This is a genomic window from Microvirga sp. M2, assembly GCF_047497095.1.
In the GTDB taxonomy this organism is placed as follows: domain Bacteria; phylum Pseudomonadota; class Alphaproteobacteria; order Rhizobiales; family Beijerinckiaceae; genus Microvirga.
The window spans coordinates 1,572,642-1,687,984 of record NZ_CP134064.1 but is presented as its reverse complement, the minus strand read 5'-3'; the positions used below and the strand labels follow the sequence as shown (position 1 = coordinate 1,687,984).

General features: G+C 62.6%; 99 protein-coding genes, 1 pseudogene and 1 riboswitch (2 of these 101 cut by a window edge). Of the genes and pseudogenes, 52 read left to right on the top strand and 48 right to left on the bottom strand.

Translation table 11 applies throughout. The annotated features are described in order from the left end of the window. Window positions 1–973, top strand: partial view of a mannitol dehydrogenase family protein gene (locus tag RE429_RS27435; RefSeq protein ID WP_414474876.1) — the 3' portion only. It extends 503 nt beyond the left edge of the window; only the last 973 of its 1,476 coding nucleotides appear in the window; its start codon lies beyond the left edge, outside the window; its stop codon occupies window positions 971–973. Window positions 974–1,028: 55 nt separating this feature from the next. Here RE429_RS27435 and RE429_RS27430 read toward each other — a convergent pair whose 3' ends face one another. The 3 genes from RE429_RS27430 to RE429_RS27420 form a co-directional block, all read right to left on the bottom strand. Next, window positions 1,029–1,850, bottom strand: coding sequence for a creatininase family protein (locus RE429_RS27430; RefSeq protein WP_414474875.1), 822 nt, complete (start codon window positions 1,848–1,850; stop codon window positions 1,029–1,031). Between the two features lie 116 nt (window positions 1,851–1,966). Next, window positions 1,967–3,574 (bottom strand): ABC transporter substrate-binding protein, encoded by a 1,608-nt coding sequence (locus RE429_RS27425; RefSeq protein WP_414474874.1) that lies wholly within the window; start codon window positions 3,572–3,574, stop codon window positions 1,967–1,969. A gap of 188 nt (window positions 3,575–3,762) precedes the next feature. Further along, window positions 3,763–4,443 carry a GntR family transcriptional regulator gene (locus RE429_RS27420; RefSeq protein WP_414474873.1) on the bottom strand — a complete coding sequence of 227 codons (681 nt, stop codon included), beginning with the start codon at window positions 4,441–4,443 and terminating at the stop codon, window positions 3,763–3,765. Window positions 4,444–4,639: 196 nt separating this feature from the next. Between RE429_RS27420 and RE429_RS27415 the strand changes: the two genes are divergently transcribed. The 12 genes from RE429_RS27415 (at window position 4,640) to RE429_RS27360 (ending at window position 20,095) form a co-directional block, all read left to right on the top strand. Then, entirely contained in the window at window positions 4,640–5,767 is a 1,128-nt protein-coding gene (locus tag RE429_RS27415; protein ID WP_414475956.1) for a sugar ABC transporter substrate-binding protein, read from the top strand. An 88-nt stretch (window positions 5,768–5,855) separates the two neighbouring features. After that, window positions 5,856–7,409 (top strand): sugar ABC transporter ATP-binding protein, encoded by a 1,554-nt coding sequence (locus RE429_RS27410; RefSeq protein WP_414474872.1) that lies wholly within the window; start codon window positions 5,856–5,858, stop codon window positions 7,407–7,409. A 56-nt stretch (window positions 7,410–7,465) separates the two neighbouring features. Continuing rightward, on the top strand, window positions 7,466–9,493 hold the full coding sequence (locus RE429_RS27405) for an ABC transporter permease (protein ID WP_414474871.1): 2,028 nt from the start codon (window positions 7,466–7,468) through the stop codon (window positions 9,491–9,493). A gap of 14 nt (window positions 9,494–9,507) precedes the next feature. After that, window positions 9,508–10,299: an SDR family oxidoreductase gene (locus RE429_RS27400; RefSeq protein ID WP_414474870.1), complete on the top strand. Its 792-nt coding sequence runs from the start codon at window positions 9,508–9,510 to the stop codon at window positions 10,297–10,299. A 37-nt stretch (window positions 10,300–10,336) separates the two neighbouring features. Then, window positions 10,337–11,284 carry a 3-hydroxyacyl-CoA dehydrogenase gene (locus tag RE429_RS27395; RefSeq protein WP_414474869.1) on the top strand — a complete coding sequence of 316 codons (948 nt, stop codon included), beginning with the start codon at window positions 10,337–10,339 and terminating at the stop codon, window positions 11,282–11,284. Between the two features lie 30 nt (window positions 11,285–11,314). Next, on the top strand, window positions 11,315–12,247 hold the full coding sequence (locus RE429_RS27390; RefSeq protein ID WP_414474868.1) for a 3-keto-5-aminohexanoate cleavage protein: 933 nt from the start codon (window positions 11,315–11,317) through the stop codon (window positions 12,245–12,247). 27 nt (window positions 12,248–12,274) lie between these two features. Then, window positions 12,275–13,150 (top strand): SMP-30/gluconolactonase/LRE family protein, encoded by an 876-nt coding sequence (locus RE429_RS27385; RefSeq protein WP_414475955.1) that lies wholly within the window; start codon window positions 12,275–12,277, stop codon window positions 13,148–13,150. Window positions 13,151–13,214: 64 nt separating this feature from the next. Further along, window positions 13,215–14,090 (top strand): SMP-30/gluconolactonase/LRE family protein, encoded by an 876-nt coding sequence (locus tag RE429_RS27380; protein ID WP_414474867.1) that lies wholly within the window; start codon window positions 13,215–13,217, stop codon window positions 14,088–14,090. A gap of 119 nt (window positions 14,091–14,209) precedes the next feature. After that, entirely contained in the window at window positions 14,210–15,181 is a 972-nt protein-coding gene (locus RE429_RS27375; RefSeq protein WP_414474866.1) for a substrate-binding domain-containing protein, read from the top strand. 69 nt (window positions 15,182–15,250) lie between these two features. Then, window positions 15,251–17,122 carry a sugar ABC transporter ATP-binding protein gene (locus tag RE429_RS27370; protein WP_414474865.1) on the top strand — a complete coding sequence of 624 codons (1,872 nt, stop codon included), beginning with the start codon at window positions 15,251–15,253 and terminating at the stop codon, window positions 17,120–17,122. Continuing rightward, entirely contained in the window at window positions 17,119–18,117 is a 999-nt protein-coding gene (locus RE429_RS27365) for an ABC transporter permease (RefSeq protein WP_414474864.1), read from the top strand. Before RE429_RS27370 ends, RE429_RS27365 begins: the two co-directional genes overlap by 4 nt. Before the next feature lie 34 nt (window positions 18,118–18,151). Next, window positions 18,152–20,095 (top strand): hypothetical protein, encoded by a 1,944-nt coding sequence (locus tag RE429_RS27360; protein WP_414474863.1) that lies wholly within the window; start codon window positions 18,152–18,154, stop codon window positions 20,093–20,095. Between the two features lie 307 nt (window positions 20,096–20,402). On the opposite strand, the gene RE429_RS27355 is transcribed toward RE429_RS27360, so the two are convergent. From RE429_RS27355 to RE429_RS27340, 4 genes are all read right to left on the bottom strand, one after another. Further along, on the bottom strand, window positions 20,403–21,605 hold the full coding sequence (locus RE429_RS27355) for a mandelate racemase/muconate lactonizing enzyme family protein (RefSeq protein ID WP_414475954.1): 1,203 nt from the start codon (window positions 21,603–21,605) through the stop codon (window positions 20,403–20,405). A 118-nt stretch (window positions 21,606–21,723) separates the two neighbouring features. Further along, on the bottom strand, window positions 21,724–23,082 hold the full coding sequence (locus RE429_RS27350; protein WP_414474862.1) for a mandelate racemase/muconate lactonizing enzyme family protein: 1,359 nt from the start codon (window positions 23,080–23,082) through the stop codon (window positions 21,724–21,726). A gap of 169 nt (window positions 23,083–23,251) precedes the next feature. Then, window positions 23,252–24,412 carry a mandelate racemase/muconate lactonizing enzyme family protein gene (locus RE429_RS27345; RefSeq protein WP_414474861.1) on the bottom strand — a complete coding sequence of 387 codons (1,161 nt, stop codon included), beginning with the start codon at window positions 24,410–24,412 and terminating at the stop codon, window positions 23,252–23,254. A 52-nt stretch (window positions 24,413–24,464) separates the two neighbouring features. Next, on the bottom strand, window positions 24,465–25,178 hold the full coding sequence (locus RE429_RS27340; protein ID WP_414474860.1) for a GntR family transcriptional regulator: 714 nt from the start codon (window positions 25,176–25,178) through the stop codon (window positions 24,465–24,467). Between the two features lie 183 nt (window positions 25,179–25,361). Between RE429_RS27340 and RE429_RS27335 the strand changes: the two genes are divergently transcribed. The 7 genes from RE429_RS27335 (at window position 25,362) to RE429_RS27305 (ending at window position 33,186) form a co-directional block, all read left to right on the top strand. Beyond that, entirely contained in the window at window positions 25,362–26,846 is a 1,485-nt protein-coding gene (locus tag RE429_RS27335; RefSeq protein ID WP_414474859.1) for an ABC transporter substrate-binding protein, read from the top strand. Between the two features lie 65 nt (window positions 26,847–26,911). Next, window positions 26,912–27,871 (top strand): carbohydrate ABC transporter permease, encoded by a 960-nt coding sequence (locus RE429_RS27330; RefSeq protein ID WP_414474858.1) that lies wholly within the window; start codon window positions 26,912–26,914, stop codon window positions 27,869–27,871. Window positions 27,872–27,876: 5 nt separating this feature from the next. After that, window positions 27,877–28,749 (top strand): carbohydrate ABC transporter permease, encoded by an 873-nt coding sequence (locus tag RE429_RS27325; protein ID WP_414474857.1) that lies wholly within the window; start codon window positions 27,877–27,879, stop codon window positions 28,747–28,749. Window positions 28,750–28,762: 13 nt separating this feature from the next. Next, the gene (locus RE429_RS27320; RefSeq protein ID WP_414474856.1) at window positions 28,763–29,860 is read left to right on the top strand and encodes an ABC transporter ATP-binding protein; all 1,098 of its coding nucleotides are present in this window, start codon (window positions 28,763–28,765) and stop codon (window positions 29,858–29,860) included. A 33-nt stretch (window positions 29,861–29,893) separates the two neighbouring features. After that, complete coding sequence (locus tag RE429_RS27315; protein WP_414474855.1) at window positions 29,894–31,057, top strand: mandelate racemase/muconate lactonizing enzyme family protein; 1,164 nt, start codon at window positions 29,894–29,896, stop codon at window positions 31,055–31,057. Between the two features lie 20 nt (window positions 31,058–31,077). After that, window positions 31,078–31,815, top strand: a complete 738-nt coding sequence (locus tag RE429_RS27310; RefSeq protein ID WP_414474854.1) for a ribonuclease activity regulator RraA — start codon at window positions 31,078–31,080, stop codon at window positions 31,813–31,815. Window positions 31,816–32,028: 213 nt separating this feature from the next. Then, a complete protein-coding gene (locus RE429_RS27305; RefSeq protein ID WP_414474853.1) occupies window positions 32,029–33,186 on the top strand; it encodes a mandelate racemase/muconate lactonizing enzyme family protein in 1,158 nt (385 codons plus the stop codon). A 165-nt stretch (window positions 33,187–33,351) separates the two neighbouring features. Here RE429_RS27305 and RE429_RS27300 read toward each other — a convergent pair whose 3' ends face one another. Continuing rightward, window positions 33,352–33,747, bottom strand: coding sequence for a VOC family protein (locus RE429_RS27300; protein WP_414474852.1), 396 nt, complete (start codon window positions 33,745–33,747; stop codon window positions 33,352–33,354). 40 nt (window positions 33,748–33,787) lie between these two features. Then, window positions 33,788–34,942, bottom strand: a complete 1,155-nt coding sequence (locus tag RE429_RS27295) for a LacI family DNA-binding transcriptional regulator (protein WP_414474851.1) — start codon at window positions 34,940–34,942, stop codon at window positions 33,788–33,790. Window positions 34,943–35,190: 248 nt separating this feature from the next. Between RE429_RS27295 and RE429_RS27290 the strand changes: the two genes are divergently transcribed. From RE429_RS27290 to RE429_RS27265, 6 genes are all read left to right on the top strand, one after another. Continuing rightward, window positions 35,191–36,198, top strand: coding sequence for a Gfo/Idh/MocA family protein (locus RE429_RS27290; protein WP_414474850.1), 1,008 nt, complete (start codon window positions 35,191–35,193; stop codon window positions 36,196–36,198). An 84-nt stretch (window positions 36,199–36,282) separates the two neighbouring features. Next, on the top strand, window positions 36,283–37,407 hold the full coding sequence (locus RE429_RS27285) for an NAD(P)/FAD-dependent oxidoreductase (protein WP_414474849.1): 1,125 nt from the start codon (window positions 36,283–36,285) through the stop codon (window positions 37,405–37,407). An 84-nt stretch (window positions 37,408–37,491) separates the two neighbouring features. Continuing rightward, entirely contained in the window at window positions 37,492–38,262 is a 771-nt protein-coding gene (locus RE429_RS27280; protein WP_414474848.1) for an amino acid ABC transporter ATP-binding protein, read from the top strand. Window positions 38,263–38,360: 98 nt separating this feature from the next. After that, a complete protein-coding gene (locus RE429_RS27275; protein ID WP_414474847.1) occupies window positions 38,361–39,215 on the top strand; it encodes a transporter substrate-binding domain-containing protein in 855 nt (284 codons plus the stop codon). 91 nt (window positions 39,216–39,306) lie between these two features. Continuing rightward, window positions 39,307–39,966: an amino acid ABC transporter permease gene (locus RE429_RS27270; RefSeq protein ID WP_414474846.1), complete on the top strand. Its 660-nt coding sequence runs from the start codon at window positions 39,307–39,309 to the stop codon at window positions 39,964–39,966. A gap of 3 nt (window positions 39,967–39,969) precedes the next feature. Further along, window positions 39,970–40,710 (top strand): amino acid ABC transporter permease, encoded by a 741-nt coding sequence (locus RE429_RS27265; protein ID WP_414474845.1) that lies wholly within the window; start codon window positions 39,970–39,972, stop codon window positions 40,708–40,710. A 230-nt stretch (window positions 40,711–40,940) separates the two neighbouring features. Here RE429_RS27265 and RE429_RS27260 read toward each other — a convergent pair whose 3' ends face one another. Next, window positions 40,941–41,660: a winged helix-turn-helix transcriptional regulator gene (locus RE429_RS27260; RefSeq protein ID WP_414474844.1), complete on the bottom strand. Its 720-nt coding sequence runs from the start codon at window positions 41,658–41,660 to the stop codon at window positions 40,941–40,943. Window positions 41,661–41,801: 141 nt separating this feature from the next. Between RE429_RS27260 and RE429_RS27255 the strand changes: the two genes are divergently transcribed. Further along, window positions 41,802–42,662: a class I SAM-dependent methyltransferase gene (locus RE429_RS27255; protein WP_414475953.1), complete on the top strand. Its 861-nt coding sequence runs from the start codon at window positions 41,802–41,804 to the stop codon at window positions 42,660–42,662. Between the two features lie 769 nt (window positions 42,663–43,431). Beyond that, on the top strand, window positions 43,432–45,879 hold the full coding sequence (locus RE429_RS27250) for a helicase-related protein (protein ID WP_414474843.1): 2,448 nt from the start codon (window positions 43,432–43,434) through the stop codon (window positions 45,877–45,879). Between the two features lies 1 nt (window position 45,880). Here the strand turns inward: RE429_RS27250 and RE429_RS27245 are convergent, their stop codons facing one another. The 11 genes from RE429_RS27245 to RE429_RS27195 form a co-directional block, all read right to left on the bottom strand. After that, entirely contained in the window at window positions 45,881–46,930 is a 1,050-nt protein-coding gene (locus RE429_RS27245) for an ABC transporter ATP-binding protein (protein ID WP_414474842.1), read from the bottom strand. After that, on the bottom strand, window positions 46,927–47,916 hold the full coding sequence (locus RE429_RS27240) for an ABC transporter ATP-binding protein (protein ID WP_414474841.1): 990 nt from the start codon (window positions 47,914–47,916) through the stop codon (window positions 46,927–46,929). The genes RE429_RS27245 and RE429_RS27240 overlap by 4 nt, the downstream gene beginning before the upstream one ends. Beyond that, entirely contained in the window at window positions 47,913–48,794 is an 882-nt protein-coding gene (locus tag RE429_RS27235) for an ABC transporter permease (RefSeq protein ID WP_414474840.1), read from the bottom strand. Before RE429_RS27235 ends, RE429_RS27240 begins: the two co-directional genes overlap by 4 nt. Then, complete coding sequence (locus tag RE429_RS27230) at window positions 48,791–49,729, bottom strand: ABC transporter permease (protein ID WP_414474839.1); 939 nt, start codon at window positions 49,727–49,729, stop codon at window positions 48,791–48,793. Before RE429_RS27230 ends, RE429_RS27235 begins: the two co-directional genes overlap by 4 nt. 165 nt (window positions 49,730–49,894) lie before the next feature. Next, the gene (locus tag RE429_RS27225) at window positions 49,895–51,415 is read right to left on the bottom strand and encodes an ABC transporter substrate-binding protein (protein ID WP_414474838.1); all 1,521 of its coding nucleotides are present in this window, start codon (window positions 51,413–51,415) and stop codon (window positions 49,895–49,897) included. Between the two features lie 71 nt (window positions 51,416–51,486). Continuing rightward, the gene (locus RE429_RS27220; RefSeq protein WP_414474837.1) at window positions 51,487–52,374 is read right to left on the bottom strand and encodes a serine hydrolase; all 888 of its coding nucleotides are present in this window, start codon (window positions 52,372–52,374) and stop codon (window positions 51,487–51,489) included. Between the two features lie 506 nt (window positions 52,375–52,880). Beyond that, window positions 52,881–53,486, bottom strand: coding sequence for a glutathione transferase GstA (gene gstA, locus RE429_RS27215; protein WP_414474836.1), 606 nt, complete (start codon window positions 53,484–53,486; stop codon window positions 52,881–52,883). Between the two features lie 100 nt (window positions 53,487–53,586). Beyond that, the gene (locus tag RE429_RS27210; protein WP_414474835.1) at window positions 53,587–54,543 is read right to left on the bottom strand and encodes a glutathione S-transferase family protein; all 957 of its coding nucleotides are present in this window, start codon (window positions 54,541–54,543) and stop codon (window positions 53,587–53,589) included. A 44-nt stretch (window positions 54,544–54,587) separates the two neighbouring features. After that, window positions 54,588–55,502 carry a VOC family protein gene (locus tag RE429_RS27205; RefSeq protein ID WP_414474834.1) on the bottom strand — a complete coding sequence of 305 codons (915 nt, stop codon included), beginning with the start codon at window positions 55,500–55,502 and terminating at the stop codon, window positions 54,588–54,590. Window positions 55,503–55,536: 34 nt separating this feature from the next. Further along, on the bottom strand, window positions 55,537–55,962 hold the full coding sequence (locus tag RE429_RS27200; RefSeq protein ID WP_414474833.1) for a DoxX family protein: 426 nt from the start codon (window positions 55,960–55,962) through the stop codon (window positions 55,537–55,539). A gap of 212 nt (window positions 55,963–56,174) precedes the next feature. Next, window positions 56,175–56,921 (bottom strand): L,D-transpeptidase, encoded by a 747-nt coding sequence (locus RE429_RS27195; RefSeq protein ID WP_414474832.1) that lies wholly within the window; start codon window positions 56,919–56,921, stop codon window positions 56,175–56,177. 488 nt (window positions 56,922–57,409) lie between these two features. Then, window positions 57,410–57,498: riboswitch (glycine riboswitch) on the bottom strand. A gap of 758 nt (window positions 57,499–58,256) precedes the next feature. Here RE429_RS27195 and RE429_RS27190 point away from each other — a divergent pair. Further along, entirely contained in the window at window positions 58,257–59,054 is a 798-nt protein-coding gene (locus RE429_RS27190; protein WP_414474831.1) for an isocitrate lyase/PEP mutase family protein, read from the top strand. 229 nt (window positions 59,055–59,283) lie between these two features. Here RE429_RS27190 and RE429_RS27185 read toward each other — a convergent pair whose 3' ends face one another. Continuing rightward, complete coding sequence (locus RE429_RS27185) at window positions 59,284–60,060, bottom strand: hypothetical protein (RefSeq protein ID WP_414474830.1); 777 nt, start codon at window positions 60,058–60,060, stop codon at window positions 59,284–59,286. 186 nt (window positions 60,061–60,246) lie between these two features. Here RE429_RS27185 and RE429_RS27180 point away from each other — a divergent pair, with 186 nt between their 5' ends. The 3 genes from RE429_RS27180 (at window position 60,247) to RE429_RS27170 (ending at window position 62,062) form a co-directional block, all read left to right on the top strand. Continuing rightward, window positions 60,247–61,197, top strand: a complete 951-nt coding sequence (locus RE429_RS27180; protein ID WP_414474829.1) for a tyrosine recombinase — start codon at window positions 60,247–60,249, stop codon at window positions 61,195–61,197. Between the two features lie 180 nt (window positions 61,198–61,377). Then, window positions 61,378–61,638 carry a hypothetical protein gene (locus RE429_RS27175; RefSeq protein ID WP_414474828.1) on the top strand — a complete coding sequence of 87 codons (261 nt, stop codon included), beginning with the start codon at window positions 61,378–61,380 and terminating at the stop codon, window positions 61,636–61,638. Window positions 61,639–61,786: 148 nt separating this feature from the next. Next, on the top strand, window positions 61,787–62,062 hold the full coding sequence (locus tag RE429_RS27170) for an SWIB/MDM2 domain-containing protein (RefSeq protein ID WP_414474827.1): 276 nt from the start codon (window positions 61,787–61,789) through the stop codon (window positions 62,060–62,062). 145 nt (window positions 62,063–62,207) lie between these two features. On the opposite strand, the gene RE429_RS27165 is transcribed toward RE429_RS27170, so the two are convergent. The 9 genes from RE429_RS27165 to RE429_RS27125 all read right to left on the bottom strand — a co-directional run bounded on the left by RE429_RS27165 (window position 62,208) and on the right by RE429_RS27125 (window position 73,726). Then, window positions 62,208–63,686, bottom strand: coding sequence for an N-acyl-D-amino-acid deacylase family protein (locus tag RE429_RS27165; RefSeq protein WP_414474826.1), 1,479 nt, complete (start codon window positions 63,684–63,686; stop codon window positions 62,208–62,210). A gap of 45 nt (window positions 63,687–63,731) precedes the next feature. After that, entirely contained in the window at window positions 63,732–65,417 is a 1,686-nt protein-coding gene (locus RE429_RS27160; protein WP_414474825.1) for an ABC transporter ATP-binding protein, read from the bottom strand. Further along, on the bottom strand, window positions 65,414–66,340 hold the full coding sequence (locus RE429_RS27155) for an ABC transporter permease (RefSeq protein ID WP_414474824.1): 927 nt from the start codon (window positions 66,338–66,340) through the stop codon (window positions 65,414–65,416). Before RE429_RS27155 ends, RE429_RS27160 begins: the two co-directional genes overlap by 4 nt. A gap of 8 nt (window positions 66,341–66,348) precedes the next feature. Beyond that, a complete protein-coding gene (locus tag RE429_RS27150; protein WP_414474823.1) occupies window positions 66,349–67,290 on the bottom strand; it encodes an ABC transporter permease in 942 nt (313 codons plus the stop codon). 172 nt (window positions 67,291–67,462) lie between these two features. Continuing rightward, entirely contained in the window at window positions 67,463–69,061 is a 1,599-nt protein-coding gene (locus RE429_RS27145) for an ABC transporter substrate-binding protein (protein ID WP_414474822.1), read from the bottom strand. A gap of 46 nt (window positions 69,062–69,107) precedes the next feature. Then, window positions 69,108–70,418: a D-amino acid dehydrogenase gene (locus RE429_RS27140; protein ID WP_414474821.1), complete on the bottom strand. Its 1,311-nt coding sequence runs from the start codon at window positions 70,416–70,418 to the stop codon at window positions 69,108–69,110. Continuing rightward, on the bottom strand, window positions 70,415–72,079 hold the full coding sequence (locus tag RE429_RS27135; protein WP_414474820.1) for a thiamine pyrophosphate-dependent enzyme: 1,665 nt from the start codon (window positions 72,077–72,079) through the stop codon (window positions 70,415–70,417). Before RE429_RS27135 ends, RE429_RS27140 begins: the two co-directional genes overlap by 4 nt. Before the next feature lie 4 nt (window positions 72,080–72,083). Then, window positions 72,084–72,743 (bottom strand): TetR/AcrR family transcriptional regulator, encoded by a 660-nt coding sequence (locus RE429_RS27130; protein ID WP_414474819.1) that lies wholly within the window; start codon window positions 72,741–72,743, stop codon window positions 72,084–72,086. Between the two features lie 8 nt (window positions 72,744–72,751). Next, the gene (locus tag RE429_RS27125; protein ID WP_414474818.1) at window positions 72,752–73,726 is read right to left on the bottom strand and encodes a DUF6963 family protein; all 975 of its coding nucleotides are present in this window, start codon (window positions 73,724–73,726) and stop codon (window positions 72,752–72,754) included. A 570-nt stretch (window positions 73,727–74,296) separates the two neighbouring features. On the opposite strand from RE429_RS27125, the gene RE429_RS27120 reads away from it, so the two are divergent. The 3 genes from RE429_RS27120 to cls all read left to right on the top strand — a co-directional run bounded on the left by RE429_RS27120 (window position 74,297) and on the right by cls (window position 76,978). Next, the gene (locus RE429_RS27120; RefSeq protein WP_414474817.1) at window positions 74,297–75,079 is read left to right on the top strand and encodes a cysteine hydrolase; all 783 of its coding nucleotides are present in this window, start codon (window positions 74,297–74,299) and stop codon (window positions 75,077–75,079) included. Between the two features lie 129 nt (window positions 75,080–75,208). After that, a complete protein-coding gene (locus RE429_RS27115) occupies window positions 75,209–75,460 on the top strand; it encodes a hypothetical protein (protein ID WP_414474816.1) in 252 nt (83 codons plus the stop codon). 81 nt (window positions 75,461–75,541) lie between these two features. Next, the gene (cls, locus tag RE429_RS27110) at window positions 75,542–76,978 is read left to right on the top strand and encodes a cardiolipin synthase (protein WP_414474815.1); all 1,437 of its coding nucleotides are present in this window, start codon (window positions 75,542–75,544) and stop codon (window positions 76,976–76,978) included. 76 nt (window positions 76,979–77,054) lie between these two features. Here the strand turns inward: cls and RE429_RS27105 are convergent, their stop codons facing one another. From RE429_RS27105 to RE429_RS27085, 5 genes are all read right to left on the bottom strand, one after another. After that, window positions 77,055–78,251: an ABC transporter substrate-binding protein gene (locus RE429_RS27105; RefSeq protein WP_414474814.1), complete on the bottom strand. Its 1,197-nt coding sequence runs from the start codon at window positions 78,249–78,251 to the stop codon at window positions 77,055–77,057. 80 nt (window positions 78,252–78,331) lie between these two features. Then, complete coding sequence (locus tag RE429_RS27100; protein WP_414474813.1) at window positions 78,332–79,354, bottom strand: N-acetylglucosamine-6-phosphate deacetylase; 1,023 nt, start codon at window positions 79,352–79,354, stop codon at window positions 78,332–78,334. Between the two features lie 95 nt (window positions 79,355–79,449). After that, entirely contained in the window at window positions 79,450–80,640 is a 1,191-nt protein-coding gene (locus RE429_RS27095) for an extracellular solute-binding protein (protein ID WP_414474812.1), read from the bottom strand. A gap of 70 nt (window positions 80,641–80,710) precedes the next feature. Further along, window positions 80,711–81,484: a glucosamine-6-phosphate deaminase gene (locus RE429_RS27090; RefSeq protein ID WP_414474811.1), complete on the bottom strand. Its 774-nt coding sequence runs from the start codon at window positions 81,482–81,484 to the stop codon at window positions 80,711–80,713. Window positions 81,485–81,500: 16 nt separating this feature from the next. Next, window positions 81,501–82,589, bottom strand: a complete 1,089-nt coding sequence (locus tag RE429_RS27085) for a LacI family DNA-binding transcriptional regulator (protein WP_414474810.1) — start codon at window positions 82,587–82,589, stop codon at window positions 81,501–81,503. Window positions 82,590–82,885: 296 nt separating this feature from the next. On the opposite strand from RE429_RS27085, the gene RE429_RS27080 reads away from it, so the two are divergent. Together RE429_RS27080 and RE429_RS27075 are read left to right on the top strand one after the other, a co-directional pair. Further along, window positions 82,886–83,329, top strand: coding sequence for a hypothetical protein (locus RE429_RS27080; protein ID WP_414474809.1), 444 nt, complete (start codon window positions 82,886–82,888; stop codon window positions 83,327–83,329). A gap of 42 nt (window positions 83,330–83,371) precedes the next feature. Then, window positions 83,372–85,069 carry an amidohydrolase gene (locus RE429_RS27075; protein ID WP_414474808.1) on the top strand — a complete coding sequence of 566 codons (1,698 nt, stop codon included), beginning with the start codon at window positions 83,372–83,374 and terminating at the stop codon, window positions 85,067–85,069. 143 nt (window positions 85,070–85,212) lie between these two features. On the opposite strand, the gene RE429_RS27070 is transcribed toward RE429_RS27075, so the two are convergent. The 3 genes and pseudogenes from RE429_RS27070 to RE429_RS27060 all read right to left on the bottom strand — a co-directional run bounded on the left by RE429_RS27070 (window position 85,213) and on the right by RE429_RS27060 (window position 88,014). After that, window positions 85,213–86,478 carry an alpha/beta hydrolase family esterase gene (locus RE429_RS27070; protein WP_414474807.1) on the bottom strand — a complete coding sequence of 422 codons (1,266 nt, stop codon included), beginning with the start codon at window positions 86,476–86,478 and terminating at the stop codon, window positions 85,213–85,215. Between the two features lie 203 nt (window positions 86,479–86,681). Beyond that, window positions 86,682–87,101: a CopG family transcriptional regulator gene (locus RE429_RS27065; protein WP_414474806.1), complete on the bottom strand. Its 420-nt coding sequence runs from the start codon at window positions 87,099–87,101 to the stop codon at window positions 86,682–86,684. Window positions 87,102–87,555: 454 nt separating this feature from the next. Further along, window positions 87,556–88,014, bottom strand: a pseudogene (locus RE429_RS27060) (MarR family winged helix-turn-helix transcriptional regulator). Window positions 88,015–88,146: 132 nt separating this feature from the next. On the opposite strand from RE429_RS27060, the gene RE429_RS27055 reads away from it, so the two are divergent. The 5 genes from RE429_RS27055 to RE429_RS27035 all read left to right on the top strand — a co-directional run bounded on the left by RE429_RS27055 (window position 88,147) and on the right by RE429_RS27035 (window position 95,919). After that, window positions 88,147–89,361, top strand: coding sequence for an MFS transporter (locus RE429_RS27055; RefSeq protein ID WP_414474805.1), 1,215 nt, complete (start codon window positions 88,147–88,149; stop codon window positions 89,359–89,361). 342 nt (window positions 89,362–89,703) lie between these two features. Further along, a complete protein-coding gene (locus tag RE429_RS27050; RefSeq protein WP_414474804.1) occupies window positions 89,704–90,684 on the top strand; it encodes a catalase family peroxidase in 981 nt (326 codons plus the stop codon). Between the two features lie 66 nt (window positions 90,685–90,750). Further along, window positions 90,751–91,896 carry an efflux RND transporter periplasmic adaptor subunit gene (locus tag RE429_RS27045; RefSeq protein ID WP_414474803.1) on the top strand — a complete coding sequence of 382 codons (1,146 nt, stop codon included), beginning with the start codon at window positions 90,751–90,753 and terminating at the stop codon, window positions 91,894–91,896. Further along, window positions 91,893–95,057, top strand: coding sequence for an efflux RND transporter permease subunit (locus tag RE429_RS27040; RefSeq protein ID WP_414474802.1), 3,165 nt, complete (start codon window positions 91,893–91,895; stop codon window positions 95,055–95,057). The genes RE429_RS27045 and RE429_RS27040 overlap by 4 nt, the downstream gene beginning before the upstream one ends. Window positions 95,058–95,439: 382 nt before the next feature. Beyond that, window positions 95,440–95,919 (top strand): hypothetical protein, encoded by a 480-nt coding sequence (locus RE429_RS27035; RefSeq protein ID WP_414474801.1) that lies wholly within the window; start codon window positions 95,440–95,442, stop codon window positions 95,917–95,919. A 56-nt stretch (window positions 95,920–95,975) separates the two neighbouring features. Here the strand turns inward: RE429_RS27035 and RE429_RS27030 are convergent, their stop codons facing one another. From RE429_RS27030 to RE429_RS26995, 8 genes are all read right to left on the bottom strand, one after another. After that, complete coding sequence (locus tag RE429_RS27030) at window positions 95,976–96,440, bottom strand: cupin domain-containing protein (RefSeq protein ID WP_414474800.1); 465 nt, start codon at window positions 96,438–96,440, stop codon at window positions 95,976–95,978. A gap of 58 nt (window positions 96,441–96,498) precedes the next feature. After that, window positions 96,499–98,703 (bottom strand): molybdopterin cofactor-binding domain-containing protein, encoded by a 2,205-nt coding sequence (locus RE429_RS27025; RefSeq protein ID WP_414474799.1) that lies wholly within the window; start codon window positions 98,701–98,703, stop codon window positions 96,499–96,501. A 13-nt stretch (window positions 98,704–98,716) separates the two neighbouring features. Then, on the bottom strand, window positions 98,717–99,175 hold the full coding sequence (locus RE429_RS27020) for a (2Fe-2S)-binding protein (protein WP_414474798.1): 459 nt from the start codon (window positions 99,173–99,175) through the stop codon (window positions 98,717–98,719). Between the two features lie 49 nt (window positions 99,176–99,224). Beyond that, complete coding sequence (locus RE429_RS27015) at window positions 99,225–100,277, bottom strand: alpha/beta fold hydrolase (RefSeq protein ID WP_414474797.1); 1,053 nt, start codon at window positions 100,275–100,277, stop codon at window positions 99,225–99,227. Window positions 100,278–100,295: 18 nt separating this feature from the next. Continuing rightward, the gene (locus RE429_RS27010) at window positions 100,296–101,591 is read right to left on the bottom strand and encodes an epoxide hydrolase family protein (RefSeq protein WP_414474796.1); all 1,296 of its coding nucleotides are present in this window, start codon (window positions 101,589–101,591) and stop codon (window positions 100,296–100,298) included. Window positions 101,592–101,613: 22 nt separating this feature from the next. Further along, the gene (locus tag RE429_RS27005; protein WP_414474795.1) at window positions 101,614–102,036 is read right to left on the bottom strand and encodes a hypothetical protein; all 423 of its coding nucleotides are present in this window, start codon (window positions 102,034–102,036) and stop codon (window positions 101,614–101,616) included. Between the two features lie 364 nt (window positions 102,037–102,400). Continuing rightward, window positions 102,401–103,780 carry an FAD-containing oxidoreductase gene (locus RE429_RS27000; protein WP_414474794.1) on the bottom strand — a complete coding sequence of 460 codons (1,380 nt, stop codon included), beginning with the start codon at window positions 103,778–103,780 and terminating at the stop codon, window positions 102,401–102,403. Between the two features lie 518 nt (window positions 103,781–104,298). After that, window positions 104,299–104,424 carry a hypothetical protein gene (locus tag RE429_RS26995; protein WP_414474793.1) on the bottom strand — a complete coding sequence of 42 codons (126 nt, stop codon included), beginning with the start codon at window positions 104,422–104,424 and terminating at the stop codon, window positions 104,299–104,301. 448 nt (window positions 104,425–104,872) lie between these two features. On the opposite strand from RE429_RS26995, the gene RE429_RS26990 reads away from it, so the two are divergent. Further along, window positions 104,873–106,435, top strand: a complete 1,563-nt coding sequence (locus tag RE429_RS26990; RefSeq protein ID WP_414474792.1) for an ABC transporter substrate-binding protein — start codon at window positions 104,873–104,875, stop codon at window positions 106,433–106,435. Here the strand turns inward: RE429_RS26990 and RE429_RS26985 are convergent. After that, window positions 106,422–107,339 carry a LysR substrate-binding domain-containing protein gene (locus tag RE429_RS26985; protein ID WP_414474791.1) on the bottom strand — a complete coding sequence of 306 codons (918 nt, stop codon included), beginning with the start codon at window positions 107,337–107,339 and terminating at the stop codon, window positions 106,422–106,424. The two genes, RE429_RS26990 and RE429_RS26985, sit on opposite strands and share 14 nt — an antisense overlap. A gap of 92 nt (window positions 107,340–107,431) precedes the next feature. Here RE429_RS26985 and RE429_RS26980 point away from each other — a divergent pair, with 92 nt between their 5' ends. From RE429_RS26980 to RE429_RS26940, 9 genes are all read left to right on the top strand, one after another. Further along, the gene (locus RE429_RS26980) at window positions 107,432–108,550 is read left to right on the top strand and encodes an NAD(P)/FAD-dependent oxidoreductase (RefSeq protein WP_414474790.1); all 1,119 of its coding nucleotides are present in this window, start codon (window positions 107,432–107,434) and stop codon (window positions 108,548–108,550) included. Then, a complete protein-coding gene (locus RE429_RS26975) occupies window positions 108,531–108,827 on the top strand; it encodes a (2Fe-2S)-binding protein (RefSeq protein WP_414474789.1) in 297 nt (98 codons plus the stop codon). Before RE429_RS26980 ends, RE429_RS26975 begins: the two co-directional genes overlap by 20 nt. Beyond that, the gene (locus RE429_RS26970) at window positions 108,824–110,218 is read left to right on the top strand and encodes an NAD(P)/FAD-dependent oxidoreductase (RefSeq protein ID WP_414474788.1); all 1,395 of its coding nucleotides are present in this window, start codon (window positions 108,824–108,826) and stop codon (window positions 110,216–110,218) included. Before RE429_RS26975 ends, RE429_RS26970 begins: the two co-directional genes overlap by 4 nt. Further along, window positions 110,215–111,345 carry an NAD(P)/FAD-dependent oxidoreductase gene (locus tag RE429_RS26965; protein ID WP_414474787.1) on the top strand — a complete coding sequence of 377 codons (1,131 nt, stop codon included), beginning with the start codon at window positions 110,215–110,217 and terminating at the stop codon, window positions 111,343–111,345. Before RE429_RS26970 ends, RE429_RS26965 begins: the two co-directional genes overlap by 4 nt. Beyond that, a complete protein-coding gene (locus tag RE429_RS26960; protein WP_414474786.1) occupies window positions 111,342–112,283 on the top strand; it encodes an ABC transporter permease in 942 nt (313 codons plus the stop codon). The genes RE429_RS26965 and RE429_RS26960 overlap by 4 nt, the downstream gene beginning before the upstream one ends. Further along, window positions 112,283–113,149, top strand: coding sequence for an ABC transporter permease (locus RE429_RS26955; RefSeq protein WP_414474785.1), 867 nt, complete (start codon window positions 112,283–112,285; stop codon window positions 113,147–113,149). Before RE429_RS26960 ends, RE429_RS26955 begins: the two co-directional genes overlap by 1 nt. A gap of 6 nt (window positions 113,150–113,155) precedes the next feature. After that, window positions 113,156–114,151 carry an ABC transporter ATP-binding protein gene (locus tag RE429_RS26950; RefSeq protein WP_414474784.1) on the top strand — a complete coding sequence of 332 codons (996 nt, stop codon included), beginning with the start codon at window positions 113,156–113,158 and terminating at the stop codon, window positions 114,149–114,151. Beyond that, window positions 114,151–115,167, top strand: coding sequence for an ABC transporter ATP-binding protein (locus tag RE429_RS26945; RefSeq protein WP_414474783.1), 1,017 nt, complete (start codon window positions 114,151–114,153; stop codon window positions 115,165–115,167). Before RE429_RS26950 ends, RE429_RS26945 begins: the two co-directional genes overlap by 1 nt. 62 nt (window positions 115,168–115,229) lie before the next feature. Next, on the top strand, window positions 115,230–115,343 hold the 5' portion of the coding sequence (locus tag RE429_RS26940) for an NAD/NADP octopine/nopaline dehydrogenase family protein (protein WP_414474782.1). Its footprint extends 969 nt past the window's final position; only the first 114 of its 1,083 coding nucleotides appear in the window; the start codon lies at window positions 115,230–115,232; the stop codon falls past the right edge of the window.

Here is a 115,343-nt window from a genome sequence, read left to right as displayed (position 1 = left end):
GATCCTCGCCGGTCTGAAAGCGCGGCGGAAGGCCGGGACGCAGCCATTCACGGTCATGTGTTGCGATAACATACCTCACAACGGCCATGTCACCTCAAATGTTCTTGTCGGCTTGGCTGCGCTCTCCGACGGGGAACTCGCGACGTGGATCAAGGCCAACGTTGCGTTCCCGAATTCGATGGTCGATCGCATCACACCTGCCACGACTGATCGTGAACGCGCGGCCGTACGGGACAAGTTCGGAGTCGAGGACAATTGGCCGGTGATGTGCGAGCCATTCCGGCAATGGGTGTTGGAAGACAGATTTTCGAGCGGGCGTCCCGCGCTGGAGACCGTCGGCGTCCAGTTCGTCCCAGATGTTGCGCCGTTTGAGTTGATGAAGATTCGAATTCTCAATGGCGGCCACGCCGCCATTGCCTATCCCGCCGGCTTGCTGGATATCGATTTTGTGCACGAGGCGATGGCTCATCCGTTGATTGGAGGCTATCTCGCCAAGCTCGAAAGACGTGAGATCATACCGGCGGTCCCGCCAGTCCCGGGAACGGATCTGAACGGCTACTTCGCTCTCATCGAGAAGCGCTTTTCCAATCCCTCGATCGGAGACACCATCCGCCGCCTCTGTTTCGACGGCTCGAACCGCCAGCCGAAGTTCATCATTCCAAGCATTGAGGACCGGCTCTCCACGGGTCAGAGTATGGACGGCCTCGCGCTTGTATCTGCGCTCTGGTGCCGCTACTGCTGCGGCGTCTCGGACAGTGGCAAGGTGATCGAGCCCAACGATCCGCACTGGGCTCGGCTGACATCGACGGCGAGACGCTCCAAAGACGATCCCTCGGCGTGGCTTGCGATGAGCGATGTCTATGGGGATGTTGGAACTTCGCCCGTCTTTGCTGCGGCGTTCGCAACAGCCTTGCGTAGTCTTTGGGTGAATGGAACGCTTGCCACACTAAGTGCTTACATTCGCGCTCCATGACCGCTGCAACATCGCTGATTGTGTCACGGCTTCAGCCTGAGGGCCTCCGGTCATGTCATTCGGCCCTTCCGGAGGTGGTTCCCTGCCCCCGGTCCCACTTCCAGACGGGATCCGGCGCCGACCAGAGACGCTCATCGCGCATGCTTTGGGCCAATGCGGTCGCTTGAATCGCGAGAAATCGCTCTCCCTTCTCGCGGGTGGCCGGGCGCGGGTCGCCCCACGTCCCGGTGACCGGGGCCCGCTCCGAGAACGAATAGAAGCGCGAGAAGCCTTGCGGAGCCTCAGCGCGCTTGGGTGCCTGCTGCACGGCCTCGTCGAACTTGTCCGTGCGCACGATGTCGCCAGCGATCGCCAGCATCACCGAGGTCTCACCCTCGCAGGCATGCTTCGGCGTTTCGGATTCGGCTATCGCCGCGATCTCGTCGCGCGCCAGCATCCACGGGGTGGTCGCGACGATGGGCATGGCGAACGTCACCGCGAGCTCCCGCGCGGCGACGGCCAGTGGGTCGATGTTGCCGCCATGGCCGTTGACGATGAGGAGACGCTTGAATCCGAGGGCCTTCAGCGAGCGCACGATGGAGCGGAGAACGCCGTGGTAAGCCTCGTAGTCGAGGCTGATCGTGCCGCCGAAGGGCAGGTGATGCTCGCTCATGCCGAGCCAGAGGCCCGGCAGCACGGCGACAGGGATGTCATCGGCGACCAGCCGTGCCGCCCGGACCGCGGCCGCGCTCGCGCTGGCCGTATCGGTGATCACCGGGAGATGGGGGCCATGCTGCTCGAGCGAGCCTACCGGGAGCACCGCCAATGCGCTTGGACGTGCTGCTATGGCCCTGAGTTCCGGGGCCGTCATTCGGGCCCATTCAACCTCAATCGTCATTGGTCTCTTCCGTCTGTTGGCAATCGTAGCATGGAGCGCGACTGTTCGCGCCGATCCCGTGCGGAACGGTTCGCACGGGCGTTGTTCGCCCAGAGCGTCGGGTCGCACCGCGTGTCCTATTTCCCGAGAGACACGCCATAGAAAGGCTGTCCGCCGAAGAAATGCATCTTGTAGCCGGTGACCTCCTTGCGGACCGGCGTGAAGGCCTGGGCATTGGCGAAGAGGATCGCCGGCGCATCGTCGTGGAAGATCTTCTGGAGTTCGACATAGATCCTGGCGCGCTCGGCCTGGTCGCCGATGGAGTTCGCACGCGTCAGCTTCTCGGAGAATTCCTTGTTGCACCAGCGGGCCCGGTTGCCTCCAGTGGGGACAGCATCACAGCTCCAGCTCAGGGACAGGAGTTGGCTCGGATCCGGGTAGTCCCACGTGCTCCCGCTCATCGCGACCTCGTGCTCGCCCTGACGCGTGCGCTTGAGGTACTCGCCCCATTCGAATGTCATGATCTCGGCCTGGATGCCGACTTTGGCCCAATCCGCCTGGATCAGTTCAGCCGCACGGCGGCCATTCGGCATGTACGCCCTGACCACCGGGATGGCCCACAGCGTTGTCTTGAAGCCATTGGGATACCCGGCCTCCGCAAGAAGCTTCTTGGCTTTCTCGGGATCGTATTCGCGGACCTTGAGGTCGTCGTTATGCCCCCATAGGGTCGGCGGAATGAGGGCTGCGGTCGGCGTGCCGGTGCCCTGGTACACGGCTTGGACGAGAGCCGGGACGTTCGTGGCATAGCTCAGGGCCTCACGGACGCGGCGGTCATCGAACGGCTTCTTCTGGTTGTTGAAGGCCAGGTAACTCATGTCCGCGATCGTGCCGGACTGAACATTCAGGTTGGGATCGGCCTTCATCGAGGCGAGATCGCCGGGGTTGGGATAGCGTGCGATGTGACATTCGCCCGCTTTCACCTTGGCGTAGCGGATGCTGGGATCGGGCGTGATCGCAAAGACGAGATCGCTGACCTGCGCCGTCCGATCAGACAGGCCCGCAGCCCCGCCCCAGTACTGGGGGAAGCGCTTGAAGCGCACGGTGGCGTCCTTCTGATAGGCCACGAGGCTGAAGGGGCCCGTTCCGATCGGGACCTGATCGACCTGATCCGGCGTGCCGGCCTTCTGCATGGTGTCCGCATATTCGGCCGAGAGGATGGACATCGGTTCCACCGAGATCGCGCCCAGCAAGGCAGCCTCGGGCCGCTTGAGCGCGAACCGGACGGTGTAATCGTCAACCTTTTCGACGGACTTCAGGAAGGGCGCGACGAGACCCTCGTAGTACTCGTAACCTCCCCGTCCCACCTTATGGAACGGATGGTGCTCATCCATCATCCGCTGGAACGAGAAAACGACGTCATCGGCATTGAACTCACGCGTCGGCCTGAAGGCCTGGTTCGAATGCCAGGTCACGCCTTTCCGGAGTTTGAAGGTATATGCGAGCCCATCGTCCGAGATAGTCCACGATTCGGCAAGGCCCGGAACGATCTTGGAGCCGCCGCGCTCGACGCTGACGAGCCTGTCGTAAATCTGGGCGGCGACATCGAATGCCGTGTTGGCGGTGGAGAACTGGGGATTCAGAAAATCCGGGCTGGCTTCGGTGCACACCACCAAGGTGTCGGCGGAAGCCATGCCCATCATGGCAACGAGTGCGAAGCTGGCGGCGATCGTGCGACAAAGCATCATGTTCTCCCTGGTGACGGATTCGAATGGATCTTAGCCGCCTGCGGGCAGACGGCAAGGCTGCGGGAGGTCGTACCCATACCCGGATCCGCAACGAGGCGAACACGATCTTCGGACCGGTTCACACCGCAATACCGGCTGCCGCCTTCCACCCTCCATGGCCTTGAGGTGGTGAAGGTGGATTGCCTGCATCATTTCAACATCCTTTCGAGCACTTCGGCGGCGCTCTCGATGTCGCTTCGCATGCCTCGCTCCAGAGCCTCGGGATCATGGGACGTCAAGGCACGCACGATCTCCTTATGCGCGGCATTCGCAACGCCATAGTTTCCTGCCTCGTGAAGCAGGTTGAAAAACGGGCTGATCCGGAGCCAGAGCGTTTCGATGAGGCCCAGAAGCACTTCAGAGCCGGAGGCTGAATAGATCTTGAAGTGGAACTCCCGGTTCCCGTGCAGATACCGCTTCACGTCGCCGTCGGCGATGGCGCTGTCCATCAGGCTCACAAGGTGATCGAGCCGGGCGATATCTTCCGATGTCAAACGGGCGAGAGCCCAGACGGCCGCCAGCGTTTCCACCTCGAGCCGTACGCGCCGCAAGTCGGTCAGGAGGTCCAGCGAGAGTTTCGGAATCCCGATCGAGCGTCCACTGATGACCGTGAGGGCCTTGGCTGTCGTGAGCCGCTGAAGAGCCTCCCGCACCGGCATTGCGCTCACGCCGAAGGCATCGGCCAAGCCTTGGATCGTCACAAGTTGGCCAGGGGCGATCTCCCCGTCGAGGATGAGGTCGCAGACACGCCGGTAAATCTCGTCCTGCAGCGTCCCGCGTTTGACGGGCATCACCGGCAGGGTCAATGGCTTCGCGCCCGTGTCGCTCATTCCTACTCCCTAAGTGGAGCTCGGCTACCCCCATAGTCGCGAGGGGGACCGCGTCAAGCCGGAATAGCTTGTCACATTTTGGATCAATGATCTATGATCAAAAGTAACGGGCCCGAAAGCTAAGGAGGTCCGGCACACGAGGTAACCCGCGGCAATGCCGGGCACCGGGATCGCCGTTCCAGAGGAGGGAGACATGATGCATTTCCCTATCAAGGCTTCGATGGCGGTCTGTATGGCGGTGCTTGCGCTCGGAGCCGCAACGTCCGACCGCGCCTTCGCGGCGGAGAAGAAAAAGCTGTTCCTGTCGATGAGCTACATCGGCAACGACTGGCAAGCCGAGGCCGCGAACATGGTCAAGGCCATGGCGGCTCACAAGGACTTCGTCGACAAGGTCGATCTCCAGGTCCAGGTCGCAGGTCCGAATGCGCAGCGCCAGATCCAACAAATCAATGCGATGGTCCAGCAGGGCGCCCAGGCGATCATCGTCTATCCGATATCTCCAACCGCCCTGAACTCCGCCGTGAAGAACGCCTGCGAGAAAGGCGTGATGATCATTGCGTACGACGCCGAGATCACCGAACCCTGCGCCTACAATGTCGCAATCGACCAGGAGGAGGCCGGGCGCGTGACGGCCGAATGGCTCGCGAAGAAGCTAAACGGCAAGGGCAACATCCTGATGGTCACCGGCGTGCCGGGGACTTCGGTCGATACCCTGCGCACGAAGGCCGCCAAGGAGGTGCTGGCCAAGTATCCGGACATCAAGGTCGTGGCCGAGGCGGTCGGCATGTGGAGCCAGGCGGTGGCCCGGACGGAACTCTCCAAGATCCTTGCCACGCGGAGCTGGGACCAGATCGATGGCCTGTGGATGCAGGTCGGGTGCTATACCGCCAACACGATGCAGATCGAGGCCGGAAAGAAGCCCGACCAGCTGAAGCCCTGCGCCGGCGAAGGATCTAACGGCGGTCGCATTCAGATGCTGCCCGCGAACTCCGAAGTGGAGGGCGCCAACGGCACCTATGCGCCGATGAGTGCGCCGAGGATCTCATACGCTTCGCCTCCTTATGCGGGCGGCTATGCCCTGAAGCTTGCCCTGCAAAAGCTCGAGGGCAAGGAGGTTCCCAAGAAGATCACGCTGCCCCTGCCGCTCGTGACCAACGAGACGATCAAGTACTGCAAGGAAGGCAGCTGGGCGGAGATGAGCCAAGGCTGCAACGCGTTCCCGCCGGCCCTGGTGCCCAATCCAGGCTGGTTCGCCTCGATCTACTCGCCGGAAACGCCCGAGATCGGATTGCAGGCCGCCCTCGTGGGCCAACCGGAGCCTTAACCGACGTCCGGCCGATCTGCAGCCGGCGGTGCGCTCCGGGCGCACCGCCCTCCATTGGGGAGGAGCGCCCCGTTGCCACAGGTGCATCATGTCTGAGACCGCTCCGATGCCGGCGGTCCGCCCGGCAATTTCCATCGAGCACATCCGGAAGGCCTACGGCGCCACGGTGGCGGTCGACGATGTCTCCTTCACGATCGCGGAAGGCAGCGTCCATGCCCTTCTCGGCGAGAACGGAGCCGGCAAATCGACCCTCGTGAAACTGCTGTCGGGGCTCGTCCTCCCGGATGCAGGAGAGTTCCGGATCTTCGGCGAGATGATCCGCCTGGCAACACCGCGCGCCTCCCATCGTCATGGCATCCAGACCGCCTTTCAGGAGATGACCCTCGTCGACGACCTCACCGTTCTCGACAACATGCTTCTGCCGTACGGGCCTGTCGGGCCGTCCGGAATGATCCGCCGACGGAAGGCGCACGAACTCGTCGCGGCCCATTTTGAAACGCTTGGCCTCACTGCCATCCGCCTCGACGAGGAGGTGGGACAACTCGACCTCGCCGTACAACAGAAGATCGAGATCGCACGCGCCATCTTCCGCAGGCCGCGCGTTCTGCTTCTCGACGAGCCCACGTCCACCCTTTCCGGACGTGACGTGGACTGGCTCGGCAACATCATCGCCGATCTCCGGCGCAAGGGCGCCACCATCGTGTTCATTTCTCACCGGCTGCGCGAGGTCCGCGCTTTCTGCGATACCGTGACGGTGCTCCGCAACGGACGCCACATCGCCACCGGATCCATCTCTTCGTTCGATGACGGCGAAGTGATCCGCATGATCGCCGGACGCTCGCTCTCGCATGCCTTCCCCCCGCGGCCCGCGCGCACGCGGCGCTTCGGCCCGGAGGTTCTCGGGGCCGATCACCTTGCCACGACCGGCAAGCTGCGCCAGGCCTCGTTCAGCCTTCGCTCCGGTGAGATCCTGGGCGTCGCCGGCCTGCAGGGCATGGGACAGCTCGATTTCTTCCTGGCCTGCTTCGGCATGGCCGATCTGTCCGGCGGCACCCTGCGGGTGGATGCCAAGCCGATCGCTCTCGCCTCGCCAGCCGACGCCGTGAAGGCCAATATCGGCATCAGCCTCGTGCCCGAGGATCGCAAGACGGAGGCCCTGTTTCTCAAGCTCACCGGCAAGCACAACGCCTCTCTGCCGGTGATAGATCGCTTCGTCCGCGGCGTCCTGATCGATCGCAAAGCCGAGACGGAGGCTGTGTCGCGCGTCTTCCAGCAGGTCGCGGTGGATGGCCGGGCTCTGTGGACGCGCGCGAGCGCCTTCTCGGGAGGCAACCAGCAGAAGATCGCGATCGCCAAGTGGCTTATCGCCGAGAGCCGCATCCTTCTGCTGTTCGATCCCACGCGCGGGATCGACGTCGGCACCAAGAACGAACTGTACCGTCTCATTCGGGCCTATGCCGATGCCGGCGGGGCGGTGCTGTTCCACTCGACGGAGATCCCCGAACTCGTCCATCTCTCGGACCGGGTCATCGTCTTCTACGGTGGCCGGGTGGCGGCCGAGATCGCGGGGGACCGCCTCACCGAAGAGGAAATCCTGCGCGCTGCGCTCGGCACGGAGGATCAACCGGAGAAAGCGGCGTGAGCTCGGTATCCGAAACATCACGGTTTCCTCCGGCTTCATCGGCCGCCTCGCTGAGCATGCCGCGGAGCATCGCGCGGTCCCGCGGGCTACTGATCGCGATTGCCGTATTCCTTGTGCTGCTGGCAGCCGTATCCAGTATCGGGTCCGTGAGCCTGTCCTATTACGATCTCTCCCAAATGGCCACGAGCGGCGCGACCCTCGCGCTCGCCGCCATCGGCCAGACGATCGTGGTCCTGTCGGGCGGGTTCGATCTGTCTGCGGGCGCGGTGATCTCGCTCGTCAACGCGGTGCTGGCGACGTTCTTTCAGGATGCGGCCACTTCGCCCTCGCTCATCATCGCAGTCGGCGTCGGAATCGGCCTGATCTCGGGGGCATTCAATGGCTTCTTTGTCGCCGTGCTGCAGATGCAGCCGATCGTGGTCACCCTCTCGACCATGTTCATCGTCCAGGGCATCACACTCCTGATCATGGAGAAGCCAGGCGGCATGGTTTCCCCGGGCCTGAGCGATTTCCTGATGGGGGATGCCGTTCCGAACGCCTTGCCGAAACCGATCCTGCTCATTCTGATCGTGCTGGCGCTTTGGGCATGGCTGAAGCGTACTCGTTTCGGGACGGCCATCTACGCAATCGGCAGCGACTTGGACTCGGCTCGCGCGGCCGGCGTATCGACGCGCTTCGTCCAGTTTGCGGTCTACGTCATCGGCGGCGGATGCTATGGGCTCGCGGGAGCCTTCATCAGTGCCCAGACCGGATCGGGCGATCCGCTTGTCGGCAATCCGATGCTCCTGCAGATGTTTGCTGCCGTCGTCGTGGGCGGGACCGTACTCGGGGGCGGACGAGGCGGTCCGCTGGGAACCGTGTTCGGCGCATTCATCCTGATGATGGTCGTCAACATCCTCCTGGTCCTCAATGTCTCGGCCTATTATTCGACGGTTGCCGAGGGGATGATCCTGATCCTGGCCGTGCTCGCCGGGTCCCTCGGCCGCACGTCGCGACTGACCAAGCATATCCGGCTCCTCATCCTCCGGATCCAGGCCCGCCGGCGGAACCTGTTGCCGGAACAGCGCAGCCATCGGCCACAGGTCCTGCGCCTTCCCGACGCTGGATCCACCGCAGAGCGGACACCAACGGAGATGCCGGGGTTTTTCGTTCGCAACCGCGAGACCCTGCGCTTCGCGCTTCCGGCTTACATCTGCTTCGTCGTCGTGGTTCTGGTGACGCAGTTCACCCTCGGCCATGCGCTGACAAGTTGGTCCTACTTCAATTCGCTGATCGTTCTCTCGTCCTTCCTGACCGTGCTGGCGCTCGGGCAGGGGGCCGTGATCCTCACCGGCGGGCTCGACCTATCGCTGCCCTGGACCATCGGTTTATGCGGCATCCTCCTTGCCGGGCTCGTGAAGGGATCCGATGCGGCTCTCATTTACGCCCTGCCAGCGGTCCTGGCGATCGGGATCACGGTCGGCTTCGTCAACGGTGCCGGGATCGTCTTTCTCGGGATCTCTCCGATCGTGATGACGCTGGCCGTCAACGGCATCCTGCAGGGCGCGGCGCTGGTCTATTCCAATGGAACGCCGGCCGGCTTCTCCTCTCCTCTGCTTCGCCGGCTCATGACGGACCGGGAGTTCTTCGTCACCCCGGTGGTGCTCTTCGTGGTCCTGTTCGTCGTGATCGCCGTGATGCTCCTGGGGCGAACCGTCTTCGGACGCCGGATCTATGCCGTCGGCAACGGCGAACGCGTGGCCGCCCTGTCGGGAGTGCCCGTGGAGCGGACATTGATCGGCGTCTACATGCTGTCCGGCCTGTGCTCCGCCATCGTTGGCGTCCTGCTGACGGGTTTTTCCGGTCAGGCCAGCCTCGGCATGGGTGACGAATACCTTCTGCCGTCCATCGCTGTCGTGGTCATCGGCGGTGCGCTCATCACCGGTGGCCGGGGCCATTATCTCGGCATGTTCGGCGGCGTACTCCTGCTGACGAGCCTGCAAACTCTTCTGGCCGGAACAACCCTGCCGTATGCCACCCGAGCCATCCTCTTCGGCTTGGTCGTTCTCGCCGCCGTGATGGCGTTGCGTGAACGGCGGGCCTGACACCGGAGCGTCCCATGCCGCAAGCTCCCGACACCTTCGCCATCCAGCCCGGGCTCCGGGTTCTCGTCACGGCGGGTGCATCCGGCATCGGCCGCGCGATCAGCGAGCTCCTGATCGTCCACGGAGCCAGGGTGCACATATGCGATGTGTCCGACACCCTTCTGGAGGACTTCAGGGCGGCGCATCCCCAAGCCGGGGCAACCACAGCCGACGTCTCGTCGGAAGCCGATGTCGAGCACCTGTTCACCGATCTCAAGGCCGCTCTTGGCGGCCTCGACGCCCTGATCAATAACGCCGGCATCGCCGGGCCGACGGGAGGCGTCGAGCATATCGCGCCCGCCGAGTGGCGCCGCACGCTCGACGTCTGCCTCACCGGTCAGTTCCTGTGCGCGCACCATGCCGTGCCCCTGATCAGAGCCGCCGGAGGAGGAGCGATCATCAACCTGTCCTCGGCGGCTGGACGGTTCGGCTACGCGTTCCGCACGCCTTACTCGGCAGCCAAGTGGGGCGTGATCGGATTCACCCAGAGCCTTGCCAAGGAGCTCGGCCCCGCGAACATCCGCGTCAACGCGATCCTTCCCGGCATCGTCGAGGGGCCGCGCATGGAGGGCGTCATCGAGGCCCGCGCGAAGCAAACCGGCGTCGGCTATGCCGAGATGGAGAAGACCTATCTCGAGCGCATCTCGCTGCGCCGGATGGTCACGGCCGGCGACGTGGCCTCCACGGTGGCCTTCCTCCTTTCGGCCGCGGGGCGGAACATCTCGGGTCAATCGCTTGGAGTCGACGGCAACGTCGAGAGCCTCTGATGCGGGGAGGCAGGCCGAAAAGTCGAGGGAGCTTACCATGAGCAGGGTCGCCATCATCGGATCGGGGTTCATCGGGCGGGCATGGGCCATCAGCTATGCCCGTGCCGGCCACGACGTTGTCCTATGGGACGAGGAACGGGACGCACCCGGCAAGGCTTTGGCCTATATCGAGACGATCCTGCCCGACCTGGAGGCGAACGATCTCCTGGAGGGAGCGTCCGCGACCGATGTGCGGGCGCGCATGCAGTCCGTCGCAACCCTGGACGAGGCTGTCGCAGGCGCGGCGCATGTCCAAGAGAACACGCCGGAGGACGTCGAGATCAAGCGCAACGTCTTCGGCCGCCTCGACGCGGCCGCGGGCCCCGACACGGTATTGGCGAGTTCGACTTCGGCGATCCTGCCCTCGGCCTTCACGATGGATCTGAAGGGGCGTGCGCGCTGCCTCGTCGTGCATCCGATCAATCCGCCCTACCTGATCCCGGCTGCAGAAATTGTCCCGGCGCCCTGGACGGATCCGGCCGTGGTGGAGCGCACAGCAGCGTTTCTGCGCGCCGCCGGACATTCGCCGATCGTGATGAAGCGCGAAATCGACGGCTTCGTCATGAACCGCATGCAAGGCGCGCTGCTGGAGGAGGCTTTCCGGCTCGTCGCCGAGGGCTATGCCAGCGTCGAAGACATCGACATCGGCCTGCGCGAAGGCCTCGCGCTCCGTTGGTCGTTCATCGGGCCGTTCGAAACGATCGACCTCAATGCACCAGGGGGCATCCGCGATTATGCCGAGCGATACCAGCAGATCTACGCCCGCATTTTCCCGAGTGCCCAATGGCGTGCCGATTGGACCGGTCCGGTCATGGAAGACATCGAGGCGGAGCGGCGTCGACAGTTGCCGGCAGACAGGTTGGCCGAGCGGCAGAACTGGCGCGATCGCAGGCTGATCGCATTGGCGGCCCACAAGCGTCGCGCCGACAGAGAGATCGGGCGCTGAACCCGAAACCCGCAGAGGAGGCGAGACGCCATGGTGTCGAACAGGAAGGTCATCATCACATGCGCCGTGACCGGCGCGATTCACACTCCTTCGATGTCGCCGCACCTGCCGGTTACACCCGAGGAGATTGCCGACGCCGCCATCGGCGCGGCAGAGGCGGGGGCAGCCATCGTGCATCTGCACGCGCGCGACCCTCGGACCGGCAAGCCCGATCAGACGCCGGACGCATTCGCCCGCTTTCTGCCGCGCATCAAGCAGGCCACGAATGCCGTCATCAATCTCACGACGGGCGGGGCGCCCTATATGACTGTGCAGGAACGTGTGAAGCCCGCCGAGGCCTTCAGGCCCGAAGTCGCCTCGCTCAACATGGGCTCGATGAACTTTGGCCTGTTCCCCATGCTGAACCGGTTCAAGACGTTCCAGCACGACTGGGAAAAGCAGGCTCTGGAAAATTCGAGGGACCTGATCTTCCGCAATACCTTCAAAGATATCGAGTTCGTCCTGCAGACCTTGAGCGGCGGCGGCACGCGGTTCGAGTTCGAATGCTACGATACCGGCCACCTCTATAACCTCGCTCACTTTCTCGAGCGCGGCCTCGTCCAGCCACCGCTCTTCGTTCAGACCGTGTTCGGCATCCTGGGAGGAATCGGGACGCATCCGGAGGACGTCATGCACATGAAGCGAACCGCCGACCGGCTGTTCGGCGACCGGTACACATGGTCGGTGCTGGGCGCCGGCCGCAGCCAGCTCCCGATTGCCGCGCAGGCGGCCGCCATGGGAGGCAACGTGCGCGTGGGGCTGGAGGATTCCCTTTGGGCCGGCCCGGGACGATTGGCTCAATCGAGTGCCGAGCAAGTGAGGGCCGTCCGGCAGATCATCGAGGGTCTCGGCCTGTCCGTGGCCACTCCCGACGAAGCCCGTGAGATTTTGCACCTTAAGGGAGGCGACAAGGTCGCCTTCTAGTCGGAACGGGAAAGGACCGCCGGCATGCTGCGCATCGAGCTTCTCATCGACGCCCGCGCGGAACTCGGGGAGGGCCCCCTGTGGGACACGACCGAACAGCGACTCTACTGGATCGACAGCTTGGGCGCGAAGGTCCATTCCTGCGACGCTCAAGGCGGCCTGCCGCGCTCCTGGAAGGTTCCGGAGCACATCGGCTCCCTTGCCCTGTGCGAGAGCGGCGGAGCCGTCGTGGCGCTGCGCGACGGATTCTACCGCCTGGATTTCGAGACCGGCGCCTGCCGCAAGCTCGCCGACCCCGATCCGGGCAAGCCTCGGATCCGAATGAACGACGGCAAGGTCGACCGCCAAGGCCGCTTCGTTGCGGGCTACATGGATTACGATGAGAGCGATCCGGTCTGTTCCGTCTTCCGGCTCGATCCGGATGGCTCGGTTGCAAGGATCGACGAGGGCATCGTGTGCTCGAACGGGCCGTGCTGGAGCCCCGACGGACGCACGTTCTACTTCGCGGACACCTACACGAGGGACATCTGGGCTTACGACTACGACCCGGCTACCGGTGTCGCGACGGGCCGGCGGATCTTCTGCTCTTTTCCGGCCTGCGGGCTGAGAGGACTTCCGGACGGCGCCACCGTGGATGCCGAGGGCTTCGTGTGGAGCGTTTCCGTCTATGAGGGCAAGCTCGCCCGCTTTGCGCCCGATGGCAGACTCGATCGCGTGGTCGGCCTCCCGGTCGAGAGCGCCACCAGCCTGACCTTCGGAGGGCCGGATCTCGACATCGCCTACGTCACGTCAATGGCCCGCTCCGTGAAGGGCGTCGCCCCCAAGGAGCGCGAGGCAGGCGGATTGTTTGCCGTGCATGGGCTCGGGGTTCACGGCCTGCCCGAACCGCGGTTCAAGGGCTGACCGGTGCGGAGGCCCCGGCGCCGCCGGGACACGACAGGACAAGACAAGGGAGGAGAAGGGACACATGCGTATCGAGGTGCTGATCGACGTCAAGACGATCCTCGGCGAGGGACCCCTGTGGGACGTCGATGAAGAAAGACTCTATTTCATCGACAGTTTCGGCTGCAGCGTGTTCCGCTGTACGGCGGACGGAGGCGAGGTGCGGGCCTGGGATGTGCCCGCCAAGATCGGGTCGATGGCCTTGCGAAAGCAGGGTGGCGCGGTCATTTCGCTCGCGAACGGCTTCCATTTCCTCGATTTCAAAACGGGCGAAACAGAGCTGATCGTCGATCCGGAGCCGGGCAAGCCCGGCAACCGCATCAACGACGGCAAGGTGGACAAGCGCGGACGTTTCGTTGCGGGCTCCATGGACACCATGGAGGAAGGGCCGAATGGCGCCCTCTACCGTCTCGATCCGGATCTCTCTTTGCACAAGCTCGACGACGGCATTGTCGTGTCCAACGGACCATGCTGGAGCCCGGACGGGCGGATCTTCTATTTCGCCGATACATGGTCGGGCGAGATCTGGGCCTACGATTATGACAACGAGACCGGCGCCGTATCCAATCGGCGGACCTTCACCACGGTCGACACCTCGCGTGGAGGCGCAGCCGATGGCTCCACTGTCGACGGGGAGGGTTTCCTCTGGAATGCCCAGGTCTATGACGGCAAGGTCGTACGCTATACGCCGGATGGGAGAGTCGACCGGGTCATCGACATGCCGGTCAAGAAGGTGACGAGCGTGATGTTCGGCGGACCGGACCTCGACATCCTCTTCGTCACGTCCATGGCCAAGCCGCCATTGCCGCGCTTCCCCGGGGACGGTGTTCAACGCGGCAGCCTTTTCGCCATCTATGATCTCGGCATCCGCGGAGTGCCGGAGCCGCGTTTCGCAGGGTGACCCATGGCGGCATCTCGTTTTCGGCATCCGGACCAGACAGACAAGCCGGATCAGTGGACCAATCCCGCATGTCCCGGCGGGAAGGGCACGGCCATCAAGGGACGTCGGAGGAATCCATCATGATGACACACGCGCTGAGATGCATCGGTGCGGCTGTACTCGCCGCTGGGATCGCTGTCGCATCCATCGGGTCTGCGGCCGCCAAGGACATCGTCTACCTAACTCCCGGGCTCGACCTGCCGTTCTGGCGCTATCTATCCAAGGGCGTCGAGGCCGAGGCCAAGAAGGAGGGCTACGGGTTCCAGGCCCTCGACAGCCGGAACAATGCCCAGACACAGCTCAAGAATGCTCAGGACTCGATTGCCCGCGGCGTCGCCGGAATCGTGATCTCCCCGACCGACTCCTCCACGGCACCGGCGGTGCTCGAGTTGGCCCAAAAGGCGAATATTCCCGTCGTGATCGCCGATATCGGGACCAATGGCGGCGAGTATGTTTCGTTCATCATCTCCGATAACCGCGAAGGCGCCTACAATACCGGGAAGGCTCTCGTCGAGGCCATGAAGGAGAAAGGGTGGGGCGACGGCACGGTCGGCCTCATCACGATTTCTCTCGCACGAAACAACGGCAAGCTCCGTACCGAGGGTTTCCGGCAGGCTCTGACGGAGGGAGGTTTGAAGGAGGGCGGCCTTCAGCAGATGCAGTCGTATACGGCTGACGAAACCTTCAAGTTCACGCAGGACATGCTGACCGCCAACCCCAACATGCGTGGCATGTTCATTCAGACCGATACGCCGACATTGGGCGCCTTGCGCGCCATCAAGGCATCGCGGCGGGACGGCCAGATTGCCGTTGCCGCCTTCGACGGCGTTCCGGAGTTCGTGGACCTGATCAAGAAGGGCGAGATTGTCGCTTCGGGCATGCAGCAGCCCTATTTGATGGGTGTGCGCTCGGGAGACGCTCTGTTCAAGCATCTCAAGGGTGAGAAACCTGAAAAGCAGATCCTCGTCCCGATTGTCGTCGTGACGGACAAGAACATCGATCAGATGTTGCCGACCATTCGAGAGACGGTGTTCGCAAACGAGGTGAAGTAGTTCCGCGCACCATGCTGACGTCGGGAGAGCCCGACGTCAGCATGGTCGCGCCTGAAGGTAGGGTCCCGAATGTCTTCTGTCCTTGAGGTTCATTCCGTCGAGAAGACCTTCGACCGCACGCGCGCCTTACGCGGGGCGGAGTTTTCTCTCATCTCCGGCGAAATTCACGGCCTTCTCGGGGCTAACGGAGCCGGAAAATCCACCTTGTCCAAGGTCATTTCGGGCCACATCAGGCCGGATAGCGGACAGATTTCCTGGAGAGGAGCCCTCCTGAAGCATACGTCTCCCCGCGAGGCCCTCGACGCAGGCATCGCCATGGTCATGCAGGAGACGTCGCTGGCCCCCCATCTTTCGGTTCTCGAGAACATCTTTCTTCCGGAGCTCGGGCGCCCAGGGCCGCTGTCCTTCCGGCGCATGCGGCATCGGGCCCGAGAGGTTCTCACCAGCCTTGGCGTCGCAGACACTCTGCCGCTCGAACGCGATGTGGAGTCGCTTTCGGTCGCACAGCGCCAGCTCGTCGAGATCGCCAAAGCGCTGGCGCTCAATGCCGACCTCATCATCTTCGACGAGCCGACCACATCCTTGAGCCCGCTCGAGGTCGAGCGCCTCTTCGACATCATGACGAAGCTCCGAGATCAGGGGAGAGCGCTCGTCTTCGTATCCCACCGGCTCGAGGAGGTCTTCGCGATCACCGATCGGGTCACGGTCATGCGGGAGGGTCGCACCATATCCAAGGGCATTCCGACCACATCGCTGACACAGACCGAGTTGATCCGGCTCATGGTCGGCCAGGAGCTGGGGGCCGTGTATGAGGCCAAGACGCCCGCGACGATCGTAGGCCAGGATCCCGTCCTTGCGGTACGCAACCTCGCCTCCTCGCCCCACGTCCGCAATGTTTCATTCGCGGTGCATCCTGGCGAGGTGTTGGGGCTCGGCGGTCTTGTCGGGGCCGGGAGGTCCGAAACTCTCGAGGCGATCTTCGGCCTGAGGCCCCGGCAAGGGGGCGAGCTTGTGCTCGATGGGCAGCGCTTCGATCCTCGGCGCCCTTCCGACGCAGTTCGCGCGGGAGTCGGCTTCGTCGCAGAGGACCGGCGCGTTCAAGGGATCGTTCCGGATTTCTCCGTGAAGGAAAACCTCCTGCTCGGTCATCTGGGCGCGCATCGCGGTTTTGGATTGGGCTATGGGGCAAGGAGCAAGGAGATCGACGCGCTCCTCCGGCGACTGGATCTTCCGGGGGAACGGCTGCTTGACGCCAATATGCTCGCCTTCTCCGGAGGCATGCAGCAGAAGATCATTATCGGCCGCTGGCTTCTCCTCAGGCCCAAGCTGCTCCTGCTGGACGAGCCCACGAAAGGGGTTGATATCGGCACCCGTGCGTCCATCTATGCCATCCTTCGCGAGATTGCCGCCGACGGTGTCGGAATCGTGGTCGTCTCTTCAGACTTTGATGAGCTTCTCGGGCTCTGCAGCCGCATTGTCGTTATGAGCGACGGCACAAGCCGTGTGACGCTTCCGTCCGAGATCCTGGACGAGGAGAAGCTCACGCTTCTTACAGCGCCGCGCACGTCCATGGAGCGGATGGGACAGATGCTGCGCGAACTCGCGCACGAGGTGGGCGGCGCCGGGTTTTGGGCCTTGCTGGATGGCGACCGGATCTGCTGCCTGGATGCCGTCGTCGCTCATCCGAATGCGGATCCCGGCTTTCGAGCCGGTGGCATGCCACTCATCCCGGATTGTCCGGTCCGGACGGCGCTGGTCCGACCGAGCGGTGACTTTGTGAAAGAGCCGGACGGATCGCGGCAAACTCTCGTCGTTCCCGTGAGGAGCCAGCGGGGCCATGACATGGGGCTGATCGGCGTTACGCTTGATGGCCGTGCCCCCACGCCGGACGCTGAAGCCATCCGTTCGCGTGTGCAAGCCGTTTTTGCGAGCCAGACATGATCGAGACCTCCGATACCGCTCCCGTGGTCAAGTCGAATGCCAGCCCCCCGATCTCATGGGCGCGCAGGCTGACCGGAACGCTTGAGATCAGAATGGGCCTGCTGGCGCTCATCCTCGCCCTGATTCTGTCGCTTCTGTCGCCCTATTTCCTGACGACCAACAACCTCCTGAACCTGCTCGATCAGTCCGTCGTCATGGGAATCGTCGCGATCGGCATGACTTTCGTGATTCTGACCGGCGGTATCGATCTGTCGGTCGGATCTGTCGCCGGCCTGACGGGTGTGGTGCTGGGGTTGGCTTTGCAGCAATTCCCCATTCCGATCGCAATCGTGCTCGCGATCCTGTCCGGAGCCGGGATCGGTCTGCTCTCCGGTGTCTTCATTGGCCAGTTCGGCCTTGCCGCCTTCGTTGTAACGCTTGGTATGATGGCAATCGCGCGCAGCCTGGCGTACATCTTCTCCGGCGCGACATCGATCACGAATCTGCCCTCGAACCTGAGCGACATCGTATACGCCAGCTTTCTGGGGCTGCCGGCCAACGTCCTCGCTTTGCTGACGCTCTATATGGTCGCCTGGGGCTACCTGACCTACACGAAAGGCGGCCGGACGATATACGCGATCGGCTCGAACCGCGAGGCGGCGCGCACGGCCGGGTTGAACGTGGTGCTCTACAACATCGTCCCCTATGTCGTATCGGGGGCGCTTGCGGCCGTGGCCACCATATTCTCCGCCGCTCAGATCATGTCGATTGACCCGCTTGCTGGCACGGGCCTCGAACTCGATGCGATCGCGGCGGTCGTCATCGGGGGAGCAAGCTTATTCGGTGGACGCGGATCGCTCGTCGGCACGCTCATCGGTGTGTTCATCATGGTGATGATCCGCAACGGGCTCAACCTGCTGGGGGTCTCGCCGTTCTGGCAGGGTTCCGCTGTCGGCGGGGTCATCATCGCGGCCGTGCTCATCGAGCGGATCGTCAGCAGACGGGCAGGCCGGTGAGGGTGTGTCATACGATCATCGAGGGAGGAAAGTCATGGCTGCACCGACACGGGAGATCATGCTTTTCGGGACCGAGGAGCCCGTCACGCCGCCCGTCATTCTGGAGGCGGGGCCGCTCAGGGCGGAACTGGAGGAGGGGAATCTCCGCTACGTTCGTTTCCACGGACGGGAGATGTTGCGTGCGATCTCTTTCATCGTTCGTGACAGGAACTGGGGAACCTACAGGCCTGCGATCTCGAACCTCGAGATCAGGAGACATGCCGATGCGTTCGAGGTGACCTACGATGCCGTTGCGGGCGATGAGCAGCAGACGTTCCATTATTCAGCGACCATAACCGGCCGGGCTGATGGAAACCTGGCGTTCGAAGCCGACGGAGAAGCCGTCACGGACTTTCTCACCAACCGGACGGGATTCGTGGTGCTCCACCCCATCGAGGGTGTCGCCGGCGAGGCCTGTACAATCGAGCATGTTGACGGGCGAAAGGTGGAGACGCGGTTCCCGGATCTGATCGATCCGGTACAGCCGATGATGGATCTTCGTGCACTGACACACGAGTTCGCCCCGGGATTCAAGGTCACCTGCCGCATGGAAGGCGATACCTTCGAGATGGAGGATCAACGCAACTGGACCGATGCGTCCTACAAGACCTATGTCCGGCCGCTTGCCTTGCCTTGGCCCTATACGTTCAAGAAGGGCGAACGCGTCGAGCAGCGGGTGACCCTGGCTGTTGCGTCGTCCGCTCATGCCAAGGTCCCGCCATGGGGGGAGGGCGTAAAGCTGTCCCTCGGGCAGGTCGACCTGGCACTGCCGCCTCTCGGTCTTGCTCTCGATCCGAAGGACCTGGACGAAACGATACAGGCGCTTGGCCCTCTTCGGGAGGCTCGCCCGAACCAGATCGTCATCGCGTACGATCCGGGGCTGGGACATGATGCGTCGACCCTGGAGCGAGCGGTCGATGTCGCTCGGCAGATCGGAGCCGAGCTTTGGCTGGAGGCCGTCGTTCGCAGCCTTGATCATTTCGGGCAGGAGGTGCGCGACCTCGGGCAGATCGTCCAAGATCTCTCGGCGCCCTTTGCGACGCTTCTGATTTCCCCTGCTCCCGATTTGAAGTGCACGCTGCCCGGTAGCCCGTGGCCACCATGCCCTCCATTGAAGGATCTCTATGAAGCTGCGCGGCAGGCATTTCCGGGCGTGCGGCTCGGTGGCGGCATGTTTTCGTTCTTTACCGAGCTCAACCGGAAGCGTCCTCCGGTGGAATTCCTCGATTTGGTCACCTTCACCACCTCATCGATCTTCCATGCGGGGGATGATCGCTCGACGACGGAGGGACTGGAGTCGCTGGCGGCGATGGCCAGGACGGTGCGATCGTTCATCAAGGATCGGCCATATCACGTCGGGCCGAGCGCCATCGGTATGCGTGCGAACCCCTATGGCGAGATGCCGACCCCTAACCCGAACAATATTCGCCAAGCCGGCAATGGAATGGATCCGCGGCAACGGGGCCTGCTCGCGGCCGCTTGGCTGGTCGGCTACTACGCACATTTTGCCCGTGGCGGTGCGTCCGCGATCACAATCGGTGGAGGGGCCGGGGACTTCGGGCTGGTTCATACAAGAGGTCGATATGCCAAGCCATGGTTTGACGAGCATGGTGGCCTGTACCCGGCATTCCATGCCTTCAAGGGCTTGTCCGCCTTGAACGGATCTCCGGCCTTGGATGTTCAGTCATCGATAACGCGTGATGTTCAATCGATAGGAGCGGTCGTCGAGGGGAGGGCTCAGATCTGGATTGCCAATCTGACGGGGATGGTACGGGATGTCGAAGTTCCCATGGAGACGTTGAAACGAGTCTCCATCCTTGATGAGAGCAGTTTCGTTGCCATGTCCCGGAGTTCAAATGCTCTCGACGCGAACGAGGCCGATCTGATCAGCCGCGAATTAAGGCTTGGACCCTATGCGGTGGCCCGGCTACGGGAGTGATCACGGCATTATTGAGGCGCCACTTGCCCTTCAGGGCCAGCAAAATCAAAATCAAGACCCGCTGGTTCCGACACGCCGGCGCCGTTCGATGCGGCCGCAAGCCCGCCTGATCTCGACTCTGTCCCGTACCTCACCAGCGCATCGTGCGAAACAGTGGACCCGGTTATTCGCCAGAACGATGCATTCTTTCCAAGACGGGAGCATCGGATCGATCCCAAATGTGCACGTCCACTTTTCACGCCCGATGCTCTAATCTCCCAACCGCTCGGAATCGAGCAACGGCAACACGGTTGAACAGGGGTCAGAACTAGTCGAAGAAGCCGGCATCTTCATCTTTCAGATAGCGCCTGGCGGCTTGAGCGTCGATGTCGAGACCGAGACCTGGTCCGGGTAGCAGATCGATCATCGAATCATTGACGATGCGGCCTGTCGGGAGTCCCACGATGATGTCGTGCCACCACGGATCTGACGCTGTAGGATACTCGAAGGCGATGTAGTTGGCGGGCAGAGAGGCGCACACATTGATCAACGCGCCCAACCCCAGGAGGCCGTTGGCCGTGCCATGGGGCGCCATGAGGATCGAATGCATGTAGGCGTGCTCGGCGACCCATTTGAGTTCTGCGATTCCGCCGACGTCGGCCGGATCGGGTCCGATAATGCGTACCGCCTGTGTCTCGATGAGCTCCTTGAAGTTGTGCCGAAGATAGATCTGCTCGCCGGTATGAATCGGCGTCGACGTCGACAGGGTCAGTTCGCGATAGGCCTGCGGATTGACCCATGGCACGTAATCGCCGGTGAGCATGTCCTCGAGCCAGGCGATGTTGTATTTCTCGACCGCTCGCGCGAACTTGATCGCATCGGGCAACATCCAGCCTGGGCCGCAATCGAGCGCCAAGCTGACTTTGTCGCCAAGAACCTCCTTCATCGCGATGACGCAATCGAGCATGTGGTTGAAACCATGCTCGCTGACCACGCCCTGGTCCATTGCGCCGTGGTAGCCCGAGCGCGTCTGGCGCACGCCATAATGAAAGTCCTCGACTGTATCCTTCATGTTGGAGTGGAAGCTGATGCCCTGTTTCACCAGAAAGAAGTTTTCGGGGAGTTCGGCCATCCACTTCACATCAGCGGCATAGTCCTCCGGGCGGTCGCCCGTCCGCTTCCTGCGCATGTTGCCGTTGTAGCAACGAACCTTGTCGCGCACCTTGCCGCCGAGCAGCTTGTAGGTCGGGACGTTCGCCGCCTTGCCCGCGATGTCCCAGAGCGCATGCTCAATGGCGCTGACGGCCGCGCCGTAGGGCTTGAACGAGCCACGCTGACGAATCTTCAGCATCACGCGCTCGACGTCGGTCGGATCCTCGCCGATCAACGCATCGCGAAAATGCATCACCCAGGGCTTGATGTAGCCCTTGGTGTATTCCACTTCGCCGAGCCCGTGGATTCCTTCGTCGGTGGTGATGCGGACGATCGGGTGCTTGCCAATGACGGCGCAGCGCAAATCGGTGATCTTCATGGCCAAGGCCTCTTTGTATGGCGGATGAGCGGAGTACGATGGCCGGGTGCGGTCTCGACGACCGGCGCTAGGCGCCGTTGCGATGCCAGAAGGCGCGCCAGCCATTCGAATGGCGGCGTTAGCTCCAGGTGCGATCCCAGGAATATTCGTAATCCCACTGGTCCGTCGATTGCCAGATGCCGGCGACGCCCGGCTGCAGATGCTGAACGATGACCTCGTCAACGACGTCATCGATGCCGAGGCCCGGCTTATCAGGGACATCGATGAAGCCGTTCATCACCAGGGGTTTGGGGAGGCCCGTCACGATGTCATCCCACCAAGGCACATCGACCGAGTGATACTCAAGCGCCATGAAGTTTTCGGTGGCGACGGCGACATGTGCCGCAGCCATCGCGGCAATGGGGCTTTCGGCCATGTGGATCGCCATGGCGACGCCATACTCCTGCGCCATGTCGCCGATCTTTTTGGTTTCCAGAATGCCGCCCGACGTGAGCAGGTCAGGGTGGATGATCGAGATCCCGGCCTCGAGCAACGGCTCGAAACTCTCTTTCAGATAGATATCTTCGCCCGTGCAAATCGGAACCGATGTCGCCGCCTGCAGATGCCGATACTGTTCCGTGTATTGCCATGGAATGACGTCCTCCAGCCAAGCCGGAACATATTTTTCGATGCGGTTGGCGAGCCTGATGCCGTTTTGCAGCGAGATGTGCCCAACGTGGTCAATGGCGAGCGGGATGTCCGGGCCGATGACGTCGCGGACCTCGCAAATGTATTGTTCCAGATAATCCAAACCTTTGTCCGTAAAGTGGAGACCGGTGAAAGGATGGCGCACATTCTGCGAGTCATAGGCGGCATTGCGCCGTCGGCGCTCCTCCGGCGTGCGCGCATTGCCATGCGCCGCACGCGAGCGGAAGCCTTCGAGGGTGCCGGCCGGCGCCACTACGGCGCCCGGTAGGTCGGCGATCTGCATCAGCCCGAGATCCATCTTGAGGAACGTGAAGCCGAGGTCCATGCGCTCTTTGAGGCGGAGGCCGGTCGCTGTGCCACTGGGTTGCTCCGCATCGGTGTCGCAATACATGCGTACCTTGTCACGGAACCTGCCGCCCAGCATCTGATAGATCGGCACGCCATAGGCCTTCCCGGCAAGATCCCATAAAGCGATTTCGACAGCCGAGACACCGCCGCCCTGCCTCCCGTGCCAACCAAACTGCTTGATGCGACGGAACAAACGGTCGATGTCGCAGGGGTTCTCGCCGAGCAGTCGGCTCTTCAGCATCAGCGCATAGGTCGCACTCGCACCATCGCGCACCTCGCCAAGTCCGACGAGGCCCTGATTGGTATATATTTTGACCAGTACGGAGGCGAAGGGAGCGCCGACGATCTCAGCCACGCGCATATCGGTGATGCGGAGCTCCGACGGCTTGGAGAACGGATTGACTCGATTCAGCGCCTCGTCAGCGCTATCCAGCTTCGACATGACGGCACTCTCCCTGTCGCCGACTATCGGTCCGCGCGCTTGAACGCGGCCGCTTCGCCGGCTCGTGTTTGTGGGTTGCAGGCGTTACTCACTCTCGACCGCTCCGTCGCTTGCGCACTGGGAACTTGACGGTTCCGGCGCCGGCACGACGGACTTCGCGCATCGTGCCTCAATCGACGACGTTGGCCTCGAGGTACTCGCGGTTCATCTCGATGCCGAGACCTGGTGCTGGGTTGAGCTTGAGGCTGCCGTTGGAATTGTCGAGCGGTACGCTGATGAGAGGATCATATTTGGAGAGGTTCCATTCCGACGTCTCGAGCTTGTAGAAGTTTGGCACCGTCATCATCACCTGGGCGCCGGCCACGACATTGATCGGCCCGGCAGCATCATGAGGCGAGACCGGGATGTAATAAGCCTCGCACAGCGCCGAGATTTTTTTCAGCTCGGTAATGCCACCGGTCCAGGTCACGTCGGGCATGATGTAGTCGGCCAGCTTATTCTCGAGGATGGGGACGAAGTCCCACTTCGTATGTCCACGCTCGCCCCAGGAGATTGGCACGTTGACCTTCTCGCGCACCTGCTTGAGGGCGTTGACGCTTTCCGGCGGGCACGGTTCCTCGAACCAATCGATGTTTCCGGCCTCTTCGAGGGACCGGCAGAGCCGGATCGCAGTCGGCACATCGAAGCGGCCATGGGCGTCGATCAGGATTTCGATATGGCGTCCGGCTGTTTCGCGGATCAGCGCTGTCAACTCAGCGGCCTCGTACTCGTCCGGGCGCGTCATGCCGCCGTCGAGGTAGCCGTCGCTCTGCTCGCGCGCGACGCCATCCGCATGCGGGCCCTGCGGAGGAAACGGATCGAACTTGAGCGCGGTATGTCCCGACCTCACAATCGCCTGGATCTCGGCGACGACGGCTTCCTTGCTCGTGAACTTGCGTTGATCGGGATGGGTGTAGAGCGCAATCTCGTCGCGCACGGGTCCCCCGAGAAGCTCGTATATGGGTTTTCCAAGTGCCTTTCCCCGGATGTCCCAGAGGGCGATGTCAATGGCGCTGAGGCACTCCACCGCGGCGCCGCGGCTACCCATGTAGGTGAAGCTGCGAAAGAGCTTGTGCCAGAGGCGTTCAATATGCGCGGGATCCTGGCCGACCAGTGTCGAACCGATCTGCCGCAGCATCGCCGTCAGCGCACGGTTTGCTATCTTCGTTGTCGTGGTGATCTCGCCCCAGCCGGTGATCCCCTCATCCGTGCTGACTTCAACGAACAGGAACTCGCCCCAGTAGGAGGCGGCCGACTTGATAAGCCACGGTCTGACGTTTGTAATCTTCATGTGCTCCGCTTTCCTGTGAAATCGAGAAGAGGCTGCGCTTCAGAACGAAAACCTACCCTGCCCGGGCTGCCGCCATGGCCCGCATATGCTCGAGGATGTGAAGCCCGGACCCTTCGACGTGCTGCGCCATGAGCTCGGCGGCCCGGTCTGCGTTACCTGCCTTGATGTGGGTGATCAGCGCACGATGGTCACTGATGACCTGCGCTCTCCGCGCGAGAGTGAAGCCGAACCGGCGGCTGACCGCTCGAAGCACCTCCCGGTGTTTCCACCACAGTTCGGCGGCATGTCGATTGTAGTGTCGCTGGTAGATCAAGGTATGGAATTTTGTGTCGAGCTCGCTGTGCAAGACCTGGTCGGCGAAATTGTTGGCCTCGATCTGGCTTTGGACCGCTTCGAGTTCCGCAATGTCGGCCTCCGTGGCCATCCCGACGAACCAACGCGTCAGAGACGGCTCGATCAGAACGCCGATCTCATAGATGTCGCGAATGAAATCTCGGTCGATCGGCCGGACGCGCGCGCCGCGATTGCGCGTGAAGATGACGAAGCCTTCGCCGCGCAAGAGCTGCAGCACCTCCCGAACTGGCGTCGTCGAACTGCCGTGACGCTTGGCGAGGTCGGACACGACGAGGCGCTGATTGGCCTTGAGCCGCCCCGAGACGATGTCCTCCCGGATCACCTTGTAGAGCAGCGCCGTGGAATCGGTGGAGGCGCCGATCGGGTCAATCCCGAGAGGCGGCGCCGCCTGGTAGTCGCTCGCCTCCTTCACTCCTACCTCCAATGATCAGATCGTACGTCGACTGATAACGATAATATACGATCCGGAGCGATTGACACCCAAGTATCGCTCTGTAATCGTCACTAATTAGGAGCATAGATCAAGAATAGCTCCACACGATGGTGGAAGCCACAGTGCCAGTGTGCGCTGGCCTTGAAGAATTGGAGGGACTTGATGTCGACCTTTGACTTCGGCCGGGCCATTCGCGGCGGTGTTTCCGCGGCTGCCCTCACATCGTTGCTGATGTCGTCGCCGGTTTTGGGCGCGCCCCCCGTCGACTTGAGCAAGTGGTCGCCGGAATATGTGCGTTCGATTGCGGGCACAAAGGATTTCGACACCGCCGCCGACTGCAACAAAGTCACGCCACTCGACTATAAGGGCCGTCTCACGTTCTGGTACCAGGGCGTGTTTGAGGGCGACCCTGATCTCTTGCGACAGTACTATAAAGACTTCTTTGCGGCCTTCCGAAAGACTTACCCCAACATAGAGCTGAACGAACAGGCGCTCACCTACAACGACTTGCTCGACAAGTTCCGCACGGCGCTGCTCGGCAACGCCGGCCCGATGATGGTGCGGCTGCAGATTCTGGGCGGCGTCGAATTCGCGTCCAAAGGATATCTCCAGGAACTGAAACCCGAAGACGTCGGCTACGCAACGGAGGATTTCTGGCCCGGGGCCATGAAGTCGAATATGTGGAAGAGCAAGACGTACGGCATCCCGACCAACAACGAGACGATGGCGTTCATCTGGAACGCGGACATCTTCAAGCGGGCCGGTCTCGATCCCGACCGGCCGCCGGCCACTTGGGACGACGTCGTCAGATACTCCAAGCAGATCCACGACAAGCTCGGGATCGCGGGCTATGGACTCGTCGCCCGCAAGAATGCCGGCAACACGCCTTATCGCTTCTTGCCTCAGCTCTGGGGTTACGGCGGCGGCGTGTTCGACGAAACCACGCAGAGCCCGACCTACGCCCAGGTCCAGATCGGCACGCCGGCGAGCAAGCGGGCATTGCAAGCGTCGTACGACATGTATGTGCGCGACAAATCCGTGCCGGTTTCGGCATTGACCAATCAGCAAGCCGATAACCAGCCGCTTTTTCTGGCCGGGCAGCTCGGCATGATGATTTCGCACCCGTCCGACTACGACGTGATGCTGGATCTGAAGAAAAAGGCTTCCGGCAGCGACGTGCAGAAAGCTCAGACCGTCATCGACAACATGCGCTACGGGCTGATCCCGACCGGTCCGGACGGCAAGCGGGCGGTCGTGTTCGGCGGCTCGAACATCCACATCCTGAAGCCAGAATATGTTGACGGGGGAAAGGTGGATCTTCCGGCCGCCAAGGCGCTCGCTTGTTTCTGGACGAGCCCGGAATGGTCGTTGAAAATGGCTTATGCCGGATCGAACCCCGGTAACCTGAATGGCTTCAAGACGAAGTGGATGAAAGAGCGCCTGGACAACATCAAGTTCCTCGACGTCACGACCTCGATGCTGCCTTACGGCGTCCCGTTCCCGACGATTCCCGAGACGCCCGAAATCATGAACATCGTCGTGCCCGATATGCTGCAGAATGCGCTCACGGGCGCGATGACGGTCGATCAGGCCGCCGAAGACGCAGCCAAGAAGATCAAGAACATCATGGACGGCGGTAAGCTCTAGTCCACTTCGCCAACCTAACCGGCGGCCCTCGCCGCCGGTTTGTTTCCCTTACAGGAGGCGCCCCGATGACCATGGCGGCAGGCCTGGTTGACGCTCCTTTGGAAGCAAATGCGAAGCGTTCCGGCTTCTTTCGGCAGGCATGGACCCGTCGCTCCGACTATCTCTACGTGTTGCCCGCGATCGTGGTGATGCTGATCGTCATCGCCTATCCGATCTACTACACCCTGGAGCTGTCCTTCTTCGCGACGCCACCGAGTCTCCAGCTGCGCGATAAGGAGTTCGTCGGCCTCGACAACTACGCGCTGATCCTGAGAAGCGACGTGTTCTGGCGCGTCACCGCTAATACATTCATCTGGACGCTTGCCTCGACCGCGTTCGCTTTCGTTCTGGGGTTAGGGAGTGCGCTCGCGCTGAACAATGAGTTTTTCGGTCGTGGTGTTCTGCGTGCCATCCTTATTATCCCATGGGTCATTAGTGCGGTGGCCGCGTCCTATATCTGGAAGTGGATCTATCACTCGGATTTCGGCGCGATCGGCGCCGTCCTCGTCGGCCTCGGGCTTGCCAGCCGGCCGCCCAATCTCATCGACAGCGTGGGAACAGTTCTGCCGTCGCTGATCGTGGTTAACGTGTGGCGTGAGTTTCCGTTTGCGATGATCATGCTGACGGCTGGCTTGCAGACCGTTCCTGATCAGCTGCTTCGGGCCGCGAAAGTCGACGGTGCCAGCGCGTGGCAGCGTTTCTGGCACGTCACGTTCCCACATCTTCAGGGTGTGTCTACCGTGACGATCCTTCTGCTCGCGGTAGCGAACTTCAACTCCTTCATCATTCCCTGGATCATGACGGGCGGCGGCCCATCGAATGCGTCTCACATCTGGATCACCCATATTTACGAACTCGCCTTCGGACGCCAGCGGTGGGGCATCGCGTCAGCCTATTCAGTGCTCTTGTTCCTCATTCTGATGGCGCTGGGCTATTTTTATGTGCGTGCTCTGAGCGGCGGCGAAAAAAAGGAGCGCGTTGCCTGATGTCGATGCCCGGAATCGTCACGTCCAGGAGAGGTAAGCCGATCGACGTCTGGCGCTGGATTGGACGGATCTTCCTCGCGATGATCCTGTTCTACACGGCAATGCCGATGGCATGGATGTTGTTGACATCGATCAAGTCCGGCTTCGCAGCCATGCAGTTCCCGCCCCAATGGTTGCCGGAGGAACCGACGCTCGCGAGCTACGAGAAGCTGCTCGATCCGAACAACAGCGTCGGCCAGGACTTTCTGCGCTTCTTCTGGAACAGTCTTTTCGTTTCGACCACAACGACGGTGCTCGCGGTCATCGTCGCCGTCCCTGCGGCCTATGCTTTCTCGAGGTTCGAGTTTCCAGGACGTAAGTTCCTCTTCTTCGCGGTGCTGCTGCGCAATATGTTCCCTGCAGTGATCTTCCTTGTGCCGCTCTTCATCCTGATGCGGCTTCTCGGCCTTGTGAACACCCACGGATCGCTGATTTTAACGTATCTCACGTTTGGCCTCCCGCTTGCGATCTGGCTGCTCAAGGGCTTCTACGACAACATTCCCTACCAACTTGAGCAGGCTGCGCGCATCGATGGCGCCACCCGATTCCAAGCGTTCCTTCTGATCGTCATGCCGCTTTCCGCGCCGGGAATTGTCGCAACAGCCATCTATTCCTTCATTGGTGCTTGGAACGAGTACATCTTCGCCTACACGTTCCTCAACAAGAACGAGCAATTGACGCTGCCGGTCGGCATACAACGCTTCTTCTCTGAGAACACGACTGACTTCCCAGGCCTCATGGCGGCCAGTTTCATGATGAGTCTTCCGGTCGTCGTGCTCTTCCTCCTGCTGCAACGCTACTTTGTCCGCGCCCTCACCGAAGGCGCTGTCAAACATTAGGAGAAAAGGTTTCATGGCCCATGTGGTCTTGAAGAATCTGGTTAAGACCTATGGCGCCTTCACGGCCGTCAATGACGTGTCACTCACGGTCGAGAACGGTGAGTTCGTTGCGCTGGTCGGTCCTTCGGGATGCGGCAAGACAACCACGCTCAATCTCGTCGCCGGGTTGATTCCGATTACGTCGGGCGAGATCGAGATCGGAGACCGCGTGGTCAACGACGTCGACCCGAAAGATCGCAACATTGCGATGGTATTCCAGAACTACGCGCTCTATCCGCAAAAGTCGGTCTATAAAAACCTCGCGTTTCCGCTGCAGATGCGCCGCCTTCCTCGCGACGTGATCGATCGGAAGGTCAGGGACGCAGCGCGTGTGCTCGACATGACGCATCTGCTTGAGCGAAAGCCGCGCGAATTGTCTGGCGGACAACAACAGCGCGTGGCCCTCGGTCGGGCGCTCGTGCGCGATCCGGCGGTCTTCCTTATGGATGAGCCGCTCTCCAATCTCGACGCCAAACTGCGCGTGCAGATGCGCTCCGAGATCAAGCGCTTTCACCAGGACCTCAAGGCAACGATCATTTACGTGACCCACGATCAACTCGAAGCCGTTACCATGGCCGACAAGATGGCCGTGATGAATGGCGGATTTCTGCAGCAGTACGATTCCCCGGCTCAGGTCTTCGCCCATCCGGTCAACGTGTTCGTGGCAAGCTTCATCGGCAGTCCAGCCATGAGCCTTATCCCTCTCGAGGCGTCGACGGTGGATGGCCAGACCGTGTTGACCGGTGTGGAAGGCTGGTCCATGACGCTCTCGCCGCTCAACGCCCGGAAGGTGCAGCGCTCGACCACCAGGAAGATCGTGCTGGGAGCACGCCACTCCACGATCAAACTGACCAAGAATGCGTCTCCAAACGCGATCCCGGCCAAGGCCTACACCGTGGAACCGACCGGGGATGTGACGTTCGTGCAGGCGTTGCTGTCCGGGGCCGTCGTCAACATAAGCGTCCCGCCCAACATCGCCATCGCGCCGGACGAGCAGATATGGCTCGAGTTCGACCAGGAGCGCATGCACCTTTTCGATGGTGCGACCGAACTGGCCCTGAAGGTCGATTGAGGCAATTCGATTCGAGGCGACCTGGGGGCATGGATGACCGAAAAGCTTAAGATCACCGGGATCATCCCCTATCCGGTCTGGGTCGGCATCCGAAACCAGATGCTCGTCAAGGTCGAAACCGATCAGGGTGTCGTCGGATGGGGCGAAAGCGGCCTGAGTGGACGCGAGAGAGCGGTCGCCGGCGTTATCGAGCATTATCGCGAGTTCTTGATCGGTCGGGATCCCATGCAGATCGGGAGGATCTGGCAGGAGACATATCGCAGTCAGTATTTTGAAGGTGGGCGGGTGCTGCAGGCCGCGATTTCCGCGATCGACATCGCTCTGCACGATATCAAGGGCAAGGCCCTGGGAGTGCCGGTGTACGAACTGCTCGGCGGCAAGCAGCGCGACCGTGTTCCCACCTTCGCCTCCACCGGGGACGAGGCGGAGGGTGATGTCGCGATCGAGCGTGCCCACGAACTGATCGCACGGGGGTGGCAAACGATCCGCTTCTTCCCGGTCGGGCAGAGCAGCAAGGAAATGTTCGAGCCGCGCGAGTCGATCGGTGCGTCTGCCAGGATGCTCAACAGAGCGCGTGAGGAACTGGGCGATGAGGTCGTCCTCGGCATCGATTACCATCACCGCCTCTCGATTGCCGAGGCCGCAAGCTTCTGCAACAAGCTCGGCCGGGGGGTGCTCGATTTTCTGGAGGAGCCGATCCGGGACGAGACGCCCGAGGCCTATGAAGCACTGCGAACGATGACGGACGTTCCTTTTGCCGTCGGCGAAGAGTTTGCCAGCAAGTGGCAGTTTCTGCCCTATATCGAGCGCGGCATCCACCAGTTTAACCGGATCGATGTCTGCAATGTTGGTGGGCTCACCGAGGCGATGAAAGTGGCCGGCTGGAGCGAAGCGCACTATGTCGATTTGATGCCCCACAATCCGCTTGGGCCCGTCTGCACGGCCGCCTCGGTGCATCTCGCCGCTGCGGTGCCCAACTTCGCTTGGCTCGAAACGAGAGCGCCTGAAACGAAGCTGGGCTTCGACAACTCGGACCTCTTTCCGGTGCAGCCGCGCCTCGATGGTGCCGATTATCCGGTCAGCGACCTTGTCGGGCTGGGCGTCGAAGTCAACGAATCTGCGGTTCGGGCGCAGAGCCTGCGTTTTTGGGAAGCGCCGCATCTCAGGCGCCGCGACGGATCCGTCACGAACTGGTGATCCATTCGACCGAGGGGACAATGACGCAAACATCTGACATCGTACGGCCTGCCAAGGAAGTGATTGAGGGGCTCAAGGAAATCGGGGCCGCGACCGTCGCCGGCACCCTTGGACACATGGGGTTTCGCAATCCCCACATCGTGGGGCCGATTGCGCAGAACCCCGGCAAGTCGATCGTCGGCCCGGCTTTGACTCTTCAGTTCCTGCCCCAGCGACCCGACCTCTTCTCGGAGGGCGAATATGCTGATCCGGAAACGCAACTGCACCGGCACGTGCTGTACCACGTCCAGGAAGGCGATGTCGTCGTGGTGGATGCGCGCGCCGACATGAGTTCGGGGGTCTTCGGCGACATGATGAGCACCTATTTCAAGGGGAGAGGCGGGGCAGGAATTGTCATCGATGGGTGCATGCGCGACCGGCCCAATGTCAAGCAACTCGACCTTCCACTCTGGTTGCGCGGCTGGACGCCCAACTACCATGTGCAGACGAGTATCTTTCCCAACGCCGTGAACGTTCCCATTGCATGCGGTGGCGTGACAGTGATGCCCGGCGATATCATTGTGGCTGATGACGACGGGGCTGTCGTGGTGCCCGTCGCCATGGCAAAGGCGGTGATAGAAGAATCGCGGAAGCATCATGAGTGGGAAGTGTTCTCACGAATGAAACTGATGGAGGGGGCGCCGTTGCAGCGGTACTACCCGTTGCACCCCGATGCCGACGAGGAGTACCGCGCTTGGCGAGACTCTCATCGGAAGTAATTCACGCCGACCTCGCCGGCGGATCGGCGACGGCGACGGCGGCAGAAGGGGACGGAATAAAAGCAAAGTTGAAAGCCGCAACGGCTTCGAGACTCTCCGTTTAGGAAGAGACGCTGGGCCTCGACCGCAACGCCGCTGGAACAGGGGGCGTCAAGCCGGTTAGGTCGCGGCGGACGTTCGGCAGATCCATCCACCAGCATGACGAGAGAACCGATGAAGATCACCGACATCAAGACGGCAGTCGTTGCCTACCACGGTCAGGCGACGCTGATTAGGATCGATACCGACATTGGCATTTCGGGATATGGGGAGGCCAACCCCGACGCCGGCGCTGCGGCGATCGTGGGCCTGATCTCCGAGTTGAAGCCGGAGCTGGTTGGCGAGGATCCTCGCAACGTCGAAGCTTGCTGGGAGAAGATCCGGCGGAAGCACGTTTTCTCCGGCGCACAGTCGGGCATCTTCCTGATCGCGCTAAGCGGCATCGAGATGGCGCTTTGGGATCTCGCAGCCAAGGCGGCGGATCAACCGTTGTACCGGATGTTCGGCGGCAAGTTCCGCGACCGCATTCGCCTCTACGCTGATTGCGGCGACGGAGACGACCCCTCAGGATCCCCGGAGGGTTGCGCCGTCAGGGCGAAGCGTATGGTTTCAGAGGGCTTCACGGCCCTGAAGTTCGACATCGACGATCTTGAGCACCCGGCGAAGTTCGATGCGGCCAATCACACGATCAACGGCGCAGAACTGCGCTCCATGGTGGAGCGCGTGGCCGCCGTCCGCGATGCAATCGGTCCCGACATCGATTTATGCATCGACCTTCACGCGCGCTACGACGTGCCGAGTGCCTGCCGCATCGCCGGCGAGATGGAGCGCTTCGGCTTGCTCTGGCTGGAAGAGCCGATTCCGGCAGAGAATGTCGAGGCGCTGAAGCAGATACGTGCGCGCAGCAAGACGCCGATCTGCGTCGGTGAGAATCTTTATCTGCGCTGGGGGTTTCGTGAACTCCTCCAGGGGCAGTGCGCCGACGTGGTGATGCCGGACGTTCCCAAGTGCGGAGGACTCTCGGAAAGCCGGAAAATCGCGCATCTCGCGGAGATCTACTACCTTCCTTTCGCTCCCCATCTCGTGTCCACCCCGCTCGGCACAATGGCTACCTGCCATGTCTGCGGTTCGGTGCCGAACTTCCTCGTTCTCGAGTGGCACGCCCTTGAGGAGCGCGAGGTGTGGGACAGCTATGTCCATGTCCCGCACGCCGGAAGGACCATCGTGCATGATGGGCATATCGCCTTGCCCGATGCACCGGGAATTGGCGTCGAATTGAACCTCCACGGCGTCCGCAAGCATGCCGTCGCAGGCTATGGCGTTTTCGAATAGGGCTTGCAGCACTGACGTTTGTCATTTCGCCCCTGTCCCGCGGTAGTCCCCCGATCAGCGGCTCATTCCGGCATCACCTCGAACGGTACCGATGCCGCTGTTCCTGCCCGGTGTAGTCGAGCAGCCGAGCGTGGCTAGCGTCTTTATGGCACGACGTTACGATGTTCATAGACCCTCATTGTTATCTTCATAAAGTTCCAGAGGCAGCCCGTCGGGGTCGGCGAAGAACGTGAAACGCTGCTGTGTATGGTCGTCGATGCGGATCGGCTCAACGATGATCCCAAATTCCTCCAGACGTGCAATGATCGGTTCTAGGGACTTCACTCGGAAGGCGAGGTGCCGCAGGCCACGAGCCTCCGGCCGGGACGGGCGGGGCGGCGGGTCAGGAAACGAGAAGAGCTCAATGTGGGCCGAGCCGATTTGAAGATCGCACTTCCAGGACTGCCGCTCTGCGCGCCAGATCTCGCGGATGACCGGGAGACTTAGAATTTGAGAATAGAACCGCTTCGAACGCTCGTAATCCGAGCAGATGATCGCAACATGGTGAATGGCGTTCAGCATGAATACCTCGGCTTCGTGAGTGTCGAGCAGCGACGTGACATCATGGCTTCATGCTTGCGGCACGAGTCTTTCCCGAAGCCGCTTTCGCAACCGGCCGGGGCTTTGCTTTCTTCAAGCCATCCTGCGCGGCGGGCGGTGCGCCGACCGACTGCCGTTCGATCATCTTCGTGGCAAGCACCAATCGATTCGGCGTTCCGGTTGCTCCATCGATGCGCTTGATCAGGATCCGCGCGCTTTGGGCGCCAAGATCGTAGACCGGCTGCGAGATCACAGTGATGGGCGGACTTGTTACGCTGGTCCAGTCGGCATCGTGGAAGGCGATGAGTGAAAGATCGCTGGGGATCGACAAGCCCAGGTTGCGGATGACCTTGAACACCTCAAGCCCGACCACGTTGTCCGATGCCAGGATGGCAGTCGGTCGACGCGGCATCGAGAGAAGATCGGCGATGATTCTCTCCGAAGCTCCCTGACGCGTTGCTCCCAGGCGGATATAGTGTTCGGGACGCTCGATCCCGGCCTCGGCGGAAGCTGCTAGAAAACCGTCGATGCGATCCATCACGGTTGTCAGGTTGATCTGGTGAGGTCCCCTGTAGATCGGATCATCGGAAGCCGTCGCCGTGATATAGGCGATCCGCCTATGCCCAGCCTCGATCAGCATGCGGGTGGCCGCCGCGGCTGCCGCCTGGTCATCCGTGATGACGCTGTCGACTCTGAGCTTTGGAACGGCGCGGTCCAGCAGAACCAGGGGGCGGCCCGACCTCTGGACACCTTCCAGATGCTGGATATCGGACATGGATGCAGGGGTGATGATCAGGCCGTCGACCCTCTTGCCCAGAAGCACCTGTACGGCTGCCCGCTCCTTGCCGACCTTTTCCCCGGAATTAGCCAGAATGACGTCGAACCCTGCGGCGCTCGCCACTTCGCTGATGCCGCGGACAGCCTGTCCGAAATAGGGGTTCTCGATGTCACCGACGATCACGCCGATCGTTCGCGAGCGGCCCGTCGTCATACTGCGGGCGAGTTCGTTGGGCTGATAGCCCAACGCCCGCGCGGCTGTAAGAACCTTTTCCTTCACCTCCGGACTGGCCGTTCCATAACTGCCCAACACCCTGGCAGCCGTAGCTTTGGAGACACCCGCCTCACGGGCGACATCCTGGAGAGTGACCAATCGTTTCTGGGCTGTTCTGTCGTTCATGCACGCCGACCTAAGGAGCAATTTATCGAATCGTCAAGCAGAGCACCCTGTTGACAGGTGAGACCGGTCTCACATAGCCTGAGACCGGTCTCATACTAGCAGTTTGCTCGCTTCACCGGAAACAGAAACCCAGATGAGCGTGGATCAACTTCGTGACGTCGGGTCATGGAAGCGCCGCATCAGTTCGTTCAGCCTCGCGTGCAGCTACGCCGCTTGGTTTGCTCTCCGTCTACAAAGGTTCATGACCCATGTCGAAGAAAGTCAGGTGGGGTGTGCTGAGCACCGCCCAAATCGCCAGGAAGCACGTCATTCCGGCCATGAAGGCAGGGTGTTTCACGGACATCGTGGCGATTGCATCCCGGGACAAAGAGCGGGCCAGCGAAGCCGCCGCGGATCTCGGGGTTCCCAAGGCCTATGGGTCGTATGAGGCACTGCTTGCGGATCCGGACATCGACGCGATCTACAATCCGCTTCCGAACCACCTGCATGCACCTTTGACCATCAAGGCGCTCGAAGCCGGCAAGCATGTCCTATGCGAGAAACCGATTGCTCTCAATGCCGAGGAGGCACGGCAGATCGAGGCCGCTCAGAAGAAGAGCGGCTTGCTCGTGGGTGAAGCCTTCATGGTGCGCTTCCATCCGCAATGGCGGCGCGTGCGCGAGATCGTTCGCAGTGGACGTCTGGGAGAGGTGCGTGCCATCCAGACGATCTTCTCCTATTTCCTGACGGATCCGGGCAACATCCGGAATCAAGCAGATATCGGCGGCGGTGGGCTCTACGATATCGGCTGCTATGCCATCAATACGGCCCGTTTCGTGTTTGAATCCGAGCCGGAGCGCGTAATCGGCCTGTTCGACAGGGATCCCCAGATGGGAACGGACCGCTTGAGCAGCGGCTTGGCGGAATTCTCCGGCGGTCGGCAGCTGACGTTCACCTCCGCTACCCAGCTTGTGCCATGCCAGCGTGTGCAGATCCTAGGTACCCGTGGGCGCATCGAAATCCAAATTCCGTTCAATGCACCTGCAGGCATGGAAGCCGCTATCGTGGTCGACGACGGGCGGGATCTCTCCGGCGGCGGCAGGGACCACATCACGATATCCGCCAGTAATCAGTACACCCTGCAGGGCGATGCCTTTTCGCAGGCGGTTCTCGGCGAGAAGCCGCTCGAATGGGGAATCGCCGACGCAGTGTCGAACATGCGCGTGATCGACGCTCTCTTCCGCTCGGCGCGTTCCGAGACATGGGAGCGTCCCTGAACACCTTCCAACAGGTCGACCTGCCGCTATCCCGGGCTGACGGGCTGCCCCGTCAACGAGCACAACCACAGAAGGAACTATCTGGTGAACTCTTCATCCTCGTCTTTGCGGGTTGCTGTCATCGGCGGTGGGATTCTCGGGGCGTCCTCAGCCGTACAGCTTGCACGCCTGGGCGCTCGCGTGACGTTGGTGACCGAAGGCGGATTATCGAGCGAAGCCTCGGGCCGCTCGCTCGCCTGGTTGAACTCGGCACGTTTCCGCTCCGCCGAATACCATAAGCTGCGCATGATCGGCATCGATCGCTACCGCACTCTGGCGGCCCGTTATCCCGCCGGACCCTGGCTGCGCTTCGATGGAGGTCTCACGTGGGATGCCGATGACAGTTCGAACAGGATCGCCGAGGCGTTCACACACGAACAGAGTATCGGTTACGACGCGCGGCTTCTTGCTCCCGAACAGGTCGCAGCCATGACGCCGGGCGTCGATGTGCGTGCGATCACCCGTCAGGGCGCGATTTTCAATCCCGGAGAGGGCTGGGTGGACCTGCCGTCCCTGATCCGCGTACTGCTCGACGAGTTTGCCACGCTGGGCGGCGAGATCGTCACGCAAGCCGGCCGGGCCAGCGTCGATGTCGAAGGAGGGCGAGCAGCCGGGGTATCGACCTCGAGCGGCAAGCGGATTGTGGCCGATGCCGTTCTGGTGGCCGCTGGCGCTGCCGTCCCCCAGATGGTCGCTGATGTCGGCGTTGTCATTCCGGACGCAACCCCGATCTCGCTTCTGGTCCGCTCGAAGCCGCTCAAAACTGGTCTGCGGGCTGTCCTCAACACGCCGCGCGTGGCTGTGCGTCCCACGCCCGACGGCGCCATCGTGTTCGACTCCGCCTGGTCGGAGGATGAGGTCGTCCGCCATGCGGATGGGACCTACGAGGTGCGGGAATCGACCGTTCGGAAGCTCGCTGAGGAGGCCTCCGCGGTGCTCGCCGACAATCCGAAGATCGAAATCGACTCTTATGGGGTCGGGCCGAAGCCCGTGCCGAAGGATGGCGAACCGGTTCTCGGCGCTCTCACCGCGGTTCCGGGTTATTATGTAGCTTTCACCCACAGCGGCGCCACGATGGGTCTGATCGCGGGCGAACTGCTGGCCCGGGAAATCGTCACCGGAGAGGCCAGCCCGCTGCTCGCCACGTTCCGGCCCGACCGGTTCGCGTAACGGTGACCTGTGGCCCTGCGCCTCGCGCGGAGAGCGGACCTTTGAACAAAGGTGAACTTGGGACAACACGCCCGGGAGACTGACATGGGACAGGCCAGTAATCATGCAACCGGCGGCAGCCAGGATGTCTGCATCGAATTCAGCAATGTCGACAAATGGTTCGGCGCAGTGCAGGTGCTGCACGACATTAGCTTGACAGTGGGGAAAGGCGAGAAGGTTGTCGTCTGCGGCCCATCCGGATCGGGCAAATCCACGATGATCCGCTGTATCAACCATCTTGAGAAGCACCAGAAGGGCCGGATCGTCGTCAACGGGATTGAGCTCACGGAGAACAAGCGCAGCATCGATCGTGTCCGGCAGGATATCGGCATGGTGTTTCAGAGCTTCAACCTTTATCCGCACCTGACCGTTCTGGAGAACTGCACGCTCGCGCCCCGGTGGGTGAAGGGGGTGTCGCGGAAGGATGCGGAGGACCTGGCGCTGCGCTATCTCGAGCGCGTGCGCATTCCGGACAAGGCGAATGCTTATCCGAGCCAGCTGTCCGGTGGGCAACAGCAGCGAGCTGCCATTGCACGCTCGCTCTGCATGAGCCCGAAGATCATGCTGTTCGACGAGCCGACTTCGGCACTCGACCCCGAGCTTGTGCGCGAAGTTCTGGACACAATGGCGCAGCTTGCCAGCGACGGGATGACAATGATGTGCGTCACGCACGAAATGGGCTTCGCCCGGCAGATCGCCGACCGGGTGATCTTCATGGATGCGGGCCGGGTCGTGGAGACGGCACCTCCTGACGAGTTCTTCCGCAACCCTCGGGAAAGCCGCACCCGAACCTTCCTGAGCCAGATCCTGCACTAGGAGATCCCCCTTCCGCGGACGGCCGAGTTCCGCAGCAACAAATCGACGGACGATCAACGTTCGCACCGCAAGACCCAAAAATCCAAAGGGAAATATCCATGAACCGACAGACCAGCATGCTTCGTTACCCTATCGCATCATTGGGTTTCATCGCCGCCGTCGCATTCCAGGCGACCGGAGCCTCGGCGCAGGATCTTCCAGCCCTGCCGAAGGCGATCAAGGATGCGGGCGTCATCCGCATCGGCGTCAAGTGCGACTCCCCGCCATTCGGCTCCTCCGGCCCGGACGGCAGGCCGGTCGGCGTGGAGGTCGAAATGGCGAAGAAGATCGGCACCTATGCCTTCGGATCCCCGGACAAGGCGGAGCTGAGCTGCGTCGCCACCGACGCGCGCATCCCATCCCTGACCGGCGGCAAGATCGACCTGATCATCGCGACCCTCGGCAAGACCCCGCCGCGCGAGCAGGTGATCGATTACTCCGACATCTATTACTGGGGCGGCAGCAACGTCATCGTGCCGAAGGACAGCCCAGTCCAGAAGCTTGCCGACCTTGAGGGCAAGTCGATCCTGATCGTGAAGGGCGGCAATCAGCTCAAATGGCTGCGTGACCGCATTCCCGGAATCCAGTTCGTTCAGCTCAACACCAATGCAGACAACATCCAGGCCCTGCAGCAAGGTCGGGCCGACGGGTATGTGGGCGATGCGGTCACGATTGCGACTCTGATCAGCAACTATCCCACTTTCCGTGTCCTCAAGGAGGAGGTCGATCTCGGGTTCAATGGAGTCGGCATCCGCAAGAACGAGCCTGAGCTCAAGGCCTTCGTGAACGCCGCCCTGAAGAAAATGAAGGAGGAGAAGTTCTTCTCGCAGGTGGTGCCCAACTACATCTCCGACCCGATCGTCACGAAGGAGATGATCAAGTCCTTCGAGACCGATCCGCCGGCCACGAACTGAGCGGGTGCGCGAGGCCGGGTGGAGGCCAGATCCTCCACCCGATGAGCACCTCGGATGCTCGTCCGACCATCGTCAGCAAGGGCGGAAAGTGATGGATTTCAATTATATTCTCGATGCGCTGCCGGACCTGATGAGGGGGCTCGCAATGACCCTCATGGTCAGCGGCCTCGCCATCCTGCTTTCCTGCATCATCGGTGCCGCCGGGGCGGCGCTGCGCACAAGCGGCTTCAGGCCGGCTGAATATCTCGTCACCGGCTATGTCGAGTTCATCCGCGGTACGCCGTATCTCGTGCAGATCTTCTTCATTTTTTATGGGCTGCCGAGCCTCGGGCTGCGCCTGTCGGTCTTCTGGTCGGGCGTCGCTGCGCTGACCCTATGGGCGAGCGCCTTCCAGATCGAGAACTTCCGAGGAGGACTTGCGGCCGTCAGCCATGGCGTGCACGACGCGTCCGCGTCCCTTGGCCTAAAACGCTGGCAGCATGCGCTGCTCGTCGTATTCCCATTGGCAGCCCGGGCGGCGCTGCCGTCCTCGATGAACACCATCGTGGCCACGGTCAAGAACTCCGCCTATCTCCAGGCCATCGGCCTCGTGGAACTGACCTTCGTGGCCGTCGATCGCATTGCCTATGATTTTCGCGCCATCGAGATGTTTTTCTCCATCTGCGTGATCTATCTGCTCTGCGTCTTTGCTCTCTCCGGTCTGGGGAACGCACTGGAGCGTCGCCTCAATCGGCCTTTTGCAGGGAGATAGTCGATGCTTCTTCTCGAATTTCGGTCTTTCCTGTTTGACGGCCTCATCAATACGCTGCTCCTGTCGCTGGTGATGATCCTGGGCGGAACCCTGTTCGCGATCCTCTTCGCGGCCGGTCTGTCGCTTCGGTCCCGATGGCTTAGCCGCCCCGTCTACCTCGTCGTGGAATGTCTTCGGGACATTCCCCTGATGGTGACAGTGCTGCTCGTCTACTTCATCCTGCCCAACATCGGGATCTCGCTGAATCCGTTCTGGTCGAGCGCGCTCAGCGTATCGGTCTGGGGTGGCGCGAATGGCGCGCATATCATTCGTGCGGGCCTCGCCTCGGTCCCCAAAGGACAATGGGAGACGGTTCAGGCTTTCGGGCTTGGCGGCTGGAAGGGGCTTCTTCTGGTGGTCGTGCCTCAAGCCATGCCGGTTATCCTGCCGCCTTACATCAGCCTCGTGACCGGTTTGGTGCAGGCGAGCTCGCTTGGCGCAGTCCTCGGTGTCAATGAGCTCCTGCGCTCGGCACAAATCCTCATTGAACAGACGACGATCGCCCGCGGCGGGAGCCCCGCTTACCTCGTTTACGGCGCCATTCTGGTCGCCTACTTCGTGCTGTGCTGGGCCATCGCGATTGGTGGACGTCGTCTCGAATCGCATTTTGCAAAGCCATATCGCCGCCACAGGCCAAGCGTCGATCGCGAGAAGGACCCCTCCCAGGTTCTGGCCCCAACAGCCCCGTTGGACATCAGGACCTGAGCGATGAGCTGCCCAACGCGCGGGTATTCCAGGCTCCTCAAGGAGGCGGCGCCGCTTGAGCAGGGTCGTGGCGGTCCGTGAGTCGAATGTCCTTTTTCGGCACTCCCGAGACATAGGCGATTGGTCAGCTTCGGCGCGGAGGAGGCGATGTTTGTTGAGCGGCCGGAAGGTGGTGATTGACCCTTAGCGGTCCTCCACCCCCAGCCTCTCGCCCTGTCCGTTCCGACCGTTCATTCCGGTCTGGGCGGGACGATGGGGAGATCGCGGCCGACGATCCGGTCGAGCCGCAGCCATCGATCGAGCTGGTCTGTCACGTCCCGACTGCCGTCGATGACAAGGGCGCGCCGCGTTGCCTCGTGCCAGCTCACATGCCCGAGATAGATATCAACCAGGGTCGCGATGCTGCCGGAGACAATGCAGTCGATCGGATACCCCGGATCTTTCAGGCAGACATCCACGAGGTCGCGTTCCAGTACGAGCCAATGCAGCCGCACACCGGTCCGGCAGCGGGGGACACCCGACAGATCGAACCGGACAACGATGCGACGGCCGGGGAGGGCGTCGCGGTCGACCCGCCGCCGCAGAGCCCACATCAAGACGGTGGAGTCGTAATCGTCGTCCGTGACTCTTTGCCGGCCATGCACCAATCCCCAGCGTCCCAGAACCTCGATCACCTCGCGCAAGGCTTCGCCTGCATCCGTGAGCTTCCACAGATGCCCTTTGTCCGCGCCTCCCTCTCTCGGCGCCCTGACGACAATGCCGTTGCTTTCGAGTTGTCGGAGCCGTTCGGACAGAAGCGCTCGTGACATCCGAGGCACGCCGCGGTGGATGTCGTTGAAGCTCTTTTCACCGCACATGAGCTCGCGCAGCACCAGCGGCGTCCACCGCGTGGCAACGATCTCGGCGCCCTTCGCGACGGGGCAGAACTGGCTGTAACCACCTTCGTCCATGTGGAAAGAAGACCACAAAAGCCGGGAGCGCACCAGTTCAGAAGTTGAACTTGAGGCCGTGGAGCGATTGGGTGAGCGTGGGCTGGCCATAAGGAGGCTCCCATGACGTTCACAACCCAGCCGTCCCATGCTTCCCGTTCCATGGCCAAGCCGGCCGAGACGGCGGCGCCGCAGGCAGATTTCTCCGCCCTCAAGCAGAAGCAGCAAGCGACTTGGGCCGCCGGCGACTACGCGGTGATTGGAACCACACTCCAGATCGTCGGCGAGCGCCTGTGCGAGGCTGTCGATCTTCGCGCCGGCGAACGGGTGCTCGATGTTGCGGCCGGCAACGGCAATGCGTCGCTCGCCGCGGCACGTCGCTGGGCCGAGGTCACCGCGACGGACTACGTCGGGGCCTTGCTTGAGAGGGCCCGAGAGCGTGCTGGAGCCGAACGCCTTCGAATCCACTTTCAGGTAGCCGACGCCGAGGCGCTCCCGTTCGAGGACGGGACGTTCGAAGTCGTTCTGTCCACCTTCGGCGTGATGTTCGCACCGGACCAGGAAACGGCGGCCCGCGAGCTGGTCAGAGTGTGTCGGAGCGGTGGCCGCATCGGCCTGGCGAACTGGACGCCGGACGGCTTCATCGGCCAGCTCCTCAAGACCATCGGCAAGCACGTGCCGCCGCCGGCGGGAGTGAGGTCGCCTGCTCTTTGGGGCACACAGGAGCGCCTCCAGGAGCTGTTCGCGGGGCATGACATTGACGTGATCCCGCAGACCTTCACCTTCCGCTACAAATCGCCTGTGCACTGGCTCGAGGTCTTCAAGACCTATTATGGCCCCACGCAGCGGGCCTTCGCGGCGCTTGGGACCGATCAGCAGGCCGCACTTCAGTCCGACATCATGGACCTTCTCGCCCGCTTCAATCGGGGCGGGAGCGATACGCTGATCGTGCCGGGCGACTACCTCGAGGTCGTCGTTACAAAAATGAGTGAGACAGCGCCGCGATCCCCAAGCGCAGGCTGAGACGGGGGCGATGCAGCCTCTTGGTGAGGTGTTGCCCGCCATCGGCTGCATCGGTTGGATCAGACCATCTGCAGGCCCATCTACACGCCTCGCTCTCATGCTCGCATCAATGTGACATCCGCAGCAGGGCAGCGTTCGCCCCTGCGGAACGAGTCTTGTGCGAGCAGGTGCGTGCCGTCTGCGACCGGCACCCGCCCGGTGACGGCGAAGCCATCGAGCAAGTCCTCCAACGGGCTTCAAGAGGGGGCGGCGTGGAAGCGACCTGCCTCCTCGCCTTAGTGGAGAGCGCGCGTTGACCGCCTATTCCCGGCCGACTCGGCCGTCGACGTCGGAACCCGGCGCTCCTTAGATGGCAGCGAAATGGCTCCTCGAACGAGGAACATGGACGTTTTTGAGGGGCCCAGATCATCTCCGTCCGACCGAACGGCGCTTTCTCCAGCGGGCTCGCCGGGCCGATCCGGCGGGCCTTTCATTGGGACAAATAATGTGAATGAAGTCTCCCTGCGACGGCGGATCTCTTGATTTCGGAGACAACCATCGACATATAAACCCTAGGAAAATCTGACGATTCAATTCATAGATCCTAGAACCTATGCATGGTCAGGAACGTTTCCGGATCCTGCGGGCGTTAGCGCTCAGCACCGTTCCTCTGAAAACAACTGCGCTCTTCCGGAGTTGAACTCCGGCGTATGGCCGATGCCGCGGTAGAAGGCGCCCATTCAACGAGTCCGGAGCAACGGCAAACGTGCTCTGCCCTGCGGAATTATGAATGCCTAAGAAATCGAAAGCCTTCGTCAGCATCAATCACCTGCCCGGACTCCTGCTTGCCAGCGCGACCGAGTGCGAACGCTGGATCGAGGCTGGACTGATTCCAGTTGCCGAGTACCGGACGCTCCAGAAGCGAGGGCGCATTGTTGCAGCTCCCATGTTCGACACTGAAACCGTTGCGCAGCTGGCGGCCGAGGTCCCGGCGTGGCGAATGCAGCGGGGGAATGGTGATGCCGAAAGACATGCGCGCTCCAAGCCCAAGGGAGCCGATACCCCTACCGTCCAGCCGATCGATGATGCGACCCATCGGCGGCGGCAGAGCATCCTCGCGCCTGTCCGGAAGAACACGGGCATCTATGTGGCGGAGGATATCCGCAAGATCGAAAGCGGCCGGTGGAAGCCGGAGCGCGTCTTTGCCGGCTACCTGGCGGTATTCAGCCGGCCTATGCAGATCCTGCCGGGCGGCTGCTCCACGGATATCATCATCGAGTTCGCCTTTGCCGAGCCCCTGGACGTTGCGGCCGTTGTCCTGGATCCGGCCAGCGTCGAGCGGGGTGAGATTGCCGCTGCGTCTGATGCCCTCAAGGCCAGGCTGATCGAGCTGCGGGATTCCACCTTCACAGTCTGCGAGGCGGAGCTGGCAAGCTGGCGCGATGAGTTTGAGACCTATCTTGCCGCTTATGAAGACGCCGAAGAGCGCCAAGCCATCCTGGGCGGTATTCAGGCTGCGATCGAGAAGCTCGACCGAATCCATGCCTCGGACAAGGGCGGCCCAGCCGCCGCCGGGCGCAAGCTTCGGCAGAAGCTCGATGATCTCCGCTCCAAGGCCGCCGCCACACGGCTCCGACACCTGCGCGAGGCGCAGATCCGCGAGGCGTCCGGCTACGAGCGCTATGCCGCGATCTTTCCGGTGGCCCGTTCCCTGAACCGCAGGTTCCTGTTCCTGGCTGGACCGACCAATTCCGGCAAGACCTATGAGGCCCTGAAATTCGCCGGTGAGGCCGAGACGGCCGAGATCCTGTCCCCCTTACGCCTCCTCGCGCTGGAGCACTACGAGCGCATGAGCGAGGTGGGCGTGGCCGCCGGCATGGTGACGGGTGAGGAGCGTGTTTTACCCGAAGGCGTGACGCATATCGCTCGCACCATCGAGACGCTCGATCTGCACCGGGTGGTTGATGTCTGCGTGATCGATGAGGTCCAGATGCTAGGTGATCCGAACCGGGGCTGGGCATGGACTCAGGCCATGATCGGAGCTCCCGCGCGCCTCGTGGTTCTGACCGGCGCGCCGGAGGCGATCCCGCTCGTCGAGCACCTGCTCGCGATGACCGGTGAGCCGCTGGAGGTGAAGATCCTGAAGCGCAAGGGCAAGCTGCGCGTCGAAGGCGTTCCGGCCAATCTCAAGAAGCTGTCCCGCGGGGATGCGGTCGTAGCCTTCACCCGCAAGAATGTTCACGATCTCCGGGCGCAACTGGTGCAGGCCGGGCGCACGGTTGCCACTGTTTATGGTGCCCTTGGACCGGAGGTTCGCAGGGCCGAGGCGGCGCGCTTCCGCAACGGTGAGGCTGAAATCCTCGTGGCGACGGATGCCATTGGCATGGGCCTGACCATCGGCCCGTTGCGCCGCGTCGTGTTCTCCACCTTGCGCAAGTTCGATGGCGTGCGCGAGCGGCAGCTCACGGCCATGGAGATCAAGCAGATCGCCGGTCGGGCAGGGCGCTTCGGTCACCATGACGAAGGGCTTGTGACGGCCCTGCCGGAAGCGGGAGGCTATGCGCAGGTCGAGACCACTATTAAAAATGCCCTGAAGGGCGACGCCGGCAAGATGCGGGGCAAGGCCTATGTCCGCCCCAACCAGGAGACGGTTTCGTCGGCCAGCGAAGTGCTGCAGACCGACCGGCTCGGTCGTGTTCTCCGGCACCTGAACGACACCCTGGTTGCCGGCCATCCGGATCTTCGCATGGCCGACATGGAGGAGATGATCGAACTGGCGACGCTCCTCGACACCGTGGATCTGCCGATCCTCGACCGCCTATCGTACTCAATGGCGCCCGTCGATGGACGGGAACGACTGGCGGTCGAACTGCTGCTCGACTGGGCGCGGCGGCATGCGCGCTACGGGCGCGTTCAGGCGCCGGACTTCGGCGTCAACACCGACCTCCTGAAGCTGGAAGCCCGAGTGAAGATCGCCACCAGTTGGCTCTGGCTGGCTCAGCGTTATCCGGGCGTGTTCGAAGACATGGAAGCGGTCGTGGACCTCCGGGCAAGCCTCAATGCCAAAATCGAGGAGAAGCTCGTTGCCAGCTCTGTATCCCATCGCGGGAGACCCGATGAGAGGTCACGACGGGACAGAAGCGCGAAACCCCCGCGGCAGCAAAGAAAGCGCCGTAGCTGGATGGATGCGGAAGCAGGCAACGTGGAACAGAATCGCGTTCGCGGGCGGTCGCCCTAGGCTACGAGCTCCTGCTCGCGTGCGGCCCAAATTCACCGCTTCTCATGCTCTTCGACATTGCGGCCACTTCCTCGCCCCGATGACAGCGGACCGCATGTCCGGCAATCAGCCGGGCCGGCGGTGCGGTGTTCCGGCAGATCTCGACCGCCATCGGGCAACGCGTAGAGAAGCTGCAGCCCGGCGGAGGCGACAACGGGTCGGGAAGGTCGCCCTCAATGCTCGCCGTCTCGCGCCGGTGCTCCGGATTGGCCTCCGGAATGGCCGACAGAAGAGCCCGGGTATAGGGGTGACCGGGGAACTCGAATATGGAGTCGGCATCGGCGAGCTCGACGACCTGGCCAAGATACATCACTCCGATGCGCTGGCTGACATAGCGCACGACATTGAGATCATGCGCAATGAAGATGTAAGCGAGGCCGAGACGCTCGCGCAACGCGACGAAGAGGTTGATGATCTGCGCCTGCACCGAGGCGTCGAGAGCGGAGACCGGCTCATCCGCAACGAGGATCCGCGGCTCGACCGCCAGAGCGCGCGCAATCGAGAAACGCTGGCGCTGGCCGCCGCTAAGAGCGTGTGGCAGGCGGTGCTTCAAAGCAGGCGGCAGGCCGACCGTGTCCATGAGTTCGTCAACCCGGTTGCTGCGCTCGCCGGTGCTCTTGCGCAGGCCGTGGACCAGTAGGACCTCGTCGAGCGCCTGTGCCAGCGTCATGCGCGGATTGAGCGAGGAATAGGGGTCCTGGAAAATCATCTGAATGGCGCGGCTGCGCTCTAGCCGGGTGCCTGTTTCGAGGAACGGCCGACCGGCATACAGAACCTCACCTTCATCGGGCTCGTAGAAACCGGTGATGCAGCGTCCGAGCGTGGATTTGCCGCAGCCGCTTTCGCCGACAATGCCGAGCGTCTCACCGGCATGGAGCGTCAGTGAAACGTCGCGTACCGCGCGCAGCACCCGCGCACCGCGTCCAGTCAGACGGTCGGCGATAGAGGTTTTCGACTTGAAGGACTTGCCGATTCCCTTCAGCTCCAGGATGGGCGCATCGGATGAGGTCATGGGACGGCTTCCGTGAGGTCGGCAACGCGCAGGCAGGCGCTGGTGTGATCGGCGCCCACATCGACAGGCAGCGGTCGCTGGCTACGGCAGGCCTCAATCGCCATGGGGCAGCGCGGATGGAAACGGCAGCCCGCGGGCGGATGCGCGAGGTCGGGCGGTGAGCCGCCGATCGGCAGCAGCGGCTTGCGGCTGGTGCCGGCGGGCAGCGCCCTCAGGAGGGCGCGGGTATAGGGATGGCTTGGCCGGGCGAAGATTTCGCGCACCGACCCGGACTCGACGATCCGTCCTGCATACATCACGCCGACCTTGTCGCAGGTTTGCGCCACCACGCCAAGGTCGTGGGTGACGAGCAGCACGCCGGTGCCGGTCTCGCGGCGCATCCTGAGGATCAGCTTGAGGATCTGATCCTGCACGGTGACGTCGAGTGCCGTCGTCGGCTCATCGGCGATGAGGAGCCGGGGATGGCAGGCGAGCGCCATGGCGATGAGGACGCGCTGGCGCATGCCGCCGCTGAACTGGTGCGGGTAGGCATCGACACGCGCCGCTGGGTTGGGCACGCCGACCTGACCAAGCAGCTCCAGCACGCGGGCGCGCACGGCAGCGCCGCGCAGAGACTGGTGGCGGCGCAGCACCTCGCCGATCTGCGTCCCGATGGACATGGTCGGATTGAGCGCGGTCATCGGGTCTTGGAAGATCATCGAGATGGCCGCGCCGCGGATCTCAGGGAGTTTGGCGTCCGGCAGCTTCGCGAGGTCGACGCCCTCGAACAGGATATCGCCGTTCTCGATTCCCGCCGAGGCCCCGGCGAACAGGCGGACGATCGAACGGCAAGTCACGCTCTTGCCGCTGCCGGATTCCCCTACGAGGCCAAAGACCTCCCCTTGGCCGATGTCGAAGGAGACATCGTCCACGACGTTGACCCGGTTGCCGATCTCGCCGAAGCCGACGCGCAGGTTGCGGACGCTGAGCAGAGGTGCGGCGGTCATGACTTCGGGCTCAGGAAATCGTCGATACCGTCGCTGATCAATGCGAAGGTGATGCCGACATAGATGATGGCGAGGCCCGGAAAGATGGTGATCCAGGGAGCGTCGAAGATGAAGTTGCGACCCTCGGCGACCATCACTCCCCATTCGGCCTGAGGCGGCTGGATGCCGAGGCCGAGGAAGCCGAGCGACGTCACGGCCAGAATGGTGAGGATCACGTCGGACATGGCGAAGACAATCGCCGGCGTGATGACGTTGGGGATGAGGTGCCGGAACACGATACGGGCATGGCTGAAGCCCAGCATCCTGGCTGCCTGAACATATTCGAGCTCGCGCGCCAGCAGCACCTCGCCGCGCACGATCCGGGCGAACGAGATCCACACCACCAGGGTGAAGGCCAGGTACATGTTTCCGACGCTCGGGCCAAGCGATCCGACGATAGCGATTACCAGGACATAGAAGGGGAAGGCCCAGACGATGTCGATGATGCGCATCACCACTGCGTCGAAGATGCCGCCGATATAGGCGGATACCGCTCCGATCATCGAGCCGATCAGGAAGGGCAGGGCGACGCAGACCGCGGCGATCTCCAGGTCGGTGCGCGAGGCTTCCATCACCCGGACGAGGATGTCGCGGCCGAGATTGTCGGTGCCGAACCAGTGGGCCGCGCTCGGCGGCATCATCGCGTCGTCGAGGGACACCTCGTTGGGATCAAAGCCGCTCAGCATCGGGCCGACCACGGTAGCGATCAGCAGCAGGGTCAGCATGATCAACCCGGCCAGTAACGAAGGTGAGCGGCGCACGCGGGCCGAGACGCCGCTGAGCCAGGATGGCGGGCGAAACGGCACCGGCAGGGAACTGGAATGAGGCATCATCGTCATAGCCGGACCCTTGGGTCGGCGAGCGCATAGGCGATGTCGGTCAAGGCGTTGATCACCACCACCAGGACCGCGAAGGTGACGGTGAGGCCCTGCACCATGGGGTAGTCGCGCGCCGCGATGGAAGAGACCAGGAGGTAGCCGAGCCCCGGAATGCCGAAGATGGATTCGATCACGACCGTACCGCCGATGATCCAGCTCGTGTGCACCCCAAGGACGGAGATCGTCGAGATCAGTGAGTTGCGCAGGACATGTTTGAGCATCACAGCCCGGCCGGTCAGCCCTTTGGCGCGGGCCGTGTCGATATAATCGGCCCGCATGACGGCGATGATGCTGCTGCGCAGCGCCCGAATTGTCAGGGCCGCTGTCGAGAGTGCAATGACGAAGGCCGGCAGGGCGAGATGATGCAGCCGGTCGAGGAAGCCGTTGCCGTAGCCGGAGACGGGGAAGAGACGCCATTCGAGGCTCAGGAGCAGCACCAGGAGCGTGCCGAGCCAGAAGGAGGGCATCGACATGGCGACGACGAACAGGCCCTTGATGGCGACGTCGAAAGGACCGTCCTTGTCGACCGCGGCCACCATGGCGAGCGGGACCGTCAGGGTGACGGCGATGATCGTGCTGAGGCCGACAAGCGCCAGCGTGGCCCAGATCCGCTCCAGGATCAGTCCGCCGACCGGCTGGCGATATGCGATGGACTGCCCAAAGCTGCCGCGGAGGAGATCGAAGAGGAAGGAGAGGTATTGGTGCCACAGCGGCGCGTCGAGGCCGAGCTGCGCGTTGAGCTTGGCGATATCCTCGGGGGTGCCACGGCTGCCCAGGATCAATGTAGCAGGATCGCCGGGAAGCACGCGCAGGAGCAGAAAGGCCGCCAGCGTGATGCCGAGCAGGACCGGTACGAGCTGCATCAGCCGCACGGCGGTGAAGCGCAGGATATCCATAAGGCGGCCGCGTCTTGAGTCACGGAGAGGCTCGGATCGGAGCTTACACGATGTTCAGGAGGTCTGAAACCGTCGCGCCGTCCACGAACCGGAAAGCCCGACGGCCATTTCGGGATGACCGGCATGCGTCGCAGTGTCCTCGGTTCCGGGTGCCAAGGCACCTGCCTATTTCACCACCACGTCCTCGAGCCGGAAATTCGACGTCGGCAGCACTCGGAAGCCCTCGACATCGGCGCGCGATGCATAGGTCGCCTGGGGATGGTAGAGGAAGATGAAGGGCGCCGCGTCATGCACGCGCTGCTCGATCTCCTTGAACTGCTTGCCGCGCTCGGGCCCATCCAGGGTCTGGCGCTCCAGCGCATAAAGCTCGTTGACGCGATCGTCGTGCCATTGCGTGTGGAAGGCATTGGCGCGCTCAGGGTTGACCGAGGTGAAGCCGGTGAGCTGGTCGGGGTCGATCGTATCGGATGTCGCGTAGCTCAGTGACATCTCGTAATTGCCCGCCTTCGTGGTCGAGAACTGCGAAGAGCCTTCGATGGTCTGGAGTTCCACCGTCACGCCGATCTTCTTCAGGGCCGCCTGCAGCACGGTGGCGACCTGGCGATAGGTCACGTTGCCGGCCGGGACCAGCAGCGTGGTGCTGAAGCCATTGGGATGGCCGGCCCCGGCCAGGAGGCTCTTGGCCTTGGCCTCGTCGACCGGATAGGGCTTCAGCTCCTCATTATGGTAGGCCATGATCGGAATGGCTGCCACGGCCGGCTTGCCGTTGCCGAAAAGCACGCTGCGAATGATCGCGTCCTTGTTCACCGCATAGTTCAGCGCCTGACGCACGCGCACGTCGTCGAACGGCTTCTTGGTGGTGTTGAGCTGCACGAGATCGATACGGAAGACGTCCGCCGTGCCGACCTTGATGCCGGGATCGGCCGCGAGCTTCGACATCTGGTTGTATGGCACGTCGATCGTGGCGTCGATCTCGCCGGCCTGCAGTTTGAGGACACGGGCATTGTCTTCGTTGATGATGTCGAGTTCAGCCGTATCGATGGCGGGCTTGCCGACCTGCCAATAGTGCGGGTTCTTTGCGAGTTCGATCTTCTCGCCTTTGCTCCAGCGAGTCAGGGTGAAGGGTCCGCTTCCGATCGGATGCAGGAAGAAGTCCTTGTCCGCCTCGACCAGATTCTTGGGTACGATTGAGGCTGAGAACAGCGCCAGATTGTTCAGCATCGGCGTGAACGGCTTGTCGAGTTTCATGCGGATCGTCTTGGCGTCGACGGCCTCGAAATGAGTGATCGGCTTGAAGAAACGAGCCCAGTCGGACTTGTCGCCGGCGGCGCGCTGCAGCGAATAGATCACATCATCGGTCGTGACCGGATCTCCATTGGAGAACTTTGCGTCCCGCAGCGTGAAGACGTATTCGAGACCGTCCGGCGAGATCGTCCACTTCTCCGCCAAGCCCGGCGACAGATTCTTGCCGTCGGGCGTCGGGCGGATGAGCTGGTCGAAGATCAGCAGCTCCGTCCAGATCGAGGGATTGTCGCTGGAAGCGATCGGGTCGAGGGTCAGCGCGTCTTCGGGGATCGCGACGCGGAATTTGGTCGTCGCTTCTGCGGCGCCGCCGAACACGGCAGCCAGAATGATCGGTGTGAGGACCACATTGCGGCGGACCGTTCGCATCAATGAATTCAGCATGATCGCTTCCCTCTCTCGGCCCGGCGCCCCGCGCACGGTTCAATTCGCAATGCGGTCTCGCCCGCTCGCGCTCAACTCATCGGCAGCCCCTCGACGAGGGCACAGGTTGCGGCGGCCAGCCTCGGCAGGACCTCAAGATTGGCGCTGATCTCGCGACCGTAGGTGAATGCAGCGAGTGTGAACTGGCGCCCTCCAGCCAGCTCGACATAGGCGGCATCGTGCCGCCGGTAGCTCGCTGTCGGATCCCCGGTCCAGCCGGTCCAGCCCGCCTTCGACCAGAGTTTGGCCTCAGGCGGCAAGCCGGCACCGAAGTATCCAAAGATCTGGCCATTCGGTTCATCACGGACGAAATCGGCATTGTGTGGTCGCGCGAGATAGTCGCGCACGGTTTTCGAGCGCGCCGGCGACACGACAGTACCGGTCATGACCGCATGGAAGAGGCGCGCAGTCGCATCCGTGGTCAGGCGGTTGTGGTTGACGCCGTTCTGGCCGACGAAAACCTGCTCGCGGCCGTAGCGTTGATCATCCATGAGTTTTTGGCAAAGATTGATCGGCTCGAACTCCGGCCAATCGAAGCCGGCGAAGAACCGGTTCACCCAGTGGCGGCGGTAAACCCAGTCTGCCATCGCTTCCGGTGCCAGCAGGGTGTCGCCCGTCGTCTCGGTCACGAGGTCGATGACATAGTTCGTTGCGGTGTTGCTGGAAACGCGGATCATGTCCCGCATGGCGCGCGAGAGTTCTTCATGCGGCTGGATCAATCCCTCGTCTAACCGTTGCTGGGCGGCAACGAGATAGAAGAGCTTGACGACACTGCAGGGATAGAAGGGCTGCGAGCCGCGTATCGCGAAGCGAGCCGGCGGGTCGCCCTCCGGCTGCCCGTTGAGGGGCTTGTCATGCACCAGGAGGGTAAGGGCGAACCCCTCGCGCGTCAGGCCGCACGGACCGAAGCGCTCCAGCATCGCCTCGACCAGCGACCTCCCGGCATCGTCGAGCGCCCGATCCGTCCGAAACCACATCAACGCCCCTCCGACGCACGCCAGGACAGCATGACTGCCTTCCCCCAGAGCTGAAGGCGTCCGTTCGGCGCCAAGAGCCATGATCGTCAGGGCGGCGGCATTCATCACACGGCTGGGGTGCTTTAGCGGGCGCCCGTCACCGCTCTCAACGTGAGAACGATAAAAAGGGTGTGACCAATCAGTCAATTGGATCTTTCGGGGGCACCGTCAAGTAATCGGAGAAGGATCCATCTATTGGGTGTGAGTCCGGATCAGGCGGCACTCGCGACGCCGGCTGCCTCGGCCCGCCCCCCGAAGGCTCCGGCGCGTTGACGAGGGTGAGGACGCTGCGCAGATGCTGCTGTGCAACGGATTCTGTTTCGATCCGTGCCCGTGCGAGTTCCCATGACAACCCCTGCCAGGATGAGATGATTGTCACCTGGCTTTGGGTTCGAGCCGTCTGACGGATGTCAGGCCAGACCTTCCGCCGCGAGCGCCTGTCGCACTGCAGGGCGTTGCGCAACCGCTTCCATGAAGCGCCCGATGTTGCGGTAGGGCGAAAGATCGATGCCCACGTACGGGCTCCAGCCCATAACCACCCAAGCATAGGCATCGGCGGCGCTGAAGTCGTCACCGAGCAGGAAGGTCTTGCCCGCAAGAGCACTGTCGACATGATCCAGGCGAGCGCTCAGGTCTGTCCTGGCGATCGCCTTCATCGCCTCCGGCGTGTCGGGCTTGAAGAAGTGGCCGTAGTTCTTGTGTAGCTCGCTGCCGACGAAGGACAGCCATTGCAAGGCGCGATAGCGGCTGGCCTGGCCGGGGGCAGGCAGCAATCCGGAGCCAGGCTTCTGGTCGGCAAGGTACTGCAGGACGACTGGCGCTTCCGCCAGCACCTCGCCATCAGGGAGGAGCAGGGCCGGAACATAGCCGTTGGGATTCACGGTGCGGAAGTCGGCGCCGCTCTCGGTCTTCTTCGTCGCCAGATCGACCTTCTCCAGCGTGAGGGGGACGCCAGCCTCACGGGCGACGATGTGAGCGGCGAGGGAGCAGGCCCCGGGCTTGTAGTACAGCTTCATTCTTGGTTCTCTCCTGTGGTCAGATGGAAAGCTATCGGCTTGCGCCGCGACAAGGGCGTCGGGACGCACCGGCACGGCAGGCGGGCCGTTTCGTGGCCGGTCAGCAATGGGCGAAGGGCAGGGCAGGGCCGAGCGGCACGATCCCGGTCGGGTTCAGGCTCTTGATCGAGTAGTACCCACGCTTGATGTGGTCGATGTTGACGGTGCCCGCCACGCCAGGGATGGCGAGCATCCGCTCCAGATGGGCGCTCAGGTTCGGGTAGTCGACGATCCGGCGCAGGTTGCACTTGGACAGGCCGTGATAGGCCGCATCGAACCGCACCAGCGTGACGAACAGGCGGATGTCGGTTTCGGTCAGGCGGTCACCGAAGAGAAACGCCTTGCCGTCAAGCCGTTGCTCCAGCTCGTCGAGCATGCCGAACACCTCCCCGAACGCCTCCTCATAGGCCTCCTGGGTGGTGGCGAAACCGGCGCGATAGACGCCATTGTTGAGGCGCGGATAGATTCTGTCGTTGAGCGCGTCGATTTCTGCCCGCAGATTCTCGGGATAGAGGTCGACGGTGTTATCGGCGAGATCGCCGAAGCCGGAGTTGAGCATGCGCACGATGTCGGCGGACTCGTTGTTGACGATCGTCTGGCGCTGCTTGTCCCAGAGCACCGGCACCGTGGCGCGGCCGCTGATGGTCGGGTCCGCTTTGGTGTAGATTTCATGCAGATAGGTGGCGCCGTTGAGCGGGTCCCTGTCGGCCCCGGGATAATCACCGAAACGCCAGCCCTGATCGGTCAGGGTTGGCTCCACGACGGAGACGGAGATCGCCTCCTCGAGCCCTTTGAGCTTGCGGGCGACGAGGGTGCGTGAGGCCCACGGGCAGATCAGGGCGACATAGAGATGGTAGCGTCCGGCTTCGGCCTTGAACCCACCTTCGCCGGTCGGGCCCTGACTGCCGTCAGGCGTGATCCAGTGGCGGAAGATCGATGTCTGCCGGACGAAGCCACCCTTGGCATCCTTGGCCTGCACGGGTTGCCAGTCGGCCGTCCATTGGCCGTTCACGAGCATGACGCCCTCTCCTTAAGCCTGCCTTAGAGGCGGTCAATCACTGTTCAGCGGCTCGCGATGGTCACGGAAGTGCCCCATGGGTCGCGCAGCGGCAGCCGGGTCGAAGTCGCCTCGGCGGCCTGTTCCGGCGACAGGCGGGAGCGCACGGTCTCGAACGCGCCCGCGTCGGCGACGATTTCGACATCCGCCAGTCCGGTCGTCGGCTCCGGGCGGACCGGTGCGCCCCGGCTGTTCCAAATGTTGGTTCCAATGTGGTGGTGATACCCACCCGACGCGAGGAAGGAGGCACCCGGATAGCGGCACATCACGTCCAGCCCGAGCAGATCGGCATAGAAGCGATCGGAGGGGTCCAGCGCGCCAACCTGGAGATGAACGTGGCCGATCAGCGAACCGGACGGCAGGCCAGCCCAGTCGCGCGTCTTGACTGTCGCCACAAGGCCGTTGAGGTCGAGCGCCAGCGTGCTCATTTCGATCATGCCGTCGCGCCAAGACCAGGTCTCGCTCGGCCGGTCCCAATAGACCTCGATGCCGTTGCCTTCCGGGTCGGCCAGGTAGATTGCCTCGCTGACAAGGTGGTCCGAGGCACCCTGGAGGGGAACGCCCAGCTCAGCCGCGTGAAGCAGCCACTGCGCGAGATCGGCCCGGGTCGGCAGCAGGAAGGCGGTGTGGAACAGGCCCGCCGCCCGGGGGCTCGCGAGGGGAGCGGCCGGGTCATGGCGCAGTTCGAGCAGCACCGTTTCGCCCACGCCCAAGCGCACGAGGCCGGAGCCGGTCTCCACCGGGGCGAGACCGATGACCTGCTGGTAGAAGCGGCTGACCGTGTCGAGATCGCGCACGGTCAGGGCAACCGTACCGATCCGCATGGGTGCGCCGGCCGACGTCACGCCAGGAGTGGTGCCGCGGGCTTGGGTTGAGCGGCCGGCAAGGCCACCCGCCAGGAAGGCTCCGGATGTGGTCATGAGCATGCGCCTCGTGAGCATGGGTGTGTCAGGTTCAACGCGCGAGCGCGGGGCGAGTGGCGGCCGGAGTGGGCTTGAGCGCGTAGGCGCCGTCACCGAGCAGGGTGACTGCGATCAGGCCGACGATCCACAGCGCCAGGAATTCCCAGCCGCCGTTCGGGTTGGTGAAGAAGAAGCCGGCCGGGCCATGCACGGTGACAATCGCCCCGAGCAGGATCGGAACGAGTCCCAGAGCCACGACACGGCTGTAGATGCCGGCGATCAGGGCGAGGCCGCCAATGATCTCGGCGAGGATTACGAGATAGGCGAGAGGGCCGGGCAGGCCGAGGCTGCCGAAGAACTGCACGGTGCCTGCGGGCGTGAACACGAACAGCTTCAGGCCGGCATGAGCGAGGAAGAGAAGTCCGAGCGCCACACGGAGCACGGTGGCGGCATAGGGAGCGGTGCGGGTGTCGATCACGAGAGGTCTCCAGATGGAAGGTCCTCCCTGATATGCCCTTCGTCCGTGAGATTGATAATCCATTGGGCTGGGCTAACACCTCACACCGATAGGGTGAGATGCGCCCATGATTGCGGAATGTCGGAACAGGGCCTCCTTGGCCCTTTGCTCGGCCCGTCACCGGTCAATGCAAGGGGAAGCCTTCGCTGGCCGATGACGGGTCGTCTTGCGAATTAAGTGGATGACTCTGTACCGACATCCGCTGTGCGCGTGTCCTGAAGGACGACCACCGGGGTTCCAACCGGGACACGGCTGTACAGATCGAGGATGTCGGGATTGAGCATGCGGATGCAGCCGCTCGATACCGCCTCGCCGATGGTGTCGGGCTCGGTCGTGCCATGGATCCGGTACAAGGTGTCCCGGCCGTCCTGGAAGAGATAGAGCGCCCGTGGCCCCAGGGGGTTGTTCGGTCCCGGCGGCATGCCGTTCGCCCAGGGCCGGTTGCGCTCGGGGTCGCGCTTGATCATCGCGAGGGTGGGCGTCCAGCGCGGCCATTCCGCCTTGCGGCCCACCTGCGCCCGTCCGGCCCATTTCATGCCCTCGGCGCCTACGCCGATGCCGTAGCGGATCGCACGTCCGTTCTCCCGCACGAGATACAGGTGGCGGTTGGCCGTGTCGACCACGATGGTGCCGGACCGCTCCGAGGTTGCGTAGGCGACCTCTTGTCTGAGGAATTGCGGATCAACGGTTGAGATATCGGTCGCCGGTAGGGGAAACTTCTCGTTCGGCAGTGGTCCGTACATGGCGACGTAGGTCGGATGCGGCGCCTTGAGATCGGTGTCCTGCGGTGTCTGCGTCGAGACGCAGGCTGCCAATGTCAGCGCCAGGATCGTGGGGCCGATCAGCGCGAGGTGTGTGGACCGGTTCCGACAGGAGACGGGACGGACAGGAGAACGGACAGGAGAACGGACAGGAGACATGGGATGATTTTGCTTTTTTATCGAGGAGTGAGGAGATGACATCCGCGCGCCCGCATCTTCCCGTTGCGCCGCACGGATCTGTGATGGACCGCTGAGGCGGTCCACGAGTGCAGGTCCACGAGTGCAAGGTCTGCGAGTGCAAGGTTCGCGAGTGCAAGGTTCGCGAGTGCAAGGTTCGCGAGTGCAGGTGCGTGCGGCCAGAGCGGCATACAGGCTGGATGAGGGCGGGCGTCAGCCGGTGACCGTTGGCGCTAGCCTACAGAGCGTGCTGTTGGGCAAAGGACGCGGGTGCGCGAACCAGAATGGCCCGGCGTCGGTGCGCATGGGGATCGAATGGAGAAGGCATGATCAGGCTCCCAAAAGGTTCCGCACGCGCATTGCGCGCGAGCCCCCTCTGTCATTGGCCTGAGAGATTCATCGCAGCCGGCTTGATCGGCCGCGACTTACACCGTGGGCGGGAGCAGGACGCTCCGCTTTTCAGAGTGTTTCACCAGCAAGCGGTCCTGGGTGCCTGAGAGTTTCCGGGGCGGTTGCTCCTTCGGCGGCCGACACGCTGGCTCTCTCCCGCTTGCAGTGGTTCGAAACCTAAGCCAGTTTGGGGCAGAATTGTGAAGCGTGGATGCGGCCCACACCCCTTGCCGCCAATCCGAACCGAAAGGCGCCGCCCTGTTGCAGAATGGGCACACGGCGCGCGGCCGCTGGGACAGATTTTGGGATGCGTCGCAAACTCGGAGCCGGCGCGAGAAGATGGCCGAGGCTCTGTCGCGGGTTTAGGCAGCGAATAGGGGGCTCACACCTATTCAGTCCTCTCTCACCGATCTGGCGATGCTCAACGCGGTGGAAGGCGAGTGGTGGCGCCAGACGGTGTTCAGCTACCTCGGGGAACAATAACCGGAGATTTCGAAGATCCGATCGGGTTTGCGAGCCGCGTGTCCGAACGCGGCACATTCGAGACCAAAGACGAGGGACCGTTCACGGAGCAAAAGCGAACCTTCTCACTGCGCTCCGGCTCGAGGTCTCGGTGGCCAATTCCCGCGAGCCGGAAGGGCATGCCAGGTAGACTTGCCAAGCCCGCTGTCTGACCGCCCGAGAGGACGCCCACCTGTCTTAGGATCCGGCCACCGGGGAGTCGAAGTCAGAGTCTGCCTCTGAAAGAAAAATCAACGCCTCATTTCCGGCGACACGGCCCCGGCGGTCGAGCTAAAAGAGAGACATGCTCCAATCTCGTGACGACGATACCCTCTTTGCAGCGCTGATCGCCCCCGATTTCCCCTAGGACGATTTTTTGAGCACGAGCGCCGGCCCGCATCCCCCTTTCCAAGCAGTGAGGAAGACATGTCGAACCAGTCCATCCAGGCCCAGACCTTCCGGTCGCTCCATGTTCCCGGGCACCCGCTCGTCCTGTTCAACGTCTGGGACGCGGGCAGCGCCAAGGCCGTGGCGGCCGGGGGTGCTCGGGCGCTCGCCACAGGGAGTTGGTCGGTCGCGGCCGCGCACGGCTTCACGGATGGTGAGCGGATGCCCCTGGATCTATGTCTCGCAAATCTGCAACGGATCGTCGGGGTAGCCGATCTTCCCGTGACGATCGACCTGGAAAGCGGCTATGGAGCCGATCCCGCGGCGGTTGCGGAGACGGTTGCGCGTGCATTGCAGGTTGGCGCCGTTGGCTGCAACATCGAGGACAGCATTCCGGAGAATGGGTCACTCCGCGAGGTTTCCGACCAAGCGGCCCGGCTCAAGGCCGCCAGAGCCGCCGCCGATGCGCTCGGCATCCCGGCCTTCCTGAACGCCCGCACGGATGTCTTCTTCCAGACGGGGCCGGAGCACCATGACGAGGGCATGGCGGAGGCGGCGCTCGAACGCGGCCGGATCTATGCCGAGGCGGGTGCCGACGGTCTGTTCGTCCCGGGGCTGGTCGACGAGAGGCTCATCGGCCGTCTGGTCGAGAGATCACCGCTGCCAGTGAACATCATGGCGAGCGGGACGACGCCGCCCGCCGCGAGGCTAGCGGAATTGGGTGTGGCCCGGATCAGCCACGGGCCGGGCCCATATCTTCTCGCCATGCGCGCCCTGGAGCATGGAGCGAGATCAGCTTTAGAAGAGACTGGACCTCCTAGCCAATCGCTCGCCTAGCGCATCGTGCGAATATGTGGATCCGGATCGCGGCGGCGTGCATGCGGGCGATCTCATGCCGTTCAGCCAGGCGCACATGGATGGAGGGCAGGGTCATTCAGCCTCCGGGTGCAAATCCTTTGATTGTAACGGAATTCGCACTTCAGAATAGAATCCACCTACAGACATCCGTGATTCGCATAACAGGGATTTTGACAAGAAGTCGACGGATCGCACTCCAGCGTTCGGATCAGTATCGTCGTCCGAACATCCAATCTCCCATCTCGTCGAGGGCATCGAAGGCCCGGTTGGTCAGGCGGCGTGGACCGGCAAGCAGTCCTTCCTCGCGCTCCGCGACATAGGGCTGAGGATCAGGCCGTATCGCCTCACGATATTTGCCCAATGCGTCAGCCGGCCCGTCGAAAGCCCAGTCCCGCCGTCCAGCGGCGGGCGGCATGGTCGCCGGTGGCGCCGAGCGCATATCGCGCCGAGCTTCGGCGGGTCGGCGAGGCTCGGGCGACAGGACGTCTTCGACCCGGCTCAGGGCGACGTACTGCGACTGAGGCAGCGCAACCTGGTAGCCAAGATCTCGGGCGACACCCGGCAGGTTCCGAACCGCAGCCCTGCCGGCCTCCATGCCGTGGCAGATGCTGAAGTACAGGGCATGGAAGTTGGCGCTCTGGCGGATCGTCTCACGGCTTTCCCTTGTGGAGAAAGGCGCGATGTAGAAAGCCATGGTGCGCCCGTTCTTTTCGGCTACGATCGCCGGCTTGGTGCGCGAGCAGTAGACATACCCGCTCTCCTCGGTGAGCTCCTTGCGTCCAGATGAACTCGCGTGAAAGGTCTTCACCCGGGTTTGCATGAGCGTGCCGTCCCCTCCCTGTGTCAGAGGGACGGCCGCCAGGACGGCGAACTCGTCGCAGCCATCCGGCCGGCACAGACCCCGGATGATGTCGGGACGGTCATAGGTCTGAGCAAAGGCTGGGGTTGCAAGCACGATGGCAAGGGCAGCAAGAGGTCTGAGCATTGGCGGCCTTGGACTGACGAGTGGTTAACGAAGCGTCACTGCCGAAGTCGCGCACGAATGTGACGATTTCAGGCCAAGCTGCGGGATGCGTCCCTTGGTCCACCTGATCGTGGCTTCTATTGCCCCCGTTTTGACAAGAAGTCTGCAACCATTGCTGTGGCATGGTCCTCCTCATCGGAGGATCTCATGGGTGCAAATCACCGGCTGGCCCAGCTCTGGCTCGATGCACTGGCGACAGAACTCGGAGCCTCGGCCGGCACCATCGCGACCTACACCGACGATCTGAACTGCTACCTTGCCTGGCTCGATGGGATCAGTCTCGACCTGAACGATGTCGGCGTGGAGCATATTCGAGATTACATTGCGGCTCTCGATCGGCGCGGCTATGCCGGCTCGACCATCGCTCGGCGGATCACGGTGGTCCGCGGCTTGCACAAGTTCCTGATCGCGGAGGAACTCGGCTCGCGCGATCCCACATCCCATTTGTCGAGCATGCGCCGGGCCTTGAAGCTGCCCTTCGTCTTGTCCATTGCCGAGACCGAGGCGCTCCTGGAGACCGCCCATCGACTGGCCGCCGATCCCTCGGTCGGGCTGTACCGCCAGGCCGGCTATGCGCGAAGGGCTGCCTTGTTCGAAACGCTCTATGCCTCGGGCATGCGCATCAGCGAGGCTTTGTCGCTGACCGCCGATGCCGCGGCGCCCGGAACCCGCATGCTCCTGGTACGCGGCAAGGGCGACAAGCAACGGCTCGTGCCCCTGCATGACCGGGCGATCACAGCCATTGCCCATTGGCAGAGGCTGGCCCGCGCCTATTCCGGCGGAGCGCCCTCCCCCTGGCTGTTCCACTCCGTGCGCAATGGGGCCAAGGCTTTGACCCGTCAGGCCGCCCTGCTGGACATCAAGGAGGCTGCTGTCGCCGCGGGGCTGGCGAGCCCCGAACGCGTGTCGCCGCATGTGCTGCGCCATGCCTTTGCCACCCATATGCACTCAGGCGGGACCGACTTGCGCGTGCTGCAGGAACTGCTGGGACACGCCGGCATCGAGACCACCCAGATCTACACCCATCTCGATACCTCCCGCCTCCATGCCATGGTCCGCGACCTTCATCCGCTCAACGGGCAGGATGGTTCGGAATGACAGTGGCATGCAGGATGGCCGAAGGTGCTGACGTTGACCTCGGAGGAAAACGATCGCTATGTAGCCACAGCGAATGTTTCGCGTTGGCGAAATTCGAACCATCACCGTGGAAACCTTCACGGAAGCGAAAGCCCGCAACAATTTTGCGCACCGAACCCACTCCATTGAGAAAGCAAACCTATGGCTGAGCGGCCTGAGAAGACGGACGAACCTGGGACCGATGGCAAGGCCAGCACGCCCCAATTGGATCGGCTGGAGAGACTGGCCAATGCCGCTTCTGCCGCGGAGCAGGCGAAGCAGTGGCGGGCGCGTAAGAACGGCATGCGTCATCAAGAGGAACCGTCTGAAATCCGGGACCTCAGTCATGATGCGGAGGCCAGAGCTCGGGCCGAGGAAGCGATGCGCAGGATGATGGCGAAGCCGCAACGCAAGCCTCGTTGATGGTAACAATCTGGCAATCACCGGCTCGAGCCGCGATTCAGGCCCTTGAACTGGCGGAGTGCGATTAAGAGACTGTTAGGCCGCTGTTTGCCATGGTCCCGCCACCCTGCCCCTGCAGATGGCAGGAAGGCATCACTTTAGGAGTTTCATGATGACCGAAGCCAAAGCAGCCAAGAAGCCGAACCCGGCCCTGTCGAAGCCTCTGCAGCCCTCGAATGCACTGGCGGCCGTAGTGGGTTCGGCTCCCCTGCCCCGCACGGAGGTGGTGAGCAAGGTGTGGGAATACATCAAGGCCAATAACCTTCAGAATCCTGCCGACAAGCGCGAGATCCTGGCGGATGACAAGCTGCAGGCCGTCTTTGGCGGCAAGAGCAAGGTCAGCATGTTCGAGATGAACAAGCACTTTGCTCAGCATCTTTCCTAAGACTGAGAGACCGGATTCTCGCTGACTGAAACAGGCAAGGGACTTTTATCAAGCCCCTTGCCCGAACTCTGCCCGGGACGTCGTCTCAGCGATGTTTGCCTTCGTACCTTCGAGTTCAACGCCGCGGGCGGCCGTGGCCGTTAGGTCACAAGTCCTGTGAGGGTTGCTGCCCCGATGGCTGTCGCCGAAGGACCCGGCCGGGGCGCTCTCCGCTGGGCTTTCCTTCGTGCCACACGATCTTGCCGTTCACGAGCACCGTCTCGATTCCCCGCGACGCGGCGATGGGACGATCATAGGTCGCGACCTCATCGACCGTTTCAGGGTTCAGGATCACGAGATCGGCGAACGCACCCTCTCGAATGATTCCGCGGTCGGGCAAGCCGAAATTCCTGGCCGTCAGTCCCGTCATCTTGTGAATGGCTGCCTCCAGCGAGAAGAGCCCGCGCTTGCGGCTGTAGTGCCCGAGCACCCGTGGGAAGGTGCCCCAGAGCCGCGGATGGGGCTTCTCATCATGGGGCAATCCATCCGATCCGATCATCGTCTGATCGAAGGCCAGAATGCGCTCCACGTCTCCCTCGTCCATGCGGTAATAGACGGCGCCGGCCGGCAGAAGCCGCCCGATCACTTCATCCTGTGTTCCACCGATCTTCTTGACGATTTCGGCCAGATCCCATCCCGCGAATTCGGGCAGGCTTTTAGACCAGGTGACCGTCACTCTCGTGGCGTTCGCCGCCAGATGCGGGGCGAGGATCGTGGACGACGCCGCGTAAGGATAGCAGTCGAGGCAAATCTCCTGGGTCGCCATCTGGCATTGGATGAGCTTGAGGGTTTCTGCCGAGCGGCCGAAATTCTTGGCTCCCACCACTTTGTGGTGCGAGATGACGACGGGGACTCCCACATCCCGCCCGATCCGGAAGGTCTCGTTCAGGGACTCGACGACCATGTCGCCTTCGTCCCGCATATGCGTGCAGTAGAGGCCACCACTCTCCCGCAACGGCTGGCAGATTTCGATCACCTCCTCGGTCGGAGAGCCGATCGCGGGCGCATAGGCGAGCCCTGTCGAAACGCCAATCGCTCCAGCCTCCAAAGCCTCGACGACCATCACCCGCATGGCCGCGATCTGCTCCGGACTGGCGGGTTGGGTCAGATCCTCCATTGTCGCCACGCGGAGCGTCGAATGACCGACCAGCATGGCGCAGTTGGTTGCGGCCGGATGCGCCTCCAGCTCGGCGACATAGGCGGCGAAGGTCGGGAAGCGATACCACCGGCCGCTCTCGTCGAGAAGGTTCAACGGCGGCGTGACCGGATCCGGAATGGCACGGGGCATCGGCGCGAGGGAGATCCCGCAATTGCCTCCGACGACGGTCGTCACGCCCTGACTTACCTTAGGCGTCATTTCGGGGTCCGATAGCAGGAGCCTGTCGTCATGGGTATGCGCATCGATGAAGCCGGGAGCGACCACGAGTCCCGCGGCATCGAAGCTCGTCTCGGCCGTCGCATCGCCCAACAGGCCGACATGAACGATGCGATCGGCCCTGATCGCAACGTCGCCCTCAAACCGATCTGCACCGGTTCCGTCGACAATGGAAGCATTGCGAATAATCACGTCGTAGTGGTTGGTCATGATTCTGCCTTCGTTAGAGTTCGACAACGATGTCGTGATTGCGCGTCAACAAGCACCAAGGCTTAAGGGACGGAAGTTCTGGAAGTCCCAATCCCGCCCCGGCGCAGCGTCAATAAGCGTACGGGTGTAATCCTGACTGGGCTTCGTCAGAACCTCTGCGGCTGGCCCTGCCTCGACGATCCGGCCTTTCTGCATCACCACGATGGTATCGCAAACCTGGGCGGCAACGCGCAGATCGTGAGTGATGAACAGAACTCCGACACCGATCCTTGTCCGTATCTCGTCCAGAAGTTTGAGGACCTGAGCCTGCACGGATACGTCGAGCGCGGAGACCGCCTCGTCGGCCACAAGGATGTCCGGCTCCAGTGCCAGTGCTCGCGCGATGCAGATGCGCTGGCGCTGGCCGCCGGAAAACTGATGGGGGTAGCGCTGCAAGGCGTCCTCATTCAAGCCGACCAGTCCGAGCAACTCGCGCGCCCTCGCCAAGGCTCGATGCCGATCCATACCGAAGTTGACTGGCCCTTCGATGATCGATTCGCCCACTCTCATCCGCGGGTTCATCGAACGATAGGGATCCTGAAAGACGATCTGGACACGCTGGCGCAAGGGACGCAGCTGCCGTCCCGACGCCTTGGCGATATCCTGACCATGAACCAGCACGCTTCCGGACGTCGGGTCCTGGAGCCGGACCACGCATCGCGCCACGGTCGACTTTCCCGAACCTGATTCACCGACGATCCCGACGATCTCGCCTCTGCGAAGCGTCAGATTGACATCCTGTGCCGCCGGAACCGGCCGTCCTCGCCCAAAGACCCGCCTTCCCGCATAGGATTTGCTCAATCCCTTCACGTCGAGGACGATATCGCTCCCGAGCGCCGCCCTCGGCTTCGGCACGAGGCTCGGCACGGACGAGACCAGCATGCGGGTATATGGCTCACGTGGGCGCGCGAGAATGTCATCGCGCGTTCCAACCTCGATCACACGACCCCGGTTCATCACCACGATGCGATCCGCAATCTCGGCAACCACGCCGAAATCGTGCGTGATGAACAGCACCGCGGTATTGTGCTTCTTCTGAAGTTCGCTGATCAGCGCGAGAATCTGCTTCTGGGTGGTGACGTCGAGAGCGGTCGTCGGTTCATCCGCGATCAGGATGCGCGGCTCCAGGATGAGCGCCATCGAAATCACGACACGCTGCCGCTGTCCGCCCGACAACTGATGGGGGTATGATTTGTAGATGCGCTCAACGTCCGGCATGTGGACGGCCTCGAGCATCTGCAGAATTCTGGCGCGTCTTTCCGCTCTGCCGAGCCTGCTGTGGATCCTCAGGACCTCGTCGATCTGTTCTCCCACCGTCTCGACCGGGTTGAGCGCCGTCATCGGCTCCTGAAAGATCATGGCGATCTTCGAGGCCCGAAGCTCGCGCAGACGTGACGGGCTCGCCGCAAGAACGTCCTCGCCTTCGACGAGGATCCGGCCTCGGGTCGGGCGCAGGGCCCCGGGAGGCAGCAGCCCCATCGCGGCAAGCGAGGTCACCGACTTGCCGGACCCCGATTCCCCGACGACGCAGAGCGTCTCCCCAGCCCTTATGGTGAAGCTGACGTCCTCGAGCACACGGCGCCCCGCCGGGTCGCCGACAACGTCGACGGCGAGGCCATCGATCTCCAGAACGGGCGCGCTCGGACAGGCCGCAGCACCGGGCTTTCTTGGGTCGGAGGCACGTTCACTCATGATTTCCTCGCCATTTTCGGGTCGAGCACGTCTCGCACGACGTCGCCGAGCACATTCACGCTCAGGAGTGTCGCGGCCAGCGCGATGCCAGGGTAAAGAATGAGGCCCGGCAAAAGCTGAAAATACATCCGGCCGTCCGACATCATGTTTCCCCAGGACGGAATTTCCGGCGGCAGCCCCGCTCCAAGAAAGCTCAGCGTCGCCTCCGTGAGAATGGCGGCAGCGAACACGTAGGTTCCCTGCACGATCAAGGGCGCCATCGTGTTGGGAACCATGTGACGAAGCAGCAATGTCGGCACGCGGGTTCCCAGTGAAACGGCCGCTTCGACATAGGGCTCGGTCCGGACCGACAGAATGACGCTCCTCACGAGACGTACGACCCGAGGGATTTCCGGGATCGTGATCGCCACCAGAACCGTCAGGATGGTCCCGCCGGTCAGCGACACGAGCGCAATGGCGAGCAATATGCTGGGAATTGCCATGATGCCGTCCATGATGCGCATGATGACGGCATCGGCTGCGCGAAAGTATCCGGCGACGACCCCGATCAGGAGGCCGAGCAGAATGCTCATGATCGTCGCTCCAGCGCCGACGATCAGGGAAACGCGCGCGCCGTAGACGACTCTCGAATAGATGTCCCGCCCATAGGCGTCGGTTCCAAGCCAATGCTCCGGGGAGGTTCCCCGCAGCCGCGAGCCTGGATCGATGGCGACCGGGTCACCTGTCCCGAGAAGCGGCGCGGCGAGAGCCGCCAGAACGATGATGCAGAGGATTGCAAAAGCAACAAGAACGGGGCCGCTTCTCAGCGTCGCGCATAATTGCCTGGCGATGCCGGATGCTTGTGGAGCTGTGGCGCTCACGGGTGGCTCTCCTGACGCCGAAGCGCCGCTTTCGGCGGATACGGGATTGACGGTTGCTCGCATGGCGCCCCTCAGTAGCGGATACGCGGATCGAAGACGGGGTACAGCAGATCGACCAGCAGGTTGATGAGGATGTAGACGAACGAAAAGAGCAGGATCAGCCCCTGAATGACAGGGTAGTCGCGCGCAAGCACGGCTTCGACCACGAGACGGCCCACGCCAGGCAGATTGAAGACCGATTCCGTTACGACCACGCCGCTGATCAGCGAGGCCATGCCGATCCCGATGATCGTCAGGATCGGCACAGCCGCATTGCGCAGCGCGTGACGCATCAGGACCGCACGCTCGGTGGCTCCCTTCGCCCGGGCGGTCCGGATGAAATCCTCTCCCATGACTTCGATGATGCTGCTGCGCGTAATCCGGGCAATCAGCGCCACGTACACCCCGCTCAAGGCAAGGACAGGGAGCACGAGGCGCTGCGCGAACGGCCAGAAGCCTTCCGAGAGAGGTTTGTAGCCTTGCACCGGGAACCAGCCCAGTTTGATCGACAGGTAATAGATCAGCAGATAACCGATCACGAAGGTGGGAACCGAGAACCCGAGCACGGACAGTGTCATGATGGCCCGGTCCAGCAGCTTGCCCTGCCGCCATGCGGCAATGATGCCAAGAGGCACGGCGATGGCGACCGTGACCAGGATGGTTCCCAGTGCCAGCGCCAGGGTGGGGCCCATGCGGTCGCCGATCATGTGCAGGACCGGAGTTCCGGACAAGAGAGAGACGCCGAGATCTCCTTGCAGGAGCCGGGCGATCCATTGCGCCAGCTGGAGATAGATCGGTCTGTCGAGCCCCATCGTTTCGCGGATCTTCTCAAGCTGCTCGGCGGTCGCGTCGTCTCCAGCGATGATGGCTGCCGGATCTCCGGGAGTCAGACGCAGGATGGCAAACACCACGATCGCGACCATTGCCATCACTGGAATGGTGGCGACGAGGCGTCGTGCGATGTAGGCCAGCATGGCTATCCTCGCTTCATCCTCCTCTCGGAGGATCACTTTGGAAAGGGAGGCCGTTCTCTGCTCGTCCGAGGAGAGAACAGCGGCAGAATCTTTGGCAAGACAGGTCATGAGGGCCTTCCGGCCCTCACGACCCCGACTCATCCTCGGTCGGACGATCAGATCCCGGATGCGCTCACTTGTCCGCCTTCTTGATGTTCCAGAACACGGTGATCGGGGATGCCAGAACACCCGTCAGTTTCTTGCTGTACGCCGTCGGCACGGAGAATTGCCCGAGCGGTCCGACGACGCCCTCGTCGATAACGAGCTTCTGGATCTGGGTTGTGATGGCCTTGCGCGCGGCTTCGTCGCTTGCGCGCGCGAATTCCAGACGCAGTCTCTCGATCTCGGGCACATCCGGCCATCCGGCCCAGGCCTTCGTGCCGTTCGCGGCCACCGTGGTGTTGCCGAACGGATTTCCGCTGGTTGCCAGCGTGCTGTAGGTCGAGAAGATGTTCCAGCCACCTTCCGAGGGCGGCTTCTGGTTGCCCTGCTGTGTCACGACCGTCTGCCAGTCCATCGTCTTGAGATCGACCTTGAATCCCGCCTTGCGGAGGGCTGACGCAATCACGATCGGCTGCGGCGCCACCATGGCGAGATCGGTCGGCTGCAGGACGACGACGGGGGTTCCGTCGTACTTTGCCTCTTTCAGGAGCTCCTTCGCCTTCTCGATATTCGAAGGAACGACGACATCCTGACCGTAGGAATCCGCGTAAGGGGTATCGCAACCGAAAACGGCCGCGCAGGTCTTCGCATACTTCGGATTGCCGACCAGCGCCTTGAGCACATCGTCCTGACCGACGGCATACATCGCGGCCTGCCGCACCAGCTTGTTGTTGAACGGGGGATGCAGATGGTTGAACCGGTAGTAGGTCCAGTTGCCCAGCTTGTCCAACACCTCGACGTTGACGTCGCTGTTGTTCTCGAGCATCGGCAGCAGATCGAAAGGCACTTGCTGAATGAAGTCGATCTCGCCGTTCAGGAGGGCATTCACCGGCGTCATCTGGTCGGGCATGGCGACCCATTGAACGCGGTCCACGTTCACGACCTTGCCGCCTGCGGTCCAGCTCGCCGGCTCGGAGCGCGGGACATAGTCCTTGTTCTTTTCGTAGACCACTTTGAGCCCCGGCTTGAACTCTGACGCGACGAACTTGAAGGGCCCCGACCCGACAAACTCCTTGATCGGTTCCGAGGCCGGTGTCTCTGCGATCCGCTTCGGCATGATGAAAGCCGGCCGCGAGCTGAGCTTCGCGAGGCTCTCGAGGAGCAGCGAGGTAGGCTCCTTGAGGACGACCTTGAAGGCTTTGTCGTCCACGACGGCGATATCGGAGACCATGGTCATCAGGACTTGGCCCGTGGAATCCTGTTGCGCCCAGCGCTTGATCGACGCCACGCAATCCTGCGAGGTGACAGGCGCACCATCGTGCCATTTCAGGCCGTCGCGCAGGGTGAACGTGTAGGTCTTCCGATCCTCGGAAACCTCCCACTTCTCGGCCATCTGGGGCTTGATCTCGAAGGCCTCGTTCATCCCCAGCAAGGTGTCGTAGATCATGTAACCGTGATCGCGGGTGATGAAGGCGGTGCTGACGACCGGATCCATGACCCTGAGTCCGGACTGCATGACGGCCGTTATGGTCTGCGCATGGGCGGGCATGGCGATGAGCAAGGCAGCGGATAATGCAGCGCTGGCGCCAAGGGCCTTGTAACGAGCGGTTCGTTCGACTTTGCGTAACATCAGACTTCCCTCTTTGTTGAAGATGCCGTTCGGCATAGGATGTGATTCAAGCAGCGCTTCTTCGAGCGTTTTTCCTTGACTCACTTGAAGACGTTTCTCCTCCGGCCCCTTGCAGTCCGAAGACGGATGCCGGAATGCGGGCCGGTCTCCCGGCGATCTGATCGGCCAAGAGGCCGGCGCTCCCTGCCGCGAGCGTGAACCCGAGGGCGCCGTGACCGACGTTCAGCCAGAGATTGCGGAAGCGGGTCGCTCCGATGATCGGCTTGCCGTCCGGTCTCGCCGGCCGGAGTCCCGCCCAGGCCTCCGGCTCTCCTGCCGGATTGAGATGCGGCAGGAATGTCCTGACATTCTCCCGAAGAGACGCAATCCTGTGGGGAGCGATCGACGCTGTCGTATCCCCGATATCGACCATGCCGGCGACCCGCAGGCGATTGCCGAGCCGTGCGTAAACCACCTTGTTTCTGAGGTCGCTCACGCTTGTTCTCGGGGCTTGGCTGTCGGGGCCAAGCTCATAGGTGAGGCTATAACCCTTGAGCGGATAGACATAAGGGTTGATCCCGACCTGTCTTGCCAGGCGCTGAGCCCCGATGCCATTGGCGATGACGTAGTCATCGGCCGTGATGTCCCCCTGCGATGTGTGAAGGCCGACGATCCGACCTCCCTCGCCCCGCAGGTTCTCGACGGTGGTCCGATACAAGAACGTGACCGGTTTCGGCCCCGATCGCATGATACGTTCCAGCTCGACGCAGAGCTGCAGGCAGTCGCCGGCATCCTCCGTCGGCGTGAAGATCCCGCCGGCGATCGTTCCGCCGATGGCTTCGAGCGCCGGCTCGCGTTCGAGGCATTCCCGAGGCGTAAGAAGCGTCTGGCTGCACCCGAGGGATGCCTGGTAGGCCATCTGCGCCTGGGCGCCCGCAAAGGACTTCGCATCCTGATAAACGAGCAGCTTGCCGGACGACTCGAATTGGAAACTGGGACGCTCTTTCTGCACAAGCTCGTGAACCAGCTCCCGGCTGTACATGCCGAGCTGCAGGAGCTCCGCGGTGGTCCTCTGCGCCTTGCTTGCCCGGCACGCCTTCAGAAAGGCGAAGAGCCATCGCCACTGCTCCACATCCGCTTTCAGCCGGAAGCTGAGAGGGGAGTTGCGATCGAGGAGCCAGGAAGGGAGCTTCGGCAGAATACCGGGATCCGCCAGGGGCGATACGAAGCTGTAGCTCAGCTGCGCGCCATTCGCCTTGCTGGTCCGCTGCCCGGCGCCCTCGCCGCTGTCGACGACCGTCACCGAATGCCCCTCGTGCGAGAGATAGTACGCGGTTGTCAGGCCGATGATTCCTGCGCCGATGACGATGATCCTCATGACGCATGTTTCCGCAGCTCAGTGATCGTGGAAGCAGCGGAAATATGCTCGAGGCTCGTCCGGACGGAGATGATGGACGGCCTCCCCGACGCCAACGCCGTTTGAAAGGCGTCCTCCGCCTGATCACTGCGCTCGACCAGAATGCCTAAGGCGCCGTACGTCTCCGCGAGCTTCGGAAAATCCGGGTTGACCAGGGCGGTTGCACTGACCCTCCTGGGAAAGTGTTTCTCCTGGTGCATTCGGATCGTGCCATAGGACCCGTTGTCGGCGATGACCAGGATCGGGCGTGCGCCCGCCTGCATCGCCGTGGCAAGCTCGTTCCCGGTCATGAGGAAGCCGCCGTCGCCGACGAAGCAGACGACATCGCGACCGGGGCAGCGCAGGCTTGCGGAAACCGCAGCGGGGACACCGTATCCCATCGCGCCCGAGGACGGAGCGAGCATCGTGCGCCCGCCGCCAAAACGCATCAGACGCTGGACCCACCCTCCGAAGTTTCCAGAATCGATCGTGATGATGGCATCGTCGGCAAGAATGCGGTCGGCGGCCTGAACGGCGGCCGCGAAGACGACACCGTCGTCCGCATCCGCGGGACCGTCTCTGTGCCTGAGCCCCGTCGCGACGGAATGCAGATGCCGGCTCCATTCCATCCGGTGATCCGGAACCTGGCCGGGAGCATGAATGCGCAATCCCCGGAGAAAGCGAGCCGGGTCGCAAACGATCCCAAGGTCCACATGGCGGATTCGCCCGACGACGGCGGCGTCTGGCCAGACATGGACGAGCGGTTGGGCCGGCTGGGGTGCCGCGGGAAACTGGAAGCCCTGCGTCGTCACATCTCCCAGCCTGCTTCCGGCCGCGATGACGAGATCGGCCTGCCCGATCGCTGTGGCGAGCTCCTTCGGAACGCCGTAAACAAGGTGGCCTGCATAGAGCGGGTGCGCATTCGGAATCAGATCGGCGTGCCGAACCGCCGTCGCGACGGGAATGCCGAACGCTTCCGCAAGGTCGCGCAGTGCCGCCTGTCCTTCAGTGTTTTTCAGGAGGCCGCCGGCGATGATCAGCGGCTTTCGCGCCGCAGCGATCCTCGCCGCAACGTCCTGCAGCATATCTTCGGAAGGACCCGCCGCAGGCAGCGGCAGCGGCCGCGCGGGAGCGCGATCGATCCTGTCTTCGAGCATGTCCTCGGGCAAGGCGACCACGACGGGTCCCGGCGTGCCGCTCCGGGCCGCATGGAAGGCCGTCGCGACGATGTCGGGCAGTCGTTCCGCATGATCGACCTCGACGACCCATTTCGCCATGGATCCGAAGACCCGCTCGTAATCGACCTCCTGGAACGCTCCCATATGGCGATGTTCGCGCTCGACCTGCCCCACGAACAGGATGAGCGGAACAGCGTCCTGCTCCGCCGAGTGCACGGCAATCGCCGCATTCATGGCGCCGGGTCCACGGCTCACGAAGGCAATGCCGGGGCGGCCCGTCAAACGCGCGTCCGCCAGAGCCATGAAGCCCGCGCCGCTCTCATGGCGGCATGTGACGACATCCACGGTCGAAGACTCTGCGAACCCATCGAGCACGCTCAGATAGCTTTCCCCGGGAACACAGAACACACGGTCGACGCCATGGAGAATTAGCGTATCGATCAACAGATCAGCTGCCCGTCTCATCGCATCATCCTTCCTTCTTTGGGCCCTTTGTGGATTCGCGCCGGGCTTCCAATGTCGACAATGGCTCCCGGTTCAGATCCGGAGGAAATGCCTGGACGATGTGTTCAAGCGCGGCATAAAGCCTTTGCCATCCCTCGTCCGTACGCAGCGGGACGCCCAGAAAGTGGCTCTCGGTCTTGGAGCGCAGCATCAGGTACAGAACACCGGCCAGCATGATGCTCACGACCGCCGGCACATCCATGGCGGGGGTCAGCCCGTCGATGCGGTCGATGAAGGCCCGAGCGGCCTTTTCACGGCGGTTTGCCAGCTTTGCCGTCACGTCGTTGACTTCGACGAGCTCCCATCGGCGGATCTCGCGGAGCGTTTCGTTTCTCCCCAAGGCCTCGATCTGAGCCTTCAGCATCGAAAGGATGAGCGTCCCGGGAGATTGCTGGCTGGACTCGCCGGAGGCGAGCAAGTCGCGGTGGCTCGTCCAAAAGTCCTGCTCCTGCATCCAGGCCAGGAGAAGTCCGGGCATGCCATCGAAATATCGATAGATCAGCTCCTTGCTGACCCCTGCCCGGCTCGCGATCGCATTGATTCCGACGCCGCCCATGCCGGTTTCTCGAATCTGGGCCTCGAGAGCATCGAGAATTTGTCTCTCGGTTCGCTCGCGACGGGACATGCTCTTTTTCAATGTGTTCTGCCCCGCTTGAGCCGTGAAGAAAAAGGCTGTGGTGTGCTATCGCTCGTTCGGACGGCCTCCATGACGATAGGCATCGGAGGGCTCTCGGCCTCCTTCGGGAGCCACCCCTCAGCCGTCTCGGCCAGCAACTCCGTCGCCGCCCGACCGATCAACTGTCCGTCCTGCCAAATTTCACTGCCTAGATAGATCGCCGTTGCACGACGGTGCGCCGCCTGCAGTCGGAGATTCGCACTCTCAATGGCCGTGATCGTTCCGTCGGCTGTCACGTGGACACGGTCTCTGGTCGAGAGATGGATAGGGGTGCGTTGTCGCACGAAGAGCAGACGGGTGCTCGTCGGCGTCCCTGCAAGATGAGACCAGGCAAGGTCTGCGAGCTTTTCCGCGAACGGACCTGCCGAGAGGATCGAGTTGTGCAACAAGACGATATGGGCGGAATCCGATCTGCGCTCGGCGGCACCGCAATCTGCACGCCGTGCCACGCGCGCGCTGTTGCCAAAGCCGATACGGCCCGACGCGTCTATGGCGATCAACCCGGCGTCTATCTCCGGGCATCGAGAAAGAGCCGCATCGATAGCATCCTGAGGCGCTTCGCCTTCCGCGAGGCGAGCCAGCACCGCCTGATTGAGCGGCGTTCCATGGATGTCAGGCGTGTTGGGAAGACGGTGGCCTGTAACGAGGCCGACCTTGTTCATGCCGGGAAGAAACTGCTCGAGAGGTTCCGGCCGATCCGGCCCGCTTGAAATCGCAGCCGCATAACGGGCCCGGATCCAATCTTGGGGCAAATCGAGCTTGCCGATGCCGCCCCGCTGGGTCGTGCGGTACTGCACATGCCCCTGGTCGTCCAGGATCGCGAAGACAGCAAATCCTCCGATAGCGCCGCGGCCGAGAAGCTCAGCGCCGAGGATTGCGGCCTGTACCGCCGCACCTGCGTTCTCACCTCTTGCCGCTACTCCAAGCGTCATTGCCTTAATCCGCTTTGATCACCGCGAAAACGGCGAGCCTGCATGACCGATGTGTAATGTGACCACATGGTCACATTCTTGTCAACGGAGCCGGGATCGGAAATAACTCGATCAGGATCCCATCATCTGGCGACGCGTGACTTTCATGGTGGGTCTGGTTGCGGCTCTGCCAGGCGGATTGGCTCAGCCCCTCTTCGGCCCACGGTTCCGGCGCGAATGGACTGTCTCAGAATTTCGGATACCTCGGTCCATAAGTTACGTGGACCCCTTAATCCCCCGTCTGACCTAAGCCTGGGTCCGTCGCGCCGACGATGCGGAACCGCGTGACGATGGCGTTACCGAAGAACAGCCGCCACATGTGATCCCCGTAGCTCTTCGTCCTCCTCCGGACTGAATAGAAATCCTTCGTGCGAGAGATCGTGAAACAGATCTCCTCTCTGCACGATCTATCGTGCATGAATTTTCCAAAATCGACGTAGAAATAACGTTTCTGTTCTACTTGCCGATACACTGTCGATCGGCCTCTAATGCATGTCTTCACCATCTGCCGCCAGCAAAAGGACATGCACAATGACAGCAACGACATCCCGCCGTGAGTTTCTCACCGTAGCCGCAGGGCTCGCCGCAACAACCGCCGTCGGATCCCAGGTCTCCGCTCAGGAAGGCCGGAAGACTTTCACGCCTGCCCCGATCCCGGAGCTCGCGCCGCAATGGAAGAAGCTCAACCTCGCCGAGATCCTGAAACGTCCAGCCGCGTTCGCGTCGATCAGCCAGAATAACTCCCTCTATCGCCCATGGGGTGCGCAAGCAGCCGAGCGGCAGTGGGAACGGGGTACCCTCGAGGCAACCGTCAAGGCTGCCGAAGCCGCCCGAAGAGCCGCCAACTTCAAGTCGTTCAGCTGGATCGGGTACTCGGTCTTCCGCGAGAATTACCCGCAATCGATCTTCGACAAGGTACAATACGAGACCTGGGTCGAGGGGCTGACTTTCGACGAGGAGAAAAAGAAGGCCGACAATGAGCTCGTCGACGAGTTGAAGGCGCTGGTCCAGCCAGGGGACCTCCAGTTCAACGAACTCGCTCTTCAGACGGCGTTCGTCGGAACCCAGCTTCCGCTCGAGCTGTCGCGCAAGAAGATCGAGGTCATCGTTCTGACGGGCATCCACCTCGATTGGTGCATCGAAGGCAATGCCCGGGCTGCCCGGGACAACGGCTATCTCCCGATCGTCATCGGCGACGCGACCGCAACGCAGAAGCCTGAGCAGCAAGCGGCCGCCTACGAGCGGATCAACAACTTCTTCGCGCCCGTGATCTCAGCGGATCACTTCGTCAGGCTCCTGTCCCAGCCGGCTTGAAACAAAACGACGCTCCAACACAGCCAAGCCAGCCTCCGGCGGAGGCCGGCTCTTCACCAAGGTCGCTCCAAACTCCGTCGAAGATGTACGCGCCTCCCGCAAGAGGCCCCCGGATAACGAGAGCATCGCGTGGCCTGGAAGGCCATCTCGTTGGAGACCGCCATCAGACGAGCTCAAGAATCAGCCGCCTTGGACCTGACCTATGAGGACAACACGCTCGAGATCCTCGAACGTGGTCGATACCTGCAAGCCACCGATACGAAGCGGATGACCGAGATAAAGTTGCGACGGGCGCATGAACCGGTGGAGTTCTATGCGCCCTCGGAAAGGGACATCGTCGAGCAGCCCATGCCCGGCCGAAGGTCGGTTCCCGCTCCCTAGGCAGACGAGGCTTGTCACTTGGGTGCGGTCACGCAAAGATTGGAGCGGAACTTGCCATCATAGGACCTTGACAGCAGCCTGATGGACCTGACCAGCGCATTCTCATGGGCAAGCCTTTACCTGATGTCCGAGTGGATCATCAGGTTGCTGATGCTGGTGATCATCCCGTCCCGCCGGTCCCCCGAAGCCGCAAAGGGGTGGCTGCTGTTCGGGTTTTTTCTGCCCTGGCCGGCGCTCGCCCTCTATCTTCTCATTGGGCGGCCCGACTACCCGAAATGGCGGCGCACGCAATTCGCAAGGCTGCCCCATGTGCTCAAGGGGGAAGTCGCCCGCGTGAGAGAGCTCCATGCCCGCCAGGAGCCGAATCTGCCACCCAACTTGGCGCAAGCCGCACGGCTGGTCCAGAATCTCGGCCATTTCCCGGCTCTGAACGGCAACGGAGCCGACCTTCTGACTCAATACGATCAAACACTCGAGCGCATCGCGGCCGACATCGACGCCGCCACTGATCACGTCCATCTGCTCTTTTATATCTTCGCCGATGACGCCAGCGGCAGGATGATCATCGCGTCCCTGGCGCGCGCCGTCGAGCGGGGCGTCGTCTGCAGAGTCCTCATCGATGCGCTGGGCTCACACGCCTGGGCCCCACAAGTCATCAAGGCTCTCGAAGGGGCTGGCGTAACGGCCCATCTCGTGCTTCCGGTCAGGTTGCTGCGTCGCAGATCGATCCGAGCCGACCTGCGCAACCACCGCAAGATCGCCGTGATCGACGGCCAGATCGGGTATGTCGGGTCCCAGAACATCGTTGACGCCGACTTCAACCCACGTGTCACCAACCAGGAACTTGTCGTCCGGGTCTGCGGACCTGTCGTACTTGAGCTGCAAGCCGTCTTTGTGGCCGACTGGTTTCTTGAGACGGATCAGGTGCTCAAGGGGCCTGGCCTGTTCCCGGATCCGGTCCGCGGCGGCGAAGTTGTTGCGCAGGCGCTGCCGAGCGGCCCGGACTACCCCACGGCCGGGATCGAGCGTGTCATCGAGGCCTTCATTCATGGGGCCCGGGAAAAGGTCGTGATCACAACACCGTATTTTATCCCGAGCGAGACGCTTCTTCATGCGCTGGAAACGGCCGTACTGCGTGGCGTCGAGGTCCATATCGTCTTGTCGAAGCCTGTCGACCAAATGCTGGTCCATCTGGCGCAGCGCTCCTATTACACGGAGCTCCTCGAGGCCGGAATCAAGATACACCTTTACCGGGACAAGCTCCTCCACGCCAAGCACCTGAGTATCGACCGGGATATTTCCCTGATCGGATCGAGCAACATGGATATGCGCTCGTTCACGCTGAATTCCGAGATCAGCCTGGTGCTGTTCGACCGCGAACTGACGGCCCGGCTCATCGGCGAGCAGGCCCGTTATTTCGCGAGTTCCGATCTCCTGCTCGGCGAGCAGTGGAAGACGCGCTCGTTTGCAAGGAAGATTATCGAGAACATCGCCCGCCTCCTCACGCCTCTGCTGTGATGCGCCGGCACTGCCATTCTTCCATCGGCGATGAGCGACGCAAAATCGCACATCGCCTATACCAGGCCGGCGCGCTTCACTTGCCTTTCTTGGAGCCGATCTCCTCGTCCCAGCGCCGGAACGCGACGACCATTTTCTCGGGGGGCAGCGGCAATTCGATCGGATTCCCGCTGATCAGTTCCGCATATTCGGGCCGGCCGAACTCCTTGATGATGTCCTGACTTTCCTTGGGGGCCATGGAGAGCGGCACATTCTTCACGGCAGGTCCCGGATAAAGGTATCCCTCATCGTAGGAAAAGGCCTGTTGCTCGGGCTTGAGGAGAAAGGCCATCAGGTCGACCAGGACAGCGAGCTTCTCATCCGCGACACCCTTGGGCACGACCATGAAGAATGCATCGGAGACCCAGTGGAAGCCTTTGAGAGTTCCGATCCGGGCACTCTTCGGCACGATGCCGAGCGCGCGCGGGTTGATGTCCCAGCCCGTCGTGGAGATGATGATGTCGCGGGAGCCTTCCCCGAACTCCTTCATCGTGGCCGTGGTTCCCGAAGGATAGTATTCGATGGACGAATTCATTTCGCGCAGATAAGCCCACGTCTTCTCCCAGCCGTTGACGGGATCCATCGGATCCTTGTCTCCAAGGATATAAGGCAGTCCCATCATGAAGGTTCGGCCCGGCCCCGAATTGGCAGGACGGGCATACATGAACCGGTTGGGATGCGCTTTGGCCCAGGCGAGCAGCTCTTCGGCCGTCGCCGGCACATCCTTCACGCGTTCGGGCGCATATTCGAGGAGCGGCCCGGACGGATAGTAGTTGATCACCACTCCATAGCCTTGGCCTTGGGCCCGATGAAGGTTCAAAGCGGCAGGCTCGTAATTCTCCTCGATGCCAGGGAACTTGTCGGCATAGGTGGGAAGAAGCTTGATCCAGAGGCCCTGGTCCAGTCCGGCCGCAAGGCCGTCGCTTCCCGTCAGCACCATATCGATATCGATGCGGCCGGCGTTCTGCTGGGCCTTGACCTTGGACGCCAGCTCGGGGGCCGGGGCCTTGACGTAGGTGATGCGGGACACGAGGTCGGGCTTGGCCTTGCGGTACTCCTCGAAGGCCTTCTGCATCAGCGCGAGAGCGCCGCCCACATCGATCACGTTGAGTGCGACAGGCGATTTCGGAAGGGCAAGGCCCTGGGCGCGAGCGCCCGTGGCGGCCAGGGCGGCCATACTGGCGGCGCCCCCAATGAGTGTACGGCGATCGACATGCTTCTGATGACCTTCCATTTTGTCTTCCCCTTCTGGTTTGTGACACGACACGCGTTCCCGTCGATGATGCCCTTCTTCCGCGCACATCGCCCCGGCCGCTACTTTCGACGATGCACGATGCCTCCGTGTTCGACCTGCAGGATCTCCCCATCCGCAGACCAGCTGACATGCCCCGCCGGAGGGATGGGCAATCCGTGCGCTCTCAATGCCGGCGTCAGCATCGACCGAGGATTGTCGCAGGCCATCCGGATCGCCTCTTCAGGGCTTGCGAATTCCCATCGCACGATGTTCCCGACGGCCTTGTCCAGGGTCAGCGCGGAGCCGGCGAGATAACGGCTGCCCGGCAACCGGACACTGCCGTCCGTCCCATGCTCGATGTCCATTCCGGCGAAGGAATAGCGTCCAGGGCAAGCGGCGGCGGCGGAAACGGCATCCGACACCAAAATGGAGCGCTCGATCCCTTTCGCGCGAAGCATCGTTTTCAGCGCCGGTCGTGGAAGATGAATGCCATCGGCGATGAAGCTCGCATGCAGGCGCTCCTCGGCGAGCTGGGCAAAGATCGTGTTGTCGAGTTTATGCAGCGTCTGCGGAACGCCGTTGCCGAGATGCGTGGACATGCTTGCGCCCGCCTCGGCGGCCATCGCAACCGTATCCGCATCGGCGGAAGAATGGCCGACGGCGACGATCTTCCCGGCCCTGCTCAGCATTCGAATGAAGGCTTCGCTGCCCGGCAGCTCGGGCGCGATTGTCACGAGGAGGATCGGCCGCGACAGATCCGCTTCGAGCCTGAAGACGAGATCGGCGTCGGGCGCCGTCATGACCTGCGGCGGATGACAGCCCGCGTAACCGTCCGCCGGGTTCAGGAATGGACCTTCGAGATGATATCCCGGCACCATGATCGAGCCGAGCCGGCTCTCGGCCACCGCGCGGTCCAGCGCAGTCAAGCGTTCGGCCAGATCCTCAGCGGACGCCGTGATGATCGTCGGCAGGCAGGTCGTCACTCCTGTCTCGAGCATCGCCGCAAGTGCGCGATCCAGCGCATCCGCGTCCATATCCGGAGAATTGAAGTCGACCCCGGCGAAGCCGTTCACCTGGAGGTCGAGGAGGCCCCTGCTCTGCATCGAGAACTCCGCTCTTGCGGTTGTCCATGGGCGGCATGCGCCGCCCATGATTGCGGCCCCACGGTTCCATGGAACAGTGGTTGCTGGAATGGCCGCTACTGCTTCATCTTCGCGCTGCCGATCTCGCGGTCCCACTTGTCGAACATGGCCACCAGAGGCTTGGCGTCGAGTGGCGGCTCGATCGGATTGTCGGCGATCATGCGCTCGTATTCCGGCCGGCCGAACTTCCTGATGGTGTCCTGGCTTTCCTTGGGGGCCATTTCGAGCGGCACCCCATGAATGGCGGGCCCCGGATACATGTAGCCGTGATCGTACATGTACGCTTGCTGCTCCGGCTTGAGAAGGTATGCGATCATCTGAAGAAGGACATCGACCTTCTCCTGGGAAACGCCTTTGGGAATCGCCATGTAGTTGGCATCGCCCACCCAGTGGAAGCCCTTGAGGGTTGCGACCTTGAACTCTTCGGGCACGATTCCGAGATAGCGCGGGTTGATGTCCCATCCCGTCGTGGTCGCGATGATGTCGCGAGACCCCTCGCCCAGCTCCTTCATCGTGGCCGCCGTGCCGCCAGGATAGTAGTCGATGCAGCCGTCGAGTTGCTTGAGATAGGCCCACGTCTTCTCCCAGTCATTGACGGGATCCATCGGATCCTTGTCACCCAGGAGGTAGGGCAGCCCCATCACGAATGTGCGGCCCGGTCCGGAATTCGACGGACGCGCGTACATGAACTTTCCCGGATGCGCCTTGCACCAGGCGAGCAGCCCTTCCGCCGTATCGGGAAGATCCTTGACGCGGTCCGGCGCATATTCGAGCAGCGGACCTGACGGATACCAGTCGATCACGAAGGCCTGGCCGCGGCCCATCTTCTGCATTGCATAGGCCCCCGGATGGTAGAGCTTCTCCAGGTCCGGGAAACGATCCTGGTATTTCGGCAGGATCTCGAGCCAGATGCCCTGTTCCATGCCGGCCGCCAAGGCATCGTTGCCGGTGAGGACGAAGTCGATGTCGACGCGACCCGCGTCCTGCTGCGCCTTCAACTTCGCAGCGAGTTCCGGTGCGGTCGCCTTCGTGAAAACGAAACGCGAGACGAGATCCGGATGATCCTTCTTGAAATTTTCGATCGCCGGCTGACTGATCTGGAGATCGCCGGCCACATCGATGACATTGATGGTGAGAGGGGATTTCGGCTTGGCCGAGGGAGTTTGGGCAAAGCTGCCGGTGGCCAGAACGACTCCAGCCGTCAGGCACGCGGCCGCACTCAACGCGTTTCTCAGTTTTACACTCATTGGACGTTGCTCCTTCCTCTGGTTATTCTCTTGCCTCTGGTTATTCTCTTGAGACCCGTCCCGGTCCGCCTCACTCCGGATCCCGATCAGCGTCCCGAAGAGAAGCCGATGAGAGTTTGCTGGCGGATGCCGGGTCGAGAAACACGTGGCAGGCCGGATGCCTTTGAAGGATGGACGCTGGACAGGCTGGGGAGACCGGCCCCTCCAGCGCGTTTTGAACCGCATCGGCCTTTCGTGCGTCGGGCACGGACAGGACGACGAGGTCGCTGGCCATGATCTGGCGGATACTCATGGAAATGGCGGTCTGCGGCACGTCCTCGAATGTCGGGAACCATCCTTCTCCGAATTGCTGCCGTCGGCAGACCTCATCGAGTTCAACGACGATGTATGGCTCATCCACATTGAAATCGGCCGGCGGATCGTTGAAGGCGAGGTGCCCGTTCTCCCCTATGCCGGCGAAGGTCACGTCGATCGGGTGTGCCTTGATCAAGTCCCCGACCCGCGACACCTCCGCTTTCAGATCGCGCGCATCCCCTTCGATGAAATGAAACGCGCCCAGGGTCGGAAGCTTCGACGTGAACCGTTCACGCAGATAGCGCCGGAAGCTTGCCGGATGGCTGTCCGACATTCCGATATACTCATCGAGGTGGAATCCTGTCACCTTCGACCAGTCGATCCTCGGCTGTCGCACGAGGGCGTCAAGCATTTCAAACTGGCTTGCGCCGGTCGCGATAATGATGTGAGCCCGTCCCTTTGCCGCGATCGCGTCGCGTATCGCTTGGGCTCCCATCGCGGCGGCCGCGTCTCCAAGGGCTGACTTTGTCGGATAGAGGTGGAGTTTCATAGGCGTCCTGTTCGTTTCAGCTTCTGTTGTGAGCTCTCGGCCGTGGCATGGATCGGGGCTTGGCATCCGCGGTGTGAGGCCGCTTCGCCGGTTGGCCCGTCGTTGCCCGAACGATGAGTTCCGTCGGGATAATGATACGTTCGTCCTGGATCTGGCCCTTGCTCAGAACCTCCGTCAGCAGCTTCACGGCCTGCATGCCTGCATCGGCGCTATGCGCCGCAACCGTCGTCAAGGGCGGATAGGTCGTGGCTGCGAGCACGTCGTCGAATCCGACGATGCTCATATCCTGGGGAATGCGCCAACCGAGATCGGCGAGGCCGGCCATGATGCCCTGAGCCACGAGATCGTCGAAGGCGACCGTCGCCGTGACAGGCAGCCTCGCGAGTTCGCCGGCCGCCTTTCGGCCAGCCTCGTAATTCGGGTGATAGGCAGGAATGGCGGTCAGCCGGATTCCGAGCTTTTCGGCAGTCCCGATGGCGGCTTGCTGGCGCTGCTCGTTGGCCCAGGAGGCGGGCGGCCCACTCACGTAGGCGATGTGGCGGTGGTTCAGGCTCGCAAGATGCTCGATGGCGGCGGCGATCCCGGCGCTGACATCCATCAGAATTCGCGGTAGCCCCTCGATATCCCGGTTGATCAAAACCAAAGGACGGCGCGCCGCGTGAGCTCGCACTCTCCCCTCGTCAAGACGGGGCGAGGCCAGGATGAAGCCTTCCACCTGCGCCGCCATCTTGGTCAGAAGCATGTCTTCACGCTCCGGCTGCTCGTCCGAGTCGCCAAGGAAAACGGCATAGCCCGCGTGATCGGCGTGAGCCTGTGCGGCGCGAATGAGCGGTGGGAAGAAGGGATTGGCAATATCCGGGACGACGAGGGCGATATTACCCGCGCGCCCCGTGCTCAAGGCGCGCGCAACCTGGTTCGGGACATAGCCGAGCCTTTCGGCCACTTCGTGAACACGTTTTATCGTTTCCGGGCTCAGGAGGTCGGGCCGGCTGAAAGTCCGCGAAACGGTTGCACGCGAAACGCCAGCAGCTTCCGCCACTTGGCTGATCGTAGGCAGTCCCTTTGAGCGGCCTGTCAAACCGATGCTCCTGGATTGGAACTCCATGTAACCGGTTGCATAAGGATTTTGTCAAGTGAACTCCTAGGGTCCGGAGCACCGTGCGCCTCCTTCAGGCGGCGTACCCAAGAGTGGAGTCCATCGTCGGGATCCATCCGATGCTCAGAGAGTGCCGACCCCAGCTTGACAATGGATTATTTCAATCTTCAAATAACCGGATAACGACAAGACGTCCGGCGGGGGCCAGTTCACAATTCCTTGCTGCAAGCATGTCCGAACCGGGCCCCAGTGAATGCGGCGCCTTGAGAGGGCGTGAAGGCAGCATGGGATCAGGAGGTTCCATCATGTCGTTCCCAGCCAAGATCCGCTGTCACGAAGTTTTGCCTCAACCCGATCGCCGCTCCGTTCTGGCAGGCATCGCCGGCCTCATCGCTCTTGCCCCCGTCGCCGCGGCGTCCGCTCAGGACGAGGTGTCTTTGGCCAACCTAGTCGGACCTGACGGGCAGGCCTCCGACCTCGCGCGATCCATGACGGGCCGGACAATCAGAGTGCGCGGGTATCTGGCACCAAGCCTCGATGGACGTGAGTTTGCCCTGTCCGAGTCCTCACCCGGTGCCTGCCAGCTCTGTGGCGTGATCCACGATCCCGGGGCGACGATCACCATCCGCTCCGCGTCCGCGAAAGACGCTCCCCCGATCCTCGAACCGGTTCTCGTCGAAGGACAACTCGCGGTCACGCAGGCAGCCGCAGCGGTCGCCCTGTTGGACGCGAAGGCGCGCACCCTCTGATCCTGCGCCGCATCTCGTTCAGCCAGAACAGGAATATTCACGATGACCAATACGCGTGCGCGCATGGTGCTGACGGCCTGCGTTCTCCTCGCCGGCTCCTTGGCAACCGACGCAGCCTCGGCACAACCTGCCGACCTCATTCTTCACAACGGCAAGATCACCACGGTCGACAGGAATTTCGCGACCACGGAAGCCCTTGCCATCCGCGGCGACCGCTTCATCGCGGTGGGCGACAATGCCACCGTGCTCAAGGAAGCTGGTCCCCGTACCCAGATCGTCGATCTCGGTGGACGCACGGTGATCCCCGGCCTGATCGATACCCACCTCCACATGTCGATGGCGGCCTTGAACCGACCCGCCGTGAAGCTGCTGGATGCCCGTTCCGTCGATGACGTGAAGACGCTGATCGCCGAGCGCGTTGCCCAGACCCAGCCGGGTCAGTGGGTGATCGCATCATCCGGCTGGCATGAAAGCCTTCTCAAGGAGGGACGGCTCCCAACCCGCTATGAGCTTGACGAGGTCTCGCCGAACAATCCGGTATTCATCCCACGCGGGGGGCACGTCGTCACCGTCAACAGCAAGGCCCTCGAGCTTGCCGGGATCAAGAAGGACACTCCCGACCCCAAGGGTGGGGTGATCGTTCGGGATCCTGCCACGGGCGAGGCGACCGGCGTCCTTCTCGAAACGGCGGCATACTTTGCACGACGCGCCCTCCCCCCGTCTCCGGCTCCTGCCGAGCACGCCCGCCTGCTCAGAGAAGCCATGCATGAACTCAACAGCTATGGCCTGGTCTCCGTCGTGGAGCCCGGCATCGATGAGCGCACCATCCAGATCTACGCGCAACTGCGCGACGCCCGCGCGATGACGATCCGCACCGACCTTCTCTACAGGGCGTTGACCAAGGAGCAGGTCCAGAAGGGCTTGGCGCAGGCCTCGCTTCGGGCTGACGACATGCTTCGTTTCGCCGGGATCAAGTATCCGCTTGATGGTGGCGTCGAAGGTGCACGTCTGTACGAGCCCTACCAGGTCGTGCCTGGAGAGCAGCCGGATCCGAACTATCGTGGCGTTCTGCTCCTGCCTCCGGGGGGAGAGGACGAATATGTCGAGGGGCTCAGGCTGGCGGCGGCAGCGAAGGTCCAGGTTCAGACCCATGCCGTCGGTGACGAGACGATCGACGTCATCGTGCGCTCGTACGAGCGCGTCAACGCCGATACCCCGATCAAGGATCTGCGCTGGACCATCATGCACGTGTTTCTCCCCACGGAGAGCGCGCTCAGGAAGATGAGCGAGATCGGCATCATGGCCACTGCGCAGGACCATGCGGTGCTGTTGGGGCACAACCAACGGCGATGGTGGGGTGACAAGCGGGCTGGCTATGCCATCCCGATCCGGGCCATGCTCGATGCCGGGGTGCACGTCGGCGGCGGCACCGACGGTCCGGTCGTTCCTGTGGACCCATTCCTGTCGATGTGGTGGATGACGACCCGCAACACACTCAATGGCTATCAGCTTGGTCCCGAACAGGCGATCACGCCGCGCGAGGCGCTCCAGCTCTATACGATCAACAATGCCGTCACGATGGGCGTCGAGAAGGACAGGGGCTCCATAGAGAGCGGCAAGCTCGCCGATCTGGTGGTCCTCTCTCAGGACATCCTTACCGTACCGCCGCAGGCGATCCGTGACACAAAGGCCTTGATGACCGTCGTGGGCGGAGACATCGTCTACAGGTCGGGCATCTAGCGCATCGTGCGGACCCGGTTTTTCGCAGGAACGATGCCCTGTTCGACCGGGGGAGCATCTTGTCACGCAAACCGGGTCCTCGTTCTGCATTCGCTGTTCTAAACCCGCCAGCCTCCGTCGCGGTCTGGCGGGCTCTATCCGGCTCACGCGGGAGATGCGGCCGCCGGTCTCGCATGTTCCAGGAAGAAGCGCATCATCTCACGGCTGGCATCGGGCCCCCGTGGCTCGGTGTAGGACCCGCTCGGACTCCCACCGGACCAGGCGTGGCCCGCTCCGTGAAGCACCCAATGCTCGAGCATCGCCTGTCCGCTGTCATCGGACGCGACCGTGCGGGTATAGCCGATCCCACCGGGCGCCTGGCCGCGGCTGACCGTCGTGCGGAGCTTCGCGCCCGCCCCCGACTGAGCAATGACCTGGTCCCCATTGACGGGGTGCACGGTCGTGTCACGATCGCCATGGAACACGATGGTCGGCACGGGCAGCCTGTCCCCCTCGTGATACGGCGCCCCACCCTGTCGCATGGCGGCAAACGCCGAGGGCATGTCACGCGCGGCCCCACAGGCCAGGCCCGAGTGGACCCCCACGGCCGCATAGAGATCCGGGTAAGCCGATCCCATGATCGCCGCGGCTGCGCCGCCGGCCGAGAGCCCGGCGACGTAGACACGTCCGGGCGCGACAGAGAAGTCGTTCATGATCTGACGAGTCATGCCGGCGATCAGCGAGGGCTCGCCCCGATCCCGCCGCTGATCGGCTGCGTTGAACCAGTTCCAGCACCTGGAGACGTTGGCCGCCTGTGTCTGCGCCGGATAGGCGACGAGAAACGTCTGCTCCTCGGCCAGTTCGTTCATCCGCGTGCCTGCGGCAAAATCATCGGGCGATTGGGTGCAGCCATGCAGCATCACCACGAGCGGCACAGGCTGACCCGTATAGCCGCTTGGAACGTAGAGCTTATAGCTACGACTTCCCGCCGGGTTGGCGAAGGTGCGCTCTTCGAAACGGGCTCCCTCCGGCAACGGGGCTGGCGCACGTGCCCGAATGGGGCCGGCCAGCCCGTCGACGCCGAGCGCCGAGCCGGGTTGGCCCATGCGATTGAGGAAGTCTCGTAGCGCCTCCGGCACCTGGTGCTGGGCCGAGGCTCCATCAAAACCGGGAGTGTCCGGGACAGAGTGTGAAGGGTTGAAGTTCGGTGGAGTCCAGGCCCCTCCCCCAGAGGACGGCGGCACCATGTCAATGATCCGCGTGGCCCGCCCCAAGGGCTGCCGGCCGGCATCTCCGCCGGTGCTGCCGGAGGAAGCCGACGGGTTGGTGCCTGAAAGCCCTCCCTGAAGGATAGCCATGGCTTCTGCGAGCCGGCCTTCGCGAGTCAGACGGGTTGCCTCGAGCATATCGCTCTTCAGTTTTGCGTTCATCGGTTTGGTCCTGTTGTCGGGCAAAGCGGACCCTGCCCCTTCCTGTCGGGAAGGGTTGGGCAGGCTCAAGAGCATCGGATGCGGGAAGCGGGAGCCGGCTCTGCGTGAAAAGATTCTCAAAAACAGTGACTGACAGCATCGGATGTGCGTTCGATGTCACGTCCGATTCTGTAAGACGGTGAGACGGGCGTGAATCCGGGTGGTCAGCGAATGCGGTCCTTCAGCGCCTCTTTGACGGCGGGACTGGCGTGCAAGGCGCCAAGCACGTGAACGGAGGCGATTGTCTGCCGGGCCAGCTCAGGCGTGACATCGCCGGCGATGCTGGCGAGACCGAGAACCTGGATGTGCAACGCTTCGCCGGCCGCTTGCACGGCCTCGAGATCCTGGCGGGTGTAATGGCGCAGGCCGAGGTCGAGCTGGCGTCGTGCGACGGATTTCGTGACCGCGTCGTTATGCCGGTCGAGCTGGTTTCGTATCGCCGTCCGGATGAAGTCGGTCCTGTTGGAATAGAACCCCTCCTGGACCAGAAGGTCGACATGGCCGAGGTCGACATAGCCGAGATTGATCGTGATTTTCTCGCTGTCCGACGGCCTGGGCCGAAGTTCGTGTACGTTGCTTGCCATGAAAACCATCCTCTGACCATCCACATGGATGGTAAATGGAGGCGCTTACAGAGGGATTCAAGACCCGGTTCTGATTTGCACTGAACGGCCCCTCAATCGCGCCTGTACCATTGGGCAACCAGCCTCAGGTGTCTGGCCCTCCCGGTAAGCTCGGAATGACCCGCTGGTTCTTTGTCATGCCCCTATCTGCAAGTGGGCCTAGCTGTCTTGATGCGAGCCCCCCTTGGCATGAGCGACGACCTGGAGGGCTTGCGGCAAAGCAACTGGATCGGAGGGTGAGACGAACTTCGGCTCAACCACGGTGGCGGCATCCCAGGCAGCCTCGTCGAAGGTGGCGAGATACTCTTCGACCGCTCGATGAGCATTGGCCCCATCGTCCCGGGCTCGCCACGCATCCCCCGCAAGTGCCCTTTTGATTGCCGCGATTGGACGCGGGCCCTTAGGCAAACTGCCCTTACCGCGTAGACCGCGAGAGAGATCCCAATCGGCCGCGCAGGTCGTCCGGTTTCAGGGCCGGCAATGTCGCTTCGATGACGCCATGAAGGTCACGCCGAATCGGGGCGGCCGAAACCAGCGTGCCGCGTCCCTTATCGGTCAGGTGCAGCACACGGCTGCGGCGGTCCTTCGGATCGGCGGCAACCCTCACGAGACCCTCGCGCTCAAGCGACTTCAGGGCGGCGGTGAGCGTCGTCCGATCCATCGCCAGCACTTGCGCCACCGGGCCGATGGCCGGCGGTTCGGGACGGTTGAGGGCATTCAACAGTGAGACCTGTCCTCAGGTGAACCCGACAGATCGCAGCGCCTCGTCGAACCGCCTCGCGAGCATCCTGGCCGCCCGCTGCGCATGCAGGCACAGACAGGAGTCGCGGATCAGAATGGTCGTAGCGAAAGAAGCTTCACGGCAGTTTGACACAAATCTTATATGTTGATATCAACATGAATGTCAAGTTCAAGGTGCGCGAACTGCATCCGAGCGAGCCCGAGGGACACGTTCGATCCGAGGGCTCCGATGCACCCGACAATCTCGCCGAGACGGAGGAACAGGATGACGAACGCTCACTATCGCTGGGTCATCGTCGCGGCAGGCGGCCTTCTCGGCTGCATGGCCATCGGGGCAATGTTCTCTCTGCCGGTTTTCCTGCTGCCGATCTCTCGAGAGACCGGATGGTCCGTCACCGGCATCTCCAGCGCCATGACGATCGGGTTTGTCTCCATGGCCTTGGCGAGTCTGATGTGGGGAACGCTGTCGGACCGCTGGGGGCCCCGAGTCGTCGTATCGACCGGTTCGATCGTCTTGGCGGCGGCTTTGGCCGTCGCGAGCCGGGCAACATCTCTCATCGAGTTTCAACTCGTGTTCGGGCTGGCGGTTGGCGGCGCGACGGCGGCGATCTTTGCGCCGATGATGGCCTGCGTCACAGGTTGGTTCGACACGCATCGCAGCCTTGCCGTGTCCTTGGTGTCAGCCGGCATGGGAATGGCGCCGATGACCATGTCGCCCCTGGCGGCATGGCTCATCTCCGCTTACGACTGGAGAACGTCCCTTCAGATCATCGCCGCCCTTTCGGCCGCCGTGATGATCCCGGTGGCGCTGTTGGTCCGCCGGGCACCGGCTCTCGAGGACCGGAACGCTCTCCCCTCCCCGGGCGAAGAGGCGCATGGTGCCATGTCCATGGGCCAAGCCCTGAGGTCGCCCCCGTTCATCATCCTGCTGCTGACGAACTTCTTCTGCTGCGCCACGCACGCCGGCCCGATCTTCCACACGGTGAGCTACGCGATCACCTGCGGCATTCCCGTGATCGCGGCCGTTTCGATCTATAGCGTCGAGGGACTGGCCGGCATGGGCGGCCGCATCGTGTTCGGTCTCATGGGGGATCGGTTCGGCGCCAAGGGCACTCTGGTCGCAGGATTGCTGCTGCAGGCTTTCGCCGTCCTGGCATACGCGTTCGTGAGTGAGCTCGGCGCATTCTACGCCGTGGCAGCGCTGGTCGGCTTTGTTTACGCCGGCGTCATGCCTCTCTACGCTGTGCTTGCGCGCGAGAACTTCCCTCTGCATATGATGGGTACCGTCATCGGCGGGACAGCCATGGCCGGCGGCTTGGGAATGGCCACAGGGCCATTGGCCGGAGGGCTGATCTACGACACCTTCGGCAGTTACGTTTGGCTCTACATCGGTGCCTGGGGCCTTGGACTCGGCGCCTTCCTGATCTCCCTGACCTTCAGGCCGTTCTCCAAGAGCCAGCCAGCCATGGCGGCTGCTTAGCAAGCTGAGCGCCATACTCATCGACGCCGGTGCAACGGGAGCCGAGGACACAGGCGACATTGCTGCGCCATATGCCCTTATGTTCCCCTACGCGCCACAACAAAACCCCGATGTCGGCTCAATCTCAAGCTGTCTTCGTCGTTCGTATTGCCGCGGTTTCGAGCATCGGACGTGAAAAGTGGATTCCACTTTCGGAAACAATTCGATGCTCCCTTCTTGGAAAGAGCGCCGCAGAAGCCGGATCGCTCCCCTGAGACGAGCTGCGGCCAGTCCTTGTTGCGTCCGCCTCACGTTCTGCCGTGAAGCCGGAAGTCCTCGCTCCCGTTGCAGCAGGAGGCAACTATGAGGGTCAATGCCTTTCTGATCCAGCTGATTGTCCTGACCTTCGCCGTGCCCAGCCTCGGTTGGGCGCAGGAGCAATCCGTCGAAACCCAGATCGTGGACGCGATGAACCGGGTGTTCGGCAGCCATCCCAGGTTTCGCACCAACCACGCCAAGGGAATAGTGGTTGAAGGCAGCTTCAAAGGGTCTCCCGAAGCCGCGGCGCTGAGCCGGGCGGTCCTGTTCGACGGCCGCACGATCCCGGTGACGGTGCGGTTCTCGGATGCGGGCGGGCTCCCGACGATCCCGGATGGCGCGGATGGAGCCAACCCGCACGGCATGGCGCTCAAGTTCCATCTGCCGGACGGCAGCGAAACCGATATGGTGACCAACTCGTTCAAGGTCTTCCTGGTCCCCACCGCGGCCGACCTGCGCGACTTCTTTCTCGCCATCGCGGCCAGCCCGCCCGAGGCTCCCAAGCCAACGAAGCTCGACCAGTTCGTCGCCAGCCATCCCACGATACCAGCGGCCTTGGCCACGATCGCCACGCCGGACAGCTTCGCCCATGAAGAGTATCGCGGCCTCAATGCCTTCGTGCTCGTCAACAAGGCTGGCGAGCGCCAGCCCGTGCGCTATGTGGTGACTCCGGACCAGGTCGTGCATCTGAATGCCGCCGAGGCAGCCAAACGGCCGCCGGACTTTCTCATGACAGAGCTGCCCGAGCGCCTGAACCGTGGACCGGTCATCTTCCACCTCAGGGCGCAGCTTGCCGCGGCCGGCGATCCCACGAGCGATCCCTCCCGGCCTTGGCCCGACGACCGCACGGTGGTGGAGCTCGGTGTCCTGACAATCGACAAGGCCGTGCCGGACAGCGCCGAGGCCGAGAAGAAGCTGCTCTTTCTGCCGGGCCAGCTCACCGACGGGATTGAGGCTTCCGACGATCCGATGATCGAGGTGCGGGACGGTGCTTATGCCGTGTCGTTCTCGCGCCGCAACCCCTGACCATGCGCCCGTTGTCCATGGGCGCACGGTTGCTTGCGCTCCAGCAAAGGGAGCGGAGACGGCGCAATGACTCCGTATCGGCGTAAGCTCTCCTGCTGGAGGCAGGCTGTTCTTCTCGGTTTACTGATCCCGGCGGCCTGCAACCCTCCGCAGCAGGCAGCCGCTCCGGCACCGCAGCCGGCGGTAGGCGTGCGCCCCGCAGAGTTGCGCAGGGTGAACCGGTCGTTCCAGTTCGTCGGGCACGCGAAAGCCGTGAGCAAGGTCGATCTGCGCGCACGCGTCGAGGGCTTTCTCGAGCAGGTCGCATTCCGGGAGGGCCAAACCGTCAAGGCCGGGGATCTCCTGTACCAGATCGAGAAGGTTCAGTTTCAAGCACAGGTCGATCAGGCAAGAGCAAATTTGGCCTCGGCTGGAGCCGTCGTGACCAACGCCCAGCTTCAGTATGACCGGCAGCTGTCGCTCTCCCAGCGCCAGTTTACCCCCCAGTCGCTCGTCGACCAGGACAAGGCCAATCTCGACAGCGCCACGGCCAATGTCCTGCAGATGAAGGCTGCACTCACACAGGCCGAGCAAAATCTCAGCTACACCGAGATCAGGTCGCCGATCGACGGCGTGATCGGCCGCACCGCCTACACGATCGGGAATCTCGTCAATCCGGCAAGCGGCGTCCTGGCGACGATCGTGAGTCAGGATCCGATCTACGTGCTCTTTCCGGTCAGCGTGCGCGACCTCGAACTCATTCGCGAGGCGCGGCGAGAGGAGAGCGGCGGCCTCGCCAAGATCGAGATTCTCATCCGCCTGTCGAGTGGTGCCGAATACCCGCACCGGGGTGTCTGGAACCTGACCGATCCACAAGTCGATCAGCAGACGGATACGCTCATCATGCGCGCGACGGTTCCCAATCCCGACGGGCAGTTGCTCGACGGGCAGTTCGTGACCGCGGAGATTCGCCGACGCCAGGAGGAGCCGCGCGTCGTCATTCCGCAGGCGGCCCTGCAGTTCGATCAGAGCGGCTATTATGCCCTGGTGGTCGACGATCAGCACAAGGTCGAGCGGCGGCCGATCAAAACCGGCCCGAATCGGGATGCCGATATCGTCGTCCTCGCAGGCCTTCAGGAAGGCGACAACGTGATTGTGGACGGGGTCCAGAAGGTCCAGCCCGGGCAGGTCGTGCAGGCGAACGTGCTGGCGCCGGAGGCCACACGCCGATGATCTCGGATATCTTCATCGACCGGCCACGCCTCGCCTTCGTGATCTCGATCGTCATTACCTTGGCGGGTCTGATCGCCATGCGGTCAATCCCGGTCGCCCAGTTTCCCGATATCGTGCCGCCGCAGGTCTCGCTCACCACTCTCTATCCCGGTGCCGATGCGGAGGTCGTGGAAACGACCGTCGCCCAGCCGATCGAACAGCAGATCAACGGCGTCGACAATGCCCTCTACTACCAGTCGACGAGCGGCGCCGACGGCAGCTACACACTGACCGTCACCTTCGCGCTGGGCAGCGATTCCGACATCAATACGGTCAACGTCCAGAACCGGGCCCAGCTCGCGACGCCGCTCCTGCCGCAGGAAGTGCAACGCCAGGGATTGGTGATCCGCAAGAAATCGGCTGCGCTCTTACAGGTGATCACCCTCTCGGCGCCCCGGGGCACCCATGATGCGCTTTTTCTCAACAATTACGCCACCATCAACGTCATCGATCCGCTGGCACGCATCCCCGGCGTCGGCCAGGCCACGCTCTTCGGCCCCCTCGATTATTCGCTGCGCCTGTGGCTCGATCCCGACCGTCTGACGGCCTTCAACCTGACGCCGGCCGACGTGATCGCCGCTATTCTGGCCCAGAACCTGCAAGCTGCCGTGGGCCGCATCGGCGCCGAGCCCGCCCCCGGCAACCAGCAACTGCAGCTCACCATCAAGACAAAGGGACGGCTGGTCCAGACCGAGGACTTCGCGAACATTGTCCTGCGGGCGAACCCCAATGGCTCTCTCGTCCGGGTCAAGGATGTGGCCCGTACCGATCTTGGCGCCAAGACGCAGGATCGCCATACCCGTTTCAACGGCGCACCCTCGGCCGCAATCGGCATCTACCAGGCGCCCGGCGCCAATGCGGTCGAAGTGGCGCGGCGCGTGCGGGACGTGATGGACGGCCTCGGCAAGCGCTTTCCCGACGACGTCCGAAGCGACCTCTTCTGGGATGCGACCACCTTCGTCACCGCAACCGTCGACGAGGTCGTTCGCACCCTCGTCATCGCCTTCCTGCTGGTGGCGTTTGTGGTGTTCCTGTTCCTCGGCAAGGTCCGCACGATGCTGATCCCGCTGGTGGCTGTGCCGGTCTCCATCATCGGCACCTTCGCGGTCATGCTCGTCATCGGCTATTCGGCCAACACCGTATCGCTCCTTGCCCTGGTGCTCGCCATCGGGATCGTCGTCGACGATGCGATCGTCGTCACCGAGAACGTCGAGCGGGTGATCGAAGAGGAGCCGACCCTCTCGATTTCCGACGCCACCAAGAAGGCCATGGCGGAAATTACCGGGCCGATCATTGCCATCACCCTCGTACTCCTGTCGGTCTTCATTCCGGTGGCGTTCATCCCCGGCATCAGCGGCCAGCTATTCCGCCAGTTCGCCGTTGCGGTCTCGACCGCGATGATCATTTCCGCGCTCAACGCCCTGACATTGAGCCCGGCCCTGTGCGCGGTCCTCCTGAAGCGCGCCGGGCCGCCGCGTGGGCCCATGCGCTACGTCCTCGGTGCGATCGATCGCACACGCGATGGATACGCTGCACTGGTGCGCCGCCTCGTCCGCGTGGCAATCGTCAGCCTGGTGATCGTCGCCGGAGTTGCTGCGGCCTCGCTCGGTCTGTTCAGGGTGACTCCGCAAGGTTTCCTGCCATCGGAGGATCAGGGCGCGATCTTCGCCGCCATGCGGCTCCCCGAGGGCGCGTCCACCGAGCGTACCGAGACGCTGGTCGCTCATGTGGAAGACATCGTCCGATCCACCCCCGGGGTCGGAGGCGTCCTGTCGGTCGTCGGCCTGAATTTCATCGACTACGTGGCCTCGTCGAACAACGCCTTCTTCGTGATCCGCATGAAGCCCTATGAGGACCGTACCGATCCGGCCGAGAGCGTCGATGCGGTCCTCGCTCGTCTGCGCCCACAGCTCGCTGCCATCCAGCGAGCCGTCGTCTTCCCGTTCAACCTGCCGCCCATTCTCGGCCTCGGCAATACCGGTGGCTTCCAGTACGTCCTTGAGGCGTTGCAGGGCCAGAGTCCCACGGACCTCGCCGCGGTCATGCGTGGACTTCTCGTCGCTGCCAACCAGCAACCTGAACTCGCCGGCGTCTTCAGCACCTTCGCGGCGGATACACCGCAGGTCTATCTCGACATCGATCGCGACAAGGCACAGGTGCTCGGAATTCCCATCAGCAGCATTTTCAACGCGCTGCAGGCGTCACTCGGTGGGTTTTACGTCAATGATTTCAACCTTTTCGGTCGGACTTGGCAGGTCAATGTCGAGTCGGAGGCCAGGTTCCGCAACGAAATCGATGACATCTATCGGGTCTATGTCCGCAATGCTGCGGGGACGATGGTGCCGATCCGCGCCCTGGCACAAGTACGGCTCGTGCAGGGCCCGCAGGCGGTCGTGCGCTATAACGGCTTCCGCGCCACGATCATCAATGGCGCGCCCAAGCCGGGCTACAGCTCGGGCCAGGCGCTCGCCGCCATGGAACGGCTCTCGGCCGCGACCCTCCCCTCTGGTTACGGCTTTGAATGGACCGGAACTGCGCTGCAGGAAAAGACGGCAAGCGGTCAAGCCGGAATCGTGCTCGGCCTTGCCGTGCTTTTCGCATATTTGTTCCTGGTCGCGCTCTACGAGAGCTGGAACATTCCGATTCCGGTTCTTTTGTCAGTCAGCGTCGGCGTGCTCGGTGCGATCGGCGCCGTGAAGGTGTCGGGTCTCGCCTTCGACGTCTACGCACAGATCGGGCTTGTGGTGCTGGTGGCGCTTGCCGCCAAGAACGGAATCCTGATCGTCGAGTTCGCGCTCCAGCAGCGGCTCCAGGGGGTGGCAATCGGTGACGCAGCGATCGCCGGCGCACGCTTGCGCTTCCGGCCGGTGATGATGACGAGCCTTGCGTTCATCTTCGGCCTCCTTCCGCTGGTGATCGCTGAAGGCGCCGGCGCGCTCAGCCGGCGTGCCGTCGGTACCCCGGTCTTCGGCGGCATGATCGCCGCTGCATTCTTCGGCATCTTCGTGATCCCGATGCTCTATGTGGTCTTCCAGAACCTGCGGGAACTCAGCGCGCGCCGCAAGGACCGCGTCGAAAGTTCGCCTCGCGGCCGACCGAGGGACGATCTCGCAAGGGAGTAAGGAACAGCCTGCCTTTTGCGAATGCCCTCTCGATGAACTCGGTGACGGTGGCCATATGACATCACTTCGAAACGAGGAGACCGGTTCTTGGACTGTTGACGAATGAACACCGCCTCGTGCCCACAGATCGCCATGGGAGCATCGTTCGAAAAAGTGGACCCGGTTTGCCGCTTCGAACGATGCACCATTTCAGGAGTGGAGCATCGGACGCGGGAAGTGGCTTTGCCGTATTGAGATTCCGTCCGATGCACCCTTCTTGGAAAGAGCCCATCGTTTGAGCGGCAAAGCAGAGGGGCGCGTGCGCCGCTTAGCTGGATTGCTGACGGTTGATGCCCTCGATGTGAGCTGCATACAGACCTAAAGTCGACAAATGGAGTGCCTCATGCCTCGCCATTCTGCTCCTCCTGAACCGACCGACGTTGACTGGAACCAGCTGACCGGAATCGCCAGCTCTCTGCCAGAGCAGCTCGCGACTGCTTATGCCCACGAGCGCCAACAGGTTCATACGCTCCACGCTGGTCAGCAGGAAGAGACTGTCGACAGATTGATCAGCATCCTCGTTACGATGTGGGCGAGCTTGGCCAGCTACTATCCTCCCGGCCACTTCGAGGGAAAAGATCCGGAAATATTCTTTCGAGACTATCTCGCCGACAGGCAGACCTGGCGGTTCCATTTGGTGTTTCAGGGCTTGTCCGATCCGCTCCTATCGCTTGAAATCAAGCGGGCGGTCTTGACGGATGCGGAGGATGCCGTCGCTGATACGGTTGCAGCGATCTTTCGTGGGGATGATCGCGCCATGGTGAATTCGTGGATCGACCAGTGGAATGACGCAAAGGCCGTTCGCGAGAAACCGCCTCAATGAAGCAGTATCGCGGATACTGAAGGCCGGCATCGGATGGGAGGTCTGTCACGCTCCATTCAAGATCCCTGCAGGCCTGCGTCACCGTGCCGATCCTCAGAGCTGCCGCCACGCGGATCGTCGCCGGGATCGATGTATTCGAGCCCCAACGGACCGACGGCCGTGACCTGAGTGACATACTCGCCAGACCTTGCCCAGTGAAAGTGAGATGTATTGCCGGGAAGAACGATGACGCTCCCAGGTGGATAAGCCTTCACGTTATCACCGTCGAACAGGTCCCCCAGGCCGATGTAGAAAACACCGGAGATGACCGTGTAGACCCGGTCCTCCGGGTGTCTGTGCGGCATCAGTTTCACACCCGAGGGCACCTTCACCCTGATCACATAGGGAGCCGGCTCGGACGGCTGGCCGACAACGACGGCGAGGCGGACCGAAGGCGGGAATGCCGGAAACGGCCTCCACTCGATGTCCTCGGGCAGGATCGCTCTGAAGGCGGCCTGATCCGGCTGATGGCCCTGAGCCATGGCGGTTCTCCTGAACCAGATGCGCGGTCGGCCGGGAGCGGGGACAAGACAGCGCCGCTCACGCCGGCTGCTTCAACGCGGAGCTGTCGATCGGCAGCTTTCGCAAGCGTTTGCCGGTTGCGGCAAAGACCGCGTTGGCCACCGCGGGCACGATCGCCGAGGTTCCGGCTTCGCCCATCCCGCCCGGAGGCTCGGAGCTCTGCACGATATAGACCTCAACGGCTGGCGCCTCGTTCATCCGCAGCATCCGGTAGGTGTCGAAGTTGGTTTGCTCGACCCGTCCATTCTTGAGCGTGATCTCGCCGTGGAGCGCCGCCGTGATGCCGAACATGACCGCACTCTGGATCTGCGCCTGGACGATATCGGGATTGACCACGGTGCCGCAATCGACCGCGCACACGACGCGCCGGACGCGGACCGCTCCGTCGTCTGAAACCTCGACTTCGGCCACTTGAGCCAGATAGGTCGCAAAGACGAACTGCAGGGCGACGCCACGGCCGACCCGGCCCGGCAATGGCTGCCCCCACCCGGCCTTGTCGACGGCAAGCTCAAGCACGGCTTTGGCGCGCGGCGCCTGGCCGAGCAGGGCCAGCCGATACGCAACCGGGTCCTGCTTGGCCGCCGCCGCCAGTTCGTCCATGAAGCTCTCGGTCACGAACACGTTGTGCGACGGCCCGACGCTGCGCCAGAAGGCGGTCGGAATGCCCGGAGGTTCCACCCGCACGTACTCGACATGCATGTTCGGGAGATCGTAGACCAGATCGATCGCGCCTTCGGTGCTGTCGGGGTCGAGCCCGTTGTTGAAGGCAGGCGGGAGCCACCGGGCAATCACCGAGGATCCGGCGAAGCGATTGTTCCAGGCGACCGGCCTGCCCTGCTGGTCGAGGCCGGCAGAGATCCGGTCGAGCCAGGAGGGTCGGTACATGTCGTGCTGGATGTCCTCCTCGCGCGTCCAGACGACCTTGACGGGACCGTTGACCTGCTTGGCGACCTCGACGGCGCGCGCAGCACCATCGGCCTCCAGCCGCCGTCCGAAACCGCCGCCGATGAGATGGTTGTGGACCAAGACCTTGTCCAACGGGAGGCCGGCGGTCTTCGCCGCTGCCGCCTGCACCCGGGCGATGGCCTGAGTGCCGACCCAGATCTCGCACCCGTCCGGGCGGACATGAACGGTGCAGTTCATCGGCTCCATTGCGGCGTGCGCGAGGAAGGGAACCTGATAAGTCGCCTCGACCGTGCGGGCAGCCGTCGCCATGGCCCGGTCGACATCGCCGATGTTCTGCGCCACCGCACCAGGTTGGAGCGTCGCCTGGTCAAGCTCGGCCGCGATCGCTTGCGTGTCGAGGCTGGCATGCGGACCGTCGTCCCATTCGATCGCGAGGGCCGCCAAGCCTTTCTTGGCCGCTCCCATATGGTCGGCCACGACGGCGACGGCATCGTCGAGGCGCACGATCTGGCGAACGCCTTTCACGATCTTGGCGGCCGTATCATCCACGCTCTTAACGCGGCCTCCGAAGACGGGCGACTGGACCAGGGTTGCGATCTTCACGCCAGGCGGCCGAACATCGATGCCATAGACGGCCGTTCCATTCACCTTCGCGGGCGTATCGAGGCGTTTGGCTGGGGTGCCGATGAGCCGGAAGTCCTCCGGTCGCTTGAGTTCCACGTGGTCGGGAACAGGCATGCGGGCCGCATCGGCGGCCAGTTCGCCATAGGTGATCCGTCTTCCCGTCGGCTCGTGAAGCACCTCGCCGCTTTGCGCGCGGCACGCGGCGGAATCGATATGCCAACGTTGCGCCGCCGCCGCGACCAGCATGGTTCTGGCCGTCGCGCCCGCCTGCCGCAGCGGCTGCCATGCGGCGCGGATCGCGTTCGAGTTGCCCGTGGCCTGAACTCCCAGCAAAGGATTGACGTAGAGCTTTTCGTCCGGCGGGGCATGCTCCAGCCGCACCTGCGGCAGGTCGACCTCAAGTTCTTCGGCGATCAGCATCGGGATCGCCGTATAGGTCCCCTGCCCCATCTCAACATAGGGCATGGTCAGGACGACCTGGCCATCGCGGCCGATGCGGATGAAGGCATTCGGCGCGAAGTCATCGGCATCAGCGGCTTCGGCGGCGCCGTCAGAAAGCGGCAGGTTCAGGCCCAGCATCAGGCCGCCGCAAGCGGCTGCTCCAACCTGAAGGAACCTGCGCCGGGATAGCTTGTGCGCCGATCCGGGCTGTTGCGGGTCGGCTGAGCGAGACGTGATGTGATCGCGAGCCATGCTTCCCTCCCCGTCAGATCGTTTGCGCGGCCTGCTTGATCGCTTCGCGGATGCGCAGATAGGTCCCGCAACGGCAGATGTTGCCGGACATGGCGTCGTCGATGTCGGCGTCCGTCGGATGCGGGTTGCTCGCCAGGAGCGCCGCGGCGGACATGATCTGACCCGATTGGCAGTAGCCGCACTGCACGACTTCCCGATCGAGCCAGGCCGTCTGGATCCTGGCACCCACCGCCGTCGCGCCGATTGCCTCGATGGTCGTGATCTCGGAGTCGCCGATGCTGTCGATCGGGGTGACGCAGGACCTTGTGGCGACGCCATCGACATGCACGGTGCAGGCGCCACAAAGCGCCATGCCGCAGCCGAACTTCGTGCCCGTCATGCCGAGCACGTCGCGCAACACCCACAGGAGCGGCGTATCGCCATCGACATCGACGCCGCGCGTATTCCCATTGACTTTGATCGTGAAGGCCATGGCGTCCTCACCTTCTGCTCTGAACGGCAATCGGCAGTGCGACCGCCGATCAAGAGCGATCGACATCGACTACGGCCTGGGTAAAGGCCTGCGGCGCTTCCTGAGGAAGATTGTGACCGATCCCGCCGGTGATCAGCCGTTGTTCATACTTGCCCGCGAACTTCCCGGCATAGGCGGCGGGATCCGGGTGCGGAGCACCATTGGCGTCCCCTTCCAGGGTAATGGTCGGCACCGTGATGACGGGGAACTCGGCCAGCCGCTTTTCCAGCTCGCCGTACTTCGGCTCGCCTTCAACCAGTCCGAGCCGCCAGCGGTAATTATGGATCACGATGGCCACGTGATCCGGGTTTCCGAACGATGCTGCCGTGCGGTCGAAGGTGACATCGTCGAAGGCCCATTTCGGCGAAGCGAGCTGCCAGATGAGCTTGTTGAAATCGTTCCGGTATTTGTCGTAACCGGCCCGGCCACGGTCGGTGGCAAAATAGAACTGGTACCACCATTGCAATTCGGCCTGGGGTGGCAAAGGCATCCTGCCGGCTTCCTGGCTGCCGATCAGATAGCCGCTCACGGACACCATGGCCTTGCACCGCTCCGGCCAGAGCGCCGCGACGATATTGGCCGTCCGAGCCCCCCAATCGAAGCCGGCGAGCGTGGCCTTCTCGACCCTGAGCGCATCCATCAATGCAATGAGATCGACCGCGAGCACCGACGGCTGGCCACTCCGGAACGTTTCTCCGGAGAGAAATTGGGTCGATCCATAGCCGCGCAGATACGGCACGATCACCCGGTATCCCGCGGATGCCAGCGCAGGAGTGACATCGACATAGCTGTGAATGTCGTAGGGCCAACCATGCAACAGGAGGGCCACAGGGCCATCGGCAGGGCCGACCTCCGCGTAGCCGACGCTGAGGACGCCGGCATCGATCTGCTTCAACGAACCGAATGACGGGTTCGTGCCCGGCCTGATCACAGGCGGAGCCGGTGCCGCTCCTGGGCCGGATTGTGCCTTGGCCGAACCCATCATGGCGAGTTCGGCAGAGGCAAGCGTCATGGCAGCAGCGCTCAGGAAACGGCGGCGATCCTGATCGATTTCGTCAGACATTGATCTGCCTCCATCTCATCAGTGCAGCGGCTTGAAAGAGGCCCTCACTTCTTGGACGAAGAGGTCCGGCTGCTCCCAGGCCGCGAAATGCCCGCCTTTGTCGAGGCGATTGTAGTGAATCAGCTTGGGAAATGCCTGCTCGGCCCAACTCCGCGGAGCGGCGTAGATCTCATCCGGGAAAACGCTCACGGCGACCGGGATGGTGATGTGCTTCGGGGCGAAGAAGGCGAGCTTGTTCTCCCAGTACAGACGCGCCGACGAGACCGCCGTGTTCGTCAGCCAGTAGAGCGTGATGTTGTCGAGGATGTCGTCGCGCGTCAGACCCTCGGGTTGACCGTCGAAGACCCGCGCGATGAGTTCGTAACTGCGGATGTCGTGGTCGAGCATCCAGGCGGCAAGGCCAATGGGGGAATCCTCGATCCCGTACAGCGTCTGCGGGCGGTTGCTCATCTCCTGGGCATAGGCGAGGCCGTGCTTATAGAAGTAGGCGAGCTGATCGTAGGCATGTTTCTCGTCGGCGGAGAGGCCCGCCGGCGGCGGGCCGCCCTCCTGGAGCGCCTCGGCAATCTCATCGGGCACGGTGGCCGGCATGTTGGTATGAATGGCGAGCAGCTCCGGAGGAGCCTGCACCGCCATCTGCTCCGAGACCGCATCGCCCCAGTCGCCGCCTTGCGCCACGAACCGTGTGTAGCCGAGCCGTTTCATCAGCACGGCCCAGGCATGCGCGATGTGCTGAGGGTCCCAGCCCGGAGCGGTAGGCTGGCCGGAAAAGCCGTGGCCCGGCAGCGACGGGATCACCACGTCGAAGGCATCCGATGCGGCGCCGCCGTAGGCCGTGGGGTTGGTCAGCGGCTCGATGACCTTCAGCTGCTCGATGATCGAGCCGGGCCATCCGTGCGTGATGATCACCGGCAAAGCGTTCGGATGAGGCGAACGAACGTGGATGAAATGTATGTCCAGTCCGTCGATGGTCGTCGTGAACTGCGGCAAGGCGTTCAGTCTCGCCTCGATCTTGCGCCAGTCGTAATCCGTCGACCAATAGCGCGCGAGGGCTCGCATGGTTGCAAGCTGCACGCCTTGCGAGGGATCCGTGACCGTTTCCTGCTTGGGCCACTTGGTCGCGGCAATACGGCGCCGAAGGTCTGCGAGAGCCTCGTCGGGGATATGGACCTGGAAGGGGCGGATCGCGGTGTCCTCGGTCGCCGTGCCCGCCGGAGCAGGCTGCGCGGCCAGAGGCGTGGGGATCACAGCGACGGCGAGCAGAACGGCCGACGTGGCCAGAAACATCGCGGCTGGATTGGTAGGGAAGGACATCTTCATTCTCCCTGCATGCTGGTCAACTGGGATTTCGGACGGCCGGTGTCGCAGCGACTTCCAATGATGCGATCAACTTGGCGCCGGTCCGGATCGCGTACGCATAGGTCGACCCGTTGAACGTGTGGGCGGCGTGCATCATTCCCGGCGAAAAGGCGGCCGTCGCATCCGCGACAAAGGTCGCGTGATAACTCAATTCCCTGGCAACCCGGCCGGTGGATTCGATGCAGGTATTGATGCGGATCGAGCGGACGGCGGCATCTTGAGTCGCCATGCCGGCTTGGGCAGGATGTGCGGCCACGTTCGCAGGGACAAGACCAGTGGTGACTGCTGATGCGGCAAGAAACATCGCGGCTGAAGAGGTGAGAAAGGACATCGCCATTCCCTCTTGGTGGTCAAGCAAACGATGCAGTTCAGGCGCGAGGTCGGCAAAGCTGTCGATCAAAAGCGGCTCGTCAGGGAGCCGAGGTCCAACGCACGGACTATCGAACCCATGTAAACAGGATACGCCTCTTCGTTAGGACGGCAAGCGAGGCCGTAGTTGGAACCAGTCTCTCCACTCAGGCGTCCATTCAGGTCTGCCACGGCTGCGGTGATACGGCATCGCGATTGATGTCCTATACTTTAACGTTAGCGCATCGTGTGAAAAAGTGGATCCGGTTTCTCGCAAGAACGATGCGATCCCCTAGGACGGAGCATCGGATGCAATCCCAAAAGTTGAGTCCACTTTTCACACCCTATGCCCCAGCCGTAAAGCTCGCGCAATGGGTCCGCGAAGCGTAGCATTCATATCCGCCAAAGAGGCAAACTCAATTCAGAGGCTTCAGGTCTCCCAGCACGGTGGGGATCAGTTCAGAGACGGTCGGGTGAATGGGAACCGCCCATTGCAACACCGGGTAGGTCGCTCCCGCATTCATCATGTCCAGAATGCCGTGGATCGCTTCGTCCCCTCCCACCCCCAGGATGGCGGCTCCCAGGATCTGCTTCGTGTCCGCGTCGGCAACCACCTTCATGAAGCCCTTGGTCTCACCTTTCTCGATGGCCCGCCCGACCCGCGTCATCGGGCGTTTGGAGACCAGCAGCTTGCGGCCCGTGCGTCTCGCTTCAGTCTCCGACAGGCCGACGCGTCCGAGCGGCGGATCGATATAGAGGGCGTAACCCGGAATCCGGTCGCTCACCCGGCGGTTGTCGCCGTCGAGGAGGTTGGCGGCGACGATCTCGTAGTCGTTGTAGGCCGTGTGGGTGAAGGCTCCACGGCCGTTGCAGTCGCCCAGGGCCCAGATGCCGGGCACGTTGGTGGCCAGATTGTCATCGACTTGAATGTTGCCTCGGGCATCCGTCGCGACGCCCGCCACATCAAGACCGAGATCATCCGTGTTGGGCCTGCGCCCGACGGCCAGGAGCACATGAGAGCCGACCGTGAACGGTTCCCCGGACGTGCAATCGACATCGACCGCGACACCGTCCGCATGCGGCCGAAAGCCGATGCAGGTAGCGCTGGTGCGCACCGTGATCCCCTCGTCGGTGAGGATCTCCCTGACCGTCTCCGACACGTCTTCGTCCTCGCGGGCAATCAGCCGCGGCGCCATTTCGACGATTGAGACCTGGGCGCCGAAGCGGCGATACATCTGGGCGAACTCGAGCCCGATGTAGCTGCCGCCGACAACGACCAGATGCCGTGGCACGTGATCGAGCTTGAGGACCGACGTGTTGGTGAGATAGTCGACATGTCCGACGCCCGGCATGTCGGGCACGTTGGCGCGGCCCCCGACATTGAGGAAGATGCGCGGCGCTTGCAGGAGGCCGTCCTCGACCCGAACGGTGTCCGGCCCTTCGAGCCGGGCATGGCGTTCGATCACCGTGAGCCCAGCCATGCCGCGCAACCATGTCTCGATGTTCGTGCGAGCATTCGTCGAGACGGTCTCGGCGCGGGCCTTCACCCGCTTCATGTCGATCATGACGGGACACTCGAGCGTGATCCCGAACTCGGCGCCGCGACGGGCCAAGTGAGCGGCATAGGCGCTGGCGACCAGCGTCTTGGTCGGCATGCAGCCGGTGTTGACGCAGGTGCCGCCGAACAGCTTGCGCTCGACAATGGCGACCTTCATGCCGGCGGCGGTCAGCCGCCCGGCCAGGGATGGTCCTGCCTGTCCGGCCCCGATGACGATAGCGTCGAAGACTTGGGTCATGATACGGGCCTTACGGCTTCCAAGCGACCGGGATGACGATGATCTCGGGCTGCATGTCGGGCATCCGGGTTCTCGGGACCTCGCTTGCCGTTTTACCGGCCACAGAAGGACTGCCCATGTCTGGCTCCCTCGATTGAAGGATCTTCGGAGTGGCGAACCATGTCCAAGCGCGTGAACCACACGGCACTTGGTCGAACCGGGCACGCTCACGGTTACATCGTTCACGCGGGAGAGGAGCAATGCCCACAATGCTGTCGATCAAAGGCGGCGAGGCGGCCCGTCCACCACAGGGACCTTAACCCTTGCGAGTATGATACGCCTTCCCGCCTTGATGGAAAAGCGGCGCTGAACCGGATGCGGCCAAGGCTGGACGGAAGGTCCGCTCCAGGGAGGCTCAGTCACAAAGCGTGGCCGTGTGAAGGTCCGCTTACCTCCACGAATGCGGTCATTCGATCTGCTTTCGGGATGTGCCGGAAGCCGCCCATCCCAACGAATAGACCACGCTCGTATCTAAGTTCCTATCTCGACGGCAGCGATACGGGCCGGGCCACCTCGTCGAGTGAGGTCAGAAGGCGTTGCTCCACGCGCATGAGAAAGCGCCCGACCTCGTCTTCGTGCTTGTCGATGGCGGTGCCGTAAGACATGGTGCCCGCGGCTGCGCCAGGGGGCCGCAACAGCCTTCATGGCGGAGACAGGCTGTGCTTCGAAGGGCCCATGGACCTCGAGCGACAGGCGCTCGGCGGTCGCCCCGTTCGGGGCCTGCGAGCGTCGCTCCTCTCGCATAGCGACCTGCCCTTGATTGATGTGGGCTTCGGACAGGATGAGGCCATCCAACGGACTTGGGAGAGCCGGAGGCTTCCGTTATAGGAACCACGATCGGGGAAGCTCGAACGCAGACGCCGTTTCTTTTGGGTGTCCCACCGGCGATCAAGCACATTCACCTTTAGTTGCCGCAGATGGAGGCATCGCATGTTACGAAATATAGTTTTCGGGCAGGCCTATAACCTTCTGGAATAAAGTGCGCCGATTTTCGACTTTGACATAAGCTTGTCTGCCTTACAGCCTCTGGCCTCGGATGGGAGAACAAAGGCTATGAAGCGCAATATTTTATCGGCAACATCAGCTCTCGCTATGCTGGTATTCAGCGGCGCCTTCGCGGGCACGGCAGCCCAGGAGAAGGTGCTGCAGATCAGCGCCGGTGGTACCGATATCGCAACCCTCGACGCTCACCGGGCGAGCGCGACGACCGACAAAGCCTTGGTCGGCTGGATGTATAACGGTCTCGTTCGCTTCCCGCCGGGAAGCGCGGACCCGAAGGATCTGGAGTCCGATCTTGCCGAGCGTTGGGAGACCTCTGCCGATAGGAAGACTTGGACATTCTTTCTTCGCAAGGGTGTAAAGTTTCACGACAACTGGGGTGAACTCACGGCAGACGACGTCGTCTACTCGCTCAAGCGCGCTTCCGATGCCAAATCCTCCACCTTCGCGGCCAATTTCGCCAGCATCGATACCATCGAGAAGGTTGACGACTATACCGTACGGATCGCCTTGAAATACCCGGATGCGAACTTCCTCGGGACCGTATCCAACTACCATGGCGGCAACATCGTCAGCAAAAAGGCGGCAGAGGAACTTGGCGCCAAATATGCCTCCCAGCCCGTCGGCACAGGCCCGTTCAAATTCTCCGAGCATGTGACCCAGCAATACGTCAAGCTCGTTGCCCACAAAGACTACTTCCGCGGCGCTCCGAAGATCGATACGATCATGTATCGTATGATCCCTTCGGACAGTGCCCGCGAGCTTGCATTCTCGTCGGGCGAGCTGGACGTGATGTACGCGAAGCGCGAGCAGCGCTGGGTCAACACGGCACGCAAGCGCGGCAACATGATCGTGGATATCTTCCGCCCAGGCGAGTTTCGTACACTTCACCTGAACCGCAGCATTCCGCCGCTGGATGACGTTCGCGTCCGTAAGGCCATCGCGTATGCGGTGAATGTCGACGATATCGTGCGCTATGTCGGCAAGGATGTGGGCCCGAGGGGCTGCTCTGTCGTTCCTCCCGGCTATCTTGGTGAAGACTGCTCGGCGGGAAGCTACGAGTACAATCCAGAGAAGGCGAAGGCGCTGCTCGCTGAGGCCGGGCACGGCAACGGGCTCGTTATCAAGTCGGTTGTCTCCAATATCTCGGCACAGCTGCCGATCATGGAGATCGTGCAGTCACAGCTCGCCAAGGTCGGGATCAAGCTGGATATGAACGTGGTCGATCACCCGACATACCAGAGTCAGAGCAGAAAGGATGCGAGCGCCATCGTCTTCTACGGTGCGGCGCGCTTTCCGATCGCCGATACATATCTGACCGAATTCTATCACTCGAATTCCATTGTCGGCAAACCGACCGCAGTTGCCAATTTCTCCCATTGCGATGTGGCTGATGCGGAAATCGACGCGGCGCGCGCGGAGAGCGATCCGACGAAGCAGCTCGCGCTCTGGAAGGAGGCTCAGCGCAAGATCCATGAGGACGTCTGTTCCATTCCTCTGTTCGATCTTCAGCAGGTCTGGGCCCGCAATGAAAGAGTGGATCTGGGTTATGAGCTGAAGGGCGCCATGAACCTTGCTCCACCGATTACCGAGGCGACCACACTCAAGTCTCGCTAAGCAACTCGCGGGAGATGCGCTCGGCCGTTAGGCGCGTCTCCCCCAAAAATGTCTCGACGAGAGCCGCATTGCGGCTCTCGCGAACGCGACAGAGCTGGAAGTCGAACGGAATGAGGGGTTCGAACCGGCGGACGGCGACACGGCCCTTCATTCCGCTGATGAAGAGAGGATGAACCAGGGATACGCCAAGGCCCGCGGCGACGAATTCGCAGAGCGTGGGGGCCGTCGTTGTCATGAGGACGACATTCAGCCTGACAGAGTAGCTTTCGAATATAGATGTGATCCTCTGGCCGGTGGAGCTCTCCGGATCGAACGAGAGAAACGGTACATCATCCAGATCGTTGGGCTCGATCACGCTGCGTTCCGCAAGAGGATGGTCGAGCGGCATGACGCAGACGAGCGGATGCTCCATGAGCGGCTCGGTCATGATGTAGGGGTTATCGATCCTCGAACTGATGAGCCCGACGTCCAGCTTGCGGGTCACCAGCCAATCCGCGATCCATTGCGAGCTTCGCGTCTGAATCGCGCAATAGACGTTCGGGTACGAGCGGAGAAAGCTCATGGTCGCCTGCTGGATGAAGGCACCCGATAGCGCCGGCATCACGCCGACCAGCAATTGCCCCTGCTCCTCTCTGCGAATGACCGCAACGGCGTTCTCGATCTGCCGGATGCCGGCGAAGATTCTGTCGATCTCCTCGTAGAGGCGCATGCCCCGTTCCGTCGGCGCCAAGCGGCCCTTCACCCGATCGAAGAGCTTGAGGCCGGTATCCTCTTCCAGGTGGGCAATCAGCTTGCTGACCGCGGGCTGCGAGATGCTAAGCGTTTCCGCCGCTCGGCTGACTGTCCCATTCTCAATCACGGACTTGAACGCTTCGACTTGGCGAAGATTGAGCGGGCGACGCATTCTATAACCTCTGTGAATAGGCCGGCAATAATTACGACTTTGACGAAATAGACCCTGTCCACGTACCGTCCTGTTCTGCAAGAGGGAAATCAATGCAGACTGACGTTATCGTCATCGGAGCAGGAACTGTCGGAGCCGCAATAGCCTTCGGGTTGGCGCAACGGGGGCAGCGTGTCTTCGTGCTTGATGGCGATGATGGGGATTACCGCGCGGCGCGCGCGAACTTCGGCCTCGTATGGCTGCAGGGCAAAGGCATAAACATGCCTGCCTATCAGAAATGGACGCGGCACAGCGTCGATCTCTGGCCGGAGTTCAACGACGAGCTGACGAGCCTGACCGCAACCGATCTCCAATATGAAAACAACGGCGGCCTCGCTTTCTGCCTCGGTGAGGAAGGTGTCGAGAAGCGTCGGCAGTACCTCCACACCCTGTACGAGCAACGGTGCGGCAACGAGCTCGGTTTTGAAATGCTCGACCGGACGGCGCTCGAAAAGCTCCTTCCCCGTGTTCAATTCGGACCGGAGGTCAGCGGGGCGAGCCTGGGCCTGCATGATGGTCACGCCAATCCTCTGAAGTTGCTTGCTGCATTGCATTCCGGCGTCATCAAGCACGGAGGCGCCCTGCGCCACCGCAGCAGGGTTACAGAAATCATCCCCGGCTCGCAGGGCTTTACAGTTGATACGCAGGAGGAGCGCTTCTCCGCCTCCCGCGTGGTCATCGCCGCGGGGCTCGGATCCACGGCTCTCGCTGCGCAGGTCGGCCTCCATGTGCCGCTTCGCCCGCAACGTGGGCAGGTCCTTGTGACGGAGAGGATCGCACCTCTCCTGCCATTGCCCGCAAGTGGCCTGCGTCAGACCCGTGAGGGGACGATCATGATCGGTGCGACGCAGGAAGAAGTCGGCTTCGACACGTCGACAACGGGACACGCCGCCTCACTTCTCAGCCGCAAGACAGCGCAGCTGGTGCCCGCGCTTGCCGATCTCACGCTCGTCCGGCAGTGGGCCGGCCTGCGAGTCATGACCCCCGACAGCTATCCGGTCTACGCCCAATCGCCGCTCCATCCGGGCGCGTTCGTGGCTCTGTGCCATTCCGGTGTCACGCTCGCTGCCGTCCACGCCTCGATCCTTGCGGAGGCGATCATCGCAGGCGAGCTGCCCTCCACCCTTGCCCCCTTCCATCATAGGCGTTTCGATGTTCCGAAAGCTGCATGAGCCCTCCGAAAGGGCTGTTACCGTCTTCATTGACGGCGTTCCCGCGCCGGCAGAACAGGGCGAGAGCGTCGCCGCCGTGCTCCTGCGCGAGGCTCCACACTGGTCTCGCACGACGCCGGTGAACCAAAGCAAGCGCGCACCCTATTGCATGATGGGGGTCTGCTTCGAATGTCTCGCCATCGTCGACGGCGTCGCCTCCGTTCAAACCTGCCTGACCCCAGTGCGCGACGGCATGCGCATCGAGCGCCAATTCGGAAAGCGGAGTCTCAGCGCATGACCAGCGTAGATCTCTTGATTGTCGGCGCCGGTCCGGCAGGAATGGCCGCAGCCGTCGAAGCGCGGCGCCATGGGCTCGACGTGCTGGTGATCGATGACCAGCCGGAGCCCGGCGGTCAGATCTGGCGTTCTGTCGAAACGGTTGCGGCGGGACCGCGCGGTGCGCTCCTCGGCAAGGCTTACCAGTCCGGCAAGGCATGCGCGGAGGCATTCCGTGCCAGTGGTGCGAGGTATGAGCCGGGCACCCAGCTATGGCAGATCGAGGCCGGCTTTCGCGCCTTCGTGACTCGCAACAGGCAGGCGTCCGTGATCCAGGCGAAAAGCGTGATCCTGGCAACGGGGGCTCAGGAACGACCCGTGCCCTTTCCGGGCTGGACATTGCCGGGAGTCCTCACTGTCGGCGCAGCTCAGATCCTTCTGAAGACATCCGGACAAATTCCCAGTGCGCCCGTATGGATCGCAGGCAGCGGCCCATTGCCTCTCCTCTACATGGTCCAGCTCCTGCGTGCTGGTGGCAAGATTGCCGGATACCTCGACACGACTCCCCCAGGCCGGGGCCGAGCCGCCCTGCCCCATCTCGCCAAGGCAATCGGTGCGGCGGGCGATCTCCTGAAAGGACTTGCCTGGTGGGGGATGCTCCGCAAGGCCGGTATTCCAATCATCAAGCATGTCGCCGATATCGAAGCGACCGGCTCGGAGCGCATCGAGGCGATCCGGTATCGCACGCGGGACGGACAGGAGCGCACCGCTCCCGCGAGCGTCCTTCTCGTGCATGAGGGTGTCGTGCCGAGCATCCATGCGACGCTGGCCCTCGGCTGTGCGGTGGAATGGAGCGACGACCAGGAGTGCTACGTGCCGGTGCTGAACGCCTGGGGGGAGAGCTCCCAGTCCGGAATTTTCGTGGCAGGAGATGGAGCGGGCATCGCAGGTGCGCAGGCCGCACTGCATCGCGGGAAACTGGCGGGGCTCGGAGCGGCCATGAAAATCGGACGCATCGGCGAGCGCGCGGCGGAGGAGGCCTCGACGCCTGTCCGCCGGAAGCTCGCCCGGGAACTTGCACTCCGTCCGTTCCTGGACGCCATGTACAAACCCCGCCCCGAGGTATTTGCCCCGGCCGATGGAACGATCGTGTGCCGGTGCGAGGAGGTAACGGCCGCCGACATCCGCGCCATGGCGGCCGTGGGACGTCCAGGCCCCAATCAGGTCAAGGCCTTCACCCGTGCGGGGATGGGTCCCTGCCAGGGGCGGCAATGCGGTTACACGGTCACGCAGATCCTCGCGGCCGCGGAAGGGCGCCGGCCGAAGGATGTCGGTTTCTATCGTGTTCGTCCGCCGCTGAAGCCGGTGACGCTTGGCGAGCTTGCCTCACTTGAGCAGGAGAAGGCGTCGTGAGCAGGATCATTCCTGATACTGCGGTGATCGGTGGCGGGTTGCATGGCTTGTCGGCCGCGCTCCATTTGGCACGCGCCGGGCGGCGCGTCGTCGTTCTCGAAAAGTCATGGGTCGGCCGTCATGCCTCCGGCGCAACGGCGGCAGGCGTGCGGACCTTGGGGCGCGACCTCGCCGAGGTGCCGATCTCGCTCGAAGCCATGGACATGTGGCATAGAATTGAGGCGATCGTCGGCGACAGCTGCGGCTTCCATTCCTACGGCCAGCTGAGAGTCGCAGAGTTCGACGGCCATCTTCCGGCCTTGGAGCAGCGTGTCGACTCCATGCGCCAGCACGGCTACAGCCATGAGGAAATGATCGATCACTCGGAGCTGAGGCGCCTGGTTCCCGCCCTGAGCCCCCATTGTGTGGGCGCCCTCGTCGCGCGTCGAGACGGGGCTGCCGATCCGCACCGCACGATTCGAGCCTTCCGGCGCAGCTGCGAAGCCAGCGGCGTCGTTATCCATGAAGGCTGCGGCGTCACGGCCATTGAACAGCGCGGATCCGACTGGCACATCCGTACCGGTGAGCAGGAGTTTACAGTGCCGGTCATCGTGAACGCAGCCGGAGCGTGGGCGGCTCGGCTGGCCGCTATGGTTGGTGACGTCATCCCGCTAGGCCTCAAGGCCTCGATGATGATCGTCACCGAGCGCCTGGCTCCCTTGCTGGATCCGGTCGTCAGCGTTGTCGGCCGTTCCTTGTCCTTCAAGCAGTCGGATCAGGGAACTCTCGTGATCGGCGGGGGCCTTCAGGGCGGTGCCGATATCGACACGTTGAAGAGTACGGTGAACTTTATCGAACTCGCCAAAGGTGCGCAGGCTTCGACCGACCTCTTCCCGAGCGTTCGTGATGTTCGGATCGCCCGTACCTGGGCTGGAATGGAAGCCAAGACGAAAGACCTATTGCCCGTCATCGGTCCCTCCCCCAATGCGCCGGGCGTTTTCCATGCTTTCGGATTCTCCGGCCATGGCTTCCAGCTCGTACCCGTTGTCGGCTCCATCATAGCCGATCTCGTGGTCCAGGGCGAAACGCGGCGTCACATCAGCCCCTTCTCGGCAAAACGGCTCATGACGACACGAGCGGCAGCATGATCAGATACACCATCAAGCGGCTTCTGCTGGCAGTCCCCACCCTGTTCGTCATGCTGACGGCCATTTTCGTGCTGGTACGGCTTGTGCCTGGAGATGCGGCTTCCGTCATCCTCGGCGATCAGGCGACGGAGGATTCGCTCCGCGCCCTCCGCGCGCAACTTGGAATCGACCAGCCGGTCCACATCCAGTATTTGAGCTTTCTGGGAGACGTCTTGACCGGCAATCTCGGGCAGTCGCTCAGCAGTGGCCGCTCGGTGGTCCAGGAGGTCCTGCTCGTTCTGCCTTACACGATCGAGCTGACTCTGGCGTCGATCGTGATCGGCATCGTGCTCGGCCTGCCACTCGGCATCGTGACGGCAGTCCAGCGGAACGGCTGGGCCGATTATCTCGGCAGGCTCGTTTCTCTCGTGGGCCTTTCGTTTCCGGCCTTTGTCTCGGGAATCCTCCTTCTCATCGTGTTCGCCATTGAGCTCGGGTGGTTTCCCGTACTCAACTCCGGCAATAGCGGCGACCCGATCGAGCGCCTCCGCAACCTCGCACTGCCGGCGTTCAACCTCGGCATCATCATGATGGCCTATGTGGTGCGCGTGACCCGCTCCTCCATGCTGGGAGTGCTCGGGGAGGACTACATCCGTACGGCACGTGCGAAAGGCGTGCGTCCGGCGAAACTCATCCTCCGACATGCCCTGAGAAACGGGCTCATTCCCATCATCACGGTCGTCGGTCTCTACTTCGGCACCCTGATCGGCAACTCGGTGCTGACGGAGATCATCTTCAACCGTCCGGGTCTGGGCAAGTTGATCCTCGGCGCGCTCAATGCCCGCGACTACACGTTGCTGCAGGGTCTGATGATCATATTCGCCATCTGCGTGATCATCGTGAATACCTTGACCGATCTCGCTTATGGCCTCGTTGATCCAAGGGTGAAGTACAAATAATGGCTAGTGCTGTCTCCTCCTCACCCGCACGGCCCGGGGGCCTCTGGCTGGCGTTCTCCAGGAATCGCCTGTCATGGGTCGGGCTCGTCCTCCTCGCGGCCATCATCCTGGTTGCAATCTTCGCACCACTGATCGCTCCATATGACCCGCTGGAGCAGAACATCGTTGCCCGACTTGAGCCGCCATCGGCGGAGTTCCTGCTCGGCACGGACAGTTATGGACGCGACGTTCTCTCCCGTCTGATTTACGGCACACGGATCTCGCTTACCGTCGGTTTCATCGCAATCCTGATTGCCATGTCGATCGGCTCCGCGATCGGCATTCTCGCGGGCTACGTGGGTGGGCTCTTCGACCAGATCGTGATGGGCCTGCTTGACGTCATGCTGTCCTTCCCGACCCTTCTGCTCGGCCTGATGATCGCGGCAATGCTCGGGGCGAGTCTGGAGAATCTCATCATCGCCATTGCGATCACCGAGATTGCTCCTTTCGCCCGCATTGCCCGCGCACCGACGATTGCTCTCAAGCAGAGGGACTTCGTTGAAGCCGGCAGAGCCTTGGGCTTCGGCCCTATCCGCATCATGGGGGTCCATATCCTGCCGAACATGATCTCCGACGTGGTGGTCATGGGCTCCCTTTGGATGGCGTCGGCCATCCGGACGGAAGCCTCGCTCAGCTTCATCGGTCTTGGCGTGCCGCCGCCGACCGCCACCTGGGGAGGCATGATCCGTGAGGGATTTGAGAACATCCTGGATGCGTGGTGGCTCGCCGTCTTCCCGAGCCTCGCCATCCTCCTCACCGTCCTTGCGCTCAATCTCCTGGGTGATGCGCTACGGGACGCAATCGACCCGAAGCTTAGGGCCGAGTGATCCGCCATGACGCAAACTCAAGAAACAGCCCTCGATATCCGCGGCCTGCGTACCGAATTCCGCATCGGCGGTCGGTGGTATCCCGCTGTCCGGGATCTGTCGCTCTCGGTCGCGAAGAACGAAACGCTTGCCATCGTCGGCGAGTCCGGGAGCGGCAAGAGCGTCACGGCCCTCTCGATCCTGCGGCTTCTGCCGCAGGCCGGTGCCCGAATCGGCGCCGGCGAGATCCGGTTCGACGGGCAGGACCTCGTCCGGCTCTCCGAGCGCGAGATGAGCAATATCCGCGGCAACTCGATCGCCATGATCTTTCAGGAGCCGATGACATCGTTGAACCCGACGATGTCTGTAGGAGAACAGATCGCCGAGGCCATCACGATCCATCGGAAGGTGTCGCAGTCCGAGGCCATGGCCGAAGCGCTTCGCCTTTTGAAGGAGGTGAAGATTCCTTCGGCGGAGAGCCGCCTGCACGACTATCCCCATCAGTTCTCTGGCGGCATGCGCCAGCGTGTGATGATCGCCATGGCGCTCGCATGCCGCCCCAAGGTGCTCCTAGCGGATGAGCCGACCACGGCTCTCGACGTGACCATCCAGGCTCAGGTGCTGATGCAGCTCGACGAGCTGAAGGAGACCTACGGCATGTCCGTCCTGTTCATCACGCATAATCTCGGCGTGGTGGCGCAGATCGCGGACCGCGTCGCGGTGATGTATGCGGGCGAGGTCGTAGAGCTTGCCACGGTCGATGCATTGTTCGCGCAACCCACTCACCCATACACATCGGCGCTCCTGCGCGCCATGCCGCGCGCGGACCGGGCGACCGACAATCTTGAGCCGATCCCAGGCAGCGTGCCTGCCGTCACCACCATGCCCGGCGGCTGCGCCTATTTTCCGCGCTGCCCTTACAGGCAGCCGAGCTGCGAGGAAAAACGGCCGGAGCTTATGCCCTTGGACGACACCGGACACCTTGTCCGTTGTCCTGTTCGCCTTGCCAAAGGAAGAGGCTGATGACCATGGGAACTGGAAACGGGAATCTCGAGGTCCGAAACCTCGCGAAACACTTTACGATTGGCGGCGGGCTTTTCGGCCCCGAGCGGAAGATCGTCCGGGCCGTCAACGACGTATCGTTCACCATTCCGAAGGGAACATCCGTCGGACTGGTCGGTGAGTCCGGTTGCGGGAAGTCGACCGTCGCGCGCTCGCTGCTTCGACTGATCGAGCCGGATGCGGGATCGGTCATCTTCGACGGGATCGATGTGAGAGCGGCCAAGGGCAGCGCACTGCGTCAACTCCGGCGTCGCATGCAAATCGTCTTTCAGGACCCCTACTCGTCCCTCAATCCGCGCCGCACCATCCGCCAGGCACTCGAAGAGCCATTGCGCGTGCATGGGCTCGCTTCAGGCCGGGAGGCCTCCGAGAGGGCGGAAATGGCGATCGCCGAAGTCGGCTTGCCGAAGGAGGCCATCGACCGCTACCCGCACGAGTTTTCCGGCGGCCAGCGGCAGCGCATCGGCATCGCGCGTGCCCTCGTGCTCGATCCGGAGCTCATCGTCGCCGACGAGCCGGTCTCGGCCCTCGACGTGTCCGTGCAGGCGCAGATCCTTCGCCTGCTCGAGAGTCTGCGCGAGCGACGCGGCCTTTCCTTCCTGTTCGTCTCGCATGACCTTGGCGTCGTACGACATTTCTGCGAGCGCGTCTGCGTCATGTATCTCGGGCGCATCGTGGAGCAGGGTAAGACAGCCGACGTGCTCGACACGCCTTTGCACCCTTACACGAAGCTCTTGCGCGACAGTTCTCCGGTGCCGGATCCGTCGGCACGCCTCACCCTGACCAAGATCATGGGCGAGGTCCCCTCGCCGGCCAATCCGCCTCCGGGTTGCACGTTCCATCCTCGCTGCCCCCGGGCTGCCGGTTCGTGCATGACCGACATTCCCGCCCTCGACGAGCACGGCCCCGGCCGCCTGGCTGCCTGCTACCGCCCTGAACTCTGGCCGAACCCGCGGACCGTCACCGCCGCAGGCTAAAACTCTCGACCTCGGATAGGTTCGCGCAGCCACCGGCCCGCGAATTCCACATGGAGAATACAATGCGTGTCGCAATCGCCGGTGCGGGAGGCATCGCCTTTGCCGCTGCGGCCTTACTCATCGAGAACGGCCATGACCCTATCCTCTGGTCGCCATCCGGGCAGCGGACCAAGGAT

What these genes read in the sequence shown, in the direction of transcription:
- gstA (WP_414474836.1), bottom strand. Translation starts at nt 53,486, where the DNA reads ATGAAGCTGTACTACAAGCCCGGGGCCTGCTCCCTCGCCGCTCACATC.
- RE429_RS27145 (WP_414474822.1), bottom strand. Translation starts at nt 69,061, where the DNA reads ATGTTACGCAAAGTCGAACGAACCGCTCGTTACAAGGCCCTTGGCGCC.
- RE429_RS27195 (WP_414474832.1), bottom strand. Translation starts at nt 56,921, where the DNA reads ATGTCTCCTGTCCGTTCTCCTGTCCGTTCTCCTGTCCGTCCCGTCTCC.
- RE429_RS27040 (WP_414474802.1), top strand. Translation starts at nt 91,893, where the DNA reads ATGATCTCGGATATCTTCATCGACCGGCCACGCCTCGCCTTCGTGATC.
- RE429_RS27025 (WP_414474799.1), bottom strand. Translation starts at nt 98,703, where the DNA reads ATGGCTCGCGATCACATCACGTCTCGCTCAGCCGACCCGCAACAGCCC.
- RE429_RS27405 (WP_414474871.1), top strand. Translation starts at nt 7,466, where the DNA reads ATGCCGCGGAGCATCGCGCGGTCCCGCGGGCTACTGATCGCGATTGCC.
- RE429_RS27335 (WP_414474859.1), top strand. Translation starts at nt 25,362, where the DNA reads ATGTCGACCTTTGACTTCGGCCGGGCCATTCGCGGCGGTGTTTCCGCG.
- RE429_RS27235 (WP_414474840.1), bottom strand. Translation starts at nt 48,794, where the DNA reads ATGACGATGATGCCTCATTCCAGTTCCCTGCCGGTGCCGTTTCGCCCG.
- RE429_RS27245 (WP_414474842.1), bottom strand. Translation starts at nt 46,930, where the DNA reads ATGACCTCATCCGATGCGCCCATCCTGGAGCTGAAGGGAATCGGCAAG.
- RE429_RS27120 (WP_414474817.1), top strand. Translation starts at nt 74,297, where the DNA reads ATGACAGCAACGACATCCCGCCGTGAGTTTCTCACCGTAGCCGCAGGG.
- RE429_RS27325 (WP_414474857.1), top strand. Translation starts at nt 27,877, where the DNA reads ATGCCCGGAATCGTCACGTCCAGGAGAGGTAAGCCGATCGACGTCTGG.
- RE429_RS27310 (WP_414474854.1), top strand. Translation starts at nt 31,078, where the DNA reads ATGACGCAAACATCTGACATCGTACGGCCTGCCAAGGAAGTGATTGAG.
- RE429_RS27000 (WP_414474794.1), bottom strand. Translation starts at nt 103,780, where the DNA reads ATGACCCAAGTCTTCGACGCTATCGTCATCGGGGCCGGACAGGCAGGA.
- RE429_RS27425 (WP_414474874.1), bottom strand. Translation starts at nt 3,574, where the DNA reads ATGATGCTTTGTCGCACGATCGCCGCCAGCTTCGCACTCGTTGCCATG.
- RE429_RS27370 (WP_414474865.1), top strand. Translation starts at nt 15,251, where the DNA reads ATGTCTTCTGTCCTTGAGGTTCATTCCGTCGAGAAGACCTTCGACCGC.
- RE429_RS27225 (WP_414474838.1), bottom strand. Translation starts at nt 51,415, where the DNA reads ATGCTGAATTCATTGATGCGAACGGTCCGCCGCAATGTGGTCCTCACA.
- RE429_RS27170 (WP_414474827.1), top strand. Translation starts at nt 61,787, where the DNA reads ATGATGACCGAAGCCAAAGCAGCCAAGAAGCCGAACCCGGCCCTGTCG.
- RE429_RS27105 (WP_414474814.1), bottom strand. Translation starts at nt 78,251, where the DNA reads ATGGAAGGTCATCAGAAGCATGTCGATCGCCGTACACTCATTGGGGGC.
- RE429_RS27380 (WP_414474867.1), top strand. Translation starts at nt 13,215, where the DNA reads ATGCGTATCGAGGTGCTGATCGACGTCAAGACGATCCTCGGCGAGGGA.
- RE429_RS27375 (WP_414474866.1), top strand. Translation starts at nt 14,210, where the DNA reads ATGATGACACACGCGCTGAGATGCATCGGTGCGGCTGTACTCGCCGCT.
- RE429_RS26975 (WP_414474789.1), top strand. Translation starts at nt 108,531, where the DNA reads ATGTTCCGAAAGCTGCATGAGCCCTCCGAAAGGGCTGTTACCGTCTTC.
- RE429_RS27165 (WP_414474826.1), bottom strand. Translation starts at nt 63,686, where the DNA reads ATGACCAACCACTACGACGTGATTATTCGCAATGCTTCCATTGTCGAC.
- RE429_RS26955 (WP_414474785.1), top strand. Translation starts at nt 112,283, where the DNA reads ATGGCTAGTGCTGTCTCCTCCTCACCCGCACGGCCCGGGGGCCTCTGG.
- RE429_RS27220 (WP_414474837.1), bottom strand. Translation starts at nt 52,374, where the DNA reads ATGCTGGAGCGCTTCGGTCCGTGCGGCCTGACGCGCGAGGGGTTCGCC.
- RE429_RS27300 (WP_414474852.1), bottom strand. Translation starts at nt 33,747, where the DNA reads ATGCTGAACGCCATTCACCATGTTGCGATCATCTGCTCGGATTACGAG.
- RE429_RS27365 (WP_414474864.1), top strand. Translation starts at nt 17,119, where the DNA reads ATGATCGAGACCTCCGATACCGCTCCCGTGGTCAAGTCGAATGCCAGC.
- RE429_RS27315 (WP_414474855.1), top strand. Translation starts at nt 29,894, where the DNA reads ATGACCGAAAAGCTTAAGATCACCGGGATCATCCCCTATCCGGTCTGG.
- RE429_RS27295 (WP_414474851.1), bottom strand. Translation starts at nt 34,942, where the DNA reads ATGAACGACAGAACAGCCCAGAAACGATTGGTCACTCTCCAGGATGTC.
- RE429_RS27275 (WP_414474847.1), top strand. Translation starts at nt 38,361, where the DNA reads ATGAACCGACAGACCAGCATGCTTCGTTACCCTATCGCATCATTGGGT.
- RE429_RS27240 (WP_414474841.1), bottom strand. Translation starts at nt 47,916, where the DNA reads ATGACCGCCGCACCTCTGCTCAGCGTCCGCAACCTGCGCGTCGGCTTC.
- RE429_RS27330 (WP_414474858.1), top strand. Translation starts at nt 26,912, where the DNA reads ATGACCATGGCGGCAGGCCTGGTTGACGCTCCTTTGGAAGCAAATGCG.
- RE429_RS27280 (WP_414474848.1), top strand. Translation starts at nt 37,492, where the DNA reads ATGGGACAGGCCAGTAATCATGCAACCGGCGGCAGCCAGGATGTCTGC.
- RE429_RS27415 (WP_414475956.1), top strand. Translation starts at nt 4,640, where the DNA reads ATGCATTTCCCTATCAAGGCTTCGATGGCGGTCTGTATGGCGGTGCTT.
- cls (WP_414474815.1), top strand. Translation starts at nt 75,542, where the DNA reads ATGGACCTGACCAGCGCATTCTCATGGGCAAGCCTTTACCTGATGTCC.
- RE429_RS27410 (WP_414474872.1), top strand. Translation starts at nt 5,856, where the DNA reads ATGTCTGAGACCGCTCCGATGCCGGCGGTCCGCCCGGCAATTTCCATC.
- RE429_RS27420 (WP_414474873.1), bottom strand. Translation starts at nt 4,443, where the DNA reads ATGAGCGACACGGGCGCGAAGCCATTGACCCTGCCGGTGATGCCCGTC.
- RE429_RS27045 (WP_414474803.1), top strand. Translation starts at nt 90,751, where the DNA reads ATGACTCCGTATCGGCGTAAGCTCTCCTGCTGGAGGCAGGCTGTTCTT.
- RE429_RS27260 (WP_414474844.1), bottom strand. Translation starts at nt 41,660, where the DNA reads ATGGACGAAGGTGGTTACAGCCAGTTCTGCCCCGTCGCGAAGGGCGCC.
- RE429_RS27155 (WP_414474824.1), bottom strand. Translation starts at nt 66,340, where the DNA reads ATGCGAGCAACCGTCAATCCCGTATCCGCCGAAAGCGGCGCTTCGGCG.
- RE429_RS27160 (WP_414474825.1), bottom strand. Translation starts at nt 65,417, where the DNA reads ATGAGTGAACGTGCCTCCGACCCAAGAAAGCCCGGTGCTGCGGCCTGT.
- RE429_RS27250 (WP_414474843.1), top strand. Translation starts at nt 43,432, where the DNA reads ATGCCTAAGAAATCGAAAGCCTTCGTCAGCATCAATCACCTGCCCGGA.
- RE429_RS27100 (WP_414474813.1), bottom strand. Translation starts at nt 79,354, where the DNA reads ATGCAGAGCAGGGGCCTCCTCGACCTCCAGGTGAACGGCTTCGCCGGG.
- RE429_RS26985 (WP_414474791.1), bottom strand. Translation starts at nt 107,339, where the DNA reads ATGCGTCGCCCGCTCAATCTTCGCCAAGTCGAAGCGTTCAAGTCCGTG.
- RE429_RS27265 (WP_414474845.1), top strand. Translation starts at nt 39,970, where the DNA reads ATGCTTCTTCTCGAATTTCGGTCTTTCCTGTTTGACGGCCTCATCAAT.
- RE429_RS27055 (WP_414474805.1), top strand. Translation starts at nt 88,147, where the DNA reads ATGACGAACGCTCACTATCGCTGGGTCATCGTCGCGGCAGGCGGCCTT.
- RE429_RS27050 (WP_414474804.1), top strand. Translation starts at nt 89,704, where the DNA reads ATGAGGGTCAATGCCTTTCTGATCCAGCTGATTGTCCTGACCTTCGCC.
- RE429_RS26950 (WP_414474784.1), top strand. Translation starts at nt 113,156, where the DNA reads ATGACGCAAACTCAAGAAACAGCCCTCGATATCCGCGGCCTGCGTACC.
- RE429_RS27430 (WP_414474875.1), bottom strand. Translation starts at nt 1,850, where the DNA reads ATGACGATTGAGGTTGAATGGGCCCGAATGACGGCCCCGGAACTCAGG.
- RE429_RS27210 (WP_414474835.1), bottom strand. Translation starts at nt 54,543, where the DNA reads ATGCTCGTGAACGGCCAATGGACGGCCGACTGGCAACCCGTGCAGGCC.
- RE429_RS27010 (WP_414474796.1), bottom strand. Translation starts at nt 101,591, where the DNA reads ATGTCCTTCCCTACCAATCCAGCCGCGATGTTTCTGGCCACGTCGGCC.
- RE429_RS27085 (WP_414474810.1), bottom strand. Translation starts at nt 82,589, where the DNA reads ATGGAGTTCCAATCCAGGAGCATCGGTTTGACAGGCCGCTCAAAGGGA.
- RE429_RS27175 (WP_414474828.1), top strand. Translation starts at nt 61,378, where the DNA reads ATGGCTGAGCGGCCTGAGAAGACGGACGAACCTGGGACCGATGGCAAG.
- RE429_RS27185 (WP_414474830.1), bottom strand. Translation starts at nt 60,060, where the DNA reads ATGCTCAGACCTCTTGCTGCCCTTGCCATCGTGCTTGCAACCCCAGCC.
- RE429_RS27355 (WP_414475954.1), bottom strand. Translation starts at nt 21,605, where the DNA reads ATGAAGATCACCGATTTGCGCTGCGCCGTCATTGGCAAGCACCCGATC.
- RE429_RS27345 (WP_414474861.1), bottom strand. Translation starts at nt 24,412, where the DNA reads ATGAAGATTACAAACGTCAGACCGTGGCTTATCAAGTCGGCCGCCTCC.
- RE429_RS26945 (WP_414474783.1), top strand. Translation starts at nt 114,151, where the DNA reads ATGACCATGGGAACTGGAAACGGGAATCTCGAGGTCCGAAACCTCGCG.
- RE429_RS27390 (WP_414474868.1), top strand. Translation starts at nt 11,315, where the DNA reads ATGGTGTCGAACAGGAAGGTCATCATCACATGCGCCGTGACCGGCGCG.
- RE429_RS26970 (WP_414474788.1), top strand. Translation starts at nt 108,824, where the DNA reads ATGACCAGCGTAGATCTCTTGATTGTCGGCGCCGGTCCGGCAGGAATG.
- RE429_RS27305 (WP_414474853.1), top strand. Translation starts at nt 32,029, where the DNA reads ATGAAGATCACCGACATCAAGACGGCAGTCGTTGCCTACCACGGTCAG.
- RE429_RS27205 (WP_414474834.1), bottom strand. Translation starts at nt 55,502, where the DNA reads ATGACCACATCCGGAGCCTTCCTGGCGGGTGGCCTTGCCGGCCGCTCA.
- RE429_RS26995 (WP_414474793.1), bottom strand. Translation starts at nt 104,424, where the DNA reads ATGTCTTACGGCACCGCCATCGACAAGCACGAAGACGAGGTCGGGCGC.
- RE429_RS27135 (WP_414474820.1), bottom strand. Translation starts at nt 72,079, where the DNA reads ATGAGACGGGCAGCTGATCTGTTGATCGATACGCTAATTCTCCATGGC.
- RE429_RS27015 (WP_414474797.1), bottom strand. Translation starts at nt 100,277, where the DNA reads ATGTCTGACGAAATCGATCAGGATCGCCGCCGTTTCCTGAGCGCTGCT.
- RE429_RS26980 (WP_414474790.1), top strand. Translation starts at nt 107,432, where the DNA reads ATGCAGACTGACGTTATCGTCATCGGAGCAGGAACTGTCGGAGCCGCA.
- RE429_RS27320 (WP_414474856.1), top strand. Translation starts at nt 28,763, where the DNA reads ATGGCCCATGTGGTCTTGAAGAATCTGGTTAAGACCTATGGCGCCTTC.
- RE429_RS27270 (WP_414474846.1), top strand. Translation starts at nt 39,307, where the DNA reads ATGGATTTCAATTATATTCTCGATGCGCTGCCGGACCTGATGAGGGGG.
- RE429_RS27090 (WP_414474811.1), bottom strand. Translation starts at nt 81,484, where the DNA reads ATGAAACTCCACCTCTATCCGACAAAGTCAGCCCTTGGAGACGCGGCC.
- RE429_RS27125 (WP_414474818.1), bottom strand. Translation starts at nt 73,726, where the DNA reads ATGACGCTTGGAGTAGCGGCAAGAGGTGAGAACGCAGGTGCGGCGGTA.
- RE429_RS27035 (WP_414474801.1), top strand. Translation starts at nt 95,440, where the DNA reads ATGCCTCGCCATTCTGCTCCTCCTGAACCGACCGACGTTGACTGGAAC.
- RE429_RS27140 (WP_414474821.1), bottom strand. Translation starts at nt 70,418, where the DNA reads ATGAGGATCATCGTCATCGGCGCAGGAATCATCGGCCTGACAACCGCG.
- RE429_RS26960 (WP_414474786.1), top strand. Translation starts at nt 111,342, where the DNA reads ATGATCAGATACACCATCAAGCGGCTTCTGCTGGCAGTCCCCACCCTG.
- RE429_RS27395 (WP_414474869.1), top strand. Translation starts at nt 10,337, where the DNA reads ATGAGCAGGGTCGCCATCATCGGATCGGGGTTCATCGGGCGGGCATGG.
- RE429_RS27030 (WP_414474800.1), bottom strand. Translation starts at nt 96,440, where the DNA reads ATGGCTCAGGGCCATCAGCCGGATCAGGCCGCCTTCAGAGCGATCCTG.
- RE429_RS27080 (WP_414474809.1), top strand. Translation starts at nt 82,886, where the DNA reads ATGTCGTTCCCAGCCAAGATCCGCTGTCACGAAGTTTTGCCTCAACCC.
- RE429_RS27075 (WP_414474808.1), top strand. Translation starts at nt 83,372, where the DNA reads ATGACCAATACGCGTGCGCGCATGGTGCTGACGGCCTGCGTTCTCCTC.
- RE429_RS27360 (WP_414474863.1), top strand. Translation starts at nt 18,152, where the DNA reads ATGGCTGCACCGACACGGGAGATCATGCTTTTCGGGACCGAGGAGCCC.
- RE429_RS27190 (WP_414474831.1), top strand. Translation starts at nt 58,257, where the DNA reads ATGTCGAACCAGTCCATCCAGGCCCAGACCTTCCGGTCGCTCCATGTT.
- RE429_RS27230 (WP_414474839.1), bottom strand. Translation starts at nt 49,729, where the DNA reads ATGGATATCCTGCGCTTCACCGCCGTGCGGCTGATGCAGCTCGTACCG.
- RE429_RS27255 (WP_414475953.1), top strand. Translation starts at nt 41,802, where the DNA reads ATGGCCAAGCCGGCCGAGACGGCGGCGCCGCAGGCAGATTTCTCCGCC.
- RE429_RS27095 (WP_414474812.1), bottom strand. Translation starts at nt 80,640, where the DNA reads ATGAGTGTAAAACTGAGAAACGCGTTGAGTGCGGCCGCGTGCCTGACG.
- RE429_RS26990 (WP_414474792.1), top strand. Translation starts at nt 104,873, where the DNA reads ATGAAGCGCAATATTTTATCGGCAACATCAGCTCTCGCTATGCTGGTA.
- RE429_RS27180 (WP_414474829.1), top strand. Translation starts at nt 60,247, where the DNA reads ATGGGTGCAAATCACCGGCTGGCCCAGCTCTGGCTCGATGCACTGGCG.
- RE429_RS27400 (WP_414474870.1), top strand. Translation starts at nt 9,508, where the DNA reads ATGCCGCAAGCTCCCGACACCTTCGCCATCCAGCCCGGGCTCCGGGTT.
- RE429_RS27065 (WP_414474806.1), bottom strand. Translation starts at nt 87,101, where the DNA reads ATGGCAAGCAACGTACACGAACTTCGGCCCAGGCCGTCGGACAGCGAG.
- RE429_RS27150 (WP_414474823.1), bottom strand. Translation starts at nt 67,290, where the DNA reads ATGCTGGCCTACATCGCACGACGCCTCGTCGCCACCATTCCAGTGATG.
- RE429_RS27350 (WP_414474862.1), bottom strand. Translation starts at nt 23,082, where the DNA reads ATGTCGAAGCTGGATAGCGCTGACGAGGCGCTGAATCGAGTCAATCCG.
- RE429_RS27070 (WP_414474807.1), bottom strand. Translation starts at nt 86,478, where the DNA reads ATGAACGCAAAACTGAAGAGCGATATGCTCGAGGCAACCCGTCTGACT.
- RE429_RS27130 (WP_414474819.1), bottom strand. Translation starts at nt 72,743, where the DNA reads ATGTCCCGTCGCGAGCGAACCGAGAGACAAATTCTCGATGCTCTCGAG.
- RE429_RS27290 (WP_414474850.1), top strand. Translation starts at nt 35,191, where the DNA reads ATGTCGAAGAAAGTCAGGTGGGGTGTGCTGAGCACCGCCCAAATCGCC.
- RE429_RS27020 (WP_414474798.1), bottom strand. Translation starts at nt 99,175, where the DNA reads ATGGCCTTCACGATCAAAGTCAATGGGAATACGCGCGGCGTCGATGTC.